Source organism: Capnocytophaga canis, assembly GCF_000827555.1.
GTDB lineage: Bacteria > Bacteroidota > Bacteroidia > Flavobacteriales > Flavobacteriaceae > Capnocytophaga > Capnocytophaga canis.
In genome coordinates, this window is sequence record NZ_CDOI01000090.1 from 1 (window position 1) to 90,453 (window position 90,453).

Annotated in this window: 75 protein-coding genes, 1 tRNA gene and 1 pseudogene; 56 read left to right on the top strand and 21 right to left on the bottom strand. The window is 34.9% G+C overall.

Annotation, left to right across the window (positions count from 1 at the left end; all coding sequences use genetic code 11):
• From mnmG to CCAND38_RS02525, 25 genes and pseudogenes are all read left to right on the top strand, one after another.
• Positions 1-1,807, top strand: a 1,807-nt coding sequence (gene mnmG, locus CCAND38_RS02405) for a tRNA uridine-5-carboxymethylaminomethyl(34) synthesis enzyme MnmG (protein WP_042343579.1), incomplete at its 5' end; no start/stop codon positions are given.
• Positions 1,808-1,845: 38 nt separating this feature from the next.
• On the top strand, positions 1,846-2,142 hold the full coding sequence (locus CCAND38_RS02410; RefSeq protein ID WP_042343582.1) for a hypothetical protein: 297 nt from the start codon (positions 1,846-1,848) through the stop codon (positions 2,140-2,142).
• A 4-nt stretch (positions 2,143-2,146) separates the two neighbouring features.
• Positions 2,147-3,913, top strand: coding sequence for a GmrSD restriction endonuclease domain-containing protein (locus tag CCAND38_RS02415; protein ID WP_042343709.1), 1,767 nt, complete (start codon positions 2,147-2,149; stop codon positions 3,911-3,913).
• Positions 3,914-4,320: 407 nt separating this feature from the next.
• Positions 4,321-5,034 (top strand): outer membrane beta-barrel protein, encoded by a 714-nt coding sequence (locus CCAND38_RS02420; protein WP_082024936.1) that lies wholly within the window; start codon positions 4,321-4,323, stop codon positions 5,032-5,034.
• 17 nt (positions 5,035-5,051) lie between these two features.
• On the top strand, positions 5,052-5,501 hold the full coding sequence (locus tag CCAND38_RS02425; protein ID WP_042343586.1) for a NanQ anomerase/TabA/YiaL family protein: 450 nt from the start codon (positions 5,052-5,054) through the stop codon (positions 5,499-5,501).
• A gap of 60 nt (positions 5,502-5,561) precedes the next feature.
• The gene (locus CCAND38_RS02430; RefSeq protein ID WP_042343589.1) at positions 5,562-6,539 is read left to right on the top strand and encodes a polyprenyl synthetase family protein; all 978 of its coding nucleotides are present in this window, start codon (positions 5,562-5,564) and stop codon (positions 6,537-6,539) included.
• Positions 6,540-6,769: 230 nt separating this feature from the next.
• Positions 6,770-6,991 (top strand): annotated as a pseudogene (locus CCAND38_RS02435) (3-hydroxyacyl-CoA dehydrogenase NAD-binding domain-containing protein); the annotation flags it as partial.
• A 327-nt stretch (positions 6,992-7,318) separates the two neighbouring features.
• Positions 7,319-8,584 carry an oligosaccharide flippase family protein gene (locus CCAND38_RS02440; protein ID WP_042343593.1) on the top strand — a complete coding sequence of 422 codons (1,266 nt, stop codon included), beginning with the start codon at positions 7,319-7,321 and terminating at the stop codon, positions 8,582-8,584.
• Complete coding sequence (gene glf, locus CCAND38_RS02445) at positions 8,560-9,663, top strand: UDP-galactopyranose mutase (protein WP_042343595.1); 1,104 nt, start codon at positions 8,560-8,562, stop codon at positions 9,661-9,663. The genes CCAND38_RS02440 and glf overlap by 25 nt, the downstream gene beginning before the upstream one ends.
• Positions 9,664-9,674: 11 nt before the next feature.
• Positions 9,675-10,997, top strand: a complete 1,323-nt coding sequence (locus CCAND38_RS02450; RefSeq protein WP_042343596.1) for a UDP-glucose dehydrogenase family protein — start codon at positions 9,675-9,677, stop codon at positions 10,995-10,997.
• Between the two features lies 1 nt (position 10,998).
• Positions 10,999-11,859, top strand: a complete 861-nt coding sequence (locus CCAND38_RS02455; protein ID WP_042343598.1) for an NAD-dependent epimerase/dehydratase family protein — start codon at positions 10,999-11,001, stop codon at positions 11,857-11,859.
• Entirely contained in the window at positions 11,860-12,954 is a 1,095-nt protein-coding gene (locus CCAND38_RS02460) for a glycosyltransferase (protein WP_042343601.1), read from the top strand.
• 78 nt (positions 12,955-13,032) lie between these two features.
• Positions 13,033-13,878, top strand: a complete 846-nt coding sequence (locus CCAND38_RS02465; RefSeq protein ID WP_052458090.1) for a glycosyltransferase family 8 protein — start codon at positions 13,033-13,035, stop codon at positions 13,876-13,878.
• A 49-nt stretch (positions 13,879-13,927) separates the two neighbouring features.
• Complete coding sequence (locus CCAND38_RS02470; protein WP_042343603.1) at positions 13,928-14,884, top strand: hypothetical protein; 957 nt, start codon at positions 13,928-13,930, stop codon at positions 14,882-14,884.
• On the top strand, positions 14,881-16,128 hold the full coding sequence (locus CCAND38_RS02475) for a glycosyltransferase family 4 protein (protein WP_042343605.1): 1,248 nt from the start codon (positions 14,881-14,883) through the stop codon (positions 16,126-16,128). The genes CCAND38_RS02470 and CCAND38_RS02475 overlap by 4 nt, the downstream gene beginning before the upstream one ends.
• Complete coding sequence (locus tag CCAND38_RS02480) at positions 16,118-16,855, top strand: glycosyltransferase family 2 protein (RefSeq protein ID WP_042343606.1); 738 nt, start codon at positions 16,118-16,120, stop codon at positions 16,853-16,855. The genes CCAND38_RS02475 and CCAND38_RS02480 overlap by 11 nt, the downstream gene beginning before the upstream one ends.
• A gap of 71 nt (positions 16,856-16,926) precedes the next feature.
• Positions 16,927-17,931 carry an EpsG family protein gene (locus CCAND38_RS02485; protein WP_197066317.1) on the top strand — a complete coding sequence of 335 codons (1,005 nt, stop codon included), beginning with the start codon at positions 16,927-16,929 and terminating at the stop codon, positions 17,929-17,931.
• 2 nt (positions 17,932-17,933) lie between these two features.
• Positions 17,934-18,920: a glycosyltransferase family 2 protein gene (locus CCAND38_RS02490; RefSeq protein WP_042343612.1), complete on the top strand. Its 987-nt coding sequence runs from the start codon at positions 17,934-17,936 to the stop codon at positions 18,918-18,920.
• A 4-nt stretch (positions 18,921-18,924) separates the two neighbouring features.
• Positions 18,925-19,683 (top strand): glycosyltransferase family 2 protein, encoded by a 759-nt coding sequence (locus CCAND38_RS02495; RefSeq protein WP_042343615.1) that lies wholly within the window; start codon positions 18,925-18,927, stop codon positions 19,681-19,683.
• Positions 19,684-19,686: 3 nt separating this feature from the next.
• Positions 19,687-20,925: a protoporphyrinogen/coproporphyrinogen oxidase gene (locus tag CCAND38_RS02500; RefSeq protein WP_042343617.1), complete on the top strand. Its 1,239-nt coding sequence runs from the start codon at positions 19,687-19,689 to the stop codon at positions 20,923-20,925.
• Positions 20,926-20,967: 42 nt separating this feature from the next.
• Positions 20,968-22,125 carry a GDP-mannose 4,6-dehydratase gene (gmd, locus tag CCAND38_RS02505; RefSeq protein ID WP_042343619.1) on the top strand — a complete coding sequence of 386 codons (1,158 nt, stop codon included), beginning with the start codon at positions 20,968-20,970 and terminating at the stop codon, positions 22,123-22,125.
• Positions 22,118-23,254, top strand: coding sequence for an adenylyltransferase/cytidyltransferase family protein (locus CCAND38_RS02510; protein WP_082021451.1), 1,137 nt, complete (start codon positions 22,118-22,120; stop codon positions 23,252-23,254). Before gmd ends, CCAND38_RS02510 begins: the two co-directional genes overlap by 8 nt.
• A 79-nt stretch (positions 23,255-23,333) precedes the next feature.
• Positions 23,334-24,404 (top strand): GDP-L-fucose synthase family protein, encoded by a 1,071-nt coding sequence (locus tag CCAND38_RS02515; protein ID WP_042343621.1) that lies wholly within the window; start codon positions 23,334-23,336, stop codon positions 24,402-24,404.
• Positions 24,405-24,479: 75 nt separating this feature from the next.
• Positions 24,480-25,481 (top strand): NAD(P)H-dependent glycerol-3-phosphate dehydrogenase, encoded by a 1,002-nt coding sequence (locus CCAND38_RS02520; RefSeq protein WP_042007602.1) that lies wholly within the window; start codon positions 24,480-24,482, stop codon positions 25,479-25,481.
• 20 nt (positions 25,482-25,501) lie between these two features.
• Positions 25,502-26,608 carry a putative glycoside hydrolase gene (locus CCAND38_RS02525; protein WP_042343623.1) on the top strand — a complete coding sequence of 369 codons (1,107 nt, stop codon included), beginning with the start codon at positions 25,502-25,504 and terminating at the stop codon, positions 26,606-26,608.
• A gap of 86 nt (positions 26,609-26,694) precedes the next feature.
• Here the strand turns inward: CCAND38_RS02525 and CCAND38_RS02530 are convergent, their stop codons facing one another.
• From CCAND38_RS02530 to CCAND38_RS02540, 3 genes are all read right to left on the bottom strand, one after another.
• Positions 26,695-27,024 (bottom strand): DMT family transporter, encoded by a 330-nt coding sequence (locus tag CCAND38_RS02530; protein ID WP_042343626.1) that lies wholly within the window; start codon positions 27,022-27,024, stop codon positions 26,695-26,697.
• Positions 27,025-27,042: 18 nt separating this feature from the next.
• Entirely contained in the window at positions 27,043-28,218 is a 1,176-nt protein-coding gene (locus CCAND38_RS02535) for an MFS transporter (RefSeq protein WP_042343711.1), read from the bottom strand.
• Positions 28,219-28,272: 54 nt separating this feature from the next.
• Positions 28,273-28,354 (bottom strand) — tRNA-Leu (locus CCAND38_RS02540).
• A gap of 204 nt (positions 28,355-28,558) precedes the next feature.
• On the opposite strand from CCAND38_RS02540, the gene CCAND38_RS02545 reads away from it, so the two are divergent.
• The 7 genes from CCAND38_RS02545 (at position 28,559) to CCAND38_RS02575 (ending at position 39,426) form a co-directional block, all read left to right on the top strand.
• Positions 28,559-29,605: an inorganic phosphate transporter gene (locus CCAND38_RS02545; RefSeq protein WP_042343630.1), complete on the top strand. Its 1,047-nt coding sequence runs from the start codon at positions 28,559-28,561 to the stop codon at positions 29,603-29,605.
• A 190-nt stretch (positions 29,606-29,795) separates the two neighbouring features.
• A complete protein-coding gene (locus CCAND38_RS02550; protein ID WP_042343631.1) occupies positions 29,796-30,770 on the top strand; it encodes a helix-turn-helix transcriptional regulator in 975 nt (324 codons plus the stop codon).
• Between the two features lie 402 nt (positions 30,771-31,172).
• Positions 31,173-32,354, top strand: a complete 1,182-nt coding sequence (locus CCAND38_RS02555) for a reverse transcriptase domain-containing protein (protein WP_042343633.1) — start codon at positions 31,173-31,175, stop codon at positions 32,352-32,354.
• Between the two features lie 50 nt (positions 32,355-32,404).
• Complete coding sequence (locus CCAND38_RS02560) at positions 32,405-33,667, top strand: hypothetical protein (protein ID WP_042343636.1); 1,263 nt, start codon at positions 32,405-32,407, stop codon at positions 33,665-33,667.
• A complete protein-coding gene (locus tag CCAND38_RS02565) occupies positions 33,664-35,790 on the top strand; it encodes a DNA-binding transcriptional response regulator (protein ID WP_042343639.1) in 2,127 nt (708 codons plus the stop codon). Before CCAND38_RS02560 ends, CCAND38_RS02565 begins: the two co-directional genes overlap by 4 nt.
• Before the next feature lie 63 nt (positions 35,791-35,853).
• Positions 35,854-37,908, top strand: coding sequence for an ATP-dependent DNA helicase (locus CCAND38_RS02570; protein ID WP_042343641.1), 2,055 nt, complete (start codon positions 35,854-35,856; stop codon positions 37,906-37,908).
• A gap of 6 nt (positions 37,909-37,914) precedes the next feature.
• On the top strand, positions 37,915-39,426 hold the full coding sequence (locus tag CCAND38_RS02575) for a DUF7017 domain-containing protein (RefSeq protein ID WP_042343643.1): 1,512 nt from the start codon (positions 37,915-37,917) through the stop codon (positions 39,424-39,426).
• A gap of 170 nt (positions 39,427-39,596) precedes the next feature.
• Here the strand turns inward: CCAND38_RS02575 and porW are convergent, their stop codons facing one another.
• From porW to rplU, 15 genes are all read right to left on the bottom strand, one after another.
• Entirely contained in the window at positions 39,597-42,083 is a 2,487-nt protein-coding gene (porW, locus tag CCAND38_RS02580) for a type IX secretion system periplasmic lipoprotein PorW/SprE (RefSeq protein WP_042343646.1), read from the bottom strand.
• A gap of 323 nt (positions 42,084-42,406) precedes the next feature.
• Positions 42,407-42,601 (bottom strand): 50S ribosomal protein L32, encoded by a 195-nt coding sequence (gene rpmF, locus CCAND38_RS02585; protein ID WP_042343648.1) that lies wholly within the window; start codon positions 42,599-42,601, stop codon positions 42,407-42,409.
• 3 nt (positions 42,602-42,604) lie between these two features.
• Complete coding sequence (locus CCAND38_RS02590; RefSeq protein ID WP_042343650.1) at positions 42,605-43,147, bottom strand: YceD family protein; 543 nt, start codon at positions 43,145-43,147, stop codon at positions 42,605-42,607.
• 164 nt (positions 43,148-43,311) lie between these two features.
• Complete coding sequence (gene rfbB, locus CCAND38_RS02595; protein ID WP_042343652.1) at positions 43,312-44,370, bottom strand: dTDP-glucose 4,6-dehydratase; 1,059 nt, start codon at positions 44,368-44,370, stop codon at positions 43,312-43,314.
• A 68-nt stretch (positions 44,371-44,438) separates the two neighbouring features.
• Complete coding sequence (locus tag CCAND38_RS02600; RefSeq protein ID WP_018279395.1) at positions 44,439-44,789, bottom strand: four helix bundle protein; 351 nt, start codon at positions 44,787-44,789, stop codon at positions 44,439-44,441.
• Positions 44,790-44,837: 48 nt separating this feature from the next.
• The gene (gene rfbD / locus CCAND38_RS02605) at positions 44,838-45,680 is read right to left on the bottom strand and encodes a dTDP-4-dehydrorhamnose reductase (RefSeq protein WP_042343714.1); all 843 of its coding nucleotides are present in this window, start codon (positions 45,678-45,680) and stop codon (positions 44,838-44,840) included.
• A gap of 14 nt (positions 45,681-45,694) precedes the next feature.
• On the bottom strand, positions 45,695-46,264 hold the full coding sequence (gene rfbC / locus CCAND38_RS02610) for a dTDP-4-dehydrorhamnose 3,5-epimerase (protein WP_042343667.1): 570 nt from the start codon (positions 46,262-46,264) through the stop codon (positions 45,695-45,697).
• Between the two features lie 13 nt (positions 46,265-46,277).
• Positions 46,278-47,429, bottom strand: coding sequence for an AAA family ATPase (locus CCAND38_RS02615; protein ID WP_042343669.1), 1,152 nt, complete (start codon positions 47,427-47,429; stop codon positions 46,278-46,280).
• An 89-nt stretch (positions 47,430-47,518) separates the two neighbouring features.
• Positions 47,519-48,391, bottom strand: coding sequence for a glucose-1-phosphate thymidylyltransferase RfbA (gene rfbA, locus CCAND38_RS02620; RefSeq protein ID WP_042343671.1), 873 nt, complete (start codon positions 48,389-48,391; stop codon positions 47,519-47,521).
• A 9-nt stretch (positions 48,392-48,400) separates the two neighbouring features.
• Positions 48,401-48,724 carry an L-rhamnose mutarotase gene (locus tag CCAND38_RS02625; RefSeq protein WP_042343672.1) on the bottom strand — a complete coding sequence of 108 codons (324 nt, stop codon included), beginning with the start codon at positions 48,722-48,724 and terminating at the stop codon, positions 48,401-48,403.
• Positions 48,725-48,926: 202 nt separating this feature from the next.
• Entirely contained in the window at positions 48,927-50,021 is a 1,095-nt protein-coding gene (gene bioB / locus CCAND38_RS02630) for a biotin synthase BioB (RefSeq protein WP_042343673.1), read from the bottom strand.
• 266 nt (positions 50,022-50,287) lie between these two features.
• Positions 50,288-50,776 (bottom strand): metallophosphoesterase family protein, encoded by a 489-nt coding sequence (locus CCAND38_RS02635; protein ID WP_042343675.1) that lies wholly within the window; start codon positions 50,774-50,776, stop codon positions 50,288-50,290.
• 170 nt (positions 50,777-50,946) lie between these two features.
• A complete protein-coding gene (locus CCAND38_RS02640; RefSeq protein ID WP_042343677.1) occupies positions 50,947-52,311 on the bottom strand; it encodes an SLC13 family permease in 1,365 nt (454 codons plus the stop codon).
• A 114-nt stretch (positions 52,312-52,425) separates the two neighbouring features.
• A complete protein-coding gene (gene rpmA, locus CCAND38_RS02645; RefSeq protein ID WP_042007564.1) occupies positions 52,426-52,686 on the bottom strand; it encodes a 50S ribosomal protein L27 in 261 nt (86 codons plus the stop codon).
• Positions 52,687-52,712: 26 nt separating this feature from the next.
• Positions 52,713-53,330 (bottom strand): 50S ribosomal protein L21, encoded by a 618-nt coding sequence (rplU, locus tag CCAND38_RS02650; RefSeq protein ID WP_042343678.1) that lies wholly within the window; start codon positions 53,328-53,330, stop codon positions 52,713-52,715.
• Between the two features lie 372 nt (positions 53,331-53,702).
• On the opposite strand from rplU, the gene CCAND38_RS02655 reads away from it, so the two are divergent.
• The 4 genes from CCAND38_RS02655 to thrA all read left to right on the top strand — a co-directional run bounded on the left by CCAND38_RS02655 (position 53,703) and on the right by thrA (position 59,913).
• Positions 53,703-54,980, top strand: a complete 1,278-nt coding sequence (locus CCAND38_RS02655; protein ID WP_042343681.1) for an O-acetylhomoserine aminocarboxypropyltransferase/cysteine synthase family protein — start codon at positions 53,703-53,705, stop codon at positions 54,978-54,980.
• A 236-nt stretch (positions 54,981-55,216) separates the two neighbouring features.
• Positions 55,217-56,212, top strand: coding sequence for an alpha/beta fold hydrolase (locus CCAND38_RS02660; RefSeq protein WP_052458092.1), 996 nt, complete (start codon positions 55,217-55,219; stop codon positions 56,210-56,212).
• Between the two features lie 51 nt (positions 56,213-56,263).
• The gene (locus tag CCAND38_RS02665; RefSeq protein ID WP_042343683.1) at positions 56,264-57,463 is read left to right on the top strand and encodes a peptidase associated/transthyretin-like domain-containing protein; all 1,200 of its coding nucleotides are present in this window, start codon (positions 56,264-56,266) and stop codon (positions 57,461-57,463) included.
• Between the two features lie 17 nt (positions 57,464-57,480).
• Positions 57,481-59,913, top strand: coding sequence for a bifunctional aspartate kinase/homoserine dehydrogenase I (gene thrA, locus CCAND38_RS02670; RefSeq protein ID WP_042343685.1), 2,433 nt, complete (start codon positions 57,481-57,483; stop codon positions 59,911-59,913).
• Positions 59,914-60,358: 445 nt separating this feature from the next.
• Here the strand turns inward: thrA and alaS are convergent, their stop codons facing one another.
• The gene (gene alaS / locus CCAND38_RS02675) at positions 60,359-62,995 is read right to left on the bottom strand and encodes an alanine--tRNA ligase (RefSeq protein WP_042343686.1); all 2,637 of its coding nucleotides are present in this window, start codon (positions 62,993-62,995) and stop codon (positions 60,359-60,361) included.
• Positions 62,996-63,257: 262 nt separating this feature from the next.
• Here alaS and nhaC point away from each other — a divergent pair, with 262 nt between their 5' ends.
• The 5 genes from nhaC to ftsZ all read left to right on the top strand — a co-directional run bounded on the left by nhaC (position 63,258) and on the right by ftsZ (position 71,217).
• Positions 63,258-64,709 (top strand): Na+/H+ antiporter NhaC, encoded by a 1,452-nt coding sequence (nhaC, locus tag CCAND38_RS02680; protein WP_042343687.1) that lies wholly within the window; start codon positions 63,258-63,260, stop codon positions 64,707-64,709.
• A gap of 520 nt (positions 64,710-65,229) precedes the next feature.
• Positions 65,230-67,128: a polysaccharide biosynthesis protein gene (locus CCAND38_RS02685; protein ID WP_042343689.1), complete on the top strand. Its 1,899-nt coding sequence runs from the start codon at positions 65,230-65,232 to the stop codon at positions 67,126-67,128.
• A 14-nt stretch (positions 67,129-67,142) separates the two neighbouring features.
• Positions 67,143-67,871, top strand: a complete 729-nt coding sequence (locus CCAND38_RS02690; protein ID WP_231549991.1) for a cell division protein FtsQ/DivIB — start codon at positions 67,143-67,145, stop codon at positions 67,869-67,871.
• A 133-nt stretch (positions 67,872-68,004) separates the two neighbouring features.
• A complete protein-coding gene (gene ftsA, locus CCAND38_RS02695; RefSeq protein WP_095894437.1) occupies positions 68,005-69,426 on the top strand; it encodes a cell division protein FtsA in 1,422 nt (473 codons plus the stop codon).
• 18 nt (positions 69,427-69,444) lie between these two features.
• Complete coding sequence (gene ftsZ / locus CCAND38_RS02700) at positions 69,445-71,217, top strand: cell division protein FtsZ (protein ID WP_082024937.1); 1,773 nt, start codon at positions 69,445-69,447, stop codon at positions 71,215-71,217.
• A gap of 91 nt (positions 71,218-71,308) precedes the next feature.
• On the opposite strand, the gene folE is transcribed toward ftsZ, so the two are convergent.
• Entirely contained in the window at positions 71,309-71,983 is a 675-nt protein-coding gene (gene folE / locus CCAND38_RS02705) for a GTP cyclohydrolase I FolE (protein WP_042007550.1), read from the bottom strand.
• Positions 71,984-72,053: 70 nt separating this feature from the next.
• Positions 72,054-73,112 carry a 3-oxoacyl-ACP synthase III family protein gene (locus CCAND38_RS02710; protein ID WP_042343723.1) on the bottom strand — a complete coding sequence of 353 codons (1,059 nt, stop codon included), beginning with the start codon at positions 73,110-73,112 and terminating at the stop codon, positions 72,054-72,056.
• Between the two features lie 376 nt (positions 73,113-73,488).
• On the opposite strand from CCAND38_RS02710, the gene CCAND38_RS02715 reads away from it, so the two are divergent.
• The 15 genes from CCAND38_RS02715 to CCAND38_RS02785 form a co-directional block, all read left to right on the top strand.
• Entirely contained in the window at positions 73,489-76,332 is a 2,844-nt protein-coding gene (locus tag CCAND38_RS02715; RefSeq protein ID WP_042343691.1) for a M16 family metallopeptidase, read from the top strand.
• A gap of 126 nt (positions 76,333-76,458) precedes the next feature.
• Positions 76,459-76,857, top strand: a complete 399-nt coding sequence (locus CCAND38_RS02720) for a hypothetical protein (protein ID WP_042343693.1) — start codon at positions 76,459-76,461, stop codon at positions 76,855-76,857.
• A gap of 233 nt (positions 76,858-77,090) precedes the next feature.
• Positions 77,091-77,783 (top strand): DUF6261 family protein, encoded by a 693-nt coding sequence (locus tag CCAND38_RS02725; protein WP_013997263.1) that lies wholly within the window; start codon positions 77,091-77,093, stop codon positions 77,781-77,783.
• Positions 77,784-77,821: 38 nt separating this feature from the next.
• The gene (locus CCAND38_RS02730; protein WP_231549992.1) at positions 77,822-79,207 is read left to right on the top strand and encodes a DNA methyltransferase; all 1,386 of its coding nucleotides are present in this window, start codon (positions 77,822-77,824) and stop codon (positions 79,205-79,207) included.
• Positions 79,204-80,118, top strand: coding sequence for a CfrBI family restriction endonuclease (locus CCAND38_RS02735; protein WP_042343695.1), 915 nt, complete (start codon positions 79,204-79,206; stop codon positions 80,116-80,118). The genes CCAND38_RS02730 and CCAND38_RS02735 overlap by 4 nt, the downstream gene beginning before the upstream one ends.
• Position 80,119: 1 nt before the next feature.
• Positions 80,120-82,300 carry a S46 family peptidase gene (locus CCAND38_RS02740; RefSeq protein ID WP_042343696.1) on the top strand — a complete coding sequence of 727 codons (2,181 nt, stop codon included), beginning with the start codon at positions 80,120-80,122 and terminating at the stop codon, positions 82,298-82,300.
• Positions 82,301-82,350: 50 nt separating this feature from the next.
• A complete protein-coding gene (locus CCAND38_RS02745) occupies positions 82,351-82,845 on the top strand; it encodes a hypothetical protein (RefSeq protein WP_042009548.1) in 495 nt (164 codons plus the stop codon).
• A 189-nt stretch (positions 82,846-83,034) separates the two neighbouring features.
• The gene (gene deoC, locus CCAND38_RS02750; protein WP_042343697.1) at positions 83,035-83,694 is read left to right on the top strand and encodes a deoxyribose-phosphate aldolase; all 660 of its coding nucleotides are present in this window, start codon (positions 83,035-83,037) and stop codon (positions 83,692-83,694) included.
• A 3-nt stretch (positions 83,695-83,697) separates the two neighbouring features.
• Positions 83,698-84,174 (top strand): CvpA family protein, encoded by a 477-nt coding sequence (locus CCAND38_RS02755; protein ID WP_042343700.1) that lies wholly within the window; start codon positions 83,698-83,700, stop codon positions 84,172-84,174.
• A gap of 191 nt (positions 84,175-84,365) precedes the next feature.
• Positions 84,366-85,418, top strand: coding sequence for an NAD(P)/FAD-dependent oxidoreductase (locus tag CCAND38_RS02760; RefSeq protein WP_042343702.1), 1,053 nt, complete (start codon positions 84,366-84,368; stop codon positions 85,416-85,418).
• Positions 85,419-85,444: 26 nt separating this feature from the next.
• The gene (locus tag CCAND38_RS02765) at positions 85,445-86,545 is read left to right on the top strand and encodes a hypothetical protein (protein ID WP_042009552.1); all 1,101 of its coding nucleotides are present in this window, start codon (positions 85,445-85,447) and stop codon (positions 86,543-86,545) included.
• A 1-nt stretch (position 86,546) separates the two neighbouring features.
• Positions 86,547-86,876: a 2Fe-2S iron-sulfur cluster-binding family protein gene (locus CCAND38_RS02770; RefSeq protein WP_042009553.1), complete on the top strand. Its 330-nt coding sequence runs from the start codon at positions 86,547-86,549 to the stop codon at positions 86,874-86,876.
• 66 nt (positions 86,877-86,942) lie between these two features.
• Positions 86,943-88,280 (top strand): BaiN/RdsA family NAD(P)/FAD-dependent oxidoreductase, encoded by a 1,338-nt coding sequence (locus CCAND38_RS02775; RefSeq protein ID WP_082024938.1) that lies wholly within the window; start codon positions 86,943-86,945, stop codon positions 88,278-88,280.
• A 151-nt stretch (positions 88,281-88,431) separates the two neighbouring features.
• On the top strand, positions 88,432-89,769 hold the full coding sequence (tig, locus tag CCAND38_RS02780; protein WP_042343704.1) for a trigger factor: 1,338 nt from the start codon (positions 88,432-88,434) through the stop codon (positions 89,767-89,769).
• Between the two features lie 316 nt (positions 89,770-90,085).
• The coding region (locus tag CCAND38_RS02785; RefSeq protein WP_042009555.1) for an ATP-dependent Clp protease proteolytic subunit at positions 90,086-90,453 on the top strand (368 nt) is incomplete at its 3' end.

Genomic DNA, 90,453 nt, shown 5'->3' on the forward strand with positions numbered 1-90,453 from the left:
TGCCGCTGCCAATATGGGAGCGAAAACCTTGCTCATCACAATGCAATTGCAAAATATAGCACAGATGTCGTGCAACCCAGCGGTGGGCGGAATTGCCAAAGGACAAATCGTGCGTGAGATTGATGCTTTGGGTGGATATACAGGCATCATTACCGACAAAACCGCCATTCAGTTCAAAATGCTCAATCAATCGAAAGGTCCTGCAATGTGGAGCCCCCGAGCTCAAAGTGACCGAATGCGATTTGCCGAAGAATGGCGTCTGCAACTCGAACGATTGCCCAATCTCGACTTCTATCAGGATATGGTTTCCGACCTAATCATCGAAAATCATCAGGTAAAAGGTGTAAAAACCTCTTTGGGAATTCCTATTTATTCCAAATCGGTGATTCTTACTAATGGAACATTTCTGAATGGAGTTATTCATATCGGAATGAAGCAGTTAGGAGGCGGAAGAGCCGGAGAAAAGGCTTCCAAAGGGATTACCGAATGCCTTGTTTCTCACGGATTTGAGTCAGGAAGAATGAAAACAGGAACACCACCGCGTGTGGACAGTCGTTCGCTTGATTATTCCAAAATGATTCCCCAACCCGGCGATGAAAATCCGGAGAAATTTTCCTTTTCGGAAGAAACACAACCGCTTCAAATTCAGAAAGATTGTCATATGACCTACACCAGCGAGGAGGTACACGACTTGCTCCGCACAGGATTTGACCGCTCACCGATGTTCAATGGGGCAATTCAGGGCGTGGGGCCACGTTATTGTCCATCAATTGAGGATAAAATCAACCGATTTGCCGATAAAGACCGACATCAAATTTTTGTAGAACCCGAAGGTTGGAACACGGTCGAGGTGTATGTAAATGGATTTTCAACATCGCTTCCAGAAGAAGTTCAGTTTGAAGCAATGCGAAAAATAGAAGGCTTTGAAAATGTGAAGTTTTTCCGTCCAGGGTACGCTATTGAATACGATTATTTTCCACCGACACAACTCAAACATACATTGGAGACAAAACTTGTTGAAAATCTGTATTTTGCAGGTCAAATTAACGGAACTACAGGCTATGAAGAGGCTGCCGCACAAGGAATTATGGCAGGAATAAATGCCGTACAGAAAATTCGTGAGCAAGAGCCTTTCATTCTGAAACGAAATGAGGCTTACATCGGTGTTTTGATTGATGATTTAATCACCAAAGGAACGGAAGAACCCTACCGAATGTTCACCTCACGAGCGGAATATCGTACTCTTTTGCGACAAGACAACGCCGATGCACGACTTACGCCACTTGGTTTCTCATTAGGATTGGCATCGCAAAAACGAATGGACGTTTTGGAGAGAAAACAAGCAAAAACAAATGCTTTTGTGGAGTTTTTTAAGGAAACGAGTATCAAACCTGAAGAAGCGAACCCGATTTTGGAAAAATACGATTCGTCTCCAATGAAACAAGGCGACAAAATGTTCAAAGTGCTTTCGCGTCCGAACATTACCATCGCCGATTTGCAACAATTGGAGAGCGTAAAATCATTCGTGGAAGCCAATGAAATTGATAAAGAAATCATTGAACAAACGGAAATTGAGGTAAAGTACGCAGGATACATCGAAAAAGAAAAAAACAATGCCGACAAACTTAACCGCTTGGAAGACATTCGCATACCTGAAAACTTCAATTACGATAAACTAACTTCCATTTCGTTTGAATCTCGCGAAAAGCTGAAAAAAATCCGCCCGACTACGCTCTCACAAGCCTCGCGTATTAGTGGTGTTTCCCCAGCAGATATCAGCATTTTGTTGGTGTATATGGGGAGGTAGTATAAGAATTATTTTAAGAATCTAATCTGTGAAATATTATGAGATGTACAGAATTTTACCCAACAATTGAAATTTGCCAAAAAGCATTTGATTTATTGCAATTAAAAGGTTATTTCAATGACGAAATGTGCCTCGGCTCTGTCGTTATTGAACATCACGATAGAGAGCTTATAAATTTTCTTAAAGAAAAAATGGGATATCAAGGAGATTTAGTGCCTCGCGGTTATTTTTACCCTCAACACGGAGCTGTTTATTACATTTTTGATATAAACAAATTATCCGAAGAGGAAGCTAAAAGAATAACAGATGAATGGGTCGAAAATCATAAATTCTAAAGCAATGCAAAAATACTCCGTAAATCAATATCTTATAGAGGTTATATTAGCATCTGTAAAGGCAGGTGAAATTGCGATTCCTGAAATTCAGCGTCCTTTTGTTTGGGATAGCTCAAAGGTTCGTGATTTGATGGATAGTTTGTATCAAGGTTATCCTATCGGATATGTGATTGCTTGGAGAAATCCAAATGTAAAACTCAAAGACGGAAGTTTAAGTGAGGGAAAGAAAGTTTTAATTGATGGACAACAACGAATAACGGCTTTAACGGCGGCTCTATTAGGGCAATCCGTTGTTAATAAAAATTATCAATGTGTAAAAATCAAAATTGCCTTCAATCCTATTGAGGAGAAATTTGAAGTTCAAAACCCTGCTATTTTAAAGGATAAAACTTGGTTACCGGATATTTCACAAGCTATTAACGGAGACCTTTTTGAGATTGCTGATAGCTATTTTGAACTCAATCCTGAAGTTGATAAAAAACAAGTTCGTAACGCTTTCTCTAATCTGATAAATATTCCTAAAAAGCAAATAGGACTTATTGAACTTGCTCCCGAATTAGATATTGAAACCGTAACCGAAATTTTCATCCGAATCAACTCAAAAGGTGTGGTATTGAGCCAAGCCGATTTTGCAATGAGTAAAGTCGCCTCTGATACTGAAAACGGCGGAAATGAATTGCGAAAAGCGATTGATTATTTCTGCCATTTGGCGGTAGCTCCTGAATTTCATCAGCATATTGTGGAGAATGATAAAGAATTTGCTGAAACCGAATTTTTCAGAAAAATGTCTTGGCTCAAAACCGAAAATGATGATTTGTACGACCCCACTTACAACGACTTAATTCGCGTGGCATTTACCTCACAATTTGGTAGAGGACGGCTTTCCGATTTAGTTAGCTTACTTTCAGGACGAAATTTTGAAACCCGAACTTTTGAAACAGAAATTACTGAAAAATCGTTTCAAAAATTGAAAAGGGGAGTTGAAAACTTTATCAATGAAACTAATTTCAAAAGATTTTTGATGGTTGTAAAATCAGCAGGATTTATTTCGCCCAAACTCATCCGTTCGCAAAATGCTTTAAATTTCGCTTATATTCTTTATCTGAAATTAAAAGAGCTTCAAGTGAATCCCGTTTCTATTGAAAGTTATGTTAAAAGATGGTTAGTTTATTCTATCTTAACGGGAAGATATTCGGGGTCGCCAGAGAGTATGTTTGATTTTGATATTAAGCAAATTTCTCAAAAACCTTTTGAACAATATCTTAGAGAAAAAGAGGAAGCTGAATTGTCTGATGCTTTTTGGAACGCCTCACTACCACAAAGCTTAAATACCTCAGTGGCAAGTAGTCCTTACTTTTTAACTTTTTTGGCTTCACAAGTCAAAGCTAATGATAAGGGATTTTTATCAAAAGATATCTCTGTACGTGAACTTATTGAACACAGAGGCGATATACATCACTTATTTCCAAAAGATTACTTGAAAAAGAATGGATTGGAGAAAGGGCAATACAATCAAATAGCCAATTACGTGTATATGCAATCGGAAATAAATATCAAAATTGGAAATAAATCACCAAAAGATTATTTTGAATTGATTAAACAACAGTCCATAAGCGGAATTTCAAACGAGCAAGAATTTTTGGAAAATCTGAAAGTGAATTGTATTCCTCCCGAAATTATACAAATGAATATTGAAGATTATCAAGATTTTTTATCTTTGAGAAGAAAGCTAATGGCTCAAAAAATCAAAGAATATTATTTTTCACTATAAGTAAACTCCTATCTTATCGGTGGTGCTTTCCCTGCAAAGGTTAGGGTCAATTTTGGTAACGATGTCATTTTTTATGATGACCATTTTTTATTTGAACAATGGAAAAAAGCAGCAAAAGTAGAACTTGATAGAACGAATTATTCAGGATATAGAAGAGCCCATAATCCTCTATATTACAGATTAGTTATGGATTTAGAGTACAGAAAGAAAATATTGGATTTGTGTGATTGATAACTATTTAGTTTTTTGATTATATGAAAACAACAAGCCTTACGTATCAGCAGTGTTTCCTCTTGTATGTATTAATCTTCTACTAGCTGAAGGCATTGGTTTTGATAGGTAGAGCTAACCTATATTACATATATCACAGGCAAAAATATAGAAAAACTTATAGAAATATATAATATATGACAAAAAAAATACTACTTTTGTTTGTTGGAATATTTTTCATGAATATTTCAGTAGCTCAGGAACTTCGTTTAGGTATAAAAAGTGTTGTCCCTCCGTTGAACGGAAGTTTAGCAAAGGCAATAGAGGATGAAACAGGCAATACCGCTTACAACGGATTCATGAGTCGTATCAATATGGGCGTGTTTATGAATAATGCGTTCAGTAAACATTGGTCTTTACAGATAGAGATGCTCTACCGTCGGCAAGGATTCGAATACAAGAGTAGTGATGCTATCATAGACATTGCTCGGTGGAACGGTTCTTATAGGTTTGATTATGTTGAAGTTCCAATGTTGGTACGTTACAAAAATGGTCGAGATTTCGAGTGGTTTGTACAAGCAGGATTTTCGTCAAAAATTATATTACAAATCTATAATTTCGGCTATGAATGGGATTCTGAGATACATAGATACACGGAGAAATACGTAGGAACATACGCTACCGAGCGAGTTGATGAACATTTTCATCCGTCTTCAATTACAGCATACGGTGGGGTAGGGGTTATCTATAATTTTTCGGATAGTTTTTTTGCTATTGCAGAAACCAATGTCAGTTATGACCTGACACCTTTATCAAATAGGACTAAAATTCTTAATAAAAAATGGTCTTTTGATAAGGCAAAATTGTTTAATATAGCTTATTTTTCAATAGGTTTTGGATTTAAATTATAACCATAAAAAAATAAAAAATGATTGTTGCGCATTTAAACCATAGTGAGCGTTACGAAAAATTGCATCCAGCTTTCACAAAAGTATTTGCTCATATCAAACAAACAAACTTTTTAAATTTGGAACTCGGAAAAATAGAGTTCGATGGTGAAGATGTTTTTTTTATAAACGCGGAGCCTGAATGTCTTAGTAAAGAAAATCAGGTGTTGGAATATCATCAAAAGTATTTGGATATTCACGTGCTTCTAACAGGAGAAGAAACAATTGGATGGAAGAGTTTGACAGACTGTAAACATGAGAAAAAAGCCTTTAACACCGAAGAGGATTATGGTTTATATGAAGATCAACCTACGACCTACGTAACACTACAACCTAAACATTTTGCTATTGTTTATCCAGAAGATGCACACGCTCCCATCATTGGTCAAGGGAAAATACGCAAAATTGTGGTCAAAATTAAGGTTCTGTAAGCCTATACCGCATTCATATTATAGAAAATTCATTCCAGACGAATTTTAAAATTCTAAATAGTGAAAGTAACCACACGAATAAAACAACCCATACGAGAGGAAATGGAACTTTTTGAACAAAAGTTTCAGGAATCAATGTCGTCAAAAGTGGCTCTTTTGAATCGGATTACGTATTATATTGTAAATCGGAAGGGTAAACAAATGCGTCCTATGTTTGTATTCTTAGTGGCAAAAATGGTGTCGGGGACTGTCAATGAACGTACTTACCGTGGAGCCTCCGTCATAGAATTGATTCATACAGCTACTTTAGTACATGATGATGTAGTAGATGATAGTAACAAACGACGAGGCTTCTTTTCACTCAATGCTCTTTGGAAAAATAAAATTGCGGTGTTGGTTGGCGACTATCTTCTTTCAAAAGGATTGTTGCTTTCTATTGATAATGATGATTTTGACCAATTGAAAATCATTTCCGTGGCAGTGCGTGAGATGAGCGAAGGAGAGTTGCTACAGATTGAAAAAGCACGGCGATTGGACATTGTTGAATCAGTTTACTACGAAATTATCAGACAAAAAACGGCTACTCTTATTGCGGCCTGTTGTGCAATGGGGGCTTGTTCTGTTAAACCTCATGATCGCGAAACCATCGAAAAAATGCGACAGTTTGGTGAATATATTGGTATGGCATTCCAAATCAAAGATGATTTATTTGATTACACAGACGATGCCATAGGTAAGCCCACAGGAATCGATATCAAAGAACAAAAAATGACACTTCCCCTTATCTATACACTGAATAATTGCTCCGAAAAAGATAAAAAATGGATAATTAATTCTGTTAAAAATCATAATAAAGATAAAAAACGAGTGCGAGAAATTATTGATTTTGTAAAAAACAACAATGGGTTGTCATACGCAGAGACAAAAATGAAGGAGTTTCAACAAAAAGCATTGCAGATTCTGAATGATTTCCCTGATTCAGACTATAAAGACGCCTTGATAATGATGGTCAATTATGTTATTGATCGGAAAATATAGAATTAGACTGAATTCATATTGCAATAAAAATTTCTAATAAAATACAAGGAAAACGTTTTCTTCTATAAAAAGACTTTTTTTGAGTCATTTGTAACATATTTTTTGTACCTTTGCGAACGGGTTTACCTTTTTTTGAGAGTTTGGTGTGTGATCGTAGATGTTAGAAATATTAATTCTTTGGAAGTTAGTGTGGTAAACGTTTTCACACTCAAGTCAGATGAGATGAAGTAATGAAAATAACAATTATAGGCACAGGATACGTTGGATTGGTTTCAGGGACTTGTTTCGCTGAAGTTGGTAATGCGGTTACCTGTGTTGATGTGAATGCGGAAAAGATTGAAAAGTTAAAAAAAGGAATAATTCCTATTTATGAGCCTGGGCTTGAAGCGATCTTTTTAAGCAACGTAGCTAACAAGAACTTGAACTTTACAACGGAGTTATTAGAGAGTGTTGCTTGGAGGTAATTTTTGTTGCACAAAAAAATTACACCGAAGAACGATAAATTATGAGATAGGATTTCTTATTAAGGTGAAGTAGAATTTTTAAAAAACTAATAAGATGTATATAAACTAATAAGATGTATATTTGCCTAAATGAATTTTGTAAACGTCGTTTTCGAATGTAAATGATGAGTGCTATTTTGTAAATTAAATTTAGTTGTACATGAATGATTTATATTTGTTATGAATCTATTGTCTATCGCAATGGAACAAAGTAGAGAATGAAAGGTTTTTTCATAATTCTTAATACAAAGAATCACGTTAATAGATATTGGTAGAATGGTTGGATTGTCAAATATAAGGCGAGTACTGAATAATAATGGTGTATTAATCTCTAACTTTTCGTATTTGTCGCTTTTACAGGTAGTTAATTTGTTAATACCTCTTGTGACATATCCTTATTTGATACGAGTTTTAGGAAGTGAGTTATATGGGTTAGTTGTTTTTACTCAGGTTATTTCGGGGTATTTTACTGTTTTTATTTCTTTTGGATTCTCAACAATTGGGACAAAAGATGTTAGTTTATACAGGTTAGATACTAGAAAAACATCGGAAATAGTGAGTAATATAACGGCGATTAAGATGCTTTTTTTATTTGTTAGCTTTGTAGTTTTACTTAGCTACCTTGTACTAATGGATGTCAATCACAAATGGTTATATGTTTTTTCTTTTTGGGTGTGCATACTTGATGTTGTCTTTCCTGTTTGGTTTTTTCAAGGAATTGAAAAAATGAAGTATGTAACTTTAACTTCGTTGTTTACACGAGGTATATTTGTATGCATGATATTTTTTCTTATTAAAACAAGAGAAGATGTATTATGGCTTCCCATATCGAATTTAATAGGATCGCTACTTTCAGGACTAATATCTTATCACTTTATGAAAAAGGAGGGTATATCTTTTGTCAGACCGTCTTATTCTACATGTAGATATTATTTAAGGGAATCGTATCATCTTTTTTTGTCAAATGTTCTAATACAGTTTTATGCTAATTCTAATAGAACTATTGTCGGTATTTTTTTGGGAATGAGAATGTTAGCATACTATGATTTAGCAGATAAGATAGTGGGACTTATAAGAATACCCCACAGTATACTTTCTCAAACGGTTTTTCCTCGTATTAGTAGCCAGAGGAATATAGACTTTATAAAAAAAATATTTAAGATTTCGTTATTATTTAATATTGTTTTATATTTTTTACTGTTTTTTTCTGCTGAGTACGTAGTTTTGTTATTAGGAGGTAAAGAAATGCTATATACAGTTACTATTATTAAAATCTTAGGACTATTAGCCCCTATAGTAGGTATGAACAATGTGTTATCTTTTTTAACTCTAATTCCTTTTGGACACAAAATTTTGTTTTTTAGACTTGTATCAATTTCATTAGTCGTATATTTAGTGTTTCTAGGAGGAATTTGGTCGCTTGATATGATTTCATTATATACGCTGAGTATTGTGACGGTGTTGGTTGAGGTATTTGTGACTATTGTTGCTTTTTATTATGTTTATAAAAATGTTATATGGAAAGAAAATATGATTATTTAGTTGTGGGTAGTGGATTATTTGGTGCCATTTTTGCTCATGAAATGACAAAAAAGAATAAAAAATGTTTGGTTATAGAACGTAGAGGACACGTAGGGGGAAATATATATACCAAGGAGCAGGAAGGTATACAAGTTCATGTATATGGTCCTCATATCTTTCACACAAGTAATAAAAAGGTTTGGGACTATGTAAATTCTTTTGTGGAATTTAATAGATTTACTTATTCTCCAATGGCTAATTATAAGGGACAATTATATAATCTTCCCTTCAATATGAATACATTTTATCAACTATGGGGTGTGAAAACTCCTAAGGAAGCTCAAATTAAGATAGAAGAGCAAAAAGGAGAATTTGCACATATTTTAGAGCCTAAAAATTTAGAGGAGCAAGCTATGATGTTAGGAGGGAGAGATGTATATGAAAAATTGATTAAGGGCTATACGGAGAAACAGTGGGGGCGTCCTGCTACCGATATACCTGCCTTTATCATTCGAAGACTTCCTTTTCGTTTTACATTTGACAATAATTATTTTAATGATATATATCAGGGAATACCTAAAGGGGGGTATACATTGCTAATTGAACGTATTTTGCAAGGAATTGAGGTGATTCTTAATACTAATTATTTGGAAAACCGAGAGTATTGGGATTCTATTGCAGATAAAATTGTCTATACAGGAAAGATAGATGAGTTTTTCAAAAATTGCTTTGGTTCACTAGATTACAGGAGTCTTCAATTTGAAACAGAAGTGTTAGATATACCGAATTATCAAGGTAATGCAGCAATAAATTATACAGATAGAGAAACCCCTTATACTCGAATAATTGAGCATAAGCATTTTGAATATGGGAATCAACCAAAAACAATTATAACTAGAGAGTATCCTTCTGATTTTTCTTGTGATAAAGAGGCATATTATCCTATAAATGATGAAAAAAACATGAGAAAGTATCAAAAATATAAAGAATTGGCAGAGCAAAACAAAAGGATTATTTTTGGAGGAAGATTAGCCGAGTATAAATATTATGATATGCATCAGGTTATAGAGAAGGTATTAAATTTGGTAGAAAAAATATAATTTTTTAAACAATGAAAATAGTAGTAATAGGAACAGGATATGTAGGATTAGTGTCAGGAACTTGTTTTGCCGAAATGGGCAATAAAGTAACCTGTGTAGATGTAAATACAGAAAAAATTGAAAAACTAAAAAAGGGAGTGATCCCCATTTATGAACCAGGGCTTGAAGCGATGGTTCTGAGTAACCTAGCTAACAAAAACTTGAACTTTACCACCGAGTTGTCGGAAGTGATTACTGACGCAGAAATTGTTTTTATAGCTGTAGGAACTCCGATGGGGGATGATGGTTCAGCCGATTTACAATATGTGCTTTCTGTAGCGAAATCTATCGGACAAACGATGCAAAGCAGGCTCATTGTTGTGGACAAATCCACTGTGCCCGTAGGAACAGCCGATAAGGTAAAAGCAACCATTCAAGCCGAACTTGACAAGCGAGGTAAAAATATTGAATTTTACGTGGTTTCAAATCCTGAATTTTTGAAAGAAGGTAAAGCTATACAGGATTTTATGAAACCCGATCGCGTAGTGGTGGGTTCTGACAGTCAGTATGCAATGGAAAAAATGAAAGTTCTGTACGCACCTTTCTTTATGCAACACGATGGGTTTATCGGTATGGATATTCGTTCTGCGGAGATGACAAAGTATGCCGCCAATGCGATGCTTGCTACCAAAATTTCGTTCATGAATGAAATTGCCAATATTTGTGAACGGGTAGGAGCTGATGTTAATAAGGTACGTATTGGTATCGGTTCGGATAGCCGAATTGGGTATAGTTTCATTTATCCAGGCTGTGGTTACGGAGGCTCTTGTTTTCCAAAAGATGTACTGGCTCTCAAAAAGTTAGCGGAAGAGGTTCAGTACGATGCAGAACTTATTCAGTCAGTAGATAACGTGAATAATCGCCAAAAATTTGTGATTGCTCAGAAAGTTGTCAAAAAATACGGTGAAGACCTTTCAGGTAAAACCTTTGCTGTGTGGGGGCTTTCGTTCAAACCCGAAACCGACGATATGCGAGAAGCTCCAGCTATCTACGTCATCAAAGAATTGGTAAAACGAGGAGCTAAAATACAGGCATATGACCCCAAAGCAGTTAACGAGGCGAAAATTTGCTACTTGAAAGGTGTTGATGTTGAATATGTTGATAGTAAGTATGACGCTCTAAAGGGAGCTGATGCAATGATTTTACTTACAGAGTGGAAAGAGTTCCGAGTACCCGACTTTGAAGAAATTGCTAAACTTTTAAAAGAAAAAGTTATTTTTGACGGACGCAATCAGTACAATTCGTTTGATTTGTCGAATAGAGGATTTGAATATATACAAATAGGAGTAGAATGATATGAAAAAGAAAATATTAGTAACAGGAGGTGCGGGTTTTGTTGGCTCTAATTTATGTGAAGCATTGGCTCAAAATCCAAATAATGAAGTATATTCATTAGATAATTACTTTACAGGAAGTCGTGATAACCATATTGAAGGAGTAACTTATATTGAAGGAAGCACTGAACATATTTTTGAGTTGGTAGATTTCAAGCCTGATTTGATATATCATTTGGGAGAGTACTCTCGTGTAGAACAAAGTTTTGAAGACATAGATAAAGTGCTTTTATTCAATAGGATAGGTACTTCTAAGGTTTTGGAATTTTGTAGAAAGCATAAAAGTAAATTAGTTTACGCAGGAAGTAGCACTAAATTTGGAGACGGAGGAATAGGTAAAAATCAGAGTCCATATGCGTGGTCAAAATCAGCTAATACAGAGATGGTTAAAAACTACGGAGAGTGGTACGGTTTAGAATATGCTATAACATATTTTTACAATGTATATGGGAAAAGAGAGATTCGAGATGGGAAGTATGCTACATTAATAGCTCTTTTTTCCGAAAAAATAAATAGAGGCGAACCATTAACGGTAGTTAGTCCAGGTACACAGCAACGCAATTTTACGCATATCGATGATATTGTTGCGGGACTTCTACTGGTAGGAGAAAAAGGACAAGGCGATGAATATGGCATTGGTTCTCCAGAGGCGTATTCAATATTAGAGATAGCACAAATGTTTGGTGGAGAAATACAAATGCTCCCAGAGCGTAAAGGAAACCGAATGACAGCCGAGGTAGTTACAGAAAAAACACAATCCTTAGGATGGAAGGTTAAAAACAGCGTTAAAAGTTATATAGAGAATACAATACAGAAGAAGTAAATGATAACAGATAAAATTTTAAATTTCACTCCTTATGCCTGTGGTATTAATGATGGAGGTCCCTCAGGAGTTGTTGCTCACAATTTGTTAGATAAACCTAGAGATTTTTTTAATTTATCATCTGATTTTATAAACGACAAATCTTTTAGTTTCCGTGTACAGAGAAAGTTATATTCTCTGGTAACAAGAGAGAGTTATTTATCTTTTCTTTATAGAAAAATAAAGGCCTATAGATTCAAATATGTTTATTTTCATGATCCTATTTCTCTTCATATGTGTAGAAAGGTGATCCCAAATAATCAGGTAGTAATATTGCAGTCATATAGTCCACAATTACCATCCGAAGAATATGCGGATGCTTTTCCTAATCAAATTGAAGAAATAGCATTTAGAAGAAGTGCAGAGACAGATGCGTTTAAGCGGGCTGATGTTGTTGTATTTGCTACTGAAGGATGTAGGGGTATATACGAATCTCTTTTATCTGACAATAGCGATATATATTATACTCCTTATGGGGCAAAAGAAAAATATAATATGTCAAGTATCCCAGATGGAGTTATCAAAGAAGATAAAATTAACTTAATGTTTATAGGTAGACGAATGCCTATAAAAGGTTTTGATATATTGATGAATACATATCGTGAGGTATATAAGAAAAGAAATGACTTGAATTTAATCGTATTAGGCAAAAGAATAGTTATAGGAAATAATGGTTTGGTAGAAGTTGAGAAAATAGAAGAGGAAGGAATAGCTGATGTGGGATTTACAAAAGACCCAATAAGTTGGTATAATTCAGTTGACTATCTCATAAACACAAATAGACAAAGTTATTTTGATTTGTCTATTTTAGAAGCTCTTTCAACAGGAGTACCCATTATAATGACAGATAATTTTGGGCATAATTATTTTAAAGATAAATCACCTTTAATAAATACCTTTGATGTAAACTCACCTAATGTATTGTCTGAAATTCTTTTAGGCAACCTAAAAAAGAGAGACAAAAATAATAGGGAGAATAGGATGCTGTATGAATCTCATTTGACGGATGAGTGTTATTATAAAAGATTTGAACAGTTTGCTCGCAATCTACTATAGTGAAAAAGTTATTTTATAAAGGTATATATTGTGAAACATACGATTGTTTTTTCCGTTGATGATAACTATGCATAGCATTTGGCTGTTGCTCTCACATCGTTGTTAGATAATAATAAAGATATCTTATTGGGAATATTTTTATTATTAACAGATAATCTGTCTAAAGATAATGAAAAAAAAATATTAGACACCGTTATATATGAGAATAACGTACAGTTTGAAACTATTATTATTGATAAACGCCTTTTTGCTACGTTGAATACTGGAGTTAAGCATCTGTCCATAGCTGCATTTTCAAGGATATTGATACCTAATCTAATAGAAAGAGACAGAGTTTTGTACTTAGATAACGATCTCGTTGTATTAGATTCTTTAAAAGAACTTTTCGAGATAGATTTTAATGATAAATATTTATTAGCCATACAGGAAATTGGTAGTAGCGATTTTCTCAATGAAGAAAAGAAAAAGTTAGGAGTGGATATTGGTGCAAAGTATTTTAACTCAGGAGTGATGATGATAAATTGTTCGAAATGGAGAGAAGATGGGTTGTGTAAAAAAATAATAGATTGGAGTATAGTGAATACTGAAAAAATATCTTTTGCCGATCAAGATGGTTTAAATGCAGTAATAAATGGCAGGTGGAAGCCTCTCCCTATCAGATACAATGTTCAAACTGCTTTGGTTTTAAGAGAAAAAATGACGATTGAAGAAGAAGAAGCTATAAATAAACCTTGTATAGTTCATTATACAGGTGCATATCCTAATAAACCTTGGTTTTTGGCAAATACAAATCCTTTTAAAAAAGAGTATTGGAAATACTTGAAAAAGACGCCCTTTGCAAATTATAAACCCTCTGATTATAAAGGATTCGTTTTTCATAGGTTGTGGAGACCATTTAAAGAAAAGATACTTCGGTTATTTTAAGTAGAATAGTCACAAAATATCACTGAATACTTATAAAATTTAATGTACGATGAATTTTAGAACACCTATACTTTTTTTAATTTTTAATAGACCAGATACCACATTACGAGTATTTGAAGAGATAAAAAAGATAAAGCCCTCTTATCTATATGTAGCTTGTGATGGAGCTAGAAAAGAAAGAGAGGGAGAAGAAGAGAGGGTAAAAAACACACGAGATGTAGTTATTAAAAACATTGATTGGGAATGTGAGGTTAAAACTCTGTTTAGAGAAGAAAATTTGGGATGTAGAGAGGCTGTAAGTTCTGCTATTACGTGGTTTTTTGACAATGAAGAAATGGGAATTATTTTAGAAGATGATTGTTTGCCAAGCCAGAGTTTTTTTCCTTTCTGTGAAGAGCTTTTGTCTCGATATAGAGATGATACTAGGGTTTGGCTTGTTGGGGGAACAAACTTCTTATCCGAAGTAACTTCCAAAAACGAAGAAAGCTATTATTTTTCAAAATATGACAGAAGTTGGGGGTGGGCATCTTGGCGTCGTGCTTGGGAAAATTACGATAAAGAAATGAAAAATTGGCCAAAAATTAAAAAGGAAAAATATTTGGAGAATATACTTTATAGTAAAAAAGAAGCAGACATATTTACTAGAGAATTTGACGCTGTGTATGAGGGAAAGATTGATACTTGGGATTATCAATGGCTATATACGATCTTGATTAATAGTGGAAAAAGTATTATCCCTAATGTTAACCTGATATCGAATATTGGTTTCGGAGATAATGCAACTCATACTTTTGATTCAGAGCATCCTTATGCAAATTTAAAGCGTGGAGAAATTAAATTTCCTCTTGTTCACCCCACATATGTAGTTGAAAATTTTCAAAATGATATTTTGTGGAGTAATACTCTTGTCCGACAGAAAAAGAATGCACTGCGAATTGTGTTGGAAATGATACAAAAAGGGAGGATAATAGATATTTTCAAAAAAATAATTCGTAAATTGAAATGAAAATATTACATATAAACACAACTGATATAGAAGGAGGAGCAGCTCGTGCAGCGTATCGTTTGCATAGAGCGTTACTTGAAAATGGAGTAGATAGCAATATGTTAGTGCAATCAAAAAAAAGTGATGATTATACTGTTAAAACTGTCTTTAAGTCAAAAATAGGAAAGTTTATCGGTGCTTTACGTCCCTTTTTAGATGTACTTCCATTAAAAATTTTCTATAAAAAAAGAACAAAAACCCCTTTTTCCCCAGCTTGGGTGCCTTTCAGTAAAGTAGCTGATAGAATCAATGAGTTAGATCCCGATATTGTTCACTTACATTGGGTAGCAGGTGGAATGCTAAGGATAGAAGATTTAGCTAAAATTAAGAAAACTATTGTTTGGACATTGCATGATATGTGGGCTTTTACGGGAGGCGAACATATTGATGAAGGACAAAGACATTATATAGCAAATTGTGGAAATTCAAAAGTTTTAAACTCAGGAAAGGAAAAAGACCTAAGTAGGAAAGGTTGGGAGCGAAAAAAAAAAACATATCAAAAAACACAAAATTTGGTTATTGTTAGTCCAAGCAAATGGATGTATGATGAGGCAAGAAAAAGTTCTTTACTGAGAAGTAAAAAGCATATACATATGCCTAATGTTCTTGATACTAAAGTTTTCAAGCCAATCAACAAACAAATAGCTAGAAGTTTATGGAATATACCTAAAGACAAAAAAATTATCATTTTTGGAGCAATAAGTGCAACAAATGATCTAAACAAAGGCTATGATTTACTGAAGGAAGCTATAAAACGTTTACAAACAGAAAATGTTGAGATTGTTATTTTTGGTAGCTCTACTCCAAAAAAAGAAGAACAATTAAACTATAAAATTACATATGTTGGTCGACTATACGATGATATAAGTTTGGTAACTCTGTATAGCTGTGCCGATGTGATGATTGTACCTAGTAAACAGGAAAATCTTCCACAAACCGTCACAGAAGCTATGGCTTGTGGTGTGCCTGTTGTAGCGTTTAATACAACGGGTATACCTACGATTATTGACCATAAAATAGATGGGTATTTGGCTTCGCCGTTTGATAGCGAGGATTTAAAGAACGGAATAGAATGGGTTTTAAACAATGAAAGCTACGAACAACTCTCTAAAAATGCCAGAGAAAAAATTGAGAGGCATTTTTCAAACGAAGTTTTAATTTCTAAATATATAAGTCTTTACAAAAAGTGTCTCAATGAAAAATAATATCCCCTTAATTTCTGTCGTTACCGTTTCATATAACGCTGTGAGTACTATTGAGGAAACCATTTTGTCGGTTATTAACCAAACTTATCCCAACATTGAGTATATCATCATAGACGGAGGAAGTACTGATGGTACACTTGACATTATCAAAAAATACGAAGATAAAATTGCCTATTGGGTTAGTGAACCTGATAAAGGAATTTATGACGCAATGAATAAGGGAATTCAAAAGGTAAGTGGAGAGTGGATAAATTTTATGAATTCGGGAGATGAGTTTTATGATAGAGATATTTTAAACAGAATTTTTCTTTATGGTGATTGGAGTAAAACAGATGTTATTTGTGGTGATGTTTCTATAAAATATCCAAAGAGAGAAGTAGTAAAAAAAATGTTGCCAATGCAAGATATAGAAAAGGGAATGGTTTTTTGTCATCAAAGTTCTTTTACCAGAACAGAATTGCATAGAAACAAACTATTCAATTTAACATATAAAATTTGTGCTGACTATGATTTTTTCTTGCAAGTTTACAGGGAAGGATATTCGTTTAGCTACATAAACGAGACTATTTCAAAATTTCTGTACGGAGGGCTTTCATCTGATTCGATGATAAGTTTGCTGGTTGAGGTATGGCATATTTCAGGAAAGAAATATAACAAGCATTTTATGTATGTGATTATGAGAGAATTTTTGTTAGGTAAAATTAGGAGGTATTATTTAGAAAGATAATGTTCTATATTATAAATTTATTTATATCCGTAGGGTTGTGTCTATTGTCTTCAAATCATAGATTGAATGAATTGAGTCGTGTTTATGCTTTATTTCTTTTTTCGTTATTGTGGATCTTGGTAGTTGGTGGACAATACGATGTAGGGGCAGATTATTTTTCGTATTTAGGTATTTTTACTCCCGATACTAAAGCAATAGATTTTTATTCTCACACAGGTGAAATTGGTTTTTATTGGTTTGTAAAGTTTTTGTTTTATATAGGTGTAGAAGGGCAACATATTTTTTTTATATTAGCCATGTTATGGGTGCTGTTGTTTTTACTAATAATTTCAAAGGTTACACAGTTTAGGCAATACGCTCTTTTTTTCTTTCTAATAGTTTGTTTTAATGGTGTTTTTCACAACCAGATGAATGGTTTGAGACAGTTTACTGCGATGTATATACTAACCTATGGGGTAGTGCTATTTGTTTATAAAAGGGCTTGGTTGCCATTTATTATTTGTATATTATTAGCTCAATCTATTCACCAGTATGTCTTTTTGGCGGTGATAGCCATATTGATAGTTTTATTCCTGAGAAAAGTATTTGACAATAGCGAAAGAATGTTAATGATATTAATATTCTGTTTCATTGTTTCATTTATTGATATCAATCAATTAATATTAGATATGGTGGCATATACAACTATAGGTAGTGCGGTTTACTTGAATTCTGGATTTGGGAATTTTGATATCCCTATAACAGCTAAACTTGTTAAATACGTTCTTATGTTTACATATGTGTACGCTATTGTTAACTATAGAAAGATTAATTTATCTGAAAATCAGAAAAAACTTTTTATACTTGGTATTGTAGGGGAATTTTTAACGATTTTGTCTCTGAATAATTTTATTTTACAAAGAGTGAATATGTATTTTAATATTATTTCGCTTTTTCCTATATTTTTTCTATTGACAAACATGAAAAATAGTAATAATCGAGTAATAATATTATTGTTTTTATTAATTATTTATACTGTAAAAGTTACTATTTTTGCAGATAAAGAATATGTATATGAATCTATTTTTTTTAATTAGGTATGTTGGAAAATAAATACAAAATATCAGTTATTGTACCTGTTTATAAGGCTGAAAAATTTGTACAAAGGTGTGTATATTCGTTACTTAATCAAGACTTAGATAGGGTAGAGTTTATATTCATAAATGACGGTACACCTGATAAAAGTTTTCAAATAATAAGGCAAATAACGTCGCAAAGTCATAGAAACGGAGATGTTGTGTTACTTGAAAATAAAAAAAATATAGGAATTGCTCAAACAAGGCGAAAAGGAATGCTTGAGGCTACAGGTAAGTATGTGATTCAAATAGATTCGGATGATTGGGTAGAACCTACAATGTTAAGTTCTTTGTATGCTAAAATAGAAGAAGAGGGAAGTGATGTTGTAGTATGCGACTATTACATAAGCTATAAAACAACAGAACGATACATGAGAGAGGAATACAAAAAGGATATTGAATATAATATTAAAAACATGATGCTTGGTAACCTTCATCCAAGTTTTTGTACCACATTAATACGGAGAGCATTTTATATGGAAAATGACTTGATTCCTACAGGGGAAATTAACATGGGAGAAGATATAGAAACAATGTTAAGATTGTTTTCACTTACCTCAAAAGTATCATACTTACCAAAAGCTTTTCTGCATTACACTCAATATAATACTTTGTCATTAACCAAAACGATGGGTGAATCATCTATCAACGATGCGATTGTATTTATTAGTAAACTGGAGGATTTTGTTAGAAAAAGCGAGATTAACTATGAACAAGAATTTTGTTCAATGATTGTGTTTTACAAAAAAGTGTTTACACTCAATAAAAGATATACAAAATATTTTTATACAATTTATCCAGAAGCAAACAAGTTTAAATATATTTTTATGTATAAAAGTTATGGATTGCCCCAAAAGATAGCAATGTCTTTTATGTTAATAAAAATGCCATTTGTCACAAGGGCTATCTATAAAACACATATGTGGATTAGAAAAAAAATAAGGTCATAAGTTTATGCAAGAAAATTTAGTATCAATAATAACTCCAATGTATAACGGAGCCAAATATGTACGACAGACCATAGAATCCGTACTAGCTCAAACTTATCAAGATTGGGAAATGCTAATCGTAGATGATGGTTCAAAAGATAACTCGGCGGAAATTGTCAAAGAACATACCGTAAAAGATAAGCGGATTAAGCTTATCCAACAGAAAAATGGAGGTTCAGCTTCTGCACGTAACAACGCTTTACGAAATGCACAAGGTCGGTACATTTGCTTTTTAGATTCAGATGATTTACTAGAGTCTTCTTTTTTTGAAAAACAGCTTAGTTTTCTCAAAGAAAAAAATGCAGCTTTAGTATTTGCCTCCTATAACCGAGTAGATGAAAATGGAACTCAAAAATTAAAACCTTTTATAGTTCCTGAAAAAGTTACCTATAATTCTCTTCTAAAAACATGTCCTATATCTTGTTTAACAAGTGTTTATGACAAAAGCATAGTAGGGGAACAATTTTTTAGAGAAGAATTAAAAAGTTTGAGAGATGATTTTGCTTTTTGGTTAGAAATGCTAAAAAAAATTAAAGTTGCTTATGGTAATAAAGAAGTATTGGCGTCTTATCGTGTTTTTGCATCAAGCACAACGGGAAATAAAAAGAAAGTAATAAAGCCTCAATTTCTTATTTATTATAAAGTTGAAAAGTTAGGGCTTTTCAAGAGTTTATATTATTTAGCACATTGGGCAATTAACGGATTTTTTAAATATAAAAGGTAAAATATGGATTTAATTGTAGGAGCAGGTATTTCTGGAATTGCATACGCAACTTTCACCGACAATGATTATTTGATGATAGATAAAGACCAAGAAATTGGAGGCTATTGTAAAACCATCAAAAGAAATGGGTATGTATGGGATTATTCTGGGCATTTCTTTCATTTTAGAGATGAAAAACTAAAAGAATTAGTTTGTAGGCACATAGCATCCGAAACACTTAAAACAGTAAAAAAAGTAACAAAAATATATTACAAAGGTAAATATATTGATTTTCCTTTTCAAAAAAATATTCATCAGCTTGAAAAACACGAGTTTATAGAGTGTTTATATGACCTGTTTAATACAGAAAGTATTCAGGTAAAAACATTTAAAGATATGGTTTATGCTAATTTGGGTAAAAGTATATCTGACAAGTTTTTAATCCCATATAATGAAAAACTCTATGCTTGTGATTTGAATAACTTAGATGCAGAGGCTATGGGACGTTTTTTTCCAAAAGCAAATAAAGAAGAGATTATTTTGAATTTCAAGAAAGAGAATAATAGTTCATACAATGATAATTTTGTTTATTCATCACAGGGAGCAATAGAATATGTTAATTCCCTATTTAGGAATGTAAAACAAGAAAATGTTTTTTTACAAGAAGAACTACAACGAATAGATATAGTAAATAAGGTTGCATATACAAGCAAAAGAGAAATTTCTTATGATAGGCTTATTTCAACAATGCCTTTCCCTAAGTTGCTCAAATTGTGTGATATTGGTTATGATGAGTCCATCTTTACTTGGAACAAAGTAATGGTATTTAACTTAGGGTTTGATAAAAAAGGGAAGGACAAGGAAAGTAGTTGGGTGTATGTTCCCGATAAAGATATTTGTTTTTATCGTTTGGGGTACTATGACAATATCATAAAGTCGGATAGAATGTCTTTATACGTGGAGCTTGGTTTTACAAAGGATGCCGTCATAGGAGATACAGAAAAGGTTTTGGAACGTGTTCTTTCTGACTTAAAGAAAATAGGTGTTGTTGCCGATGAACAATTGGTGGATTACCATAGCGTGGTGATGGATCCTGCTTATGTTCATATTAATAAGGAAAGCACGAAAGTAGTTGAGAAACTAAAAAAAGAACTATCAAACAGTGACATACATTCTATCGGACGTTATGGAAGTTGGACGTATTGTTCCATAGAGGATAATATTATGGAAGCAAGAGAGCTTGTTAAAAAAATAAATCCTTAAAAAAACACTTTCAATTTAGTTGTATTTATACCTTAAAAAAATATGTCAAAAAAAGCGCTTATCACAGGAATTACGGGGCAAGACGGTGCATATCTCGCAGAATATTTGCTCAAAAAAGGGTATGAGGTACATGGAATGAAAAGAAGAAGTTCGCTTTTCAACACCGATAGAATTGATCATATATATCAAGACCCTCACGTAGAAAACAGAAATCTGATATTGCACTATGGTGACCTCACCGATAGCATGAATATCACCAAAATTATTCAGGAAGTACAACCTGACGAGATTTACAATTTGGCGGCGATGAGCCACGTCCACGTGAGTTTTCAAACCCCTGAATATGTAGGTAATGCAGATGGGTTGGGAACACTTCGTATATTGGAAGCAGTTCGTCTTTTAGGGCTAACTGGAAAAACACGAATTTATCAGGCTTCAACTTCCGAATTGTACGGATTGGTACAGGAGGTTCCCCAATCAGAAAAAACACCTTTTTACCCACGCTCACCTTATGCAGTTGCCAAAATGTATGCTTATTGGATTACTGTAAACTACCGCGAGGCATATAACATGCACGCATCCAATGGGATACTATTCAATCACGAATCTCCCATACGAGGAGAAACTTTTGTAACTCGAAAAATCACTCGTGCGTTAAGTCGTATCGCTTTAGGGATGCAAGATAAGGTGTATATGGGAAATCTTAGCTCTCAACGCGATTGGGGACACGCCAAAGACTATATTAGAGCAATGCATTTGATCTTACAACAAGAAAAACCGAGCGATTATGTAATTGCAACTGGAATTACCACTTCCATACGTGATTTTATTATTTTATCAGCCAAAGAAATAGGATTAACGATTGAATATCAAGGAGAGGGAGTTGATGAGGTAGGATATTTTACGGCTATTGATAAAACTGTTTTTTCAGAAAAAGTAGGTGAGAAGTACATTTCAAATATTGAGAATAAAATAAAAAGTAAAGCAGAAATTGTGTTAGTCGATCCGAAATATTTCCGACCTACAGAAGTTGATTTACTTATAGGGGACCCTACCAAATCTAAAACAGTTTTAGGTTGGGAACCAAAATACGACCTTAAAGGGTTGGTAGCGGATATGATGCAAAGCGATATAAAATTGTTTAAACGAGATGCTTACCTCAAAGAAGGAGGCTTCACAATAATGAATTATTTTGAGTAATAAGAAAATTTTTGTTTCGGGTTGTTACGATATGTTGCACTCGGGACACGTTGCTTTTTTTGAAGAAGCATCGCAGTTAGGAGATCTATATGTTGGAATTGGTTCAGATAGAACTATTCAGGAACTCAAAGCTCGAAAAACGATAAATCCAGAGCAGGAGCGTCTTTATATGGTTAAATCGTTGCGTTTCGTAAAAGATGCTTGGATAAATTCAGGTTCAGGAATCTTAGATTTTAAGGAAGATATGCTTCGTCTAAAACCTGATGTTTTGTTTGTTAATGAGGACGGACACTCTCCAGCCAAGGAGGCTTTGTGCAAAGAATTAGGGGTTGAATATCACGTAAGTAAGCGTATTCCTCATGGGAATCTACCTGCTCGAAGTACAACAGCTTTGCGAAAAGAATGTTTGATTCCCTATCGGATAGATTTGGCAGGAGGATGGCTTGATCAACCTTCCGTATCGAAATTCTGTCCAGGGCCTGTGATAACCATATGCATAGAACCTGATTATGAATTTAATGATCGAAGTGGGATGTCCACTAGTACTCGCAAAAAAGCGATAGAGCTTTGGCACACAGATATTCCTGAAGGAGATAAAGAACATCTCGCAAAAATATTGTTTTCCTATGAAAATTTTCCAGGGGAAGACTATATTAGTGGTTCACAAGATGCTTTGGGGATTGTACTCCCGGGACTGAATTATTATTGGTATGATGGTGGATTTTGGCCAGAAAAAATAGAGAAAAATCTGTCCGAAGATCTACTTGTATGGATAGAAAACCATTTATACTTATTACCCTTACAACCACGGCATAGTGAATTGCATGTCACTGAAGGGGCGGATATCTCTCCTGAAAAGGTTAAAAAGCTTTCAGATGCGGCACAGCAATTTTGGGATGCTCTATTAGCAAAAGATATTAATGCTACAGGGGAAGCAATGATAGCTTCATTTGAAGCTCAAACTTCCTTGTATCCCAATATGTTAAATGAGGAAATTAAACAAGAAATAGCTACTTTGCCTAAATCTGCAGTAGGGTACAAACTAAGTGGAGCGGGTGGAGGAGGCTATTTAGTAGTTTTATCCGAAATACCCATTGAAAAAGCCTTAAAGGTAAGGATAAGAAGGTAGTATGAAATGCTTCGGGAGAGGTTAAACAAGGCAGATAGAGGCTTATTTTGGAACATATACTTCATATAAAGTTAAAATCATGAAAAAAGACGCAAAGATATACGTTGCAGGACATCAAGGTTTAGTGGGGTCTGCTATTTGGAAAAATCTTGAAAATAAAGGTTTTGTCAATTTGATAGGCAGAACTAGTTCCCAATTAGACTTGACTAATTCCCAAGATGTGGCTAATTTTTTTCACGAAGAAAAACCTGAATATGTTTTTTTGGCAGCAGCAAAGGTAGGAGGCATTTTAGCTAATAATACTTATCGAGCTGATTTCATCTACCAAAATTTGATGATACAAAATAATGTGATTCATCACGCATACAAAAACGGAGTGAAAAAGTTACTTTTCTTAGGAAGTACATGCATTTATCCTAAGGAAGCTCCACAACCAATGCCCGAGGATTGCCTTTTGACTTCACCTTTGGAGTACACCAATGAGCCTTATGCCATAGCTAAAATTGCGGGTATAAAAATGTGTGAAAGTTACAATTTGCAATACGGCACAAACTTTATTTCAGTAATGCCAACCAACCTTTATGGACCAAACGATAACTTTCATTTAGAAAAATCACACGTTTTACCGGCGATGATCCGAAAAATTCACTTAGCGAAAGCATTACTTAAAAATGATTGGGAAGCTCTTGCTATGGATTTAAACAAACGTCCAGTGGAAGGTATTTCAGGGAAAAACTCTCAGCAGGAAATCAAAGCAATCCTTGAAAAACATGGTATTTTCGGTGATAGAGTTATTCTTTGGGGAACAGGAATGCCCATGAGAGAGTTTTTATGGAGCGAGGATATGGCAGATGCATGTGTTTTTGTCATGCAACATATAAATTTTAATGATACGTATGACAAAAATACAACTGAAATTCGTAATACTCACATCAATATTGGCACAGGAAAAGATGTTACTATCAATGAATTAGCACAATTGATAAAAAAAACAATCGGGTTTTCAGGAGAAATACATTTCGATACTTCAAAACCCGACGGAACAATGAAAAAGTTAACCAATCCTTCAAAGTTACACCAACTAGGTTGGAAACATTCCATAGAGTTAGAGCAAGGAATCGAACTGATGTATGCGTACTATTTGAGATAAAAATCTTAAATTCCTTAGTTTGGAATTTTTAGAAATTATTTATACTTTAGCTACCTTAAAACAGAGTTATACATAATGGACAGAGAATTGAGAATTTCGGTTATCGGCAGTGGAAGTTGGGGAACCGCTCTCACAAAGATATTAACATATAACGTCTCAAAAGTATGCTGGTATGTTCACAACGAAGTTGCTATTGAGCATATTAAAGACACTTCGCGTAATTTGAACTACTTGAGCGATGTGGAATTTGATACCGACAGATTGATTTTAACCAACGACATCAACGAGGCGGTTGCCTACGGAAATTGTTTAGTACTTGTTACACCATCTGCTTTTTTAAGTTCTGAATTAAGTAAACTTACTGTATCCTTGGAAGATAAAACCATCTTCTCGGCTATCAAAGGGATTGAACCCAACAGCGGACTTATTGTAGGGGAATATTTACATAAGTTTTATAATGTCCCGTACAGCAATATAGGTGTAATCGCAGGGCCTTGCCACGCAGAGGAAGTGGCTTTAGAACGCTTATCTTACCTAACAATAGCTTGTATTGACAAACAAAAGGCTAAAATCTTTGCCGAAGCAATGACAACATATTTCGTAAAGACAAAAGTTTCTGATGATGTTATCGGTATAGAATACGCTGCAGTGCTGAAAAATATTTACGCTATCGCTGCTGGAATTGCACATGGACTGGGATATGGTGACAATTTTCAAAGTGTACTGATGAGTAATTCCATACGTGAGATGAGACGATACATTAAACGCATCCATAAAATCAAACGAAATATTAACAATTCAGCTTATTTGGGAGATTTGCTTGTAACGGGATATTCGCTTTTCAGTAGAAACCGAACTTTCGGAAGCATGATAGGCAAGGGATACACGGTGAAAAGTACTATGATGGAAATGAATATGGTTGCCGAAGGGTATTATGCCGTGAAAAGTGCATATAAGATTAATAATAGCCACAAAAAGAAAAGTCACACTCCAATTTTAGATGCTGTCTATCAGATTTTATATGAAAATAGACGAGCTAAAAAAGTTTTTGCTGAATTAGTGAATCATTTAGATTAATCTTTTAAACATATATACATATGAAAAAATATTTTTACACGTTCCCTTTGGCACTTGCTTTACTGTTTGGATGCAATCAGTCCCATGAGCCAAAGTCCACTTCAACGGAGGAAACTTCTGTATCAAAAAATAAGGAGTTTACCCTTTCCACATGGATAACCTATAAACCTGAACGTACTGATGAGAGTTACCACGAGGAGTTTAAAAAATACAAGACACATGGTATTTCCGAAGTACTGGTAAATACCGAAGCCGATGTAGAAGGATTAAAACGTTTGGTTCCGATAGCCAAAGAAGAAGGAATCAAATTACACGCTTGGATAATGACTGTAAACCGCCCTGGAGACAAAGAAGCTTTGCAACACCCTGAGTGGTACATGGTCAGTCGTGAAGGAAAATCCTGTTTTGACCATCGCCCATACGTGGATTACTATCAATGGCTTTGCCCCACTCGGAAAGAATCACGTGAGCATATTCTGAAACTGGTGAGTAATTTGGCGGATGTTGAAGACATTGCAAGTGTACATTTGGACTATATTCGTTTTCCTGATATTTATCTACCTATCGGATTGTTACCTAATTATAACTTAGTTCAAGAAGAAGAATTGCCACAGTTCGATTTTTGCTATTGTGATGTTTGTGTGGCAGAGTTTGAGAAAACGCATCACAAAGATCCACGAAAACTTAAAAACCCTGCTCTTGATTTGGAATGGCGACAGTTTCGCTTGAACAAAATCCGCAATTTGGTAAACGATGCCGCTGAAATTGTACACAATAAAGGAAAAAAAATAACCGCAGCTGTGTTCCCTTACCCTGAAATGGCAGGTCAAATGGTACGTCAACGTTGGGACAAATGGAACGTTGATCGTGTTTATCCTATGATTTATCACAATTTCTATAACGAAGAGGTCGACTGGGTTGGTTTTGCTACACAACAAGGAGTTGAAGATATGAAAGGCAAAGAAACAGAACTTCACACAGGGATTTACGTACCTCCTATATCTGCTCAAGAACTAAAACAAGCTATCGAACATGCCAAGGCAAGCGGAGCTACAGGAGTTTCATTCTACGATGGTCCAGATATTTCGGAAGATCAATTAAAAGTAATTCAGGAACTTAGTAGATAAGCTATTCTGAATACAAAAATTATATTCAAAGTTTTACATCATAAACCTCTGAAAAAACAACACTTTCAGAGGTTTTAAATTTATTCTTAATAATTCGATACGAATTTAAGCCCCACGATGGAACCTATCAACGTAGTAATAAAAAACAATCTCCAAAAAGAAGCTGGTTCTTTAAAAATTAAAATACCTAATAAAGCTGTCCCTACAGCTCCAATTCCTGTCCAAACAGCATAGGCCGTACCTAACGGAAGAGTTTGTGTAGCTTTCGTAAGTAAGTACATACTAACAAAAGTACAAGTAGCAAACCCCGCATACCAAGCGTAAGAAACATTCCCTACAGTCATCTTGGCTTTTCCCAAACAAAAAGTGAAAGCCACTTCAAACAACCCCGCAATGACAAGTGTTATCCAATTCATTATAAATATTTTAGGTGTTTATCTTTTTAAATTTGGCAAAAAGTACGCTATTAATCCAATCAACGGTAAAAAAGAACATAAGCCATACACGAAGTAAATATCGGTAAGATCTATGACTTTTCCTAACACAGCCGACGCCAGTCCACCCATTCCGAAAGCAAAACCATAGAAAAACCCTGAAATCATACCGATTTTCTTGGGCAACAATTCTTGTACGTACACTAAAATAGCTGGAAAAGCAGATGAGATAATAATCCCGATAAGTACTATCAAAATAGCTGTCCAAGTTTCATTTGCATACGGAAGCAGAATAGCAAAAGGAGCAGCCCCTAAAATAGAAAACCAAATCACAAATTTACGCCCAACTTTATCACCAAAAATTCCTCCGAGTAAGGTACCCAAAGCGGCAGCACCCAAAAAGTAAAACAAATACATTTGAGCCTGTACTTCGGAGACTCCAAACTTCTGAATGACATAAAATTGGAAATAATTCGTAATCCCAGCGGTATAAAAATATTTTGAAAATATAAGTACCATCAAAATTACTACCGACATATTTATCTGAAAAGGAGTTAAATTAGGTAGAACTACTTCCTTTTTCTTAGTCTTCCGATGTATCTTTAGTACATTACTTCGCCATTTCCCAACAAAAGCTAAAATGATGATGGCAATAAAAGCGAAAACCAAAAACCAAAGGCTATAAATTCTTCCATTGGGAATAATAATCAAAGCTATGAGCAAAGGTGCAATAGCGGTTCCTGAATTCCCTCCTAATTGAAAGATGGACTGTGCTAAACTACGTTTTCCTCCCGAAGCTAAGAAGGCCACTCTCGATGATTCAGGGTGAAATATAGAAGATCCTGTTCCTACCAACAAAACTGCGACCAACACCCAAGCATAGCTAGATGAGTAAGCTAAAGTAATAATTCCCAAGGCAGTGATAAACATTCCGAAAACCTGTGCATAGGGCATAGGGCGTTTGTCAATGTAATTGCCTACTAAGGGTTGAAAAATGGAAGCCGAGATTTGATAACAAAATGTAATGATCCCTATTTGGGTCATTGTCAAACCGAATTCTTGTTTCAATTGCGGATAACTTGCGGTGATAACCGCCTGAAGTAAATCATTGAGCATATGAGCTATTGCAATTGCAAAAAGAATGGAGTAGACAGTTTTAGGTCTTGTTTGTTCCATAAATACATTAAAATAAAAAACCTTAACTTGTTGGTAAGTTAAGGTTTTAGGTTGTGCGGGTGAAGGGACTCGAACCCCCACGCCGTGAAGCACCAGATCCTAAGTCTGGCGTGTCTACCAATTTCACCACACCCGCAAGTGGTGTTTTGCGGTTGCAAATATACGTATTTTTTTTATAACACCAAATTTTATTTAAAAAAGATTTTTAATTTCTAAAAAATTACGCGTTTTACCATCCTCCAACCCCATTCTTAACCAGAATTTTGTTTAATATTTTCCCTTCAATTAGCTTCTCTATTTTTTATTTTTTTTATAAATTTGCGAGTTGATAATATAAAATATGGCTCCAATATACAACCAATTATTAATTCCTTACATAATTGCGATGGCGTTGGCTATTACGATGGGAGGAAGTGGAACAGCTCCTGCATTTTCTGCAAGTTACGGAGCCAATGTGATTCGTAAAAGCTTGATTCCAGGTATATTTGGTATAGCAGTATTTTTGGGAGCTTTCATCGCGGGAAAGAATACGGCAAGTACTATGGGAGGTGGTATTCTTGATGCAAACTATATGACCTTTGTAGTAGTTTCAATCGCTTTGTTTTCAGTGGCTATCACATTGTTAGTCTCCAACATTTTAGGAATTCCTCAATCAACAAGTCAAGCTGCCGTTCTTTCAATCGCTGCACCTGCATTCTACTTCGGAAAGTTAGACACCGTTAAATTGTTTGCTGAAATTATTCCATCATGGTTTGTACTTCCCATCATAGCTTATTTCTTGTCGTACTTAGCAGGAAAATACATCTACAAACCTATGCGAAGACGTGGTTTGACCATGCTCAGAGCTCAAAATGAGAATTTAAGACCCGTTTGGAGTACTATTTTAATTTTAATGTCGGTATATGTGTCCTTCGCCATCGGATCAAACAACGTGGCTAATGCTGCAGGGCCTATTTCAACAATGACTATCAACGAATTAGGACTAAAAACAGAAAGTGACTTTACTGTAATACTGATGTTGTCGGCGTTGATTATTGCACCTTGCTTTGGTATCGGAAGCTCCCTATTCGGTCATAAAATCGTTAAAAACACAGGCAAAGAAATCATCTTATTCGGAAAGTTTGAAGCTGTAATCATTGCATTTATTTCAGGAAGTCTACTCTTATTAGCCTCTTTAGTTAAAGGAATTCCAACTTCCTTAGTTCAAATGAATGTAGCAGCAATTTTAGGTATTGGCGTGGCAAAAATGGGAGCTAAAAATATCTTCCGTAAGTCACAAGTGAAACGCTTTTTCACTATGTGGATGATTGCCCCCACAATCTGTTTCTTCCTTTCTTTACTTTTAATCTATTTAGCAGATATATATGGATTCATTCTGCTACATTGATATATACAAAAAGTAATGTATTACTAAAAATATAATACGATAAATGTACTGATGATAAATTACATGCAAAATAGAGAACACGGATAAAAGATTACTCTCAGACTAATGAATAAAACATTCGCCTAATATCCTTAATCGATTTTTAATCAAAGTAATAGTCTATATACTTACAAATAAACAATCCTATGTTATGGCAACCAATAAAAATGCACAGTTGCGCTATAAAATCTTAGATGAGTGCTTTTCAAATAGATATAAAAATTTTTTTATAGAAGATTTAATACATATTTGTTCAGAAAGAATATCTGAACATTTAGGTAAAGAAGTCAGTGTATCAAGAAGACAATTGCTTGATGATATCAAATTTATGGAAAGTTCCGATGGATATGAAGCTCCTATTGAACACATTAGAGAAGGTAGAAAAGTTTTTTATAGGTACGAAAATCCTAATTTTTCGATACGAAACAGACCTTTTAATCAAGAAGAATCGGAAAGTTTAAGCGGTGCAATGGAAATTCTTTCTCGTATAGGATTAAATTGGTTGGAACCTTTACAGCTGAAATTACAGTCTATCATAAGTTTTAAGCAAGAGAAAATAATTGATTTTGAAGAAAATAAATTTCTAAAAGGGCTTGATTTTTTAAATCCGCTATACCATTACATTATTAATAAACAGAGTTTATTAATTCACTACAAACCTTTTGTTGAAGATGAAAAAGAATTTTTGATTTCTCCTTATTACCTCAAACAATATAATAACCGATGGTTTTTATTAGGACAAAATCATACGGAAAATTATCTACAAGTGATAGCTTTGGACAGAATTATAAATTTGGAACAAACAAAAGAACACTATATTGAACATTCTATTGATTTCGATGAGTATTTTGATGAAATTGTGGGAGTTACTCATATAAAAGGGAATGAAATAGAACAAGTAAAAATAGAATTATCAAAAAACATAATTCCTTATGTGATGTCCAAACCTCTGCACGGTTCACAAAAAATTAAGGGGAATATACTTACCTTTGAGGTACGATTAAATTATGAATTAGAAAACCTAATTTTATCGTATGGAGAAAGCATGAAGGTTTTAGCTCCTGAAACCCTGAAAAATAGAATTTTACATCGATTAGAATCATCTTTAAACCAATATTCTGAATAAAAATTACAATCAATGCAGTTAAATCGCACAAGTGCATTATATCTTTGCAGTGTAAAAAATAAAAAAGTTCTTTGAAATACCTATGAAAATATTGATTCGTTAGTTTTTAGGTTTCCTTTAAATTAACGTGATTGCTGGATTAAGCAATTAATCAGATCGGCAATTGGCTCGGCTCGCAACCGAGTAAAACAATGTTATCTTAAAAATTGTTTTTAGCTTTCAAAAGAGAAATATAATTTATTAATGGTATATGATGATTATTTTCTTTAAGCATAAAGTTTAATATAACATTTAACCTTTAATTAAATTTACAGAGGTTCATCCCATATTTTACTTTCACTAATACAAGGAAAGAAGAATAAAGTAATAGGTATTTCAAGGATTTTTTAAAACATTGGAGTTATGAAAACGCTAACAACAGAGGAAAAACAAGAGCTTAAAAACCGGTTTGAGAACATCTTATCGATAGATGATTTGGTTGAGGTTATCAACTATGTGTATCAGGAGTTGTTAGCAGGTAACGAAATCAGCAAAGACGATGTTTTGTCCAATGCCGATTTGTCTAACAAAAGATACCATACTTTTTCTATCAGAAAGAAAACAGGAGGTGAACGCGTAATTAACAGACCTATGGGTGCATTGGGAATGATGCAAAAAGCCTTGAGTGTTATTTTTACAATTTGCATGAAAATACACCCAAAAGCAATGGGGTTTACAGAAGGAAAATCAGTGGTTACCAACGCCCAATTGCACATAGGAAAAAATTATGTGTATAATATTGATTTAAAGGATTTTTTTCATTCGTTTAAAAAATGGCAGATCAAAAGGATTTTTACTCAAACTCCATTTCAGCTTCCCGAAGAAATTGCAAATTATTTAGCAAGTCTTTGCGTACATACAATAGACATTGATGGCAAAAAAGAACAAGTTTTACCACAAGGTGCACCGACTTCTCCTATTTTGACCAATATTCTTTGTAAGAAAATGGACATTGCTTTGGATAAATTAGCAAAAAAATATAAGGCTACTTATTCAAGATATGCCGATGATATTACATTTTCTTCTAATAAATCGGTGTTTAATAATCCAATTTTTCTACAAGAATTGGAAGCGATTATTCATAAAAATAAATTGCAAATCAATCCTAAAAAAACAAGGCTGCAAAAGAAAACAAACCGACAAGAAGTTACAGGCATTACCGTGAATGAAAAACTCAACACCACACGCAAGTACGTGAAGCAAATTCGTATGTGGCTCTATTTGATTGAAAAATACGGAGCAAAAAAGGCGGAAACCATTTTCCGAAAGGATTATATAAAGGAAAAAGGACACATCAAATACAATCAAAACCCAATGTTTTCAGTCATTGGAGGGAAACTCCTATACCTAAAAATGGTAAAAAGTCAGGAGGATAGTACTTATCAAAAATTAGCCCAACGATTCGACAAAATTTGTGGATTTAATGTTGATGCTATTTTAGATGTTTGGGAAAAAGAAGGTAAAGAAAAAGCTATGGAAGTTTTTGAAGCAACAAAAAGTGAAAAATGGAAAAAAATCCAAAATATTAGGAGCTTCTATTTTTGAACTTTCGATGATGACGAACTATCAGAAATGATTTTAGATAAAGACATATTATGAATGATTTTGTAACAGAATTTTTAAAGATAGGCAATTTTAGCTCTCGTCAAAAAGACAAGATGATTGAGTTGATAGCAAAAGATTTAACTAAACAAAAGGTTGGCGAAACAACAGAAAATGTACCGGTGTCTGTTATTGAGCCTGATGAAAAATCTGACAAGTCAAAAGATAAAGATTATTTAGGTGAAACCTTCAAAGATTATAATAATCCATTTGGAGAGAAATCGTTATCCAAGTTTTTACTTGCTTATAACCAAGACCCTTTGTTAAAATACACTTGGCATTCCATTGATTCAGAAACAATAGACTATAAAGATGAAATACTCGCAGTTAAGGAATATATAAAGAAATTAAGTGGCTCATCTGAATATTCCGTACGAGAACATCAAAGACTATTATTGGAAAAATTTGAAATTTTAAACAACAAATATTACGCTGATTCTCAAGCAAAAACACTATTAAAAGTGTATCTATCGGGTACGAACTTCAAAGAAGAAAAAAAGGAATGGAGCTCCAATAGAATTGACATCAATTGGGCGAGTGAGCAATTATTAAAATGGTCAGATGAAAATCCTGATTGTGTTCCTAATGCAAGCGGAGAATTAAAACAGCAGCAAAATGGAAAAATTTTCAAACTACCTAAGCAATTCAATTCGTATATGAATGGAAAAAGAGTTCGGGATTTTTCCGAACTCATCATTCACTGTAAAAATCTATTTCATATAAGGACTGATAACTCTTTAAAAAGTATTTTAGAATATAATATTGCTAATAACGAAAATTGGAAAACAAACTTTGATTTTCAATTTAAAAATTTTGCAGAAAATATTGTTTTATTTACTGATGTTGATAAGTTGGTTCAATTTTTTAGAGAATATATCAATTCAATAGAGACCTATTTTTCTGAAGAATACAAAACCGAACAAAAACAAAAAATAATTTTATCCTTCATAGAAGAAACGGGAGGCTTTGTTTATTTTACGATTCATCACATTCATCCCGAAAAGCCTTTCTATGGAAAAAGCTCTGAAAGTACGATTGATAGAAGAGGAAATACATTGACTAGTATGATAAAAAAAATCAACGGGATATGTGAATTGTACCTCGAAAGTGATTTTGAAAACGAAACAAGTTATAGAATTAATCTTTGGAATGGAGAATGGAATGATGGAGCAAAAAAATATACTCCAAAGCTGATGAAAAAAGAAAAAATAGAAAAAGTAAACGGTGTTAAACATATTTTAAAATTCAAACGATGATTTATTTAATTGACGAACAGGTTTTCCGTCAAGAAACCTACGGCTGGAATATCGAAAAACTTAATGAATATCAAGGGATTATAAGTACACATAAGGATAGTAAAAAGCTCTCCATTGAAAATATCAAGAAAGAAAAGATTGTGTTTTTGCACGAGTCTTTCCCTAATGAGGGATTAAAAAACCAACTCTATGAACATAACGCTCAAAATAGAGATTTTGGATTAGTGGTTTTTAGTGGAAGCAAAAACGAACGCCGAAAAAATGCAACGGGAAATCGAGTTGATTTACCTGTAAGTGTTTTCTATAAAAATTTAGAAATTTTCCTACAGGAAATAAAAAAAGGGAATAAACCCAATGTCAATTATCTACTATATGGCAGAAATCCCGAAGAAGAGAAAATAATTATTGATGAGATTGATAAACGAAATAATGAAGTAGATGCAGATCCCATAGTTGCTAAAAAAGAAAATATTATTTTTTTAACAGCCGAAAAATATATTGAAGATCCTTTTAGTAATATGGAATCAGAAACATTGTTTTCAGAGAAAAAAGTTTTTTCTGATAGTTTTTTACATCGTGATGTTGTTTTGCATTTTTTAAATGACAAAGTATTTGATAATTTGTACATTCCGTTATGTTTTGGCAATACGCTTTCCGACCTAAACGGGCTTCGGTTAGCGGCTCATATTCGCTGTACGCCAACTCCAAATCAACTAAAAAATATTTTTATTTACGGGGTTGTTCCGTATGAAAAATTGATACAAAATCCGTATTTCGACATTCTGAAAACGAAAAATGTATTTTATATTGACTATAGTATAAAAGCCTTACAAGAAGCTGAAAAAAGAGTAACAGAACCTTTTCTGCAAAGTGAATTAGCCAATGAAATTAGAAAAATACAGCTCGTAGCACCGAAAGATAATCACAGTATTGCCAATGAATGGGCAATTTATCGTTGGGCGAAAACTATTGAAAGTTCAGATAATGATATCGAAAAAATCAATGCGAAAATAGAATCTGATTTGTATTATAAGTATCTGAAAACCATTTATCCGATTTCGGCAACAGATACTAGTCTACAGAACCTAGAAATACAAATACCTCAAGACGAAAAACCTAAAATTCTTTATATCGATGATGAATCGAAAAAAGGATGGTCCGAAATTTTTGAAACGATTTTATGCCATAATAGTAAAATCGAACAATTTGACTATTTAGATATTGATTTTTCGCAAAACAGAGAAGAAATTGTGAATCAAGCTGTTCAAAAAATAAAGGCAGATGATATTGATATAGTCATTTTGGATTTTAGATTACATCATTCTGATTTTGAAAATAATGACCTAAAAGGAAACACGAGTATAAGAATATTACAGGAAATAAAAAAATACAATCAAGGAATACAGGTAATATATTTTTCGGCAACCAATAAAATTTGGAATTTGCAAAAATTACAAGCATTAGGAGCGGATGGATTTATCATTAAAGAAGCACCCGAAAATAGTATTGATCCCCAATTTACTGCTGATACCATTGGCAACTTTAAAGAAGTAATGGAAACTGCTGTAAAAAGAAAGTTTTTGAAAATAATATTCTTAATTTGTAAACAAATCAAGAAAAATATTGAAAATCAGATTGCTTTAAATCCGTTCGAAGAATACAATAAGTTTCTAAAAATTTTAATAACACAAATAAAAATTATAGAGCAAGCTATTTCTAAAATAGACTTAAAAGTGAAAATGTCAATGGATATCGTATTTCTGAGTGCATATAATTTTTTAGAACATTTCAAAAACTATTATTTTAAATATGATAACAAAGATTATAGATATTACATAGGAGAAAAAAAAGAAGATGTAAATAATTATTATTTTGATAGACAAAATAAATTTATTAAAAACAAAGATGTTATCAAAGATTTAACTTGGTTTTGTGCAATGGCAAATCTATTTATTGATTATTTTGAAATCTGTAGTCAAGAAGATAAAAAAGTGGAATACCTCAACAAGGTAAAAGATAAAAGAAATAACTATATCCACGAGGATAAATCATTTTTTGATGAGAAAGAAGTTATTATGGTTCTGTCTCTTTGTGAAAATATAACCAGCAAGTTAAAACCTTGATAAAGTTTTGATTTAACCTCAGAAAACAATATATTTGCTTTTCTGTAACCAACCTTTACTACTATGAACCCTCTCACACAAGAACAACAAGAAATAATAAACACCCTATTCTCTTTTCTAGAAAAAGAAAATGAGCATATCTTTATTGTAAAAGGAGCTGCGGGGTCGGGAAAAACAACTTTAATAAAGTACCTTATTGATAAATTAAAAGAAAATCAAAAATTGTTTAAAGTAATGGCTCCCACAGGAAGAGCTTCCAAGGTACTTCGTGATAAAGGTATTAATGCCTCTACCATTCATCGGGGAATTTATAATTTTGAAGATGTTATCATTAAAGAAGTGGAAAATCCTGATGACTCGAAAAAATCATATCACTATATTTATCCACTTCATTTCCCGAATGAAAACGGAGAAATAGTAATCATTGATGAGGCATCAATGGTTTCGGATGTAGAAACAAAACACGAATTATTTACTTTCGGTTCAGGAAAATTATTAAGTGATGTCATTCAATATGCTAATTTTTCTAATCGCTATTCCAAATTAATATTCGTAGGAGATAATGCCCAGCTTCCGCCAGTAACAGACAATGAGTCGAAAGCGTTGTCTGTTGAGTACTTTCAATCGGAACACAAACTGAATGTTCAAGAAGCCGAACTAACCACCATTCATCGGCAATTAGTAGATAGCACAATTTTGCAGAACGCTAATGAAATACGAAATTTATTAAAAAAGCCTAAGGAACAACGAAATACCTTTGAACTACTTATCAAAAATGAAGTAGAAGAAATTTCAAATATTGACCTTACTTCGCATTTCACCGATAAATTTCCAGAACCTAAAATCGGCAATGGGGTTATCGTATGTTATTCTAATCAAGGAGCTTATCAATACAATCAATCTATTCGTGAAAAAATATTTCCCAATAGCCCTAATGTGAGTATTGGAGATATTTTGATGGTTATTAATAACAATTATAATCAGGGAGTTTTCAATGGAGATATGGCAACGGTTACCGAAGTATCTGCGGATGTAGAAGAAATAAAAAACATTCCTGTATATGAAAAAGGGAAAAAGATATATGTAAATTTTTCTTTCCGAAATGTAAAATTGAAATTCCCACATCTATCAGAAGAAGTTTCCTGTAAAATCATTGATTCACTATTAAATTCTCCTTATAGAGACTTGAATGTTACGGAAATGAAGGCTTTGTATATCAATTTCGTAATGCGTTTTCGTGAAAAATACCCTCAATACAAAGAAGGTTCGCAGGAATTTAAAGAAGCTCTAAAAACAGATCTATATTTCAATGCTTTACGCGTGAAATATGGCTATGCTATCACCTGCCATAAATCGCAAGGTGGCGAGTGGGACAGTGTTTATGTGGATTATTCGGGAAGAATTGGACTATACGATGATGCCCTAAGATGGTGCTATACGGCAACTACTCGGGCAAAAAAAGAACTATTTGTTATCAATCCACCTAAAATAAATGGATTCCATCGCTTAGAAATAAGACCGATTACCAAAATTGGAAAAATTGGAAAAGAATTTTATCAAAACACACACACTTTTTCAACACCTTTTCACACTGAAAACGCACATATTGCACTGCGTTTGAAATATCAAGAGGTGGAAAGTAAACTCCGTAGCACGCCTTTTTCCATTGATAGGATAGTCTCAAGCAACTATTTAGAGAAATATTTTTTCAAGATAGAAAATGAAATCATTCAGATAGATTGGTATTATGACGGAGCAGGAATATTTAAAACCTTACAAAATCGCCATTATGAAATTGAAAATCAACTTATTGAAACACTTAACGCTCCTTTTTATCACGAATTTGCAGTGAATTACTCAACGGAAAATTCACTTTTCAAAGAATTATACAACCGAATATTAACCGCTTGTAGTGAATGCGAGGTTCAAATTACCAATATTGTGGAACACGAAGCAAATTTTCACATCAATTATTACCTAAAAACAGACGCAAAATTTGCCTATCTACAATGTTATTTCACAAAAGATAAAGGTTTTACCTCGGTGCTTCCTTTTTCTGAACAAGGGAGCGAAGATGTTGAATTACAAAAGCTAGTGAATTTCATCAACCAAAATTAAAAACTTATGACAACCGTTACCGAACTCAGAAAAGCAGGAAAATTAAAAGAGGCTTGGGAGTTAGCAAATAGTCAATTAGAAAAAAATCCTAATGATATTTGGGTTAAGAGAGATTTGGCTTGGGTGTATTATGAGTATTTGAAACAATACGCTTCTGTGCAAACTTTCACTCAATTCAATAAAATTATAAACAAACTACTTGTTCTACAATTGCCTGAGGAGGAAAATATATTGTATGAAACGGTAGGTTGGCAATTTGTAAAAATAGTAAATAATATTTGTAGACAGGGAAATATTGATTATTCAAAGATAAATACACTTTTTGAACATTGTAAATCCTTGTATTTTCAACAACCATCAGATTTGTACTCTGCTATACTAAAAAATTTTCATAAGGCGTATAAAAACAATCATCAAAAATACATTGAATTTGTTGATTGGTGGGATTTAGATAATTTACAAGAGAAAGATTTTCAGAAAGAACATTATGATGGGCAAGACATAGCTGCATTAGCTGACCAAGTATATTGTGCTTATGCAAAACATCTGTTGCCTTTCAAAAATATTTATCAAGAGACTATATTTGACAAAGAAAAAGCGGAGAATTTTCTGCCTAAATTAGAGGAAATAGCAGCCAAACATCCAAATTATCAGTACATTTCGTATTATCAAGCGAAAATACTTTTAGCTTTGGGAAATAATGAAAATATGCTTTCTGCCTTATTGCCCTTTGCTCGAAAAAAGAAAAACGATTTTTGGGTTTGGGATATTCTTGCAGATGCTTTTTATGAGGATAAGGAAAAAGTTTTTGCTTGTTATTGCAAAGGATTGCTTTGCCCTGCTGATGAAAAAATGACGACCAAACTTCGTGAAAAAGTAATTCCTTTCTTTTTAGAAAGACAACTTTTCAATGAAGCCAAAGCAGAAGTCGATACAATTATTAGGATCAAGAAAGCTAACGAACATAAAATTCCTGTCCAAATAAGCTCCTATCAAAATACACAATGGTATCAAGGAGCTAATGCTAATCAGCATAACCGTTCAATATACCGACAATTTGCTACTTCTGCCGAAGATATTTTATTTGGAAATCTTGCAGAAGAAGTAGTCATTATTGAGAATATAAATTCTGATAAAAAAATAGTGAATATAATCACACAAAATAGCGAGCGTCTATTTTTTAAATACGACAAATTTTTGAAAAATCCTCAAATAGGCAAAACTTATAAAATTCGTTTTACACAGAAAGAAATAAATGCCCCAAGCAAAGTAGCAACACTGTCAGAATATCAGGATACTAAATTAACCGATAGTTACATTAAAGAATTTTCAGGGAAAATAAATATTCCAAAAAATAAAAATTTTGGTTTTGTAGATGACATTTTTATAAATCCACAACTTTTCCAAAAATACGACTTAACAACAGGCGATTATGTAACAGGAAAAGCAATACAAACCATTGATAAAAAGACAGGAAAACCCACTTGGAAGGTGTTTTCACTATCTAAGAACCACTAAATTGACTTCCATACTTAAATCTCTATATAAACAAGTTATCTGTCAATCATTCCTTTAATAAGATTATTGAGCCGTGTTTTAAAAAGTATCATGACATAAAATACCATTCCACATTACCTAGATCAGCGATTTTAGTAGTTGGTAATTAATTCTAATCACTATACTAGTTACTATCTGTTTAGATAAGATTCTTTTGCTTTTTTGATTTGTACCAAACGATAGTTTTTCGTGGATATTGGAAAGGTTGCCAATTGGTTTTCACCGATTATTTTTTGTAATTCAATGATAACACTGTCGGCTGAATCTCGGTTTTGAAGCCCGTGAATTACGAACCACGTTTCCTTGACGTTATATACATCTTGTGAAATGCTGATTTTATCTGAAATTACTTTCAGTTTTTCGACAAGTTGCGTCTTTATTACTTCTCTTCTACCTTGTGGAATATCCATCAAAACGACTTTCCACGAACTAGCCTTAGCATCATCAACAAACGATTCTTTCTCAACGTCAATTAGATTTTCTAAAAGCTCTTTAGCTTGATTACTTTCGTCCGTCTCAGGGTAGTTCATCTGTATTTTTAAAAGCTCCTCTCGATACGGTAAGATACCTTCCAAACGAGCAACAACATTTGCCCGAAGCATATCCAGTTTTGAAGCCATAGCTGTTTCCCTAAATGTGGTACCTTCCTCGTTCAATCGCTGTAAAACCTCGACTATTTTACCGTTATTAAACTCTACGGTAAGCTCTTGTAAAAACTGTTGAGCTTCTAAATCACGTTGTTTTCGTGAGGTGTCATTCCCTTGCAGAAGCTGTGCATAATCTGATTGTGGATAACGTCCCAACAAGTGATTTTTCACAGTTTCCGCCTTTGGACTATTCAAATATCGGTAATTCTTATAAAGTTCATAGAGCACTGCAGACTCAACAATTGGTTCTGGGTTAAATCCAAGTACTCGCTCCAATCGATCAATAGCCAACTCGCTATCATTAAATTTAGCTTTGTACAAAATCCCTAATTGAAGTAACGCCTGATTTCTATCTCTTTCCAAACGTTTTATTTCTTCCTCATTTTTAGGTAATTGTGATGAATAAAAATCGGGGGTTATATCTTTTTTAGGTACATTTTCCTCTCGCCCTGTGGTGGCTGGATTTATTTCTATTTCTGTTTGTTGTTTTGCAGACCAACGCCAATTATCTTCCAATTTTCGATTTCCCCAATACTGCTGAAATTGTTGCTTTCCGTAGGCAACCGCCATAGGATTGTAAAAATAAAATTTTCCTCCTTTTGTCTCAGTCGCGTTTTGCAAAGAAAAGCCCATCCCTTGATTAACTGTTGAGGAACTCTTCATTTTTTGTTCTGTTTTTTTCTTTAGAGAATCAATATGTCTTTGAAAAAATGCAACTCTATCGCTATCCGACATTTTAATGATTTTCAGAATACTATCATTTTGTTTTACAGTATATTCTAATTCGGTGATTTTTGCTAAGTTTTCTTTCTTCCGTTCCACATAAAGATGTTCAAACGTATGCTCAGGAATATAAGCTAAGGTACTATCCAAATGGTGATATGCTCCTGTATAATCCTTCTGCTCAAAAAAAATATCTGCTAAACGTTCATGAGTTTTAGCTTTCAACGGATTATTTTCCTTATTATTTTTTAAAGACCTGCGGTAGTACTCAATAGCCATTCTCCTACTATTCTCTTCAATGAGAAAAGCGTGAGTGAAATAAAGTACGTCCAAATAATCTTTATGTTCGTACCGATTTTCTAATTTAGTCAAATACGTTAGAAATTCCGTTTTCTCCTCGGGAGTAAAATCTCTGTTACGAGCTTTTCCTGCCTGAGCCTCAACCCATAGTTTACGAGGAATTTTCCAATTTAGTTTCACAACCTTTTCAAAAGCTATCGTTGCAGAATCACGTTGCTTTTGGTGCTCATAGAGTTGAGCGGCAATAAAATAATATCTCCCACGGAGTGTTTTGCTGGATGTATATTTACCTGCTAAATAAAGTGATTCGGCTGCCTCGGGATACATTTTTTGATTGATATACGCCTGACCCAAAGTAGCATAGGCTTCAGCTCGATCTCTTTTGCGTAACTTTTCTTTAGAAAGTAGTTCATTCAACTTTTCAATAGCAATTTTATCTTTGCCTAAACGCATATTGGTCTTTTGTGCCCATATCGCAGACTCGTTAATGCGTTCACTCTTCCCATAATTAGTAAGTAGGTGATTAAACGCCTCCAAAGCTGGTAAAAACCGTTCGTTGTAGTAACGAGCCTTACCAAGCAAGATATAGGCATCGTCAATCTTGTAGTTACGTTGTTCGCCTTTAAATACCATCGAGTGAAGTTGAATAGTTTTGATGGCTTTTTCTTCAGCACGTTCAAAATTTGGGTTCTCAACCCCTTCCAACTGAACTTTACCCGTCATACGTATGGGTTCTACTGGCAACAACTGACTGAAATCATCCTGATATTGCTCATGCAACTGTTTCAACCCCGATTCAAAAGCCTCTTCTCCATTGAAAAGCACATTGTATTTGGTTACAATCGGCTGCATTTGTCGATTGTAATAGGTATTTGCTTTGGTTGTACAAGCGTTGATTATCAATAAAATAGATATAAAAAAGACAGTATATATAAGACGATACTTCATTTTGACATTTTTACCAAGTCACGAAGTTACTATTTTTTCGGAAATAAAAAAGCAAAATCAGTCATAATATGTTGTTAAATCGAATTTACATATTGGCTTACAAGCTTTTAAAAAAACAGTCCAGATACGTACTTATAATAGTCTATCTTTCGATTTTATGCTTAATCCTCTAATTCACAATATTCTAAAATATTTTTTACTTTAAACTCAAAAAATTTCTGCACTCTTCTTACTCCGCAGGATTATGTCATGTTTGTACAAAAAAAAGGAGTGCCTCAGGCACTCCTTCCGTATCAAAAAATTTCTTATTATGAAACAAAATCTTATTTGCTTTCTTCTGTACTGTCAATCAACACCTGACCACGATAGTATAATTTTCCTTCGTGCCAATGTGCTCTATGATACAAGTGATTTTCTCCTGTTATAGGATCTTTTGCGATTTGAGGAACAACTGCTTTGTCATGAGTTCTTCTCTTATCTCTTCTCGTTCTCGACTGTCTTCTCTTAGGATGTGCCATTTCTTATTTTTCTTTATCAGTTATTATTATTTTTTTTAAACCTTCCCACCTCGGATCAACGATTTCCCTTTCGTCTACATCCCCTTTGGGACTTAATTCTTCCAATTTATCTAATATATCAAGATGTAATGTACCATTTTGAACATCCGGATGAACGCGTTTGGCAGGAATTGATAATACTACTAATTCATAAATGTATTGAGCTACATTTACTTGATGTTCTCCGTGTGGTAGAATCAACAATTCATCGTCTTCGTCATTAAATTCCTCTCCAAATTTCACAACTAAGAACAACTCACTTGCTACCTCCAAATCAAAAGGTTCATTGGATAAATCGCAATTCACATTGACTGTTCCCTCATTTCTAAAATGGAGTTCCAACAGATTTGACTTTTTGTCTAAATCAACCGTCACCTTTTGATGTACATCATTCACATCGTCGTACGCAAACAAATCCAAAAAACTTTTGTCTAATTCATAAACGAACTGATGTTTTCCCAATTTCAAGCCAGCAAAAGATATGTTGTATTTCTTTAACTTATTCATTTTCTGCAAGTTTGATGAGACAAATAGTTTTTTAGCGTGTGCAAATATACAACTTTATTCTGAATGGCAAATATTTTTAATAAAAAAAGTACACACAAATTTACCTTTTAAGGGTTGATTCTTAAAACACAAGAAATCTACAGACTCAGTGGAATCAGAAAAAACTATCTCCCTTTATACATCTGGTCGTAATATTTTTGGTAGTCGCCACTGGTGATGGTATCTAACCATTCTTGATTTTGCAGATACCAAGCTACGGTACGCTGAATCCCCTCTTCGAACTGTAAGGAAGGCTCCCAACCAAGCTCTTCTTTAATTTTTGTAGCGTCAATAGCATAACGAAGGTCGTGTCCTGCTCGGTCAGTAACAAACGTAATGAGTTTTTCCGAGCTTCCTTCGGGGCGACCCAACTGCTTATCTACTTCCTTGATGATGACGCGTATCAAGTCGATGTTTTTCCATTCGTTAAAGCCTCCGATGTTGTACGTATCGCCAATTTTACCCTTGTGGAATATTACGTCAATTGCTCTGGCGTGGTCTTCAACGTAGAGCCAATCTCGCACGTTTTCACCACGTCCGTAAACGGGTAGCGGCTTATTACTGCGAATGTTATTGATGAATAAAGGGATTAATTTCTCAGGAAACTGATAGCTTCCGTAGTTGTTGGAGCAGTTGGAGATAAGTGTCGGAAGTCCGTAGGTGTCTTGATAAGCTCGAACGAAGTGGTCGGACGAGGCTTTCGATGCCGAATAGGGCGAATGGGGGTCGTACTTTGTGTTTTCTGTGAAAAGTGTGTTGTCCATCTGCAAAGCACCGTACACCTCATCGGTGGAGACGTGATAGAACAGCTTTCCGTTCCAATTGCCATTCCAAACCTCACGTGCTGCCTGTAGGAGCGATAGCGTACCCATAACATTGGTCTTTGCAAAGGTGAAAGGGTCTTTAATGCTGCGGTCTACGTGGCTTTCTGCTGCCAAATGGATAATTCCGCTGATGTTTTTGCTCTCGATGAGTTGCTTCATAGCCTGAAAGTCGCAGATATCAGCCTTTACGAACTCGTAGTTAGGTGATTTCTCTATATCTTTGAGGTTTTCTAAGTTTCCGGCATAGGTTAGTAAATCCAAATTGATGATTCTGTAGTCAGGATATTTGTTTACAAACAACCGAACCACGTGTGAGCCTATAAATCCAGCTCCGCCTGTTATTAAAATGTTTTTTTTCATTTGAAGTGTTTTTTAAGTAACCAAAAACCAATTAACAAGTACCAAGTTAGTTTGATGTGTATTGATTTCTATTTTTTTAATTTCATTTTATTATAGATTGAAGCTAAAATATTCTTCAATTCGTTACTCTCCTGTTTTAAAGTTTCCCAATCTGTCTTTTCATTATGGTAAATTGCAATGATAATTCGTATCCAATAGTTTGTCTCTCTGATTTCTTTTAGGCATAATCCTATTTTATTAGTAAAATCAGCCTGTGACACTGCTCCTTGTGCTTCCTGATAATTTGCTCCTACTGAGGTTGCTGATTTTATCAGTTGGTACGCAATTACCTTGTATTCTTTTTCATTGGGCAGTTTGCGAACTCCGTTAATTACACGGATAGAAAAATTAAATAATCTGTCTTCTAATTCGTTTGCCATTTGTCGGTTGATTTCCTTTCGGAAAACTTGTTTCTTGTTCCTTGTAACTTACTTTATCTCTTTCAAAGCCTCTTTCCAATGTGAAATTGTATAATTAAAATCGTTTTTTAGCTTTGATTTGTCCAAAACCGAATAACTTGGACGTTTTACCTTACTTGGGAATTCGCTCGACAAGCAGGGTTTAATCAGACAATCATTCCCTGACATACGAACGATTTCGGTAGCGAAGTCGAACCACGAGCATACGCCTTCATTTGAGAAATGATACACCTCGCGTTTTTTGTACAAATCTTTCTCAATGATATGGACGATAAATGCAGCTAAGTCACGAGCATTTGTGGGCGTCCCAACTTGGTCGAAAACTACTTTGAGTTCATTGCGTTCAGAACTCAATCGTTGAATGGTTTTGACGAAGTTATGCCCAAAGGAAAGCGAGTACAACCACGAGGTTCTGATGATAAGATAATCAATATCCGCATTCTGAATGGTTTTTTCGCCCTCTAATTTCGTTCGTCCGTAAATTCCCAGCGGTTCCGTAGGGTCTGTTTCGGAGTAAGGTGTGTTTTTAGTGCCTCCAAAAACGTAATCCGTTGATATATGAATAAGAGAAGCGTTGTTTTCCTTGCAGACTTCTGCCAAGTAGCCTACTGCGATGTTATTTATCAGGTTGGCGGTTTGTATGTCGTCTTCGGCTTTATCCACGTTGGTGTATGCGGCACAATTAACCACAATCTGAATGTTGTTTTTCTTTACGAAATCCGAAATTGCCTGTCGGTTGGTAATGTCTAAGTCCGAAGCATCTGTAAAGAAGTAATTTTTGGTTTTTCCTTGAATATTCTGAATTTCAGAGCCTAATTGTCCGTTAGCTCCTGTAACTAATATGTTTTTCATTGTCTCAAATCGCATTATTCGTATAGGTTTACATCAAAATCGAAGTGAAAAGCATCTTTCAGCAAGGGGCTTTCTTTGTCTTTTTGCGAAAGAATAATATTTTGATGAGGGATTTTCCAATCGATTTGCAGTGCAGGGTCGTTCCACAGAACGCTTCCTTCCTCCTTGGGATTGTAGTAATTGTCGCACTTATATTGAAAAATGACTTCCTCGCTCAGCACGGAAAATCCGTGAGCAAAACCTCTGGGTACGAACAATTGTCGCTTGTTTTCGGCAGAAAGCTCAACAGCTACGTATTTGCCAAAAGTAGGCGAACCCTTACGGATATCGACCGCAACGTCCAAAACCTTTCCTACTACTACGCGTACCAATTTTGATTGTGAAAACGGAGGTTTCTGAAAGTGCAATCCCCTTACCACACCGTAACGCGATTTTGATTCGTTATCCTGTACGAAAGTTGTTTTACAAACTTGTTCCACAAACTTTTCTTGTGAAAACGACTCAAAAAAGTATCCGCGTTCATCACCGAAAATTTTAGGTTCAATGATGATAACGTCTTTTATTTCTGTTTGGATTATGGTCATATGTTGATTATAATCAGTAATTTAACTTAAAATAATATTTTTTTAGCCATTCTCGATACAGCGGGTCTTGAAAGGTTAGAATCCCCGCCATATCATCTAGAATATCCTTATCTACTAAAGCTCTTTTTAGCTTAACCACATTGGCTGAGGAACCTAATTTATAAGTATCCATCACTTCTTTGGAACTCAAATTCTGCTCTCCGTTAAGTAATGCCTTTAAAAACCCTAATTGAGTATTAGTTAAGGTTTCCGTCAGTGTTATGAAGAGTAAGCTAAGTTGTTGTATCAGGCTTTGATGGGTATTTTCTATAAGCTTTTTATTGCTTTTTTGTGTTGTTCTAAGCCATACTTGTTGAGCTAATTGCTGTACGTAATATGAATGATTATCAACAAGTTCTACGATTTTTTTAGCTTGACTATCTGTGATTTGCTTGTTGGTTTCTTCAAAACGTTGCTTAATGAAGTTTACCCATTCTTTAGTGTTAATTTTTTCAAGAAAAATAATATCACCAAACTTATAAAAAGGCATTGATGTATCTGTAAAAACTTCTATCAGCATATGTCGTTTACTACCATAAAAGCAGTATGAAACGTTCTGATGTCGCTGAAAATGAGCTCTTAATTTCTTTTGAAATGACAGACTATCTGAAAAAGAGGCTATATTCTGAAATTCATCAAAACAAACCACAATTTTGATACCTTTCTTTTGTGCGATATTCTCTGCTAAGTTCAAAATATCATCCGGATTTTTCTGTAATTCTTTCCACGATATGCCAAATTGCAATGTAGTTTCATCATTTGAAGCTAATGAAACTTGTGGCAACAATTGTGAAAGAAATTGCTTTGCATTTGTTACAAAATCATCCCACCGTGAAGAAGTAGCTTTTAAAACTGCGTTGGTGAAAGAAATATAAAACTCCTCTTCGGTACGCACATTAAAAAGATCTAACTTGCATATTTTTAATGTTTTATCATTTTTAAATGATTCAGCAACCTTTTCCACCAAGGAAGATTTCCCCCATCTACGGGGAGAGATCAGAATTACATTCGTCCCTGACAAAAAACATTGTCTTAATAATTTTATTTCCTTTTGTCGATTGACAAAATCTGTTTTCAGAATAATTGTTCCAAACGTAAATGGCACATTTGTAAATTCCTCGTGCATAACCGATATTTTTGCAAAGGTAATAAGAATTTTACGTCTTACCAAAAGGTAAGTTACCAAAAGGTAAGTTGCTAAAAGATGAAGAAAAATTATTTCAATAAATTAATGAGATATTGCCCGTATTGATTTTTGAGCATTGGTTGGGCTAACTCTCGGATTTTTTCGGCAGAAATCCAACCTCTTTGGTAGGCAATTTCTTCCAAACAAGATATTTTAAGCCCTTGTCTTTTCTCAATAGTTTCCACGAAGTTGGAAGCCTCTGAAAGTGAATCGTGTGTGCCTGTGTCAAGCCACGCAAAACCTCGCCCTAATAGCTGTACTTTCAGCTCGTTATCTTTCAAAAACTGTTGGTTTACTGTGGTGATTTCCAATTCTCCTCTTGCCGAAGGTTTTATGTTTTTGGCTACATTTACAACTTTATTCGGATAGAAATACAGCCCCACCACAGCATAATGCGATTTTGGTTTTTCGGGTTTCTCTTCGATGGAAAGTACGTTTCCTTCTGCATCAAATTCGGCAACTCCGTAACGTTCAGGGTCTTTGACGTAGTAACCGAAAACGGTTGCTTTACGCTCTTTTTCAGCGGTTTCAACGGATTGCAGAAGCATTTTGGTAAAACTTTGTCCGTAGAAAATATTATCGCCCAATACGAGGCAAACATCATCATTTCCAATGAATTGCTCTCCGATGATGAAGGCTTGTGCCAGTCCGTCGGGTGAGGGTTGCTCAGCATAACTAATCGAAATTCCGTAGTCGTTGCCATCGCCTAAAAGTCGCTGAAAACCAGGCAAGTCTTGCGGGGTCGAAATCACCAAAACGTCACGAATACCCGCCAACATCAGCACCGAAAGCGGATAGTAAATCATCGGTTTGTCATATACGGGTAGTAACTGCTTTGAAACACCTTTTGTGATCGGGTAAAGCCTTGTTCCTGAGCCTCCTGCAAGAATAATTCCTTTCATAATACTATTCTATTCCGTGTGAAAAACCTGTTCCATTGTGTGCCACCATTCGCCTTCCTTAAGTTCTAAGGGTTGTTGACAAGGATCGGTTTCCGCCCACCAACGTTGTGTTTCGGGATCGGCAGCCATTTTTTGCATATCTTCTTGAAAATTATCTCCAGTATATTCAAAATATGCAAAAAGAAGCTCATCATTCAATAAAAAAATGGAGTAATTTCGGATATTACATTCGTGAATTTTATCCAAAACAGATTGCCACGGATTGGCATGTAATTCTCGATAATAAGCTAATTTTTCAGGTTTTACCTTGATTACTTGTCCGAAGCGTTTCATAATTTTAATTTTTACTATTTTATATTTTTAGCAATTCCTTTGGTAAAAAAATAGAAATGTGATTTCAATCTTTTGTAAAGATACTCATCCTAATTTACATGAAATAAGGGTAGTATGTATTTTCTTAAAATTACAATTATATTTTTTATAAACAGAACATACTACTAAACTCTTGATTATTTGTAAGATGGTATTTTTAAACTTACTCCGTCATTCGAGTTTTTCGTTTTTGTTCGTTGCGTTCAATTTTGTGGGTTGGACGAGTCCATTTTGGATTCTCACCCAAGTCAACATACTGAGAATCTTTAGCTTCAACCGTAACGGGTTGTTTATGTTTTTCAAAAGGTTCTTGGGGTCTAATTCCTAATATTTCAAACATTTGCATATCTTCATTGATATTAGGGTTTGGAGTAGTGAGCAATTTATCCCCCGCAAAGATAGAGTTTGCTCCTGCAAAGAAACACATCGCTTGACCTTCACGACTCATTTGGGTTCTTCCTGCAGAAAGACGCACCTGAGTTGTAGGCATTACGATACGTGTTGTGGCTATCATCCGCACCATATCCCAAATTTCAACCAATTCTTGATCCTCCAAAGGAGTTCCTTCCACAGGAACTAAGGCGTTGATTGGCACCGATTCTGGTTGAGGGTTTAAGGTTGATAAGGCTACCAACATCCCCGCACGATCTTCCAAAGACTCTCCCATTCCGATAATACCTCCACTACAAACAGTGATATTTGTTTTACGCACGTTCTCAATGGTTTGTAACCGGTCGTCATAACTTCGTGTAGAGATAATTTCTTCGTAATATTCCTTAGAAGTATCCAAATTGTGGTTGTAGGCATATAGCCCTGCTTCTGCTAAACGTTTTGCTTGGTTTTCGGTAATCATTCCCAAAGTACAGCATACCTCCATGTTCATCTTATTAATCGTACGCACCATTTCCAACACTTGGTCGAACTCTGGACCATCCTTTACATTTCTCCATGCTGCCCCCATACAAACACGAGAGGCTCCTGATGATTTTGCTCGTAGTGCCTGTGCCTTTACGTGTGAAACGCTCATCAATTGTTCTTCCGTTTCCACATGAGTATGATAACGAGCAGCTTGCGGACAGTAACCACAATCCTCGGAACATCCACCCGTTTTTATTGATAATAAAGTAGATACCTGCACAGTATTAGGGTCGTGGTATTTACGATGAACGGTAGCTGCTTCATAAAGCAAATCCATTAAAGGTTTGTTGTAAATCGCTATGATTTCTTCTTTTGTCCAATTATGTCGAGTTTCGCTCATATACCTAATTATTTATGTTCCGAAAGGCAAAGATAATAATTTATTTTAGATAACTGAATGAATATAGTTCAAACACACGAAAATTTATAGCCCTATACTATTGGATTTATTAAGTTATTTTTAAGAGTTTCAAAACGATAAACAATCTACAAATAGTAAAAATATTTATTCTTTTTAACTCTTAAACTCTATAACCTTAAAAAACATACGCTCAAAAGTCTCACAAAAAATATTTTATACGAAGAATACGCACCTCCAAAATTCAATCATCTCGGAAATTCTATAACCTGAACATTCTTTATTTCTTCTTTCTCAATCTCAAACCGAATCATAGTACGAACGGTTTGCCAACCGTGTTTACCTACTGCTCCTGGATTTAAATGTAATAGCTGGAATCTCTTGTCATACATCACTTTTAAAATATGCGAATGCCCTGATATAAAAATTTTAGGAGGATTCTTCATAATCTCTTTTCTAGCTAAAGAGGTGTATTTGTCAGGATAACCTCCAATATGAATCATTAAAACTTCTATCCCTTCACAGAAAAAACGGTTCACTTCCGGAAATTGGCTACGAATATCGGCACCATCAATATTACCGTAAACCCCTCGCAGAGGTTTCTGTTGAGCAAGTGCTTTAGCAACTTCCATCGAACCGAAATCACCACAATGCCAAACCTCATCCACTTGTGAGGCGTGTGATAAGATTTTATCATCCATGTAAGAGTGCGTATCGGAAAGTAATAAAATTTTCATAACATCATTTATATCTAAAAACAAACAGAACTCAACAATACAAATTGAGATTGTCAATTATGGTGGCTATGCTACCAAAAGTAGAATTTTAAACAATAGATATGAGCTAAATACGTCGAAAAGTTTTCTTATGTATAAGTTTAAATCAGAATAAAGGTAACAGCATTATCTTAAAACCAAAACCAATACGCCATCGTAGATATAAATATGACACTCAATATGTTAAGTACGAATCCTATTTTGATCATATCATTTTGATTTACCATCCCAGTTCCATAAGCAATGGCATTTGGGGGAGTTGCCACAGGTAACATAAAGGCACACGAAGCTCCCAATCCAATGATGAGAGAAAGCCCTAAAGGATTCATTTCCAATTCTTGAGCTATGGAAATAAAAATTGGAACAAGCAAAGCGGCACTTGCTGTGTTTGATGTGAATTCTGTAAGAAAAATGATAAACACCGCTACCAATAAGCCTATCAGATAGAAATGTTTTCCTTCTACCAAAAAAACAACTCCATCGACCAAAGCTTTACTCGCTCCTGAACTGGTCAATACGGCACTTAAAGTTAATCCTCCTCCAAAAAGCAATAGTACACCCCAATCCGTATTATCTTGAACCTCTTTCCAGCTTGCAACACCTGAAAAACAAACCAATACGGCTGCAATCATAGCAACAAGAGCGTCAAACTCTGCAATTTTTGCAATTCCTAAGATGGAAGATATTGTACTATTTAAAAAATCTCCAAAAATCCAACTAAGTGCTGTGACTATAAAAATAATGATTGTAATATATTGTTTTCGGGTTAATTTGTCGACCAAGTTTTCTGTAGTCACTTTAATTTTAAAATTTGGTTTAAGTACGATATACATAGCCAGTAACATCAGTGGCATCAATCCCATCATTACAGGTATTCCGTATTTAAGCCAATCGGAGAAAGTCAAATGCAACTGCGAAGCTACGATGGCATTCGGAGGAGACCCCACAAGCGATCCCATTCCTCCAACACTCGCACTGTAAGCTACTCCCAAAATGACAAAAACATATGTGTTTCTGTTCGTTTGATAGTCCACATTTTTTAGCATCCCAATGGCTAATGGAATAATCATAGCAGCAGTAGCTGTATTACTTATACCCATTGAAAATAAGGCTGTTACGGAAAAAAGTAATAGAATAGCGACAACAAAATTACCCCGAGCCAATGAAATTACGCGATTGGCAATATATTGATCCAACTTTTGAACACTCAAAGCGGTAGCGATAACAAATCCTCCAAAAAAAAGGAAAATCGTAGGATTGGCAAAAGCCTGTAAGGCTGGTTTAGTCTGTTCAAGACCCAAAAGTATCGCCAAAATAGGAATCAACAACGCCGTAACAGTAATGTGAACAATTTCGGTAAGCCATAAAATAGCTACGAATACCAACAGAGCTAATCCTTTATTGACTTTATCTTCATAGGGAAGTAAATAATTCAAAAGTAAAGCTATGAGAATTGACAAACCTATGATAAAAGCCTTTCGAAGAGTTTTTTGCATGGTCGATTTTTTTACGAATACACCACAAAGTTAAGATAAAATTTAGAAAATAAAAAAAGAGACTATCTAAAATTTAGATAATCTCTTTTTTATTCCTTTACTAATATCCTTCGACTATGCTTCAAATGGAACTATTGAAACATACGATTTATTGTCTCTTTTTTTCTCGAACTTAACGATTCCATCCACTTGAGCGTGTAACGTATGGTCTTTACCGATGTATACGTTTTGCCCTGGATTGTGTTGAGTTCCTCTTTGTCTAACAATAATATTCCCTGCGATGGCAACTTGACCACCATAAATCTTCACTCCTAAACGTTTCGAGTGAGATTCTCTACCGTTTTTCGAACTACCGACACCTTTCTTGTGAGCCATTTTCTTCTTTTTTTAAGTGTTAAAAATTATTTTTGAACGCCACCATTCAGTTCGTCCTGCCATTTTTTCAACTCATCCCATTTTCCGTCAGCTGCCAATTGTGCTTGTGCTGCCCATGTTTGAGGATCTAAGTGTGATAAAGTTGAACTTGCTTCTGTTAATATGGCTTTGATTTCGTCTACTGATTTTTTAGCCAATTTTGCGAAAGTATCCACACCAGCTGCTACGAGAGCCTCAGATGCTTTTGGTCCAATACCTTCAATTTTTTTCAAATCATCAGCCTTTGCAGATTTTGCTTCTTTCTTTTCAGTTTTTTCAGCTTTTACCGTTCCAGACGCTACGATATTTTCGATAACAATCTCTGTCAAATATTGTCTGTGACCGTTTTTAACTTTGAAACCTTTACGTCTTTTCTTTTTGAAAACAACGACTTTGTCTCCTTTTAAATGTTTTAATACTTTTGCTTCTACAGAAGCTCCGCTTATAGCTGGGGCGCCTACAGTGATTGCACCTGCATTGTCCAAGAGAAGAACGTTATTGAACGTAACTTTCTGACCCTCTTCATTTTGCAAACGGTGTACAAACACTTTTTGGTCTTTGCTTACTTTAAATTGTTGCCCTGCTATCTCTACAATTGCATACATAGCTTAATACGTTTTAATTAAAATTGGGTGCAAAATTACTACTTTTATTCCAATCAACCAAATGTTTTGGGATTTATTTTTAGGTCTGCTTCTTTCTTTCATATACCACTTTTTTACTAGTAAGAAAGTTTTTGGATGCGTAAGTCAAAAAAAAGTATTTGCGGAATATTACAGATTATTTTTAAAAAAGTACCTTAAAAATTTGTTTGTGTAAAAAATATTACTACATTTGCACCTGAAAAGCATTAAAAATTAAATATCAAAAAGATTAAAATAGGAAATATTTTCTTTTTATTACAAATGAATTAGAAAAGAATTTTAAAACAAACAAAAAATAATAACGAAACAGAAAATAATACTAAATCAATAACTATGAGTAATTTAAAACAAGCAACAAAGGCACTTCACGCAGGACATAACGTAAAAGAACATAACGGAACTCGTGCCATTCCGATTTATCAGACAACGTCTTATGTTTTTGAAAATTCAGACAATGCTGCTGGACGATTTAACCTTACGCAACCGGGCTATATCTATACCCGACTGAATAACCCTACCAACGATATTCTTGAGCAACGATTGGCAGCCTTAGAGGGAGGTATTGGAGCGGTGGTAACTTCTTCAGGAACAGCTGCTATTTCAACTACCTTTTTGACGTTATTAAGAGCTGGAGAGCATATTGTAGCCTCGAACAGTCTCTATGGAGGAACCTACAATATGCTGAATGTTACGCTTCCGCGTTTGGGAATTACTACAACTTTTGTTGATCCGAAAGACCCTAAAAATTTCGATGTAGCAGTAAAAGAAAATACTCGTGCAATTTTTGTCGAATCGTTAGGAAATCCTAAACTAGATGTGTTAGACATTGAAGCAATAGCTAAGATAGCTCATGCTCATAACCTTCCTTTGATTGTAGATAATACAGTTGCTTCACCAGCTTTGCTACGTCCAATAGAGTATGGGGCGGATATTGTAATTCATTCTCTTACAAAGTACATCGGAGGAAACGGAACTTCTTTAGGAGGAGCTATTATCGATGCAGGAAACTTTGACTGGAGTAGTGGGAAGTTCCCCGAATTCACACAGCCTTCAGCTGGATACCATGGGTTAGTACTTCACGAAGTGCTTGGAAATGCGGCATTTATTGCTAAAATCCGAATCGAAGGATTGCGTGATTTGGGAGCTGCACTAAGTCCATTCAATGCCTTCCAAATTTTGCAAAGTTTGGAAACCTTGGAAGTTCGTATCAAAAAACACAGTGAAAATGCATTGGAATTAGCCAAATGGTTACAGACTCAACCCGAGGTGGCATGGGTAAACTACCCTGGATTAGAGGACAGTCCATATAAAGAACTGTCAAATAAATATCTACCAAAAGGGCAAAGTGGTGTTGTTACTTTCGGATTGAAAGGAGGTTATGATGCAGCTAAGAAAACCGTTGATAACGTAAAGATTTTCTCACTTTTAGCAAATATCGGAGACACCAAATCATTGCTTATCCACCCTGCGAGTACCACGCACCAACAGCTTACGGAAACACAACAGAAAACAACGGGCGTTACTACCGACCTTATTCGTTTGTCTATTGGTTTGGAAGATATCGAAGATTTGAAAAATGATTTGAAACAGGCGTTTTCCAGCGCTCAATAATTTTACAATGTACTGAAAAGGCTTGTTTTAGGGATTAATTACATATACTCTCTAATTCTACAGAAATAGAACTGATCCTTTTCAGTACAGCTTTCATACCTAAAATTGGTTACTAGTTTATATAGAGTATCGGCAGGTGTGAGATATGGAATGTTCATACTACACTCAGCTACAAAATAATTTATTTTGTAGTTTTGCGATTAACCTGATTGTCTAAGAAAAACGAACATTCACAGATGGATACAAATTTTGAAAAAGCCTGTTCAGGCTATCGGTATATTGACATTTTAGATTTTTCAACTCTTTCGGGTGAACATTATAAAGAAATACGGTTGCAGTATCAGGTTTTTGGGCAAGAACTTGGCACTGCACCGCTTGTTGTGGTCAATCACGCTCTGACGGGTAATTCACAAGTGATGGGGGAAAATGGTTGGTGGAACGAAGCTATAGGGTACGGAAAGCCTATTGATGCTCAACGATATAGCATTCTGTGCTTTGATGTTCCAGGTAATGGTTATGGAGCTTCCATGTTGATTCAAAATCCCTACAAATGGGTAGCTCGAGATGTGGCTCGTATCTTTCTACAAGGTTTAGAAATATTGAATATTTCAAAGGCTTTTGCATTGGTAGGAAATTCGGTAGGAGGAGGTATTGCGTGGGAAATGATTGCTTTGGCACCAAAACTTTTTTCACATTTCGTTGCTGTTGCAACCGATTGGAAATCATCGGATTGGATTATTGCTAATAGCTTAATTCAAGAACGAATCTTAGAAACTTCATCCCAACCAATGCACGATGCTCGGTTACATGCAATGCTCTGCTATCGTTCGCCACAATCGTTTAAAATTAAGTTCAATCGTACGTTACATCATGAAAATCAGTCTCTTCACAACGTAGAAACATGGCTTTTACACCATGGTGAAAAATTAGAAAAACGTTTTTCTCTTGCAGCGTATAAACTTATGAATCAATTAGTTAAAACAATTGATATTACCAAAGATAGAGGCAATTTTGAACAAGTTATGCAATCGGTTGAAACACAAATACATATCATAGGAACTAACTCTGATTTGTATTTTGTTCCCGAAGAAAATATAGAAACTCATCAATTATTACAAAAAATGGGAAAACAAAGTACCTATCAAGAAATAAAATCTATCCATGGGCATGATGCTTTTCTTATTGAATATCAACAACTTGATATTTTTTTGAGAGAAATTTTCTTCCACTGATGTTTTTCATATAAAAGATAATTTTTAAGCATAAAATAAAAAACTGACATAATGAATATCAATACAATAAAACGTATTTCTATTTTTATAGCACTAATTTTTGGAGGGATAGCATTGGGGCAAAATAGGCTTCAATCGGTGATTGTTGATGGTGAAACAAAAAATCCGTTAGAGTTTGTAACTATTTATAATTCAGATGGTTATTCTATTTCAAATTCCGAAGGAAAATTTGCTTTTTCATCAAAAGCTGATTCGCTGTATATAAGTATTTTAGGATATGAAAAGGTACAAGGTTTGATAAAAGATTTTGCTCACAAAGATACTATTTATCTGAAACCGAAGGCTTTTCTATTAGATGAAGTGGAAGTTTCTTATCAGACATTGTTTTCTAAAATGGTAGAGCAGGTGAAACGGGATTATGCGTTAATTCCTCATAAAGAAAAATTTTTCTTACGATGTTTGGTAAAGAAAAATGGAGAAATTCATACATTAGTTGATATTTCGGGAATTTTAGAAAAGAAAACATTGTATAACACTAAATCAGCTCCGATGCCAAAAAATAATTATATTGTACAAGTGGATAACATCCGAAAAGTAAGTGATTTTACAGAATATGGCTTTGAACTGTATGGTTTTAAGTATTTTTTGAATTTAATAGCATCAAACAACACACCAACGGAGAATTTTAGCCATAAAAGTGAAGTTTTTCAGGACAAAACATATACAAAACTAACCATATCATCTAAAAAAATAACAGAAGAAGATAAAAAGCAAGGTGAAAATTTCACAGGTTACTATTTAATTAATAACGAAACCTTACATTTTGATAAATTTTATTTGGAATACACCAATCCTAATGCAGATTATAAGGTAGGTAATAAGAAATTGAATCTTAAATTTAGGTTTAGAGAACGTATCCTATCCGTATTTTTTCATAAAAATCCTTTGAATGGAAAAAAACAAATCAAAAATGCGATTCTAAACGATAGAAGAGAAGTTCTAAAAGCGAATGGAGAGAAAGATATTTTTGAAATAAGTTCCTATTTTGATGCTTTTCCGATTGATTATAACACACCGATTAAGAATAATATTGATTTGGAAAAACAAATTTTTGAAATAAAAGGAAAGTATAATGCGGAATATTGGGAGAATAATAAAATATTACGTTTGACCTCTGAAATGCAAGAATTCGTCAATAAAATGAATAAAAATACAGATAAATCACACTTTAAGACAAATATTCATAAATAAAAATACAAAATAATAAGATGAAAATATTAAAATTTGGAGGAAAATCCTTAGCTAACGGAAATGGATTGGACACTGTACTTAACATTATCCGTCAGAAAGTACAAAATAAAGAACAAGTAGCGGTTGTAGTTTCAGCACGAGGAAACGCCACCGATGAACTAATCACATTATTGGAGAAAGCTCGTAACGGGGTAGATTATCAATCTGAGTTAAAGTCTTTTAAGTCATATCAACTATATAATTTTAATGACAATTATCAACAAGAAATAGCAGAAAATTTTGAGTTACTTGAAAAATTGTTGGAAGGAGTTTCCTTACTTGGTGATTACAGCCTAAAAATCAAAGATTTAGTTATTGCTCAAGGGGAATTAATTGCTGCTAAATTGATCGCTGAATTGTTGCGTGAGCAAGGTGTCAAAAGCTCGTTTGTGGATAGTCGAAATATTTTTGTTACGGATAGTGAGTTTGGTAATGCTCATATTATCAGTGATGTATCTAAAAAGAAAACTCAAGACCTTTTCTTAAGATTTTCCAAGGATGAAGTTCCCGTGGTTACTGGATTTATTGCTTCCACCCAAAAGGGAGAAACCACAACATTAGGCCGAAATGGGAGTAACTATTCCGCAGCTCTATTAGCTAATTTCCTAAATGCAACTGAAATGCAAAACTACACTCATGTGGATGGTATTTTTACAGCCAATCCAGAGTTAGTTCCCGAAGCTAAAATCATTCGTCATCTGTCGTATGAAGAGGCAAATGAATTAGCGAATTTTGGGGCGTCAATTCTACATGCTAAAACTATTATTCCACTGATAGAGAGAAATATACCATTACGTATTAAAAATACATTTAAGAATGAGGATTCAGGAACGCTGATTCACAACGAGAGTTCAGAAGATGGTATTAAGTCAATTTCTGTGATTGAAAATAATGCTTTGATTGTTTTAGAAGGCCGTGGACTATTAGGAAAAGTAGGGGTTGATGCACGTATTTTTCGAGCATTGGCAAACAAAAACATCAGTGTAAGTATTATTTCACAAGGGTCTTCGGAGCGAGGTATTGGTTTTGTGGTACATTCAAATGATGCAAACGCTGCAAAATTGGCTTTGGAAGAAGAATTTTCACAAGATTTTTACACGAATGATGTAAGTAGCGTTTCCGTAATTGATAACGTAGCGGTAATTTCCATCGTAGGACAGAATTTGGATACGTTTCACTATCCATATAATGCACTGATTCGCAATCAGATAGTTCCACTGCTTATCAATAATGCTATTACAGGTAAAAATGTGAGTTTGGTGCTAAAAACTAATAAATTACACAAGGCATTAAACGTTATCCACGGAGAGATTTTCGGGGTGTCGCGTCGTATTAATCTAGTAGTTTTCGGAAAGGGAACGGTTGGAGCAACGCTTATCGATCAGGTGATAGATGCTCATGATAATATACTGAAACGTAAGAATATAAGTCTACGAATTGTTGCAATTGCTAACTCTTCACGCATTTTAACTGACGCTTCTGGAATTTCAACAAATTGGAAAGAACAATTTGAGCAAGAAGCTGTAAATTATGACTTCTCAATCCTGCAACAATTCATTGAAAAAAATCATTTGGAGAACCTTATCGCAGTGGATGTAACGGCAAGTAAAGCTTTTGTAGAAAATTATATTCAGCTCATTAAGAGTGGATTTGATTTGGTTTCAGCTAATAAAATTGCGAATACCATTTCCTTTGATTTCTACCAAGAACTGCGGGAGAACTTGGCAAAATATCAGAAAAGCTATCTTTACGAAACCAACGTGGGAGCAGGATTACCATTGATTGATACTATTCGATTGTTGCACCATTCAGGAGAAAATATCACGCGTATTAAAGGGATTTTCTCTGGAACTCTCAGCTACTTATTTAATACATTCTCAGAGGAAAATAAGCCTTTTGATGAGGTGTTGCAATTCGCTATCGATAGTGGCTATACCGAACCCGACCCACGGGAGGATCTTTGTGGAAATGATGTTGGACGTAAACTGTTGATTCTGGCTCGTGAATTGGATTTAGGTAACGAATTTACGGATGTTAAAATCCAAAATCTTATCCCTGAGCATTTACGTGAAGGGTCTGTATCCAATTTCCTTGAATGTTTGGAGGAGTTCAATGCTCATTACCAAGATATTAAAGACGGACAAGCGGATGACCATGTGTTGCGTTATGTAGGAGATTTGCATGGTGATTTATCAGATACAGCAACCGCTAAGTTAGAAGTTTCTTTGGTATCTGTTCCGAAAAACAGTGCATTGGGACAGGTAAAAGGAGCAGATTCTATCTTTGAAATATACACGGAGTCCTATGGGAATAACCCTATCGTAATCCAAGGAGCAGGGGCTGGAGCTGCAGTTACTGCCCGAGGAGTTTTTGGCGATATTCTAAGATTAGCAGAACGAAATAATTTTTAGAAAAATAAAAAGGTTCAGTGTGAAATTCCGATTACATGCTGAACTTTTAGTTAGTTACTGATAGTAAAAACCGTGATTGAAAAACAAGACTTGCACAATGTTGGTCGTACTGAAACTATCATGTTGTCATGAAAAGGAAGTGATGCAATATGTGAAGTTTAGAAATTTATCACGATATTGAAACTTCCCCAAATAGTAGTATATTTCGTAGACATTTGGATGTTTCATAGAGAAACTGACTGGATAAGATCGTATGATGTACAAAAATTAGCTTCCTTTTTAGATGTTTATCGCTTCTATCTCGGTAAATCTTAAGTAGAAATAATATTTAGACATGAAAAAAGCGTTGTAATGAAGGTAGTTTCATCACAACGCTTATAACTTTAATAACAACAAGTTAAGATGTTCTTAAATGTTGTTTTTATTACATTTAGTAAAATATAAATTATTTTACAAACTCAATGGCTTTTTCAAGAGCTTGGTCGAGTCCTGCTGGATTTTTACCACCTGCTGTCGCGAAGAAAGGCTGTCCACCTCCGCCTCCTTGTATATGTTTACCCAGTTCGCGAACAATTTTACCAGCGTCTAAACCTTTATCGGCTACCAAATCTTTCGAAATATAGCAAAGCAATAAGGCCTTACTTTCTTCCTGAGTAGCTCCGAAAAGGATAAATGCTTTTTCGACTTCATTTCCTAACTGAAATGCCAAATCTTTCAGCGAAGCAAGGTCTAAATCCAATCGTTTTATTAAAGAGTTGATTCCATTTACAGGTTTAAACTCGGATTTAAGTTCTGATTTGAGATTTTTCGCTTGTTGACGTTTTAACTCTTCAATTTCTTTGGTCAAACGCAGATTTTCATTCTGCAAATGTGATATGGCTTTCAAAGGGTCTTGAGCGTTTTTAAGACCATGCCTTATTTCTTTGACCAATTTCTCTTGGTCTTTAAAATACTGTAACGCTCCATGCTTGGTAATTGCCTCAATACGACGTATGCCCGAGGCTACGGCTCCCTCTGAAACGATCTTGAAATACCATATATCCGCAGTGTTTTTGCTATGCGTACCTCCGCAGAGTTCCTTGCTATCACCAAACTGAATTACGCGTACGTTATCACCATATTTTTCACCAAACAAAGCCATTGCACCCATGTCCATTGCTTGTTGGATAGGTAAATTTCGGTGTTCTTGCAAATTGATTTTCTGTCCGATGAGTTCATTTACGCGGAGTTCGATGCGTTCTAATTCCTCGTCAGTGACTTTCTGAAAATGCGAAAAGTCAAAACGCAATGAGTGCATATCCACACGTGAACCTTTCTGTTCCGTATGCGTACCTAACACCTCACGTAATGCTTGATGCAGTAAGTGAGTTGCTGAGTGATTGGCAGCCGTGAGCGAACGCCCTAACGGATGAACTTCTGCTTTGAATGGGTCAGTTACGTTTTCGGGAAGCGTTTCGGATATGTGTATAATTAAGTTGTTTTCCTTCTTTGTATCAGTTATATAGGTAACTTCTCCGTTTGCGGATTGTAGTGTACCTTTGTCGCCTATTTGTCCACCTCCTTCAGGATAGAATGGTGTGGTATTGAATACTAACTGGTAGTATGTTCCTTCTTTAGAACTTTCTACCTTTCGATATTTTACTAAGCGTACGAAGGCCTCGAGAGTATCATAACCGATAAATTCTTCTTCATCGTCATCACGAAGTACCACCCAATCACCTGCTTTAACCTGTGCGGCAGCCCGTGAACGTTCCTTTTGCTTACGGAGATTTTCCTCAAAATCTTTTTCGTTTAGTGTGAATCCTTTCTCGCTTAATATCAATGCAGTAAGGTCAATAGGGAAGCCGTAAGTGTCATAAAGTTCAAATGCTTTAGCACCCGAAAGTTCCTTGTCCATGGAATTATTCATCATGGCATCAAGCATCAATAAACCTTGCTCGAGGGTTCTAAGAAAAGAAGCCTCCTCTTCACGGATGACGTTTTCCGCCAAAATTGCATTTCTTTCTATCTCAGGGAAGGTTTTTCCCATCTGTTGAGAAAGAGTCGTAACAAGCTGATGGATAAAAGGTTCTTTTTGATTTAGGAATGTGAATCCGTAGCGTATAGCTCTTCGCAAGATACGGCGGATAACGTAACCAGCTCCGTTGTTAGAAGGTAATTGTCCATCAGCGATGGCGAAAGCCACGGCACGAATGTGGTCAGCAATTACACGAATGGCTATGTTAATCTGCTCTTGTTCATCGGATACATTATTTCCTACCACATATTTACTTTGAGTGATTTCTTCAATCCGATTAATAAGCGGAGTGAAAACATCAGTGTCGTAGTTCGACTGTACTCCTTGCAATACCATACAAAGTCGCTCGAATCCCATACCCGTATCTACGTGTTGTGCAGGAAGTTTTTCAAGAGAGCCGTCAGCCTTACGGTTAAATTCCATAAACACGTTGTTCCATATTTCAATAACTTGTGGATGGTCGTTGTTTACTAATTCCTTACCATCGATTTTTTGTCGTTCATCATCGGAGCGTATGTCAACATGTATTTCGGTACAAGGCCCACAAGGCCCTTGGTCACCCATTTCCCAAAAGTTATCTTTTTTGTTTCCTAAAAGTATTCTATCGGTTTCGATCAGATTTTTCCAAATATCGTAAGCCTCTTGGTCAAAAGGTACATTATCCTGCTGACTTCCTTCGAAAACGGTTACATAGAGTCGGTCTTTAGGGATTTTATACACTTGGGTAAGAAGCTCCCACGCCCATTCGATAGCTTCTTTTTTGAAGTAATCACCGAAAGACCAGTTGCCGAGCATCTCAAACATGGTGTGGTGATAGGTATCTTTACCTACTTCCTCTAAATCGTTGTGTTTCCCCGAAACACGTAAGCATTTTTGAGTGTCTGCAATACGTTTACTATTTGGTTTTCCATTGCCTAAAAAATATTCTTTGAATTGGTTCATTCCCGCATTTGTAAACAACAAAGTTGGGTCATTTTTGATAACCATAGGGGCAGAAGGCACAATCGTATGTCCTTTGCTTTGGAAAAAATCTAAAAATTTCTGTCTAATTTCTTGTGAAGTCATATGCTTTCTAATCAATAAGTTAGGAGGTTTTTTTGAATGAATACACTCTAATTACAGTTATCACTATCATTCAAACATTCCTAAGGTGCAAATATAGAAAATTTTAAAACATAACCAAAGTAGATATGCTATACGCTAATCAGGTATAAGGGTTCAGTACCACTTCAAAATATATAAAAGGTAAATTTTATTTTGTTATAAATGTAACTTTTTGTATGAAATATTTTTTTTATTTCTATATTTGCCTATCAATCAATATGAAATGGAAAGAAAACCAATTTTTAAGATATCTCTTTTTGAGGCTTTTTTACCGATTATCATCCTGATAGTGATGTTAGGATACAATGTTTTTTACGTTTATGGAGACAATGCTTTGGGTGGTTCGAATCAGTTTATTCTACTGTTGGGAGCTGCTATTGCAGTTTTTATTGGTTTTATTAATGGAGTACCGATTCGTACAATGACACATGAAATATACAATAACATCAAGTCCACCAGTGGGGCGATTTTAATCTTACTTTTGGTAGGAGCTCTTTCTGGCACGTGGCTTTTGAGCGGTATTATCCCAACAATGATTTACTACGGCCTTCAAATTCTGACGCCTTCTATCTTTTTACCAGCTAGTGTGATTATTTGTTCTGCCGTTTCGGTAGCCATTGGTAGTAGCTGGACAACCTCTGCCACCATTGGTATAGCTCTGGTTGGTATAGGAACGTCTTTGGGTATTCCTTTAGGACTTATCGGAGGAGCAATCATCTCAGGAAGCTATTTCGGAGATAAGATGTCGCCCATGAGTGATACAACAAACTTGGCACCTGCATTAGCAGGGACGGATATTTTTACTCATATCAAGTATATGACCTACACCACAGTACCTTCTATTATCATTGCTTTGATTATTTTTACTGTAATTGGGTTTACAATTGACACTCATGGGATTTCTGATACACAGGCAATTCAAAATGCTATCTTGGAACGATTCAACGTAACTCCTTGGGTATTTGTAGTTCCTGCGATTATCTTAGTTATGATTTACAAAAAGGCAGAGCCTTTGGTAGCTTTGTTCTGTGGGGTAATACTTGGAGCATTGTTTGCGTTGGTTTTTCAGCACGATTTACTCCTGGAATTGACACAAACCATGAGTATGGAATTTGCCTCTACCTATCGCCTTATGATGGAAACGATTACTACATCCACACAGATCCCTACAGATAATGAAATTTTGAATGAATTATTTTCTTCGTCAGGAATGAGTGGTATGCTTCATACTATATGGTTGATAATCTGTGCTATGGCATTTGGAGGTGTAATGGAAGCTATTGGAGCATTGGAACGGATTACGGATTTTCTTCTCAATTTGTTTTCGTCCGTTTTTGGACTGTTCGCCAGTACAGTCATGAGTTGTATGGCATTAAATATAACGACTTCTGATCAATACCTCTCGTTGGTGGTTCCAGGAAAAATGTTCTCAAAAGCTTATGCTAAAAAAGGGTTAGCTCCTGAAAATCTGAGCCGTACGCTCGAAGACTCTGGAACCGTAACTTCAGTTCTCATCCCATGGAACACCTGTGCAGCATATAATAGCGGTGTGTTAGGAATTCCAACTTTGACCTATCTACCTTATGCATTTTTCAACATCATCAGCCCTTTTATGACATTGATTTTCGTTGCTTTCCGAATAAAAATTAGACGAATCACTGAAAAGGATATTTAATTGTCTTATAATTAATCATTTAGTTATTTTTTGCAATCCACAGATTCCAAATTTGATAAATGAATCCTGGAATCCACTCGTGGAAGGTCTTTCTATTGATTAGACTATCAAAAATTTACCTTTCCAAGCTTTCTTTGTAGATATATATAAAATATCTGTTCGAAAACATTCACAAAAAAGAAGTTTATTACAGACATAGTATTATAGACGAACTATCCAAACAGGAAGTTTTTGAAAGACAGATAAAGGTTGGTTTATCTATTTGTGAATTAATGAGTTGAAAACTATAACATTATTTTAACCTTTTTGAGATATTTTTGATTGTTTCTAAACCGAATATTTATGCTACTTTTGTGGTCTGGGAAGAGGTATAATTACAGAAAAGAGTTATAACTATAGAATGAGTTATAAAATAAGCTTTTCTGGAAACACATCAGGTAGCGAATTGAAGTACATTTCTGGATATTATTAAAAATCCCATTAAAACGACCATACCATAAACGTATATTCGATATAAAAAATGAAAACTTTAAAAGTGATAATAGCACATCATTTAAAAAAATTAGGACACACCCCTCGGTGGTTGGTTCTCGTTATTGATCTACTAATAAACACTATTTCGTTGTGGATTACTGTTTTTCTTTTTGAAAAAATTGGGATTAAGGCTCAGTCATCAGGTTACGAAAGGATGGTGTTAATACTCGCGATAAGCTTTTTATTCTTATGGCTTTTCAAATCACAACGAGGGCTTGTCAGACATTCAACTTTTCGTGATATTTGGAAAATTTTTTTTATAACAATTAGCATTTTATTTGCTTCAAAGGCAGTTAGTTGGCTTTGGCAGAGAGTATATGGCTACCCAATTTTTTTAGACATACATTTGGTTGTAAATTTTGTATTGTCATTTTTCCTATTATCTTTCTTTAGGATAACCGTGAAAGAGTTTTTTAGGAAAATTAATGAGTGGAATAACGGAAAGAAACAGCATTGGAAAATTATAGCCTTAGGGACTGATACTGAAATGGTTTCCGTAGCTAAAGTCATTAGAGACAATCCATATACTCCTTACGATTTGGTAGGTTTTTTGGTAGATGGTAACATAGGGAAAGCTACTTTACTAGGTAAAAAAATAATAAAAAAGCAGAGCTTTCTTGCAAAAAGTAAGGCTCAACTACAAATAGATGGAGTTTTGATTAACCAAAATGCACTTTCACGGTCGGAAATTGCCGAGTGGACAAATATCTTTCTAGACAAAGGGCTGAAAGTACTAAAAACACCAAGACTTCAAAAAGTAAGGTCAAACCAAGATGTAAAACTTAAATCTTTACAAATAGAGGATTTGTTGCATCGAAAACCTATAGTTATTGAAAATCAAGAAGTTATACAAAAACATTTTCAAAAAAATATATTAGTAACGGGAGGAGCGGGATCCATCGGGAGTGAGCTCATTCGACAGATAGCTACTTTTAAATCAGCTCAGATTGTGGTTTTGGATCAGGCTGAAACACCTTTGCATGATATTGAATTGGAATTAAGAGAAAAATTCCCTACGGTTTCGTTTAAATTTGTTCTTGCTGATATATCAAATAGAGAACGATTAGAAAGGATTTTTCAAAAATATCATTTTTCAATCGTTTACCATGCAGCAGCTTATAAGCATGTACCATTAATTGAAGAAAATCCCTATGAGGCTATTTTGGTTAACATTCAAGGGACTCGCAATGTAGCCTTATTGTCAAGTAAGTACAAAGTGGAGCGATTTGTGATGATTTCCACAGACAAGGCAGTGAATCCAACCAATGTGATGGGTGCTTCCAAAAGGACAGCCGAACTTTTTGTACAAGCGTTGCAAAAGGAAACTACCAACACAACAAAATTTATCACTACGCGTTTCGGGAATGTTTTGGGGTCGAATGGTTCGGTAATTCCTCATTTCAAACGACAAATAGAAAAAGGAGGCCCTATAACCATAACGCATCCCGACATTGTCCGTTATTTTATGACCATTCCTGAGGCTTGTGAGTTAGTGCTTCAAGCAGGAACGATGGGTATGGGAGGTGAAATATTCGTTTTTGATATGGGAGAACCTATCAAAATCTTGAATTTAGCTATTCGTATGATAAAACTATCGGGCTACGAACCTGAAACAGATATCAAGATTGTTTATACAGGACTTCGTCCAGGTGAAAAACTCTATGAGGAACTATTGAGTGATAATACAAAAACGTTACCAACACACCATGAGAAGATTATGATTTCAAAAGATCCTTCGGTGCCCTTTGACCAAATTAATCAATTGTCGGAAAAAATCGTAGCTGTCGCACAGACAGGAGATAAACTTCAAATGGTACGTGTTTTAAAAGAAATCGTGAAAGAATTCAAAAGCAATAATTCCATTTATGAAGAGTTGGATAAGTAATAAAAAGGATACTTATGGGCATAGCAACAAAGATGAAACTTAAACTAAGTAAAATAAACAAATTGCTGATAATCATTCTGTTACCGATATTTTTGCAAATTTTTGCTTCAATGCGACATGCTAATCGGTCAGTGAAAGAAGTCAATGTCAATCATTTAAGTGATGAGCAGTTTGTTACGGATGAATCTATACGGCGGATTTTACTCAAAGATCCACAGGCGCTTACGCCATTGCAATTAGTAGATTTGAAGGACTTAGAAGAAACCTTGAATAATCACCAAATGATTGAAAAAGCTGAAGTATTTTACACCATTGATGGAGTGTTAGAGGCTACGGTAAAACAACGACAGCCCATAGCCCGGATTTACGAGAATGGTGCTTTTTCCTATATGGATAGTCAAGGGAAATTAATGCCTTTATCCAACATTTATTCAGCAAGAGTACCTTTGGTGTACGGAAACGCTCAGAAATTTTGGGAAACTACCTATCAGCTGGTACAATTTATAAAAAAAGATGATTTTCTAACCAAAAACATTACCGAAATCAAAGTCACAAACAAAGGGGATTATCATTTTCGATTAAGAATACCTAATTTCGTAGTTATTTTTGGGAAATATGAGAATATTGAACAAAAAAAGGCAAATCTGAAAGCTTTTTATCGACAGATGGAGAAAGATGATCGGTTAAATGATTATAAAATTGTTAATTTAAAATATGCAAATCAAGTGGTTTGCACAAAATAATTATTTATCTTTGCAAAAAATTATTTTCTTGCGTAAAAAAATATTCCTACATTTGGGGATTAGAAAATAATATGGAAAAGACTTTAAAATAGAGAAAAAGGCTAAAAGACTCATTATCAATATGAAAAATGCTTTGAACGATAAAAAATATTATGTAGGTTTAGATATTGGCACCACCAAGATTGTCGCTATGGTTGGGACAAGAAATGAATATGGAAAAATTCAAATTTTGGGCTATGGACAATCAAAAAGCGATGGAATAACAAAAGGGGTTGTTCAGAATATCATTAAAACCACACAATCCATTTTAGAGGCTATCGCTGATGCTAAAACCAAAACTGGTTTGGAAGATATTCAAGATGTGATGGTTGGTATTGCAGGGCAACATATTTTGAGTCGCTCTCACAGTGATTATATCATCCGTCCAGATGCCGATAAATTGATAGATATTGATGATTTGGAGCAATTAAAACAGCAAGTTTATCGGATTGGACTAACTCCAGGTCAACGTATCATTCATGTGTTACCCCAAGAATATCGGGTAGATGATCAGGAACCAACGTCCGATCCCATCGGAATGATTGGCTCTCGGCTGGACGCTTCCTTTCATTTGGTAATTGGACAGGTAAGCTCCTCTACAAACATAGAGCGTTGTGTGACATCTTCAGGACTCAATGTTGTTGATCTTACGTTGGAACCGTTAGCTTCTGCTGAAGCTGTTTTGACGGAAGAAGAAAAAGATGTAGGAGTAGCATTGGTAGACATTGGAGGAGGTACCACAGATGTGGCAATCTTCAAGGACGGAATCATACGTCATACCGCTGTAATACCTCTGGGAGGAAATATCATAACAGAAGATATTAAGGAAGGATGTGCTATCCTTAGTAGACAAGCGGAAAAACTCAAAGTCGAATTTGGTTCTGCTTGGCCAGGGGAGAATAGAGATAATGAGATTGTCGCCATTTCTGGAATTATAGGAAGAGAACCTAAAGAAATATCTCTGAAAAACTTATCCAAAATTATTCATGCGCGTGTAAGCGAAATTATCGGGATGGTTTATAACGTGATTAAAAATTATGGTCACGAAGAAAATAAGAAAAAACTCATCGCAGGGATTGTACTCACAGGAGGAGGAAGCCAGTTAAAGCACATCGTTCAACTAACGGAATACATCACGGGTATGGACGTTCGTATCGGTTATCCAAATCAACATTTGACCAGCAAACCCGATGCTAAAATAAGTTCTCCGGTTTATGCTACATCTATAGGGTTGGTTATGAGTGCTATAGCTCATGAATCCGAAAAATTGATCATGCAACAACTCGAAGAGAAGAAAAAGCAAGAAGCTGAGGAAAAAGAACGAGAGCAAGAGGCCTTAAAAGAACAAGTGAAACAAGCACAATTGAGGGTTGCTCTGGATTCGGAGGAAGTTAGAAAGGAAGAGGAAGCTCCAAAAGAAAAATCTGGAGGATTTTGGGGACGCGTAAGAAATCTCAAAGATAAAATGGATAGTTTTTTTAGTGAAGACTATGACGACGACAAAGATTATAAGTAAAGTGGAAAACGAACAATTATGAATACAAACGATACGGATAAAGATTTAGGATTATTTGATTTGCCCAAAGGAAAAAGCAATGTAATCAAAGTGATTGGTGTTGGCGGAGGAGGATGTAATGCCGTGAATCACATGTTCTTAGAAGGAATCAAAGGCGTGGATTATGTGGTTTGCAACACCGATGCTCAGGCTCTTGAAAATAGTCCTGTTACCAATAAAATTCAATTAGGAGTTACTTTAACAGAAGGATTGGGAGCAGGGGCTGACCCAACCATAGGAGAAAAAGCTGCTGAAGAAAGTTTAGAAGAAATAAGCAAGGTGTTGGAAAACAATACTAAGATGGTTTTTATTACCGCAGGAATGGGAGGAGGAACTGGAACAGGAGCGGCTCCCATCATTGCTCGAAAATCCAAAGAATTAGGAATACTCACCGTAGGGATTGTCACTTCTCCTTTCATTTATGAAGGGTTAAAGCGAAGCCGACAAGCCAAAGCAGGAATTGAAAAACTGCGTGAGAATGTTGACTCCTTGATTGTGATTAACAATAACAAACTCACTGAAATATACGGTGATATGGGAATTACCGAAGGTTTAGCAAAGGCTGATGAGGTATTGATGAAAGGCGCAAAAGGAATGGCAGAGGTAATCAGTAAGCACTACACACTAAATATAGATTTGCGTGATGCTAACACAGTCCTCAAAAATGGAGGAACTGCCATCATGGGGTCTGCCATTGGTGAAGGAGAAAATAGAGCATTTCAAGCTATTGAAGGGGCTTTGAATTCTCCTCTCTTGAACGATAATAAAATCACGGGAGCAAAAAATGCTTTGGTTCTCATTGTTTCGGGGTCAAAAGAAGCTACCACACGTGAGGTTGAGGAAATTAACTATTATATTCAAGATCAGGCAGGTGATGATATGGCCGATATCATCATGGGAGTAGGAAAGGACGATAGTTTGGGAGAAGCTCTTTCTGTAACAGTTATCGCAACAGGGTTTGATGCTGACCAACAACGTGAAATAGTGAGTTCTGAAACCAAAAAAGTAATCCATGTACTTGATGAAACAAAACCAGTAGTTCATGACTTAACGGAGAGAAAAACGGTTCCCGTAGTCGATACTACTTGGGCAAAACCAGCTACCCCTGAAGCTCCAAAAGCTCCTCAAAATCAGAGTGCGATTACTTCTATGGTCGACCTTTTTAATATTTGGGTGAGTCAGGAACTTGTTCTTCCAGAAGAAAAATTTACAATCATAGAAAAACCACAGGTTGCGAATAGACCACAGCAACACATGCAATCAGGGCAATCATCACGTGCTGTAGAGTCAACTAAAAAACAAGATTCTTCAGAAAGAATTGTACATCAGTTGGGTGATACTGAAGAAAATCAGCCTCGTAATTTCACAACGAAGGCTCACATAACTACTTCAGGAGAGATTCGCCATTCTTTAAATGACTATATGGAGTTAGAAGAAACTCTTACTCAAGCACATCCTTCGGAAGTTTCTGATAATGAAGTTATTCTGTATAAAAGAGTGGAGCCTTTAAGCGAAGCGGGACAGCAAATGGATATGTTTACTGAGAGTGAGAGCAACGATCCTTTCAATAATCCGATTCCTGCAAATATTATGAAAACTCGTTCAAATCGCCTACAAGATTATAACTATAAGTTTAACACATCCAATTATACGGATAGTAATTCTCATTCAAGAACTTCTATCAGTAGAGACAGTTCGGGGGAGATTCAATTCAGAAAAAATAATTCGTTTTTACACGATAATGTAGATTAGCGATAAGATTTCTATACATAAACTAAACGAGGCTACCGAATATATTTCAGGTAGCCTCGTTTATTTGGTAGGACGTTATGCCTAAATTAAGCTAAAATCGTGTTTCTAATTTAATGTACTCTAAAAATTCTTTTCGAATCTGTGGGTCTTTGAATTTTCCGCCAAATTCTGCTGTCACAGTGCTACTTTCAATATCTTTAATACCTCGCGAATTGACGCAGAGGTGTTTCGCGTCAATCACACAAGCTACGTCTTCCGTACCCAAAGCTTGTTGCATTTCTTGAACAATTTGCATAGTCAAACGTTCCTGAACTTGCGGACGCTTTGCGTAATATTCTACTATACGATTCATTTTTGATAGTCCGATAACTCGACCATTTGAGATATATCCCACATGGGCTCGACCAATAATCGGCAACAAATGGTGTTCACAGGTAGAGTAAACTACAATGTTTTTTTCTACTAACATTTCACCGTATTTGTAGCTGTTGTCAAAGGTTGAAGCCGATGGTTTTCGGTCAGGATGCAATCCGCCAAATATTTCTTTTACAAACATTTTTGCTACTCGTTTTGGGGTTCCTCGCAGACTGTCATCATCCAGATCCAATCCTAAGGTGTGCATGATTTCACGTACATTTTTTTCAATTGCATCAATTTTTTCAGAATCTGATTTGTCGAAAGCATCGTTTCGTAAAGGTGTTTTTGCCGATGTACATACGTGGTTATCACCTAAAATATCTTCTTCAGAATTGTGTTTGTCAATCATTTCTAAAATATTAAACTTATGTTTTAAAACCGCAAATATAATCTTTTTCTCCCGATATATCTTTATTTTTCTAAAATTGATATACAAAAGCGTTGATGTTCATTCCTGCTCCAACCGAGGCAAACAATACTACGTCCCCTTTATTAATCCGATGTTCATCCAGTTCTCCTTTCATAATCATTGCCAGTAGCGAAGGTATTGTAGCTACGCTGTTATTACCTAATTTGTGAATCACCATGGGCATGACATTCTCAGGGGCATGTAAATTGTAGAGTTGATAGAAACGATTCACGATGGCTTCGTCCATTTTTTCGTTTGCTTGATGGATGATTATTTTTTTTAACTGTTCAATACTAAAGCCACTTTTGTCGAAACATTCTTTCATTGCTTGTGGCACGTTCGATAGTGCAAATTCATAGATTTTTCGTCCGTTCATTTTAATATATCGTACTGAAGAACAGCTATCTGTGTTATATGATTTTCCGAAAAATAGATAGTCTTTTTCTTTAGCAGTGAACGAGGCCGAAAGATGTGATTTCAATCCTGCGTTGTCATCACTGAATTCAATAACGGCCGCTCCAGCTCCGTCGGCATAGATCATAGTGTCACGATCATGGATGTCCACCACGCGTGAAAGAGTTTCTGCTCCGATGACCAAACAACGCTTCGCGATTCCAGCCTTGATAAATGCGTTAGCATGAATCATACCTTCTACCCACCCTGGACAACCAAAAATAAGATCATATGCCACACATGAACTATTCTCAATTCCCAATTTATGTTTTACTCGTGCTGCTAAACTTGGCAACATATCCGACTGAATGGTTCCGAAAGCTACGTCTCCAAAATTATGAGCAAAGATGATATAATCCAGCGTATTCGGGTCTATTTTTGCGTTTTCAATAGCTTCTTTTGCTGCAAGAAACCCTAAGTCAGATGTGTTTTGCTCTTTCTCTGCATAGCGTCTCTCCTCAATTCCTGTGATTTCTTTAAGTTTGTTTGCTATTGTAGAGTTGTCTTGTTTCAAGATATTTCCGCGTTCATCTAAAAAAAGGTAGCTATCGAAAAACACGTTGGTGATAGTTTGGGTGGGAATATAGTTTCCTACGCCTATAATTTTTGTTGCCATTTCAATAAACACTCTCTTCCATAATCCCCTTCGTTAGGGAATCTCGTAAAGTGAGTCACAAAGGTACTCATTAAATAAAAGCAACATTATTTTTTTAACGAAATTTATGAACTCTGAACAAATACCTCCACGAATGTTCATAGATAGCCATGTCTGTGAATCATTTTATATCAAATACTATCGTATATGAACCCCGTTGATATTTAAAATCAATTTTATATATTCCTGATAAAAACGATTCAAAACATTGTGTTTCTGTATGTTATATATTTATCTTTGTCACTTAACATGTTGTATTTAAAAATATTAGACAAAACATATAATATTCTTAAAAAATATTGTAGCTTTGCTATTTTAATTTTAACATATTAATTTTATGAAAATCATAAGAGGTTTAGCAGTAGCTTTATTGCTTCCTGCTTTGTTGCAAACCACTATGGCAACAACCAAATTGGAAGAGCAGCATATTTCGGTGAAAGATTCCGTTTCTTTCAAAAAGCCACTTCCTTTTGATAATGAAGTGAAGGTAGGGAAATTACCTAATGGATTCCAGTATTTTATCCGTAAGAATGTTGAGCCTAAGAATCGTGTTACGATGTATTTGGCTGTGAAAGTAGGCTCGATTTTAGAAACTGAATCGCAATTAGGATTAGCTCACTTTTTGGAACATATGAACTTCAATGGCTTGAAGCATTTCCCTAAGAATGAATTGGTAAACTATTTGCAAAAAGTAGGAGTACGTTTTGGAAGCGATTTGAACGCTTACACAGGTTTTGACCAAACGGTTTATCAATTGCCCATTCCTTCGGATGACCCCGAAATATTGAAGAATGGATTGCAAGTGATGCGTGATTGGGCTCAAGACGCACTACTTACTGCTGAGGAAATTGACAAAGAAAGAGGTGTAGTACTGGAGGAAATGCGTGGAGGTCGCGGAGCGATGCAACGTATGCGCGATAAATTCTTCCCATTGATGTTTAATAACTCTCGTTACGCCAACCGTTTGCCAATTGGAACTGAACCTATTATCACTAATTTCCCATATGAGGAGTTGCGCAAGTTTCATAGAGATTGGTATCGTCCTGATTTGCAGTCTATAATAATTGTGGGAGATATTGATGTAAACCAAATAGAGAATGAGGTAAAACGGCTGTTTTCGGATATGAAAGTACATCCTAATGCTCCAAAACGAGAAGAATATCAGGTGCCTTTCTTGAACAAAAATCAGTTCTTAACGGTTACCGACCCTGAAATGACTGCAATAGTTACTCAGATGTTTATCAAACATCCGAAGACTAATATCAAAACTGAGGGAGATTACCGTAAATCATTATTAAAAGCGGTTTATAGCCGAATGATTAATAATCGTTTGAGTGAACTTCGCCAAAGTGCTAATCCACCGTTTTTATCGGGAACAATTTCTATTAGTGACTTCTTGGCAAATATGCAAACCTTCGGAGCTTCGATGGTTAGTAAACCAAATGAATATGAAGTTGGGTTTAAAGCTATTCTTCGTGAGTTGGAGCGTGTGCAACGTTTTGGTTTTACGCAGACTGAGCTTGACCGTGCCATCGCTTCTATCAGCAAAGGTAACGAAACAGCGTATATTGAGCGAGATAAAAAGAAATCCGATGAGTACGTAAACCGTTATTTGAACTATTTCTTGGAGGACGCTCCTGCGTTAAGCAATGAGGATTCATATAACATTACCAAGAGATTGTTACCAACATTAACATTGAAAGAAGTTGTTGCTTTAACAAAAGAATATTATACGGATGTAAATCGCGACATTATCATTTTGGCTCCTGATAGCCAAAAAAATTCGCTCCCAACAGAAGCTCAAATTAATCAATGGATTGCTGAGGTTGAGGCAGAGAAGGTAACTGCATATGAGGATAAAGTTTCTGATTTACCATTATTAGCAAAACAACCTGTTAAAGGAAGTATCGTAGCAGAGAAGAACTTGACAAAAGTTGCCGCTAAGGAATTGACTTTGAGTAACGGAGTTAAAGTAGTATTGAAACCAACAACTTTCAAAAACGACCAGATTCTCATCAATGCGTTTAGTCCAGGGGGAACCAACATGTATGCTGATAAAGACTACCATTCAAGCAGTTACGCTAGTAGCTTAGTAGGACAAAGTGGTGTTGGTCAAATGAACGCTATTGAACTCAAAAAATATTTGACAGGTAAAAATGTGCATGTAGGAACTTATATTGGTGAGCGAGAGGAAGGCGTTTCAGCTTTCTCTGACAAAGAAGGATTGAAAACAACTTTTGAGCTTATTTATGGGTATTTCACTGAGCCTCGTATTGATGAAGACATTTTCCAAGGAACGTTAGCAAATGTCATTTCAGGGATGTCTAACAGAGAAAATGATCCTAATTTTGTTTTCAGACGTGACATCACTAATAAGCTCTACAAAGGAAATATTCGCCGTGTACCTAATACGGAGGAAGATATTAAATCAATCTCCAAAGACAGAGCCTTGAATATCTACAAAGACCGTTTTGCAGATGCTTCCGATTTTGTGTTTGTTATCGTAGGTTCGTTCGATGAGAAGGATATCCGTCCGTTGTTGGAAGAATATATTGCCTCATTACCAAGTTTAAAACGTAATGAAAAAACACCAGATTTAGGCATCTATGAGCCTAAAAAAGGATTTAACTTAGTTACTAATAAAGGTAAAGAAGAGAAAGCTTTAGCAAATTTGAGATACTACGGTGATTTCAAATACGATGTGCAAGAAGTGTTGAATATGCAAGCTCTTCAAAGTGTTTTGACCATAAAACTTATAGAACGACTACGCGAAGATGAAGGAGGAGTGTATGGAACAGGAGCTCGTATCAATACATCTAAATATCCAAAAGGACGTTATAACGTGTCAATCACCATTGGGACAGGTACTGAAAAATATCGTCACTTAATCAACTTAGCATTGGAAGAGGTTGAGAAAATCAAGAAAAATGGACCTTCACAAGCTGATTTGGATAAATTCAAAATAGAAGTACAACGCCAAAATGAGCTTATGGTAAAAGAAAACGGTTTTTGGCAAGGGCTTTTGTCGGGAGCGTATCGCAACCAGCAACCCATAGAAACTCCAGAAGAAATATTGAAACGTTTGGATAAAGTCAATATAAAATCGGTTCAAAAAGTAGCTCAAAAGTACTTGAAAAAAGACCAATTATTTGAGTTTATATTACTTCCAGATGCGAAATAATCGCTTTTGAGAAATAGGAAGAGGCTATCTGATAAGATTTTCAGGTAGCCTTTCTTGTTTCCTAAAAAATCATTTGCATACCTTTCAAAAAAACATTATCTTTGGCTTCATCTAAAATAATACTCAATGAAACCAAAAATACCAGTTTTAGGAATTGTAATCACCGTATTGATTTTTATCTCGGTGATGATGTTTGGATTACCAGTTTACAACGTGTGGCAACAAGAAATGGCTGGTAAGGCTGAAATGGCAAAAGCCGAACAAAACCGAAAAATCCTTATTGAAGAAGCCAAAGCTCGATTGGAAGCCGAAAAACTTAACGCTCAGGCCGAAATTGAGAGAGCAAGAGGTATGGCAGAAGCAATGAAAATCGAAAACGGAACGCTCAATTCGGTCTATAATCAGTATTTATTTATCCGAACGCTCGAAAAGTTGGCAGACAAAGGCAATCTTCCGCAGATTATTTACATGCCTTCCGAAGGATTAGTTCCCGTGATGGATGTTTCTAAAAACAAAACAGAATAAGGCATCAATCAGGCAAAACAATGCCACAACTAAATAGTTAAACCTCTGTTTGCGTTGTTTAGGTGGATAACTATTTAGTGATGATTACCTAAGGATTGCAGAAAAACGCAATCATTTAGTTAAAGGTTTCTTCCGAAAGAAGATATAAATCACTTTTTAGTAGGAGGCTTCCGCAAGATGAAGCTACTAATGACTAAAAAATCATACGCTGAATTACTCAAAATTTATATACAATGAAACGATTATTAACAATAGTACGTGTTTCCGAATTGGCTGATATAGCTCATCGTTTGGTGGGGCTTTTTCATCAGGAAAATGAATTACAAACAGATGCTTTTTTGAAAAATCTGTTTGAGAAAATTGACACACAGGCTACGGCACTTTCGGTGGCTATCAAAAAAGAAGTTGCCGTTTCCAAGTTGGAAGAAGCGGACAATCTGCGTGACGAAACGATTATGAATTTAAGCAACATATTGCTGGGTTATCGCTCGATGCGTTCGCCTGAAATCCGTGAAAGTGCTGAAAAACTATATGCTGTTTTTGACCGTTACGGAACGAAAATTACACGTGAAAACTACTCGAGCGAATCGGCACATATCGAATCGCTTTTACGAGATTTTTCTGCTACCGAGTTGCAAGAAGCTATCGGAAAACTTTTGGGAGTATCCGATACGATAGAAGAGCTTCGCACTCGTCAGACGGCTTTCCATACCGAGCGAATGGCATATGAAAAGTCCGTTTCCGAACAAGAATTCGACGAGTCGGCAACAGCTCTGAAAAAACCTTTATTGGGGCTTATCAATACAAAATTGATTAGTTATTTGGCTGCTTTACAGGAAGAAAGTACTTACGCTAACTTCGCAAAGGTGGTTTCACAAGTAATTGATGATGCCAATGCAACCATCAATCGCCGAGGGAAGAAGTAAATAAAAAATCATAGTTTTCTGTTAGTAAATATACTGAGGTGAAAGTGTTGACGAAAGAATATATAAGAGAAATAAAATTAGATAATGCAGGTGGCTTAGAGCAGCTTGTCCATCGTAATTTGAATAATAGTGGGAATATTATTTTTATTCTTGAAAATTTAGGGAAATTACCTGTTTCATTTGATTATCATTGGCTTGTGGACTTAATAAATTATGACAATGAACAGGTGCGTTTTTGGGTGGTTAAGAATTTAGGAAAATTAAAATCTGAGAATATTATTACTCACTTGGAAAACATTTCTAAAAATGATAAAAGTACGTTGGTTCGTAGAGAAGCTATTTCTTCTATAGGGAGACTTCGTGATGAGAAAAATCAACAAGTATTACTTGGAAATCTGTTAGATGAAGATCCGAAAATTGTAAGTCAAGCTATTCGTGGATTGCTCGTCTTTAAAGGAGATAAAAAAATTGATATTGCACTAAAAGAGCTAATAAATCACGAAAATGAAATGGTTAGAAGTGTGATTTATAAGGAATATTTTGCACAAGAGAAGAAGAAAAAATCCATTCTGCCTCACCCAGAAACGTATTCTTTTTTAAAAAATGTAGTTGTAAACGGTGATGTTCGAGATGTATTGAAAAATGTCCCAGATGAGAGCATTCATCTTACATTTACTTCTCCTCCTTACTATAATGCTCGTGATTATTCCATTTATCCCAGTTATGATGCGTATTTACATTTTTTAGAGGAAGTTTTCCAAGAAACCTATCGAGTTACCAAAGAAGGCAGATTTCTTATTGTGAATACCTCTCCGGTAATTGTTCCTCGTATTAGTAGAGCTCATTCTAGTAAGAGATATCCAATTCCTTTTGATATTCATCACTTTTTAGTACAAATGGGTTGGGAATTTATTGATGATATTATTTGGCAGAAACCAGAGTATAGTGTTAAAAATAGAATTGGTGGATTCCAACAACATCGAAAGCCATTGGCATATAAACCAAATACAACAACTGAATATTTAATGGTTTATAGAAAGCAGACAGAAAAGCTGATTGATTGGAATATTAAGCAATATTCAAAGGAAATTGTAGAAGAAAGTAAGGTGGCTGATGGATTTGAAACTACCAATGTTTGGCAAATTCACCCTAAATCTGATAAAATTCATTCGGCAATTTTTCCAGTAGATTTGTGTAAAAGGGTTGTAGAATATTATTCTTTTAAAGGAGATTTAATTTTTGACCCTTTCGGAGGAAGTGGAACATTAGGGCGAACGGCAAAAAGTTTAGGGCGTAATTTTTTCCTTACAGAAAAAGAACCAAAGTATTTTGAGTATATGAAAACTTTTCAGAAAAAAGATATCTTTCAAAACCACTCGACGAAGTTTTTTACGCTAGACGAATTTAAAAAATCTATTCTATGACGCTTACAGACCAAATAGTAAAAAATATAATTACAAGAGTTATAAAATCCGAGGACTATCGGATAGAAATAGTAAACCTTATCAACGCTGAGTTTTTGCAGTTTTCTGTTGACTTCTTTAAAAAAATAGTAACAGCAAAACTTAATTCAGAAGATATTACCATAGATTGGTATAAGAGGTATTTTATGTCAGAAGGTTTATCTTCTGAAGATATAGCAATAAACTCAGGATTGAATAAGAAAACCATAAGTAATATGTATGGTTCAGCTACTCGTACAATTGTTATTGAAGCCTCTAATGAACATTTTGAATCATTATATCAAAGTATTCAAACTTTGGTAGAAATCGAAAAAGAAATTGACTTAGTTTTGACTATTAAGTTGAAAGGAGTTAGCGTTGATTTAAATGTAAGTGAAAGTTTGGTCGTTATCAATACTTTGGCAGTAAAACGAGCTGCATTAAGGGGAGGACTTTGGAGTACTGCCGGAAAAAGCGTAGAAAAATACTTAATGCTTACCTTGTGTAAATTATATCAAGTTCCTGAAAGTAATTATGATGCTAAACATTTTGTAAAGGATAAAGGTAAAAAAGTGGATAGAGAAATTGATTTTTATCTTCTTGAAAGGGATAATAAGTATTTGTGTGAAGTTAAACTTATGGGTAAGGGCAATCCTGAAAGTGCAGATGCTATTATTGCAAGAAGTACAAATATTTTTGTCGCAGATACTTTATCTCAACAAAATAAAAATCAATGTGATGAATTAGGAATTCATTGGATAGCTTTACGTGATGCTAATGGATTTAGAAAATTTAAATCAATATTAGAAAAATTGCAAATTCCTTATAATGATTACAAAGGAAATTTAGATGAAGATTTACCAAATATACTAAACACTTTATTTAATAATTAAAATGAAATACGTAAAACTTTTATTACTATTTTGCTCGGTTTCGCTTTATGCACAACAGGGCGGAATGTGGATTCCTTCGCTTTTGGAGGGAATGAATGAAAAAGAAATGAAATCGCTGGGAATGAGAATGTCTGTTTCTGATATTTATTCCGTGAATAAATCAAGTTTGAAAGATGCCGTGCCACATTTTAACAATGGATGTACCTCTGAAATGATTTCCGCACAAGGGCTACTATTGACGAACCATCACTGTGGATATGGACAAATACAATCACATTCAACTCTTAAAAACGATTATCTTGCGGATGGATTTTGGGCAATGAGCAAGTCAGAAGAACTTCCCAACCTAGGAACAGTTGCTACGTTTATCATTCGTATTGAAGATGTTACTGAGAAAATATTGAAAGGAATTGAAAATGTTTCTTCTGAAACTGAGAAATCTAATGTTATTGAAAAAAACACCGCTGAATTGGTGAAAACGTCACCCAAAGAGGCGTGGCAGGAAAATCGCGTACGGGCATTTTACAACGGAAATCAATATATTTTGTTCGTGGTAGAAAACTTTAAAGATGTGCGTTTGGTGGGAGCTCCGCCGTCTTCTATCGGAAAGTTTGGTTCTGATACCGATAATTGGCTATATCCCCGACATACAGGCGATTTTGCACTGTTCCGTATCTATGCCGATAAAAATAATCGTCCCGCGGAATATTCTAAAGACAATGTGCCGTACAGACCTAAACACTTCTTCCCAATTTCGTTGGACGGCATTTCTGAGGATGATTTTACCATGGTTTTCGGTTACCCAGGGCGTACGCAGGAGTATTTACCGTCGGTTGCTGTGGAACAAATCATCAATGTGGTGAATCCTGCTCGTATTGGAATTCGTGATGTGGTGCTGAAAGTACAAGACGGGTATATGCGTAAAGACCAAGCCATTAAGATTAAATATGCTTCTAAATACGCACGAGTGGCAAACTATTGGAAAAAATGGATTGGCGAGAGCCAAGGTCTGAAAAAATCAAACGCCGTTGCTATAAAACAACAACAAGAGGCTATTTTTGTAAAAAACATCGAAAAAGATAAAAAAACAGAAGAATATGGAGCTATTTTGCCTGAATTCTCTAAAAAATATAAAGCATTTGAACCTTATTCATTGTCAAATGAATTGTTTAATGAGTTGATGCTGAGAAATATAGATTTCTTAACCAATGGATATCGTATGTATCAACTACAGCTGATTTTAGAAAAAAGAGGGCAACAGTCTTTTAATGATAGAAAGAAAAATCTGTTAGAAACATTCAAAAATGTATTCAAAGACTACGAAAAAGTGGTAGACAGAGATGTTTTTGAAAAAGCCATCGTTTTCTATGCTGAAAATATGCCAAAGCAGTTTTTGGTAGAGAACCTACGTTCCTTTGACTCTAAAAAACTAGCGGATGAGCTTTATGGAAATTCATTTTTGGCATCTTATGAGGAAATTGAGAAAGTACTTTCGCTTTCACCACAAGATTTTGCCCAAAAGCTCAAAGATGATAAAGGAATGCAGTTTGTAACGCTTATGGCGGAAAATTATGTGAATAATGTATTACCTACTTACCAAAAATTGGATGCAGAAATTCAAGCCTTACAGCGTACGTATATGAAAGCCATTTTGGAGTTTTCAAAGCCTGAGGATAGAATTTTCCCTGATGCAAATAGTACATTGCGTGTTACTTACGGAAAAGTAAAAGGATATGCCCCTGCCGATGCGGTATATTATAGCCCTGTAACTTATTTGGAAGGTGTGATGGAAAAATACGTTCCGAACGATTACGAATTTGATGTTCCGCAGAAATTACGTGACTTATATGAGAAGAAAGATTTTGGAGCTTACGCAGACAAGAACGGAAAAATGCCTGTTTGCTTCATCGCTACCAATCATACCACAGGTGGAAATTCGGGAAGTCCTGCTATTGATGCACACGGAAATCTCATCGGGCTTAATTTCGACCGCGTTTGGGAAGGTACAATGAGCGATATTCATTACGACCCTGAAATCTGTCGTAATATTATGGTGGATATTCGTTATGTTCTATTCATCATCGATAAATATGCAGGAGCAAAACACCTCATTGACGAGATGAGATTGGTGCATCCGAAGAAAAATACTTCTTCTAAGAAATCAAAGAAAAAACGTAAGTAAAATGTTTTTGATGGTATTATAAGTGTGAAATCCGTAAAAATGAGAGTTCTATGAAATCAGATAGTTTATATTTTGAAAAACAGAGATTTACTCCTATTTGGGTAAGTATTCTACTTTTGATACTGTGGTTTTATTTTGCTATTAGAGCATACCAACAAATATTTCTTCACAAGCCTTTTGGAGATTCTCCAATGTCAAATATGGGTTTGATTTTGTTTAACCTCATTCTGCTAGTGATTATTTCGGTTTTGCTTGTTCTTAAGCTAAAATTAACAATAACGCCAGAGGCTATTCAAGTACAATTTCATCCGATATACACGAGGAAAGTTCCTTTAAAGAATATCAGAAAAATAGAAATTATTGATTATAAAATGATAAGTTCAGGTATCAGAATCAGTCTAAAATATGGAACCGTGTATAGAGTCAGGGGAAATAAAGGACTATTTATAACATTAAAAAATGGAGAAACCCTTCTAATAGGTATTCAGAATGAAGAAACTCTTTCTCAAAATGAGATTTTAAATACATATTTAGTTGCTAATTAAGGAATATTGAGGGCTTTCGTGTTAATTAATGTGGAAGCCCTCGTTTTGTGTTACTAAAAGCCTAAATTCCATTAGTAAGTACAATTTTTTGGGATAGTTTTTCTCTCTTTTTTCTTTGTTTATATTGTTCGAAAAAGTAATAAATCGTAACTTTGCGAAGTTTAATTTTTTAAAAAATCTACAACAAATATGAAACTAAATAAATTTATTGACCACACACTTCTGAAAGCTAATGCAACTATTTCAGAAATTGAAACGCTTTGCAAAGAGGCTGTTACGTATGATTTTTTCTCTGTTTGCGTGAATAGTGCATTTGTGCCGTATGCTAAAGATTTTTTAAAAGGTACAGATATTAACGTATGTAGTGTTGTTGGTTTTCCTTTGGGAGCTATGAGTTTGAAATCCAAAGTTTTTGAAACAGAACAAGCTCTTGCAGATGGGGCAAATGAAATAGATATGGTAATTAATGTAGGGCTTTTAAAATCGGGAGAGGTTGATAAAGTTCGCGAAGAAATTGCTCAAATCAAGAAAGCTTGTGGAAATAACGTACTGAAAGTGATTTTAGAAACTTGCTATCTTACCGATGAAGAAAAGAAATTGGCTTGTAAACTATCTGTAGAGGCAGGTGCTGATTTTGTGAAAACTTCTACAGGATTTGGTACAGGAGGAGCAACTCTTTCGGATGTTCAGCTTATGAAAGAAGCTGTAAACGGAAAGGCTAAGATTAAAGCTTCAGGAGGTGTTCGAGATTTTCAAACAGCAAAACAATACATTGATTTGGGAGTAGAACGCATCGGAACTTCCAACGGAATTGCCATTGTCACAGGAGGAAAAGGTGAGGGATATTAAGTTATGAATACGATTGATATCATCCTACTTGTTGTATTAGGGTTTGGTTTGGTACGAGGTCTATGGAGAGGACTCATTATTGAGTTAGCTTCGTTACTTGCAATTATATTAGGAATTTACGGGGCTATTCATTTTTCGTTTTATATTGCTGATATCTTGAGCCAATATGTTTCTTTTGAAAAATCGACAATGGAAGTGATTTCTTTTGTTTTCACCTTGATTTTGATAATGTTAGGCGTGATGCTTTTAGCAAAATTACTTACAAAAGTAGTCAAATTTGCCTCGTTAGGATTGTTAAATAGATTAGGAGGAGGTGTTTTCGGGTTACTCAAAACTGCCATTATTGCAGGGTCGCTGTTCATTGTTTTGGAGAAAACATGGCAAACTGATAAATGGTTACCACAAGAGACCTTGAAAAACTCAGTGCTTTATGAACCCATAAAAACCATCGGTGGGGTTGTTTACGGCAACGTTTTTTAAAAAACAAACCTTTTGTTATAATAATTGGAAGGTAAGTTTGGAATATAACAGACTTTCATAAAGATATGTAAAAACAAATTCTGGTTACGTTAAAAAGGAATTAATCTCTTCTTAATAGTTCGGGGTTTGTTTTTTTATTTGGTAATAAAATAATACTTTTGCACAGTTTTTGAGAAAAAAACATAGATAGAATGAAAGAAACCGATATAATCATTATAGGGGCAGGTCCTACTGGGCTTTTTGCCGTTTTTGAAGCTGGGTTGTTGAAGATGAAATGTCATTTGATTGACACATTGCCACAGCCAGGAGGGCAGTTGGCGGAGTTATATCCTAAGAAACCGATTTTTGATATACCAGGCTATCCAAGCGTTGGGGCAGGTGAATTGGTAGATAATCTCATGGAGCAAATTAAACAATTTCAACCTGAATTTACATTGTCGGAAACAGCAGAAACCATTGATAAAAATGAGGATGGAACTTTTGTTGTTACAACCAATAAAGGAACCAAAATTAAAGGTAAGGCGGTAGCCATTGCAGGAGGATTAGGAACTTTTGAGCCTCGTAAGCCCGAGTTAGCTAATCTAGTTGATTATGAAGAAAAAGGGGTGGAATATTTTGTTAGAAATCCCGAAAGTTTCGCAGGGAAGCGTGTAGTCATTGCGGGAGGGGGAGATTCGGCTTTGGATTGGAGTATCTACTTGGCGAATATAGCAAAATCAGTTACGTTAGTTCATCGTCGTAACGAATTTCGTGGAGCTTTGGATTCGGTAGAGAAAGTAAAAGCATTAAAAGATGCAGGGAAAATCAATCTGATTACCCCTTGTGAAGTGGTTGAAATAAAAGGAAAAGGTAAAGTAGAATCATTGGTGTTGGATGTTGAGGGAAATCGACAAGAGGTTGAAACGGATTATTTTATTCCGCTTTTTGGATTGACGCCTAAATTAGGCCCTATTGCTAATTGGGGTTTAGAAATTGAGAAAAATGCCATTAAAGTGAATAACGCTTTAGATTATCAAACCAATGTGGAGGGTATTTACGCCATAGGAGATATTAATATCTATCCGGGTAAATTGAAATTAATTCTCTGTGGATTTCATGAAGCAACATTAATGTGTCAAAGTGTTTACAATCGACTCAACCCAGGTAAAAAATATGTACTTAAATACACCACTGTGTCAGGTGTAGATGGTTTTGACGGAAGTCGAAAAGAAGCTGAGAAGGCCGTAGTTAAATCAATAGAATAGTAGGAATTAAAACGAGAATAGGAGAGATGAAACGATTGAGAAACTTGATCATGTTCGTCATTTTTATGACAAACACGGTGTCGCTTTGGGGACAAATAGACACGATAAGCACCAAGACCTTGCAGTTGAAGGGAAATATAAAGCAAGTACAAGATTATTCGTATTCTTTAGAACCTGACAAGGAAGGGAAAAAGACAGTTGATAGTAAAAAGTATGAACTTATTCCTTTAACAGAAGATTGGAATATTGAACGTGATAAAACCAAATATTCTAAAACCAATATTGCTTATACGTTTGATAGGACAGGTAAAAATATGAGTGTAACAACCTATTTCACTGATAGAGTTCCTTTTGGAGGTATGACTTTCAAGTACGATAAAAAGGGAAAAGTGATTGGAAGTAAAACAATTTTTACTGCCGATGATGGAGATTTGGTAGTTGACAAAGGATATTTTTATAATGAGAAAGGGCAGTTAGTCAAAATTGATGAAAACGAAGGAGGTGAATGGCTTTTGACAACAACATTCAAATATGATGACTTAGGAAATTGCATCGAAAAAAATAAAGTAGCCAGTCTTTCTGTGTTAGAAAAAGACATCCAAGAGTATGAAGAGAAGAATCTTATTTTGGAGAAGAAAATACGCCCGGAGTATGTAAAGGAAAAACATTATCGTTATAACAAAGCTAATAAAGTAACTCATTCCGAAGAACTTTATCCAGATATTGGTGTATTCTTAAGAGTTGAAAATGAGTATGATAAAGAGGGATATTTAGTAAAATCTAAATTTACCAATGAGGATGATCAAGTAACTATTTGCGTCTATAAGTACAAAAAAGGAAAGCTAGTTCAGTCCGTATGTACAGCCATTGATGATCCAGATTTTTATATGGAAACAAATTTGGCCTACGCATCTTCAGGAGGTGAAACCGAAGTTATTAAGACTAAAACGGAGACTGTCTCTAAGAAAGTTTTCGATAAAAATGGACTGTTGATTTTGCATAGAACTCCTGATTTCGATCATCAGTACAAATATTCATTTGACAAATTCGGAAATTGGAAAGAAGTTGTTCTATACGAAAATAAGGTGCCTTCCAAAATTAGAACACGCAAAATAGAATACTACTAAAATGAGTGATATTACCTTGAAAATAACCGATAGGGAAGGGGTTCTTTTTGAATTACAAGCTCCTACGGATATGAATATGAATCTCATGGAAGTCATGAGGGCTTACGAAATTGCACAGGATGGTGAAATAGGCGTTTGCGGAGGTATGGCAATGTGTGCTTCTTGTCAGTGTTATGTACAGAATGATGTAACTCTTCCTGAGATGTCTGCTGATGAGGAGGCGATGCTTTTTGAGGCATATCATGTCAAGGAAAACAGCCGTTTAGGATGCCAAATTCCTATCACAGAGCAACTTGATGGATTAGAGGTTATTCTGGCTCCCTATCCGTAATCAGGTTCAGAAATTAGATAAAAAGAAGACTTTGTCATGCACTTATATTCTTTTCAGTGAATACAAATGTACGACAGAGTTTTTTGCTTTATCAGTCGAAATGACAGAAAATTTATTGTTAATAATAAACGTTTTAAGAAAAATACGTCTGATATTTTGAAAAATGTACAGAAGTTTGACATAGTAATTATTGGTGGAGGAGCTGCAGGTTTTTTTACAGCTATTAACTGTGCTGAGCGAAATCCAAACTATAGAATTGCTATTCTAGAGAAAGGGAAAGAGGTATTGTCCAAGGTGCGTATTTCAGGCGGTGGTCGGTGCAATGTTACGCATGCCGAGTTTATTCCTCAAAATTTGGTAAAGAATTATCCACGTGGTGAACGAGAATTGCTTAGCCCTTTTAGTCGATTTATGTGTGGTGATGTTATTGAGTGGTTTGAGAGTCGGGGAGTAGCACTCAAAACAGAAGCAGACGGACGTGTTTTCCCAAAATCAAACACTTCACAGAGTGTTATTGATTGTTTTTTAGAACAAGTGAAATGTCTTGGTATTGAGTTGTTTAACTCTCATAATGTGATTGATTTCTATAGAGAAGATGCATATTGGGAAGTAAAAACATCTGATAGTATTTTTCGTGCTGAAAAACTGATTATTACTACGGGAAGTAATCCTAAAATATGGAATTTATTGGCAAAATTAGGGCATACGATAGTTCCCCCTGTGCCATCTCTGTTTACATTTAACACTTCCGATGACTTTATAAAAGACATGGCAGGGATATCGACTACTGCTGAGGTTTCTTTGTATGACATACATGATAAATCTTTAAAAATCAAAAATATAGCTCCATTGCTTATCACTCATTGGGGATTTAGTGGACCTGCCATATTAAAACTATCGGCTTGGGGTGCCAGAGTTTTAGCAGAGCGTGATTATCGCTGTGTGTTGAAAGTCAATTGGTTATGTAATGACTTGCAACAACCTAGTAAAGAGGAAGTTCTGCAATATTTGCAGGAAATTAAACAAACGCAACCTAAGAAAATGCTTCAAAACACATCATTTCCTAATCTTCCTAAGCGATTGTGGTTAAGGTTGTTAGATAGGGCGGGTGTTTTGCATAGCATACTTTGGGCAAATTTGAACAAAACTTCTTTGCATTCATTGTCCGAAGTGCTAACATCTTCAAGGTTTGTAATCAATGGAAAATCCGTGTTTAAAGAAGAGTTTGTCACAGCAGGGGGAGTGGCTCTTTCTGAAATAAATTTTAAAACGTTTGAAAGTAAGATGTTAAAAAATTTATACTTGGCTGGAGAGGTCATAGACGTAGATGCGATTACGGGAGGTTTCAACTTCCAAAATGCCTGGACAGGAGGTTATTTGATAGCCGAAGCTTTGCAAGGATGAAAAAAAAGAGTTTATTTTATAGTTTTGTAAAATAAAATTGCACTTGGGGGTTGAATCTAAGGAGAAAGAAAATAATTCAAAAATTTTTTAGTTTCCATATATTATATTACCTTTGCGAACTGAATTTTTTTAGACTTAAATATTTTAAAAAATGAATATTACAAAAGAGCAAATTGATGCTTTGAACGCTGTGATTACAGTTGCTATTGAAAAGGATGATTATGCTGATAAGGTAGAAAAAGTGCTTACAAATTACAGAAAAACAGCAAATGTACCTGGATTCAGAAAAGGACACGTTCCTATGGGAATGATTAGAAAACAATATGGAAAAGCAATTCTATTTGATGAGGTAAATAAATTATTGCAGGATTCATTGAACAAATATATTGTTGAGGAAAAATTAGATATTTTAGGAAATCCACTTCCAAAGGAACAGCAAGATTTTAATTGGGATGCAGAAAGCTTTACTTTTGAATTTGAAGTAGGCTTAGCTCCTAAATTTGAGCTTGATTTACAGCCTCAAAACGGTATTACTCGATATGAAATCTCAATTGAAGATGAACTTATTGATCGCCAAGTGGAGCGTATTCGTAAGCAATTTGGAAAATTGATTTCAAAAGGCGAGATTTTGAATCAAGACGATATTGAAATCACAGGATCGTTTTTTAACGAAGAGAAAAAGATTGATAATCAAGCAACTTTCAAGTTGGAAGCCTTGAGTGCTGATAACCGAAAAGTGTTTGTAGGTAAAAAGATAGGAGATCAGTTACAACTGCAAACCAAAGGATTGTTTAATGATGAGCACGATTTGATGCACTTTTTGAAAGTGTCACATGATGATGTGCATCACTTGGACGTTACGGTAACTTTCACAATCGAAGAGGTTAATGTTCGTGAGGAAGCTGATTTGAATCAAGAGCTTTTCGATAAGTTGTTCCCCGCAGGAACAGTAACATCAGAGACTGAGTTACGTGAAGAAATCAAGAAAAATTCTCAATTTCAATATACAGAACAAGCAGATCAGCATTTTCTAAACCAAGTTACAGACTATTTGGTAAACACTACTCAGTTTGATTTACCAGCAGAGTTCTTGAAAAAATGGTTACGTACGGCAGGTGAAAAAGAATTGACAAAGGAGGAAGCTGACGCTGAATACGAGAAATCAGAAAAAGGACTTCGTTATCAACTTATCGAAGGTAAAATATTAGGAGACAATAATTTGCATCCTACATTTGACGAGTTGAAGGACTATGCTAATAGCTATGTGAAAAATCAATTGACTCAATACGGAATGCCTGTTGATGATGATTCGTACGTAGATGGAATTGTAAGTAAAATCTTACAAAACAGAGAGGAAATGCAACGCATCAATCAGCAATTAGTATTGAACAAACTGTTAGAGTTTTACAAAGCTAATGTAAAAACGAATACTAAAAAAGCTACTTTCGATGAGTTCATCAAAGAAGTTTACAAAACAGACGAGGCATAGAAATTATTAGTGTTTTGACATACAAAGGCGTTAAATTTGGTTTAACGCCTTTTCATCGTAATATATTATCTTTAATTTTATTACCGTCTTGCATACATTTCAACAAACAGGGAGATTATCTCGAAATTTGACTTTAGTTGTCATTTTGTCAGTTTTATAAGTTTGTTTTTCATCGCGCATATGCGGTTATACTGTTGAGGTTAAGCGTTTTATATTACTACAGAAAACGTTATTCTACTAAATAAAAATAAAATACTTCATACGGCAGAGTTTTTGAAGAACTTTCCGTACAAACATAATAAAAATCCATAAACCTATGAATTTCAATAAAGAATTTAAAAAATACGCTACTAAAAAACATGGTATAAATAGTCTTTACTATGATAAAATCATATCAAGTATGACGCCTTATATTATGGAAGAACGTCAACTGAATGTGGCTCAAATGGATGTTTTTTCTCGTCTTATGATGGATAGAATTATCTTTTTGGGAACGGGTATTGATGACCATATAGCCAATATTGTAACAGCTCAGTTGTTGTTTTTGGAGAGTGTTGATAGTTCCAAAGACATCCAGATTTATATAAATTCACCAGGAGGAAGTGTATACGCAGGTCTTGGAATTTATGATACGATGCAGTTTATCAAACCTGATGTAGCCACTATCTGTACTGGTATGGCAGG

Coding starts and splice junctions, on each gene's coding strand:
- CCAND38_RS02410 (WP_042343582.1), top strand. CDS start 1,846: ATGAGATGTACAGAATTTTACCCAACAATTGAAATTTGCCAAAAAGCA.
- CCAND38_RS02415 (WP_042343709.1), top strand. CDS start 2,147: ATGCAAAAATACTCCGTAAATCAATATCTTATAGAGGTTATATTAGCA.
- CCAND38_RS02420 (WP_082024936.1), top strand. CDS start 4,321: ATGACAAAAAAAATACTACTTTTGTTTGTTGGAATATTTTTCATGAAT.
- CCAND38_RS02425 (WP_042343586.1), top strand. CDS start 5,052: ATGATTGTTGCGCATTTAAACCATAGTGAGCGTTACGAAAAATTGCAT.
- CCAND38_RS02440 (WP_042343593.1), top strand. CDS start 7,319: ATGGTTGGATTGTCAAATATAAGGCGAGTACTGAATAATAATGGTGTA.
- glf (WP_042343595.1), top strand. CDS start 8,560: ATGGAAAGAAAATATGATTATTTAGTTGTGGGTAGTGGATTATTTGGT.
- CCAND38_RS02450 (WP_042343596.1), top strand. CDS start 9,675: ATGAAAATAGTAGTAATAGGAACAGGATATGTAGGATTAGTGTCAGGA.
- CCAND38_RS02455 (WP_042343598.1), top strand. CDS start 10,999: ATGAAAAAGAAAATATTAGTAACAGGAGGTGCGGGTTTTGTTGGCTCT.
- CCAND38_RS02460 (WP_042343601.1), top strand. CDS start 11,860: ATGATAACAGATAAAATTTTAAATTTCACTCCTTATGCCTGTGGTATT.
- CCAND38_RS02470 (WP_042343603.1), top strand. CDS start 13,928: ATGAATTTTAGAACACCTATACTTTTTTTAATTTTTAATAGACCAGAT.
- CCAND38_RS02475 (WP_042343605.1), top strand. CDS start 14,881: ATGAAAATATTACATATAAACACAACTGATATAGAAGGAGGAGCAGCT.
- CCAND38_RS02480 (WP_042343606.1), top strand. CDS start 16,118: ATGAAAAATAATATCCCCTTAATTTCTGTCGTTACCGTTTCATATAAC.
- CCAND38_RS02490 (WP_042343612.1), top strand. CDS start 17,934: ATGTTGGAAAATAAATACAAAATATCAGTTATTGTACCTGTTTATAAG.
- CCAND38_RS02495 (WP_042343615.1), top strand. CDS start 18,925: ATGCAAGAAAATTTAGTATCAATAATAACTCCAATGTATAACGGAGCC.
- CCAND38_RS02500 (WP_042343617.1), top strand. CDS start 19,687: ATGGATTTAATTGTAGGAGCAGGTATTTCTGGAATTGCATACGCAACT.
- gmd (WP_042343619.1), top strand. CDS start 20,968: ATGTCAAAAAAAGCGCTTATCACAGGAATTACGGGGCAAGACGGTGCA.
- CCAND38_RS02515 (WP_042343621.1), top strand. CDS start 23,334: ATGAAAAAAGACGCAAAGATATACGTTGCAGGACATCAAGGTTTAGTG.
- CCAND38_RS02520 (WP_042007602.1), top strand. CDS start 24,480: ATGGACAGAGAATTGAGAATTTCGGTTATCGGCAGTGGAAGTTGGGGA.
- CCAND38_RS02525 (WP_042343623.1), top strand. CDS start 25,502: ATGAAAAAATATTTTTACACGTTCCCTTTGGCACTTGCTTTACTGTTT.
- CCAND38_RS02530 (WP_042343626.1), bottom strand. CDS start 27,024: ATGAATTGGATAACACTTGTCATTGCGGGGTTGTTTGAAGTGGCTTTC.
- CCAND38_RS02535 (WP_042343711.1), bottom strand. CDS start 28,218: ATGGAACAAACAAGACCTAAAACTGTCTACTCCATTCTTTTTGCAATT.
- CCAND38_RS02545 (WP_042343630.1), top strand. CDS start 28,559: ATGGCTCCAATATACAACCAATTATTAATTCCTTACATAATTGCGATG.
- CCAND38_RS02550 (WP_042343631.1), top strand. CDS start 29,796: ATGGCAACCAATAAAAATGCACAGTTGCGCTATAAAATCTTAGATGAG.
- CCAND38_RS02555 (WP_042343633.1), top strand. CDS start 31,173: ATGAAAACGCTAACAACAGAGGAAAAACAAGAGCTTAAAAACCGGTTT.
- CCAND38_RS02560 (WP_042343636.1), top strand. CDS start 32,405: ATGAATGATTTTGTAACAGAATTTTTAAAGATAGGCAATTTTAGCTCT.
- CCAND38_RS02565 (WP_042343639.1), top strand. CDS start 33,664: ATGATTTATTTAATTGACGAACAGGTTTTCCGTCAAGAAACCTACGGC.
- CCAND38_RS02570 (WP_042343641.1), top strand. CDS start 35,854: ATGAACCCTCTCACACAAGAACAACAAGAAATAATAAACACCCTATTC.
- CCAND38_RS02575 (WP_042343643.1), top strand. CDS start 37,915: ATGACAACCGTTACCGAACTCAGAAAAGCAGGAAAATTAAAAGAGGCT.
- porW (WP_042343646.1), bottom strand. CDS start 42,083: ATGAAGTATCGTCTTATATATACTGTCTTTTTTATATCTATTTTATTG.
- rpmF (WP_042343648.1), bottom strand. CDS start 42,601: ATGGCACATCCTAAGAGAAGACAGTCGAGAACGAGAAGAGATAAGAGA.
- CCAND38_RS02590 (WP_042343650.1), bottom strand. CDS start 43,147: ATGAATAAGTTAAAGAAATACAACATATCTTTTGCTGGCTTGAAATTG.
- rfbB (WP_042343652.1), bottom strand. CDS start 44,370: ATGAAAAAAAACATTTTAATAACAGGCGGAGCTGGATTTATAGGCTCA.
- CCAND38_RS02600 (WP_018279395.1), bottom strand. CDS start 44,789: ATGGCAAACGAATTAGAAGACAGATTATTTAATTTTTCTATCCGTGTA.
- rfbD (WP_042343714.1), bottom strand. CDS start 45,680: ATGAAAAACATATTAGTTACAGGAGCTAACGGACAATTAGGCTCTGAA.
- rfbC (WP_042343667.1), bottom strand. CDS start 46,264: ATGACCATAATCCAAACAGAAATAAAAGACGTTATCATCATTGAACCT.
- CCAND38_RS02615 (WP_042343669.1), bottom strand. CDS start 47,429: ATGCACGAGGAATTTACAAATGTGCCATTTACGTTTGGAACAATTATT.
- rfbA (WP_042343671.1), bottom strand. CDS start 48,391: ATGAAAGGAATTATTCTTGCAGGAGGCTCAGGAACAAGGCTTTACCCG.
- CCAND38_RS02625 (WP_042343672.1), bottom strand. CDS start 48,724: ATGAAACGCTTCGGACAAGTAATCAAGGTAAAACCTGAAAAATTAGCT.
- bioB (WP_042343673.1), bottom strand. CDS start 50,021: ATGAGCGAAACTCGACATAATTGGACAAAAGAAGAAATCATAGCGATT.
- CCAND38_RS02635 (WP_042343675.1), bottom strand. CDS start 50,776: ATGAAAATTTTATTACTTTCCGATACGCACTCTTACATGGATGATAAA.
- CCAND38_RS02640 (WP_042343677.1), bottom strand. CDS start 52,311: ATGCAAAAAACTCTTCGAAAGGCTTTTATCATAGGTTTGTCAATTCTC.
- rpmA (WP_042007564.1), bottom strand. CDS start 52,686: ATGGCTCACAAGAAAGGTGTCGGTAGTTCGAAAAACGGTAGAGAATCT.
- rplU (WP_042343678.1), bottom strand. CDS start 53,330: ATGTATGCAATTGTAGAGATAGCAGGGCAACAATTTAAAGTAAGCAAA.
- CCAND38_RS02655 (WP_042343681.1), top strand. CDS start 53,703: ATGAGTAATTTAAAACAAGCAACAAAGGCACTTCACGCAGGACATAAC.
- CCAND38_RS02660 (WP_052458092.1), top strand. CDS start 55,217: ATGGATACAAATTTTGAAAAAGCCTGTTCAGGCTATCGGTATATTGAC.
- CCAND38_RS02665 (WP_042343683.1), top strand. CDS start 56,264: ATGAATATCAATACAATAAAACGTATTTCTATTTTTATAGCACTAATT.
- thrA (WP_042343685.1), top strand. CDS start 57,481: ATGAAAATATTAAAATTTGGAGGAAAATCCTTAGCTAACGGAAATGGA.
- alaS (WP_042343686.1), bottom strand. CDS start 62,995: ATGACTTCACAAGAAATTAGACAGAAATTTTTAGATTTTTTCCAAAGC.
- nhaC (WP_042343687.1), top strand. CDS start 63,258: ATGGAAAGAAAACCAATTTTTAAGATATCTCTTTTTGAGGCTTTTTTA.
- CCAND38_RS02685 (WP_042343689.1), top strand. CDS start 65,230: ATGAAAACTTTAAAAGTGATAATAGCACATCATTTAAAAAAATTAGGA.
- CCAND38_RS02690 (WP_231549991.1), top strand. CDS start 67,143: ATGGGCATAGCAACAAAGATGAAACTTAAACTAAGTAAAATAAACAAA.
- ftsZ (WP_082024937.1), top strand. CDS start 69,445: ATGAATACAAACGATACGGATAAAGATTTAGGATTATTTGATTTGCCC.
- folE (WP_042007550.1), bottom strand. CDS start 71,983: ATGATTGACAAACACAATTCTGAAGAAGATATTTTAGGTGATAACCAC.
- CCAND38_RS02710 (WP_042343723.1), bottom strand. CDS start 73,112: ATGGCAACAAAAATTATAGGCGTAGGAAACTATATTCCCACCCAAACT.
- CCAND38_RS02715 (WP_042343691.1), top strand. CDS start 73,489: ATGAAAATCATAAGAGGTTTAGCAGTAGCTTTATTGCTTCCTGCTTTG.
- CCAND38_RS02720 (WP_042343693.1), top strand. CDS start 76,459: ATGAAACCAAAAATACCAGTTTTAGGAATTGTAATCACCGTATTGATT.
- CCAND38_RS02725 (WP_013997263.1), top strand. CDS start 77,091: ATGAAACGATTATTAACAATAGTACGTGTTTCCGAATTGGCTGATATA.
- CCAND38_RS02735 (WP_042343695.1), top strand. CDS start 79,204: ATGACGCTTACAGACCAAATAGTAAAAAATATAATTACAAGAGTTATA.
- CCAND38_RS02740 (WP_042343696.1), top strand. CDS start 80,120: ATGAAATACGTAAAACTTTTATTACTATTTTGCTCGGTTTCGCTTTAT.
- CCAND38_RS02745 (WP_042009548.1), top strand. CDS start 82,351: ATGAAATCAGATAGTTTATATTTTGAAAAACAGAGATTTACTCCTATT.
- deoC (WP_042343697.1), top strand. CDS start 83,035: ATGAAACTAAATAAATTTATTGACCACACACTTCTGAAAGCTAATGCA.
- CCAND38_RS02755 (WP_042343700.1), top strand. CDS start 83,698: ATGAATACGATTGATATCATCCTACTTGTTGTATTAGGGTTTGGTTTG.
- CCAND38_RS02760 (WP_042343702.1), top strand. CDS start 84,366: ATGAAAGAAACCGATATAATCATTATAGGGGCAGGTCCTACTGGGCTT.
- CCAND38_RS02765 (WP_042009552.1), top strand. CDS start 85,445: ATGAAACGATTGAGAAACTTGATCATGTTCGTCATTTTTATGACAAAC.
- CCAND38_RS02770 (WP_042009553.1), top strand. CDS start 86,547: ATGAGTGATATTACCTTGAAAATAACCGATAGGGAAGGGGTTCTTTTT.
- CCAND38_RS02775 (WP_082024938.1), top strand. CDS start 86,943: ATGTACGACAGAGTTTTTTGCTTTATCAGTCGAAATGACAGAAAATTT.
- tig (WP_042343704.1), top strand. CDS start 88,432: ATGAATATTACAAAAGAGCAAATTGATGCTTTGAACGCTGTGATTACA.